Genomic DNA, 94,851 nt, shown 5'->3' with positions numbered 1-94,851 from the left:
TCATTCTAAAACAATTATAACAAAAAGTGTCAAAAAAAGGAATGGGAAATCCCCCATTCCGCTTAATACTTTTGTAACTTTATAAGTTTAACCTGTTGGAAGATGCAATGAAGATATCTCATAATTTTCCGAGAATCTGTCTCTTGTATTTCAGAAACTCCTCTGATAATGTAAAATCTTTTCTTCTTGGTTTTTCCTCCCGAATGATAATCTCATCTGTGATCCGCCCCGGCACACCGGTCAGCAGATAAATTCTGTCCGACAGCAAAATTGCCTCGTCAATATCATGGGTGATAAATAGCGTCGACAAATGAATTTTATCCATGACCTCGAGATACCAGCTGTGCATATCACTTTTTGTCAGAGTATCCAGTGCGCTGAACGGTTCGTCCAGCAGAGCTACATCCCGGGAGAACATGTAGGTCCGGAGCAGAGCAACCCTCTGGCGCATCCCGCCGGAGAGCTGATAAGGATATTTCTTCTGGGTGCCCTCCAGGCCAAATTCCCTGAAATATGCGCTTACCTTTTCTCTGGCTGCTTTCTTCTTTTCCCCTTTAATCAGCAGGGGCAGGGCGGCATTATCCTCAATGGTTTTGTAGGGCAGCAGCAGATCCTTTTGCAGCATATAACTGATATGTCCGGGCCGTCCGGTGATGTCTGTCCCATTTAGTATCACGTTTCCTTTATCCGGCAAATGAAGACCGGAGATTACATTGAACAGCGTTGTCTTTCCCCCTCCGCTGGCGCCCAGGAGACAGACCAGTTCATTTTCGTGGAGTTCAACGGAAATATCCTCTATTACAGGCTGTTCCTCATAGGAAAGAGTCACATTCTTTACAATCAGTTCTGTCATTTCACCGCTCCCTTGTGTTTGATTCTTATTCCAGATAGTCATCGGTAAATCCGGTATTCTCAGAAATTTTTGTCTCGGACAGGCCATTTTCACTTACCCAATTATAAAAACCATTCCATCTGTCGGGATCGATATATCCCCACTGTTCTACCTCCGCCTTATACTGTTCATTCAAATATTTCTGGCTTGCTGCTACCAACTCCTTATCCAGCTCAGGAGCAGCCTTGCAAAGGATATCCACTGCTTCCTCCGGGTGATCAATTGTATACTCATAGCCCTTTTTTACAGCGCTTAGGAATGCTTTTGTCGCATCTGGTTTTTTTTCCATCCAATTTGTATTTCCAATGATAACCGGTGTATAGAAATCAAAGGTACTGTTAATATCCTTGAACGCGAAATAATCAGTACCAAAATCTGCTACTTTTGAGGCAATGCCCGTCCAGCCGTAGAAAATCCAGATGGCATCCACTGATTTGCTCTGCAGTGCCGACACCTCATCCGTCACAGTACTGGGAATCAGTTCAACTTTGCTGAAATCCCCGCCGTCCTCTTCCATTACATTTTTGATCATTGCTTTTTCCAGATCCTTATCCCAGGTAGCGTATTTCTTACCCTCCAGCCCCTTAGGTCTCTCCATCCCTTCGCCTTTGCGGGAAATGATTCCCGATGTGTTGTGCTGTACAACCGCTGCTACTGCTTCCACAGGTATGGCATTATCTCCGATTAATGCGGGCATCAGACCATCCTGGGCAGAAATGCCAAATTGAGCCTTTTCTGCGCCCACCAGCATTTCAGCACCATCCTCCGGCGGCTGTACAATTTCCACATCCAAACCGGCAGCTTCAAAGTACCCTTTTTCCTTTGCCACATATATTCCTGTATGATTCGTATTCGGAACCCAGTCCAGCACAAAGGTGATTTTTTGTAAGTCTCCCGATGGCTTTTCCTTTGTAGCGCATCCTGCCATACTTCCGGCCAAAGCAGCTGACAGCAGTACAGCTAATATATTCTTTTTCATTTCGTCCTTCTCCTCTCAAAGTATCTCTACTTTCTCACTTCCCATGGCATGCATTTCTTCTGTATAATATTTACTAATCCCATCATCGCCAGGCTGATGGCCGATATAAGGAAAATTACCGCAAACATTTTATCAAATGAGAATCCCTTTTTTACCCGGGTCATATAAACTCCCAGCCCGTTAAAGCCTCCCAGCCACTCAGAAATTACAGCTCCCACTACTGCATAGGACACTGAGATGCGCAAACTGGCAAAAAACTGGCCCAGAGCCCCCGGAAATTTAACGAGCCTGAAAATCTGCATTTTTGATGCTCCCATTGAGCGCATCAGACTGATCATATCCTTGTCTGCAGACTTGAAACCGTCTAGAAGACTTACTGTGATCGGAAAAAAAGTCGTAATTACAATCAAGATAACCTTTGGCAGCATTTCGTAGCCGAACCAAAGCACCAAAAGAGGGGCTATGGCAACCGTAGGTACAGTCTGCGTAAGCACAATAAGGGGATAAAAGGCCTGATATAATTTTTCAAATCGGTCCATCAACACTGCTATCATAAATCCCACAGCCACGCCCATTCCAAGACCCATGAAAGCTTCCACAAGTGTTACCTTTGCATTGCTAACCAAAAGCGGAAAATCTGAAACAAAGGCCTTTGCCACGTTAACCGGGGTGGGCAGCATAAATTTTGGAATAAGCCCGCTGCTGCCCGCCGCCTGCCATATAATTAATAACAAAAGGACAGCCAGTACGGGCCATGTCTCTGCCGGCCAAATATGACTGGCAGAAGTCCTTCCTGTCGTTTGCTTTCTCATATTTTGTTTTTCCTCATCCTGCCTACTGGTGATGTTTCGTAACTTTTTTATCTATGGTCAGTACATCACCCTCCGGCTTATATGATACTTTGATATACGCCGATACTGACGGAGCCCCTGCGCGGACTGCGATGAGCTGACACTCTTTTACAATATCCATCAGTTCATCATAATCTCCCTCTATGGCAGTCTCACATGGACCCACATAGCAGCTTAAACCCGTGCTCTTGATATAAGCGATTACCTCATCTACAATACGGATTACCTCATCATCGCCTGCCACACCCGGCAGAACCTGGATTGCTACACTTGCATTCATTTTGCTTTCTCCTCCTGGATAATTATATGATGTAGGGGTCAAAAGGTATTTTGCCCCCTGATACCTACGGATTGCTCCGCACTTTGTGCTCCCGCAATCCTAAAAACATTCGAAATCCGCCCTACTCGGGCTTCTTTCTCATGTTTTACGGGTCCCAAAGTCATGCTTTTTCATGCAAGCATGAAACGCATGACCTTTTGACCCTGGTATCATTATATTATTTGAATGAATAAAAATCTGGCCTGACCCTTATTTACATAAAGAAAAGTCCCGTCAGATTACCTGACGAGACTCGCATTCGTAAATTTATGTATCGCACTTTCCTACGCTGGCATTATCCAGATCAGGTTATAAGGTCAAAGACGCATAAGTCTTAATCTCAGCCGGATTGCACCAGCCCCCTTGTTACTTATTCAATTCTTTATTTAGTCTACCCCTTTTGGGTTATAATGTCAAGATTTTATATTTCCTGCTATTTTCGTAAAAAGGAAAAGAATCCTTTTTTCTCATAGGGTGCTTTAGAAACAGACACTACTTCATATCCGGTGTTCCCGATTACTTCCCTTAATTCTGCCTCATCGATATTCTTCTCTGATAGAATCACTGTCTGATTTTTACTGTGGGAGGATGTAACCTTTTTTACCGGAAAGGCTCTCCTCACCGCATCATTTATATGTGTCTCACACATGCCGCACTGCATGCCATCTACCTGCATTTTTATCTCAATCACTTAAAACTTCCTTTCCATATGTTTCTGCCGCTTATTTCTATTTTGCGCCTCAGCTTTTAGGTTAGGCGCTCCTAACGCTTTTTATGGTAGCACATATAGATTCTTTTTGTCAACGTTTCATGAAGAAAGAAAAAGGCAAATTTGTAACAGTTCAGCCATCAGCTCGATTTTGCTGCGCTTCATCTCGCTGTGGCAGAGCGCCATATGAATTTTCGGTAGCATATGCATACGAAAGCAAGCTTTCTCCTGCCTACGCTGTCAAAAATTCGCATGGCTGAACTGTTACGGAAATTTTGAGAATATTCTGAAAACGGTCCTCAAAAGGGTCTGACCCCTTTTAGGTTGTGTACAATCCGGAAGGTTCTTCGCTGAGGTTAATCAGGATGTTCTTCATCTGGGTATAGTGGTCCAGTATAACCTTATGTGTTTCGCGTCCGATGCCGGAGGTTTTGTAGCCTCCAAAAGGAGCTCCCTCGGGGATGGAGTTGTAGGTATTCACCCACATACGTCCTGTCTCGACTGCCCTGGACACCCGGATGGCACGGTTGATATTTCTGGTCCACACAGCCCCACCGAGTCCATAATCGCTGTCGTTTGCCATTGCGATGGCATCTTCCTCATCCTTAAATTTGATGATGCACGCTACAGGTCCGAATATTTCTTCCTGTGCCACTCTCATGTTGTTTGTGACCTCACCGAGAAGCGTCGGCTGCATGAATGCTCCCTTTTCCAGGCCGCCTTCTCTGATTCTTCCTCCGCCGCAGAGTACTTTGGCCCCTTCTTTTTTGCCAATCTCTATGTAACTCAGGATTTTTTCCAGCTGTCTTTCGTTGATCTGGCTTCCCATCTGTACATCCTGCTCCCACGGAACACCTACTTTAACCTGATTAAAGTGCTTTACTGCTTCTTCTACAAACTTATCATAAATGCTCTCCTGGACAAATACCCGGGATCCTGCACAGCATACCTGCCCTTGATTAAAGAGGATACCCAGTTGTAGTCCATCCATAGCCATTTCCCAGTTACAGTCTTCAAAGAAAATGTTGGCTGATTTGCCGCCCAGTTCCAAGGTGGAAGGAATCAGCTTCTCGGCTGCTGCAAGAGCGACACTTTTGCCTACTTCTGTGGACCCTGTAAATGCCAGTTTTCGGAAGCCTTTATGCTGCAGCATATATTCTCCTGACTTGGAGCCTGCCCCTGTAATAACATTGAATACACCTGCAGGAATAACATCTTCGACCAGCCTTGCCAGTTCGAGAATGCTCAAAGGTGTGGAGCTAGAGCTCTTAAATACGGTGCAGCAGCCGCTCGCCAGAACAGGCGCCAGTTTCCATGCACCCATGAGGAATGGAAAATTCCAGGGAACAATCTGGCCCACAACACCGACTGGTTCTCTCAAAATTAGGCTCAAAGTATTATCATCCAGCATTTTAGCGCTGCCTTCCTCTGCCATAATACAACCCGCAAAATAGCGGAAATGCTGGGCTGCCAGCGGAATATCAATTGCAGAAGTCTCCCGGACAGGTTTCCCGTTGTCCATAGACTCTATCATTGCCAGTCTTTCTTTATTTTCATCAATGATATCTGCAATCTTAGTTAAAATGGCCGCCCTTTCATTGACCGATACATGTTTCCATGATTCAAATGCCTTCCAGGCCGCCTGAACCGCTTCGTCTACATCCTCTTTTGTCGCCTCTGCACATTCAGCCAATACCCTGCCGTTGGCCGGACAGATGGTCTTAAAGGTCTTTCCATCGGAAGCATCCTTCCATTTTCCCCCAATAAACAACTGATATCTTTCTTGAAGTCCTAAATCCTGCATAACAACTTCTCCTTTCTTTGCCGGCGCACTAAAATGTTCCCGCCTCAGTAAATCGTTTATCTTAAAGCGACAACTTCTGTACGCCGAACTTATTCATAGACTTTAGCATCACCTTACAATTGATGTTATACTTTATATTATACTTTGGTATTTTAATCTGTCAATTTAAATAAATTTTTAACAAATTTAGGGAATTATACTGATATTTTCTTAACACTTTATCCTGGCTTGAATTGAAAGAAGTCAGGAAATCTGTTATACTTTAATAATAATAAAAAGCCATATAAAGGCAAGGAGGTACATAGTATGAATGTCATTGAAGGTTATATGCCATATCGTGGATACAAGACTTATTACCGCATCGTTGGGGAATGCAAAGATAATAAAAAGCCGCTGGTTTTGCTTCATGGGGGGCCCGGTTCCACACACAACTATTTTGAGGTGTTGGACAGGCTTGCAGATGAAGGGCGCGCAATTATCTTTTACGATCAACTTGGCTGCGGCAACTCTTATGTGGAGAGACACCCGGAGCTCTGGTGCTCCGATACATGGGACAACGAGCTAATTGAATTGAGAAAGCATCTCAAGCTGGATGAGGTTCATCTGCTGGGACAGTCCTGGGGAGGCATGCTGGCTATTGAATATCTCTGTGATTACAAACCCGAGGGGGTAAAGTCTGTAATCCTTTCCAGTACTCTTCCTGCCGCAGAGCTTTGGGCTCACGAGCAGCACCGCTTGATTAAACTAATGTCCAAGGAAGACCAAGAGGCCATTGCAAAAGCTGAAAAATCCGGCAACTTTGACGATCCGGATTATCTGGCTGCAAACGATAGATTTATGCTCCTTCACTGTACCGGTGAAGTGACCGAGGATTCTCCGGAATGCCTGCGCCGTCCAAAAAAATCAGGCTCCGAAGCTTATGTAGCGGGATGGGGCCCAAATGAATACAACCCAACCGGAAGCCTGGGCGGATGGGATTACCGCGATAAAATCGGCGACATCAAAGAACCTGCCCTGATTATCAGCGGAACGAATGATCTGTGCACACCGCTTGTTGCAAAGACAATGTATGATGCTATTCCAAATTCCAGATGGGAATTGTTTGACGGATGCAGACATATGTGCTTTGTAGAAGAGAATGATAAGTACTGCAAGCTTGTCAATGAATGGATGGAAAAATACGATTAAGGATTAAAGAAAAAGGCAGGTGAAGCGCTCACCTGCCTTTTTTCTCTGATAAAATACTTCTTTAAACTATTCCTTAAGAATCACCTATCCGTTCATTTGCAGTCTTTTCGCCGTGAACCCTGTGATTATATATAAACATAAGAACCGCCATCGAGCAGATCACTAGATAGCCCGCCCAGCTCAGAGCATCGGGAATCTGTCCAAAGACCATAAAGCCTAAGAGGGCTGAAAAAATAATCTGTGAGTAGTCGTACACAGAAATCTCTCTGGCCGGGGCTTGAAAGTATGCAGCAGTAATGGAAAACTGTCCTCCGGCTGCACTTAAGCCTGCCAGAAGCAGATATACAAGCTGCATCCCACTCATAGGATGATAGTCAAACACCATAAATCCCAGAGATACAAGGCAGGAGAAAGAAGAGAAAACGAATACAACAAAAGGAGCCCTTTCTCCCTTTTCCCCCAGTACCCTCACAAATGTGTAGGCGATTCCTGCCCCCAAGCCTCCCAGCAGTCCAATCAATGCCGCAGGAGATTGAAAAATTGCTGTGGTTGGTTTGATAATCAAAAGACTTCCCAGGAAAGCCGTCACTACAATCACGGCCTGGACAGGCTTTATTTTTTCTTTCAGTAAAATATAACTAAAGACAATTGCAAAAAAAGGCGACATCTTATTCAGCATAGAAGCATCCGCTAAAACCAGTCTGTCAATTGCATAATAATTACAAAAAATTCCCAAGGTTCCGGCTATTGAACGGAGCACCAGATATTTAATATTTCCTTTTTTCCCGGAAAACCAAACTCCCTCTTTTTTCAAAATAATCAGTGCAAATACAAGGGCCACCAGATTTCTAAAAAAGCTTTTTTGCACAAAGGGCAAATCTCCCGACAAACGTACAAACATATTCATCAGGGCAAAACAAAATGCTGATATTACAATATATACAATTCCCAAATATTTTTTCTTCATGGCTCTCTCTTTCTTCTATAATGTCATAGCTGTTCAGAAGAACTGACACCTGTAAATTGGCGGAACAAACCTCTGTAAAACTCTGCATAAATACTTTCACGGGGCCAGATAAAGGTAAAATCGTGGTAAATCTGGCAGTTCTCCAGTTTTATCAGCTTCAACTCCCCATTTTCCAATTCTTTCCTGACTGCAATTTTATACAAAAATGTAATTCCCAGTCCCGCCTTTGCCAGTTCTTTAAGTGTGTGGAGATTTCCAATTTCCGCTATTTTTTCAAAATCCTCCAACCCATAATTCTGGGAATCCAAAAAACGCTCCAGCACTTCCCTTGTCCCGGAGCCTGGTTCTCTTAAAAGCAGACGCTCAACAAACATATCCTCCAACCGCCTTGGTTTCTTTTGAAAGCAATAGGAAGGGCAGCACACTGCCACAAACTTTTCTGTAGAATAATGAAGAAAATCGTATTCGGTCTTCTTAAAAAAGCCTTCGACTATGGCAAAATCTATATTTCCTGCATCCAGCCTTTTCAAAAGCTCCTGTGTATTTGCCACTTCCATGTGAAGCTGCACTTCTGGATAAGTCGAAAGATAAGCTTTAAGCACTTCCGGCATCACCACTTCTCCCACCGTCATTGTAGCCCCAAACCGGACATCCTGCTTTCCCGCAGGCAGATGCGTCAGCCTGCTTTTCAGGGACTGTTCATCGTGCATCATAGTCAGTGCAGCGCTGTGCAGCAGCTCTCCCTGCTCTGTCAGTCTCAATTTCTTTCCTTCATAGTCAAACAGCCGGACCTTATAATAACTTTCCAGGTACCGCACATGCTGGGACACCGCCGGCTGTGTAATATTCAGTTCCTCCGCTGCCCTTGTAAAGTTCATACATTCGCAGACCTTTAAAAAAGTTTTCATTCGGAAATCCAGCATAATTTATTCCTCACAACAATAACTCTGGAAAGCCCTTCCTTCAAAAAGATTTTCCTTTATTGGTAATCCCCAAGAACAACTATAACATATATTTATTTTAAAATAAATATATATAATTTCATTTTATGCTCAAAATATGCTATCATACTTTTCGGTAAGTAAATCGGAAAGAGAGGATTTTAAATATGAACTTTATAAAACAAAAGGGTTCCGGTATTTTATTTTGCCTTGTCATCGCACTGCCTTCATGGTTTCTCGGGCAGTCAGTTCCTGTAGTGGGCGGCCCTGTATTCGCAATATTGATCGGGATGATTCTGACCCTGATTATCCACAAAAAGGATTTCCTGCAGCCGGGTATTACCTTCACCTCTAAAAAAATTCTGCAGACGGCCGTTGTATTTCTGGGCTTTGGCATGAACCTGGCAGAAATTCTTGCAAAGGGCAGGCAGTCTCTTCCCATTATTATTGTAACTATCAGCACCTCTTTGATTATTTCCTTTATTTTGTATAAGGCACTGAAGCTTCATCCCAACAGTGCGGTACTGGTTGGAGTCGGTTCTTCCATCTGCGGCGGGTCCGCAATCGCGGCCACAGCTCCCGTCATTAAAGCAACAGATGAAGAGGTTGCCCAATCTATATCGGTCATTTTTCTTTTTAACGTAATCGCCGCGCTAATTTTTCCCGCACTGGGCGGCCTGCTCCACCTGAGCAATGAAGGGTTTGGTCTTTTCGCAGGGACAGCCGTCAATGATACTTCATCCGTAACAGCTGCCGCAGCCGCCTGGGACGGGATCCACGGCAGCAACACACTGGAAGCGGCCGCAACTGTAAAAATGACACGTACCCTGGCTATTATTCCAATAACGTTGATACTGGCCGCCTATAAAGGAAGAGAAGAAAAGGAGACCGAAGGGTCCACCTTCAGTCTCAAAAAAACATTTCCATATTTTGTCCTTTTCTTTGTGTTTGCATCCGTTGTCACCACTGTGTTCCAGCTCCCGGCTGAAGCGATTGCTCCTTTAAAAGATTTAAGCAAATTTCTGATTATAATGGCAATGGCGGCAATCGGACTTAACACTAACATTGTAAAGCTGGTAAAAACAGGTGCAAAACCCATATTCACAGGCTTTTGCTGCTGGATCGGCATAGCATTTGTAAGCCTCCTTATGCAGCACCTCCTGGGAATCTGGTAATATCTGCAATATCCACCAGTGTCAGCTTCTGTATATCTGTATTTTCTAGACTGGTGATCAGTGCCCGGGCCGTATCTATGGCCGTCAGCACATTCACTCCCGTCTCAATGGCATTTCTCCTGATAACAAACCCGTCCTTCGAATGTTCCGCTCCCTGGGCGGGTGTATCAATTACCAGATCTATCTCATGCCCCAAAATCAAGTCCAGAAGGTTGGGGGATTCCTGCTCTATCTTGCGGACCGGAATCGCTTTCACTCCGCCTGACTGCAGAGCTTTAGCCGTACTCCTTGTAGCAAAAATACGATAGCCTATTTTCCCAAATCTGCGTCCCAGTTCCACCGCCTCCGGCTTATCCTCGTCACGGACAGTCATAATCATGTTTTTGTATTTCGGCAGACGGATTCCGGCTCCCAGAAAAGCCTTGTACAAAGCTTCATCAAATGTTTTTGCAACCCCTAAGCATTCTCCCGTCGATTTCATTTCAGGCCCTAAGCTGATGTCTGCACCCCGAATTTTTTCAAAGGAAAACACAGGCATTTTGACTGCAACGTACTCTACTTCCTTCTGAAGTCCCGGCGTATATCCCAGTTCTCTGATTTTACTTCCGGTGATAACTTTTGTTGCCAGGGGCACAATAGGAATTCCTGTCACTTTGCTGATATAGGGCACAGTACGGCTGGAGCGGGGATTTACTTCAATCACATACACGTCATCCTCCCCACAAACAATGAACTGGATGTTAATCAGCCCTATGACATGGAGAGATTTTGCCAGCCTTCTCGTATACTCCGCAATCTTTTCCTTTGCCTCCTTTGTCAGGCTTTGGGCCGGGTAAACTGAAATACTGTCACCGGAATGAATTCCTGCACGCTCAATATGCTCCATAATTCCCGGGATGAGGATATCTTCACCGTCACACACGGCATCAACCTCAATTTCTTTTCCCTCCAGATATTTGTCTACCAGAATCGGGTGGTCCTGGGCTATCCTATTGATAATGCCGATAAATTCATCAATATCGTGATCACTGATGGCAATCTGCATTCCTTGTCCGCCTAAGACGTAGGAGGGACGCACCAACACAGGATATCCCAGCCTATTGGCCACGCCTTTCGCTTCTTCTGCAGTAAATACAGTTCCTCCTGTGGGGCGCGGTATCTCACATTCTTCCAAAATCTCATCAAACAGCTCTCTGTCCTCTGCCTTGTCCACATTCTCCGCAGATGTACCCAGAATAGGCACGCCCATCTTCATCAGGCTTTCAGTCAGCTTAATGGCAGTCTGCCCGCCAAACTGTACCACAGCCCCGTCAGGCTTTTCCAAGTCCACGATACTCTCCACATCCTCTGATGTCAAAGGTTCAAAATAGAGCTTATCAGCAATATCAAAATCCGTGCTTACAGTTTCCGGGTTATTGTTTACAATGATTGTCTCATAGCCTTCCTTAGAAAATGCCCAGGTACAGTGTACGGAGCAGAAATCAAACTCAATTCCCTGCCCGATACGGATAGGACCGGAGCCAAGCACTAGAACCTTCTTGCGCCCATTTGTCTCTTTCACTTCATTTTCTCTACCGTATACAGAATAGTAATAGGGTGTTGCGGCGGCAAACTCTGCAGCACAGGTATCCACCATCTTGTAGGCTGCCACAATGTTGTTCTCATGGCGCATGTCATGGATTTCTCTTTCTGTCTTTCCTGTGAGTTTTGCGATTACATTGTCCGGGAATTCTAGTTTCTTTGCTTCCCGCAGTAGTTTGGGAGTAAGCTCTTTTGTCTTCAGGACCTGCTCCATTTCTACAATAATGGCAAGCTTGTCGATGAACCAGTTATCTATCTTTGTAATATCGTGTATCGTCTTATAACTTATACATCTCCGGACTGCCTCCGCAATCCGCCAGATACGCATATCATCCACAATCTCCAGCTCTTCCATCAATTCTTCTTCAGAAAGCCCGGTGAAATCATAGGACATAAGGCTGTCCACATGCTGCTCCAATGAACGGATTGCCTTCATCAGTGCCCCTTCAAAATTGTCGCAGATGCTCATCACCTCACCGGTGGCTTTCATCTGAGTTGTCAGCGTTCTCTTGGCGCTGATAAACTTGTCAAAGGGGAGCCTTGGAATCTTTACCACACAGTAATCCAGCATGGGCTCGAAGCTTGCATAGGTCTTACCCGTAATGGCATTTTTAATCTCATCCAAGGTGTAGCCCAGGGCAATCTTTGCCGCCACTTTTGCGATTGGATACCCAGTTGCTTTGGAGGCCAGCGCGGAAGAACGGCTGACACGGGGATTGACCTCAATCACGCAGTACTCAAAACTCTCCTGATTCAGAGCATACTGCACATTACAGCCCCCGGTGATCTTCAGTTCGCTAATGATATTCAGTGCAGAGGTACGCAGCATTTGGTATTCCTTATCACCTAGTGTCTGTGACGGAGCCACAACAATGCTGTCCCCGGTGTGGACACCCACAGGATCAATATTTTCCATGTTGCAGACGGTGATACAGTTACCCCTGCCGTCACGCATCACCTCATATTCGATTTCCTTCCAGCCGGCAATACAGCGCTCCACCAGAACCTGTCCCACACGGGAAAGCCGCAGGCCGTTCTCCAGAATTTCTATGAGCTGCTCCGGATTTGACGCAATACCCCCGCCGCTTCCTCCAAGAGTATATGCCGGGCGAAGTACAACAGGATATCCGATTTCAGCCGCAAATGCGAGCCCGTCCTCTACATTTTCCACCACAAGAGAGGGGGCAACGGGTTCACCGATTTTTTCCATAGTGGCCTTAAATTCCAGACGATCCTCCGCTTTCTTAATTGTCTCTGATGTGGTTCCTATAAGACGGATATTGTTATTCTCAAAAAAACCTTCCTCATCCAGTTCCATTGCCAGGTTCAATCCAGCCTGCCCTCCCAGAGTCGGGAGTACGCTGTCCGGTCTTTCCTTTTTTATCAGCTGTTCCACCACCTCCACGGTGAGAGGCTCAATATACACTTTATCTGCAATATCCTTGTCCGTCATAATTGTAGCCGGGTTAGAGTTGAGCAGCACTACCTCAATTCCCTCTTCCTTCAAGGAGCGGCAGGCCTGGGTACCCGCATAATCAAACTCTGCTGCCTGTCCGATGACAATCGGACCGGAACCAAGGACTAGAACCTTTCTAATACTGTTATCTTTTGGCATTATTCTGCTCCCTCCATCATATCCATAAATCTGTCAAACAGGTAACCTGAATCCTGGGGGCCGGGACATGCCTCCGGGTGAAATTGAACGGTGAATATATTTTTCCCTTTATACTCCAGACCTTCATTCGTCTTGTCATTTACATTTACAAACGCCGGAACAGCAATATTGGAATCCATGCTTTTATCATCCACCACATAGCCGTGATTCTGGGAAGATATGTACACTCTGCCAGTTTTTAAGTCCTTTACCGGATGGTTGCCGCCTCTGTGCCCGTACTTCAGTTTATAGGTGGACGCGCCTAAAGCCAAAGCCATCAGCTGATGCCCCAGACAAATTGCAAAAACAGGAATATTCGTTTGATATAGTTTTTTGATTTCTTCGATAATAGAAATGCAGTCTGCCGGGTCTCCCGGACCGTTTGAAAGCATGATACCATCGGGATGAGCTGAAATGATTTCTTCTGCAGTTGTGTGGGCGGAGTAAACAGTCACCTCACAGCCCCGTTTGTTTAAAGAATTGGCAATATTATTTTTGGCACCTAAATCCAGAAGTGCAACCTTTTTTCCGCTGCCCGGCAGTACATATTTCTCACTGCAGGTTGCCTTTGAAACCACATCCCCCACCTGGTAAGTTTTCAGTTTCGGGAGGATTTCTTCCAGATTATAGTTCTCATTGGCAGTAATCATCCCGTTCATTGTGCCCTTTTCCCGCAAAACCTGGGTGAGCGCCCGGGTGTCCACATCCGCAATTCCCGGAATATCCTGCTCTTTTAAGAACTCCTGAAGGGTCTTTTCACAGCGGAAATTACTGGGCATACGGGATAATTCCCGCACTATGTAGCCATCCGGCCAGGCCTTCTTCGATTCCATGTCCGGTGTAACCCCATAATTTCCAATCAGCGGATAGGTCATAACCACAGCCTGCCCCGCATAAGAAGGGTCAGTTAATACCTCCAAATATCCAGTCATAGAGGTGTTAAATACAATTTCACTTATCATGTCCTTATCTGAACCAATGTGCTTGCCCTCAAACACAGTTCCATCTTCCAGTATCAGAAACGCTTTCATATGTGCACCCATCCCTTCCTGTACCATACGGTACAGTATCCTTGCCTAAATTGTCAAAATTATACTACATATGGGCGCAGATTTCAACAAGTTTTTTATCTGCCTAATGCAAATGGTTACAGCCTTTCCATTTTCTCTAGTGTCAGATGATAAAATGCCTCATCTGTTCCAGTCTTTCTGAGTGTCTCCAGTATTACCCCGTCCTTCAACAGTATAATCTTCCCGCAATGACTTGCCATCTTTGGGTCATGGGTTACCATGACGACTGTCTTCCCATATTCCCTGTTAATTTGCATCAGCGCATCAATGACAATCTTTCCAGACTTGGTATCCAGATTTCCTGTCGGCTCATCTGCCAGTATCACATCGGGATTGTTGATAAGTGCACGGCAGATTGCCACTCTTTGTTTTTCTCCTCCCGACAGCTCATAAGGGTCTTTTTCAAGTAATGAATCAATCTGAAACTGCTCTGCCAGTTCTCTGGTTTTTTCAGACATTATCTCTGATTTTTCTTTATCCAATATCATCGGCAGCATAATATTTTCTTTCACAGAGAGACTGTCCATCAGATAGAAATCCTGAAACACAAATCCAATCTGCTTTCTTCTGAGGTCCGCAAGTTCATCCGGATGAAGTCCGTCTGTACCTTTTTCCATAAATTTCAAAGCGCCGTCCGTCTGCCTATCAATCAGCCCTAATACCTTCAGCAGGGTTGTCTTCCCACAGCCTGATTTTCCCATCACCCCGAGAAACTCACCTTTCTCCACCTGGAAACTTAACCCTTTAAGCACCTTAATATCATCTTTACTGCCAGCCGCAGATTGTTTTGGATAATTTCTGATTAAATCCTTGACTTCCAGTACCTTCATTTTTCCCATTCTGCCTGCCTCCATATCCATTTTTTTATCTGGAAATACCAAAATATCCATATTCCCAGATAAATTAAATAAAAAATCATACCTGCGTGTATAAACATACTCACTTCTCCGCCATTATAGAGTCTTGCCTTCGCTGTGAGCGCTGCAAATATTGCTCCCCCACAGGTTCCAATCAGCAGAGGCAGTGCTGCAAAGGGTTTCATTTGCCCTGCCAGCGCCCGCTTTCTTTCTTTTTCCCTCATGCCAAGCTTTTTCAACAAAATGTTCTGCCAGCCCATTTCCTTTATTTCAGACTCCAGCTTCACATAATATTGGAAAAATCCCATAACCGTCAGCAAAATCACAATAAACAAATATACCAGCTTTCTAAAGAATATCTCCGCTCCGGTATCCACCATCATCTGCTGTTTCCCGTAGAATTGACGGATAGAGTCGTCCCACACTCTGTCATACTCATATTTCTTTTCTAGATACTGCATGCTTTTAAACATCCCGGCATATTCTTTTTCCGGCACAGAAAAGCAAATCAGCTGAATCGGTCCTTCCGTCATATTAGAGGTGTGGCTTGTCGTATAAGTTTTCCATTCCACCCGGGAGGCGTTCTCTCTCTCATTCCACTGCTTTTCATTATAAGAAGTAATTTTACGATACTCCTTCTCAAAGAAAGCGTCACTAAAGACAATCAGATTGTCCTCCATCCCCTGATGAAATGTGCCGGTCAATGTATCCCGCTCCTCACTTTTTACCTTCCAGACCGGAAAAACATTATCTATATCCTGCGGATTATAAAAAGTAAGGGGCTGCCCAATTCTCAATCTCTTTTCAATCCTGGCCGTATCCCAGTCAATGGTATGAGCCTTCACCGACAGATCCTGCTGATACACTACATGCATCTTGGAGCCGGATAAATTCAGATCCTTTGGCACTTCTCCCACAGCCTCTTTCAGACTCCTGTAGGTTGATTCAGAAATAGCTATATGCTGCCCCTGAGGCCATTGGATTGGCCGTTCTGTTCCCCACGGCTCCAGTTTGTCGCTCCCGTACACAGAGGTCATACGAAACATAGGATACACTTCTTCCTTTGCGTTATGCTCCTTTGCTATGTCTGCGAGTTTTTCTGTATCCGCATCATAAGATGTACAGACAATATCGTAAGGGTACAGATCTGCTGTATTCTGCTTCATGAAAGCTCCTGTCATCTGCACAGAAAACACAGCCAGTATAAAAAAATGTATCACAGATAGATAGAACAGATTCCAAAGACTCTTCCAGTACCTGTAATAAAAGGGACGGCTGGAAATTAATTTGTTATAGTACCGGTTCTTTTCTTTTTCTAGTCTGTTTAGATAAAGTGTTGTACCTCCGGCTAAAAAAAATAGAATTCCTATTACACTGAAAATATGGATATACATACTTTCCGCCCAGCTCCTTGAAGAATACCACAATATTCCTATAGCAGCAAATACAATCCCGATACCAATCAGCAGCGAAGCATACTTCCTGCTGCGCTTTTCTCTTTGGGCCTCTGCATTCATATTCATAGAACGGGCAAGATTCAATATATTTTCCTGATTCAAGCCTAGTGCCAGAATCAAGGCGGTCAGATATCCTGCTATGCCAAGCCCGATTGTTTTGAAGCTGATTGATGAGCCAAGTACAATTTTCACCCCATTATGTGCAAGACTACTCTGCCAGATTCCCTTAATAAAGTAAGATATGCCCCATCCGAGTACCATTCCGACTGCGCCCGACAATAAAGCATTTATCTCGAATACTATGGCAAACATCAGATAAACTGTGCTGCTGCGCATCCCCAGGATTGTGAACAGGCGCATCGACTTTTTCTGTTCTCTGATATAACAGGAAATAATCATCGTCAACATCAGAATCAGAAGTATAAATACCAAGACTCCTGCCTGCCGGAAAACTTGAACAAGACCAGTTCCGAGCAGCATATCCTCCTTTCCATGAATCCCTGTAAACAGACTGTACATTGTCAGCATAATATAGACACATGCCGATGAAAGAATGCCTCCTGCCAATAAAACTCTCTTTCCGTTTTTTCCGTAAATGTCATTTTTCCGGACGATTCTAAAAAACTCTTCCGGGTACCTTCCCGGGAAGTAACGCACCTTTTTTTGTTCTTCCTTCTCTGCCCTCTCCCGCGCCTTCTGCTCCTTATAGGCCGCATTGATTTCGTCCCGCTCCTCCAACCAGCGGGCACCCATATAATCAACAACAGTCAATAGGATATTGATTAGCAGGTAGGGTTGAAACGAGAGATACATGGGCGAAACATATCCCAGCAATCCCACCATTGGCAGAAATGCGAAGACCTGTGGATTTTTCTTCTTCATAAGCCAGAGAGAGCGGATCAAATAAAGAGTACTAATAATAAAAGCTGGAATTAATAAATACAAACGTATGCTTTCTTCTCCGCTTTTGAACATAGAACCGCCTTCTTGGAGGTTAAAAATAATATCCCAGATAGAGTAACCCCCATCATATACTGTATACTTTTCAAAAAATATACTAAAAAAAATTAAAAATCCAACGGCAATCTTAAAACGCCGTGCCTTTTGTTCTGACTTCATTTTTCCCTCATTCCCGGCAACAGAACGCTCCTTTCCGATAGGAATTATCATCTTATTCACCTGCAAACTAACGACTATTTTAGGTTGACTTCTATAAGATAATTATACTTGAAATTTCTAATTTGTATAGTTAATTTTGTTGTTTTTAGCTTATACCTCTCGCTCTTACCTGATCTGCCTCAGTACCCCCAGCTCCATCTCACACACTGTATCGCACAGTGATTCAATATCCACCGCATTATGGCTTACCAAAAGAATAGTTTTCCCCTTTTCTTTCAACTCCAGTATCAGTTCATAAATTTTCTTCACTCCGTTTTTGTCCAGTCCGTTGAACGGTTCATCCAGAATTAAGATTTCAGGATCCTCCATGATAGCCTGGGCAATTCCTAAACGCTCCCGCATCCCCAGCGAATATTTTCCCACTTTCTTCTTTGATTCCGGGTCAAGCCCCACCCGCCTTATAGCCGTGCGGATCTCTTCATTTCCTATTTCCCCCCGCATGGATGCCAGCAGCTTTAAGTTTTTGTACCCTGACAATTCCGGCAGAAACCCCGGGGTTTCGATAATCAGCCCCAGAGACCGGGGAAAATCAATCTCCTGTCCGACCTGCATGCCCTTCACATAGATTTCCCCCTCACTCGGTTGCATAAAACCACAAATGCATTTCAACAGTACCGTCTTTCCTGAACCATTCATCCCCACGATGCCGTGCACCTGTCCGGCTGCAAAATCATAGCAGATATCTTTCAGTACGGTTTCCTCCCCAAACTTCTTTGTCACGTGCTTTATCCGTATTATATCTTTCTTTTCCATCTCATCACTCCCTGTGCTGCATCTAATACAGTCCTATTTGGATCAATATAGCTTCCATCTATTGCATTTAAAAGGATTATTTCAGAAAAACGTTCTGTAGTGACAATGCCCTGCTTACCTTGTCATTCTTACCACATCGTAGGCATTTGCATCTATATAACTTCCATCCAAGGCGTTGATAAGGAACTCATCGGTTGGCTTCTCAGTCTCAAATACCTGTCCATTTTGACTTTCTACATATTTGCTGTTTGCAACAAATACCCATACAGGTACCAGCCAGGCATTTTCAAGCGTCTCCTGTGCCGGTATATAGGCATATCTAAAACGCACATCGGAAATGACAAATGGGACTTTTAAGCTGCTGCTTTTTACATCCTGGTCAGTAGTTGTTTTTACGATAGTATACTTCAAATGCTGAAATGCTCTTGTCTTTATTTCATCAAAGGATAAAAGTTTTGTATTTTCAGCAACTGTCTTTACTTTTTCTGACATGTTATACCAGTCCACCTGTTTAATTCCTGTCTCTGTTACCAGCACTTCAATACATTCCTGGCCAAAGGGAGGAGAATACGTCTGTTCCGGGGTATCATAGGTAATGCCGTTTGCCCAATAGGCCGGGATACCCTCTATACCTCTATAGTAGTACAACCTATACCCGGCCTCGCCCGTGCTCCAGTCAACTTCCCACATATCCTTGTTTTCGGGAGACCACACAGTTGGCTCAAAATCTTCTAAAACCATTTTAGGAGCATTTATTTGTCTGAACATTAATTTAGCTTTTTCCCCAGCTTCTTCTTTTGAGAACCTGGAAGACTTCTTTATATTCTCCACAACCGCTTTCACTGATTCTGCTTTTTTCATCCATTCCGAATCCTGCATTTTCATTTGGTCAGCGGCTTCTCGAATAGAATCCATGTAATCTCCGTTATAGTCATCAAATTCTGTTCCCTTTTGAAAGAAAAAATTACTGGTGCTTCCTGCTTTATCATTTTTTTGGACAGCCAATATCTTAGCACCCTGGTTCTCGCCATTTTCTATGATCCCGGCAAAACGATTTTTTTCTGTTCTAATTGTCCTGTCATCTTTTCCCCTTCTAATGTACTCTTCCTGCGACTGAACAACCTTAATAAACTTTGGACTTAAATATATTTTTTCACTTTCTGTCTCTTTCGCTTTGGCAATAAGATCATCTACTCTCTGCAAATAAAGCGTTTTTTCTTGAGCCTCTCCGGGCCTGAGAAATATCGGATTTCCATATTTACCTTCTTTGTTTTCAATCTTTCGCTTCAATTCCGTCAGGTCTGCTGTGGTCATTTCAGGCTCTTGGTATATCTTTTCACCCTCTGAAAAATAATCTGCCAATTGAACAAGTTCCTCATTGCTTATTTTCTTCTCCTTCATTTCCCACACAGGTGTATTTTTAATATGAGGAAGCTCTATTTTTACATCAGTTTCTATAGTAACCATATCCGTATTTTCGCCATATTTTTCTTTCCATTCCTCAGGTGCCCCAAGCTTCTGAAGCTTGACATTATCTGACCCTTTTTCAATAAATCTCTCTGCAAGCCCCTCCTTTTTATTTATTACTGCGTCATTCTCGGGTGTCTTTTGACACGCCGACAGTCCAAGACTTATGATCACCGCAGCACTGACCCCAAAATTGGTTTTCTGCATGTTTCGCCCCCTCTAATTACCGCTGTAGCCGCCATCCAGTGCATTTAATTTTTTCATTTTAGTTTGGTTCATACACCTGCCTGTATAAAAGAGAACTCGTATTTTCTCACTCTTTTACAAATCAGAAAATATAACAAACCTATAATCACAACAAAAAGCACTATGCTTATCGTAATGCTAGGTAAATAATCAGTGCCAAAATTATGCATATAGTATGTCGCCTGATTTAGCGGCGACAGCCATCCCGCGGCAACATTTGCTCTATATTCAAGAGCTCCGGATAAATGAAATATCTTTTTAAATATTCCTGGACTTAGAAATAGTCCATACATATTTACAACAATCACACTAACTACGCCCCAGTATTTATTACGGTATAAGTTAAACAAAAACATGATTGCCGATATAAAAAACGCATATAAGAGCATAAGAACAAAAATCATGAGCACGCAGGCATATGGCGAGCTCATTTCCAGTGCTTTCACCGATGTAGGCAGGGCTATTTTCCTTCCAACACCCGAATACCCCAATAATGCGCTGGTTTTGGACCATTTATTCCCTATATATGAAATATGAGCACTTAACACGCAGGTTATGACAAGGAGATATGAAATATATATAGCCGACGAAATAAAAACATATAACAATTGGCCCAGAACCCATTCAATCCGGCTTGAGCGGACGAGCTGATAAGGGGTTGCCGGCGTAACAAACGGAATATCACCTAACAACAGCATCAGTAGAAGTGACGACAACATGATAGAGCTTGAATCGCCAAACGTCCAGATAAACACTTCAAACAGCTGCGTATATGTTCCGTACTTGTCCGCAAAATCTATTGCCCTGTTTGACAACATCAGGCAAAGTATTGCAGCAAGAATAAAAGTTATAACAATACGCGGACTTCTTTCCCAATTTTTAAAATCAATACGTGTATATTTCCAAATTCTCCTTAAGCTAAACATCTCTAATTTTCTTCCTCATCATCCATTCAAGAATCCCTGCCAAAACAACACAGAATACAATCAAAAAAATCATACATATCCCCAGATTCATATGGTTCGAACTCATCCATTCTGCAGGATTGAAATAGTAATATGCGATATAATATCTTTTTTGAAAAGTGTCAAGTATATAATATAATAAAAAGGGTGTTATATAAGCCATATACTTGCTGTTCATAACAATGGACGCAACTGCACTGGTCAAAGCCCATAATACCCCTCCAAGACAGTCTTGTACTATCCAGCTGAAAATTTGAATTCCGCTCTCCATACCATTGCCGTCTCCAAAATAAACCGGCATATTTTTATTAAAACAGATTACCAGACCACAACCAATCATTAGCAGCCATGTGAGCAATACCGCTGAGAAAGAAGAGACAATTAATGCCGACATTTTTGCTTGTATATATTTGCTTCTGGAACTTCTCGGTAAGCTGAAAATAATAAATCGATAATTCAACTCATCATAAGAGGCCGTCCCATAAATAAGAGCACAGGCTATGGGGATTGACATTAAAAACATCTCATTGCTTTTGAAAACCGAATATAGTGTAAGCATTGATATATCCTGACCCCGAATTGAGTGTGCTTCGAGAAAAGCTAATGACTCGGTCAACGCAATATACCCAACTATCGTCATAATTAACACAGCTAAAATGAATTCCTTAGATTGAATTGATCTGCGCAGGTCACATTTTATAACATTCATCGCCGTCTCCTGTACATATCTTATGATTGCTCAATCACCTTTTAAGTACTCTATCAATTATTACAACTTTCATCATTCTATTGAGGTGCTATATATCCTCCATCATATGCATTTAATACCACATATTCTGTTCCCAGATTAACATTTGTATTATATATGATACTATAACTGTTTGTTTCCACCTTAAATACCCAGACCGGAACGAGCCATGCTGCCTTTGGATTCTTATATGCACTCATGTGTGAAACACAGAAATTTACCTCTTTAACCTCAATAGAATCTTGATGGTCCTCCGGATTAAAACTATTGACATCATCTACGGACACCTTCACCGCCATAAGGTGTTCTTTAAGAGCTTCCTGAATCTGGTCGAAAGGGAGGAGTTTTGAATTTTCTGTAATGACTGCAGTTTTTTCTGTCATGTTACTCCATGTAAACATTCGAATGCCCTCGTCTGTAACAGTAATCTTCAATATTTCTGATTCAAAAGAGGGAGCGTATACCAGTTCTCCCAAATCCTTATATTTATTTACATTTTCCGGATATGTAAACACAGATACTCCCTCATATGGATATGCATATGTCAATGTATATCCAACCCCCTCTGGCTTTTGTCCGGAATCATAGGGATCCCATTCGCGATCCTTATCATAGTAGATTGCCTTTTCAATTTTTTTCAACTCAAAGTTGTCATTAATATTCAAATCCTGAAGCAATTTACTGCCAAGTTCTTTTGCTTTTTCTTCACTTATGCCGGGTGATTCTCCAAATAGTAACGCAGCATTCTCGAGATATACTCCATATTCTTCCATAAAAGAATCTTTGGAATCCCTTCTAAAAGACTCTTGCTGATCTATGTCCATTTCCAGATCTGATTGACTGTATATGGTTCCGACAACATAGCTAAATTGACCGCTTTTATCACTCTTTCTGTCTCAAAGTGCTCGTGCCATAAGTCAGGTGTATCAAAGTCTTTGTTCTCATTACTTTCTTTTAACATTTTTTCTTTCGGAAAACCCTCGGAACGATCTACAACGTTATCATTTTGGGGTGTTTCTACACATCCGGCCAACAGCACTCCACATAACACAACCGGCAAGAAGCTTTTAAGACCCCCTCCGAGTTTCATAATATTTACCTCACCTTTCTCTTCATTTAAATACATCTGACAGGACCACACAGCCAGAGTTCATCTTCAACTATGTTCATTATATAAGTCAATTAGCACCTTTACAATATAAGCTTTCTTAAGCTTCCTTAAAATTTCTTTAGATTTCTTTAGAATTTCTTCAGGTCAGCCTTGTGTCTCTCGATTTCACCTTACTGCTCATACGAATAATCAAAGCCGTCATAACAATTATGCAAAATACAATATTTACTGCCATACCTGATTTCAATCCAAACACATCATTCATGACTCCGATAAGCCACGGTCCGGCCATTCCCCCTAAACCTCCAAATGCAAAGAATATGCCAAGCATTGTTCCCGAATTTTTTGTGGGGATTTCTGAAACCACTGCTGTGGATGTCGGGAAAATAATTGAAAAACAAAAGCCTGTGAATGCCAGTACAATTGCTATAGATGAAGGTCCGAACACTCCCAGGGTAATACAGAAAATTGACATAACAGAAAAGATCAGCAGGCTTTTCAGATGACCCACTTTATCCACAAAAAGGCTGCCCAGAAGCCGTCCTATCATCATGCCTGCAAAATGTATGGAAAGATACATGGCGCCTGCTGCTGAAGATACACCCTTTGCTTTCTGCACAAACTCTACCATCCACGTGGCTATCCCAATTTCCGCAGCTACATATGCAAAGATCACTACATACATCAGCAGTACTTCTTTTCTTGTAATAATCTGAATAATCTCTTTAAAATTAGTTTTCTCCGATTGCTCCTTTACAATATCCGCTTTCGGATACCTCATGGCCAGAAAATAAATCGTGATTGGCACTATAACAAACAGGCTGTACCTATAGACCGCCCGACATGAAACCCCTGAATTCAAAAGGTATCCGGTTACAATAGGGGTAATAATAGAACCGACACCATAAAAGGCATTTAGAAGATTCAGATAGCGCCCCTTGTTATGAGAGTGAACCTCCGATATTACATTGCTCCCGCTTAATTCCAGCGAACCCAGTCCCAGTCCGATGAAAAAGATAAATACAATGAATACAATCAAATTCGAAGATGAGGCATAACCTATTGCACCGAAAATAAGACATATCCCTGACATAATCAGCGTAAACTTTTTCCCGAATAAATCTGCCAACAGCCCGGCAACGAAGGTGGCAATGAAAAATCCGGTATATTCACTGAATATAATGCTGCCGCCTTCCGAATAACTATACCCTGTGTCCTGCAATATGAAGGGAATTGTCGTCCCTTTCATATTATCAATAAATCCAAATAAAAAATAACTCAGAAATCCACCAATAGTAATAACCCATACTTGACGCTTACTCATGTCTGTTGTTTTCCTCCCTTCGGTACTCTTTTCCGCTCTTCTACTGATAATTCCAGAAAATAATAATTTTATCCATCACGTCATCCTCCACATATGTATACTGCACTGTTTCCAGTCCATAATGCTCCAGCAGATTCTGGGCAGCATTCTGGACCAGACCGTTAAGGATACCATCATGAGACTGCTGATACAGTGTGTCGCTGGCAAATTTGCACGTGAAAGAGCTCTCCTTATTATAAATAGTCTGGTTCATATCCTCAAGAAGCTGTTCCGGTTGGAATTCTTCATAGTACATACCGTTTAATTTATAATAGTTTAGATCCATAGAACTGCAGAGCGGGTAACTAACATCTGTATCCATGGTGTGATTTTTCAAAATCTCTGCATCGCTGCAGCAGAGGTAATCGTAATTCGTGCTTTTGTCAGGTATGTTTTCTCCACTCTCCGCCTCAAGGAACACAGGATCTCCAAAGGTAACATCCATCTGATAGTACTGTCCGCCGCATTTCACGATATTCCACGCATGTGCCCCCTGCTCCGGAATGGTTCCGGTTACGTAGATGCATTCTATCCCCAACTGCTGCAGAAGGTACTGGGCCGCACGGGAATAGCCGGCACACACAGAAGATTTTCCCACAAGGGCACTGTAAATATTCTGGTTATCCGGGGCCTCCAGATTGTAGTCTACCGTATTCACAAGATACTCGAAAATGTATTTTATCTTATCATATTCCGTCATATCGCCTGTAATCCCGGACAGACACTCACTGACTGCCGTATCTATCCGCGATTGTCTCTGCTCCTTTTCCTCCCCCGTATACAGATATACCGGCTGGATCTCCGAATAGTCTGCATAGCTTGTCATCTGCATTTCACCTCCGCACCAGAATAGTTCCGGTCTGTCGCAGAAAATAAAGCTGCTGACCTTTTTGAGTGCCTCCACATTGGAGGAATGTACATAGATGGAATCAGAAGATTCCAGTATTCCCTGATAAATCTCTGTATAAAGCTTCTGCTCCTCTTCTCCCAGCTGCTGATAATAATACCCGCCTGCCATGTCCACCTCGGGCACTTTGATTTTCTCAAAAGGTACACTTTCTTCATGCCCCGCCTGCAGCTTCACAGTCTGGGCAGCCTCTTTCGCGGACGTAAAAATCTGGGGAAACTGTTTTAATACCACTGTTCCCATACCTGACAAAATGCAGACCGCAAGAAAAAAACCAAGGAAAGCCGGCCATTGTTTTCTTTTTCGTCTTTTTCTTCTATTTCTCATATTTCATCCTTTTCTTTCCTGCTATGTGTTATGATAGTATATAGGGAGGGTGATGCAAATGATGCATGTATTTTATTGTATAAAATGTAAAAGGTATCATTTTACCAATAACCAGTCACACGCATTTTGCTGTGGACAGCCAATGTACCTTGTAAATGTCGAATTTACAGAGTTTATTCGGATGAATAAAGAGGAGCGGGAAGATTTCCTGAAAATTTATTCTCTGTCTGAGTAATTATAAATAAAGAATCTCATTTCCTGCTACGCAAAAGAGGCTGCCACATCAGTTTTTCATGTGGCAGCCTCCCTCTGATGTCAGTTTTAAGCCAACTCTGCTATTCTGGATACAGCGACATATATCTCGGATATTTTGTACCATGTCCTGTAGTCTACGGTTCCAGACTGGGGCAGTCCGAAAACAGACTGGAATATCCTGACGGCATCTGCCGTTGATGGCCCGTACACTCCGTCGGCACTTATTCTGGGAATTGCAGGATATGCCCCGGCTATGGTGTTAAGCTGTTCCTGTATCTGCCTTACTTTATCTCCGCTGGAGCCGTTTTCCAGCAAATAGCCCGGCCAGGAGGACGGAACTCCCGATACTTCCGGCGCTATGTTGATATACATATCGTCCCCGTAGTAATAACGCAGGATTTCAATCGATGAATACCCCTCCTCGCCGAGGGCCATGGAACCCCACTGCGTAAGCCAGCCGGGACATGTTACCCGGCGTCCGTCACAGTACTGTGTAAGGATTGGCTGTCTGACATTGGGTCTGGAAAGATAATTTGCAAATACCTCATCCACAATCAGAGAAATTGTATCATAATAATTTCTACCAGACATCCATTTATGGTCGAATGCCGTGGAGGATGTAATGGTAAAATCGTACCCCTTGTTCCTATACCATTCAGTATAAACCCGGTTCAATGTAAAGGACATGATTGCCAGGACATTTGCACGGATAGCGTTTTCCGGCCAGGTGGCATATACTTCGCTGGAGGCCACATTCTTAATATAATCTCTGTATCTCACATAATAATTCTGTGCAGTAGTATCTGCCGGCGAACCATCATGTACAACAACATATTCCGGCACTACCACCCTGCTCAGCACAATTTCACCGGTTTCATTCACAGGCTTTATCTCATCCTCCGGGATTTTGGGTGGATATTCCTCGTACAAGGTATGCCCCGGTATCACAAATACCTCTTCATTTTCATCTGTCGGTCGCATTCTTACGTCCTGGAGTGCCGTCACATTTGCCAGAAGCTGTGCACCTGATATGCTTATGGGTTCAAAACCCGGAGCGTTGATATTCAATGTATATTCTGAATAGGGCTGCTCCTCCACACTGGGGTCAAGGCTGTACTCCACAGGCGGGGTGTTGAGCTCCAGTGTTTCCGTCTGTCCGGAAGAATCTGTGTTCACCTGTTCCAGTGTGCTGTCCGGCTCCCCTGTGTAAGATATGGCTACCGTTGCATCCGAAATGGGAAAAGATGTGCTTTCTGAAGTTACATTCACCTGCAGCCGTCCTTTGTCGACAGCATTTTCCTGCATCGCTTTTAAAGCATTCATTAATTTCCTCACAAATAAAATCATCTCTATTATATATATGCAGGAATTAAAAAATAGTGCAGGAAACTTGATTTCTTCGCTTCCGTCTTTTAAAACAGGCTGCGTATGTCATTAAACATAATCACTGCCATCAATATCAACAGCAGTGCAAAGCCTGCAAAATGCACCATACCTTCCTTTTCCGGCGGCACTCTCTTTCTTCGTATAGCTTCTATAAACAGAAATACCAGCCTGCCTCCGTCCAATGCCGGAAGGGGAAGAAGATTCATTACTCCCAGGTTGGCTGAGAGTAGGATCGCAATATTCATTAGATTCAATACCACAACAGACCAGCCTGCCGGGGCGGACTCTTTATACGTATCATCCACAAAGTTCACAATGCCTACGGGACCTGACATCTGCTTAACTCCCACCTGTCCTGTCACAAGAAGTCTTAATGAGTCAAATGTATAATCCACCCAGTACTTTACTGTATATGCACCATATTGAAGAGATTTTATGACACCCGCCTTTGTATTGGTGCCGCTGCTCCTGATTCCAATTCTTTTAAATGCATCGCCTTCCAGCTGTCTTTGCTCCAGAGTCACTTCATGCTCCTGTCCATCCCTCTCATAAGTGACTTCCACAGAACCGGCATCTGCATGCATCAGGTTATACAGGCTGACTTCCCGCCAGAGATGAATTTTCTTTCCGTTCAGCTCCGTGATCACATCACCCTTTTGCATTCCCTGCTCTGCAGCCGAGTAGCCCTTGTCTACCCCGTCTACCACCGGAGCATCATATCCAATCCACGCAACCATGATTACAGAAAGGACCAATGCCATAATAAAATTAAATATCGGACCTGCAACAATAACGGATATTCTCGCCCAGACAGACTTGGAGTTGAAGCTCCCCTCGGACTTGTCGTCCTGATCATCCTCCCCCATCATGCATGCCCCGCCAAAAGGCAGAAGCTTTAAAGAGAACTTTGTTCCCCCGATTTCTTTTCCTATAAGTGTAGGACCAAGTCCCAGTGAAAATTCATCCACACGGATGCCATTTGCTTTTGCCAGAGTGAAATGTCCCAACTCATGGAATATAATAATCACACTGAACAAGATAATCGCTAAAAATATGCCCATATATTACCACCTGTTTTTAATAAATTCATATGTCGCCTGTTCTGTGTTTAGTATTTCTTCCACAGAAGGGTTCTCAATATTCCTGTGTTCCTCCATACATGCCTGTATGATCTCGGGAATCTGCAGGTAACGGATTTCCCTGTCCAAAAACAGGGCAACCGCCTTTTCATTTGCTGCATTTAAGACTGTGGGAAGAGACCCGCCTCTTCTCCCCGCCTCATAGGCCAGCTTTAGCCCATAAAATGTCTCCATATCCGGTTTTTCAAAAGTAATCTGGGACAATGTCGCAAAATCCAGCCTTTTCCCCGGCAGATAACGCCTTTCAGGGTAATATAGAGCATACTGTATGGGCAGCTTCATATCCGGCGTCCCAAGCTCTGCAATAATTGCCCCGTCCTCGTATTCCACCATGGAGTGAATGATGCTCTGCGGCTGAACGACCACCTCCACCTTATCTACAGTTACATTAAAGAGCCACTTTGCCTCAATCACTTCCAGGCCTTTGTTGACCATTGTGGAAGAATCTATTGTAATTTTACGGCCCATTTCCCAGTTGGGGTGCTTCAGGGCATCCTCCACCTGGATATTTTCCATTTCGGCCTTTGTCTTTCCTCTGAAAGGACCTCCTGAAGCAGTCAGGAGAATCTTGTGAAGGGCTTTTTGCTGTCCGCCCTGAAGGGATTGAAAAATGGCACTGTGTTCACTGTCCACTGGAAGAATCGAACTCCCATACTCCCTGGCAAGTGGCATAATAATATGCCCTGCCGTCACCAATGTCTCCTTATTTGCCAGAGCGATGTCTTTCCTTGCCCTGATAGCCTCAATTGTAGGAAGGATTCCAATCATCCCCACAATCGCCGTCACAAGAATCTCTGATTCCGGCTCAGCTGCCACCTCCAGAAGCCCCTCCATACCCGACACAATCCTGACGTCCACATCTTTTACTTTAGTTCTCAACTCACCGGCTTTTTCTTCGGTCCATACAGCTGCCAGTTTCGGATGAAATTCCCGTATCTGTTTTTCCAAAAGGGCGATATTACTTCCTGCTGCCAGTGCACATACTTTAATATCCCCGTTTTCCCGTACAACTTCCAACGTCTGGGTTCCGATAGAACCGGTGGAGCCCAGTACTGCAATCTTCTTCATATGTGAAAACCTTTCTCCTGCATTTACAGCAGGATTGTCAAATAGTAAATCATCGGTGCAGTAAATATCACACTGTCAAATCTGTCAAGGACCCCGCCGTGGCCCGGTATCAGCTTCCCATAGTCTTTGATATTATGATTTCTTTTAATTGCAGAAGCTGCCAGATCTCCAATCTGTGAAACAACTCCTCCGATTCCGCAGATAATTGCAAATCTCCACACCTGTGCACCCGCACCTGCCCATGTATTAATAACCAGTGCATAGAGTGCGCCAAGCAAAGCTGCTCCTACGATACCTCCGAGGGCCCCTTCGACAGATTTCTTCGGACTTAATTTCGGTGCCATTTTGTGCTTTCCAAGGAGCATTCCCACGCAGTATGCGCAAGTATCACACCCCCAGGAGCATATGAATACAAGCCACACTGTAAATATTCCCCTCGGGAGTATGCGGATCTGATAGATATAAGACAGCATGACCGCCACATAGAACATGCCAAAAAATGCTGCCAGTATCTGTTCTGTCCTGTATTTTGGGAAGGAGAACACAAACACCCCCATCACGCAGATTAAGAATATCATGAACAGAAAAATGAACCAATCCGGATCTCTTGACAGTACGGATTTCAGATAAACCAAAATATAGTAGACCGTGGCCGCCGCATATCCGCAGATTCCGGGGGCTTTTGTCTTGATGTCAAACACCTTGTAGAATTCCGTCAAGCCTATGAGACTGATAATGAACATTGTGGCAAATAAAATATTCCCGCCGGAAATCACTGTGACCAGTGCAATGATTATTAATAGTATTCCACTAAGCAGCCGTGTTTTAAACATGCTGTTCCTCCTTTACTCCTCCGAAACGTCTGTCTCTGCTATTATACTGCTCAATAGCTTTTTCCAATTCCTTTTTTGTGAAATCCGGCCACAAAACATCTGTAAAGTAAAATTCTGTATATGCCAATTGCCAGAGCAGGTAGTTGGAGAGCCTCAACTCCCCGCTTGTGCGGATTAAAAGATCAGGGTCGGGAATTGCATGAGTGTCCAGATATCCTTCATACAGGACTTCATTGATATCTTCCGGAGAAACCTTGCCGTCCACACAGTCCCGTACAAGTTTTTTTATGGCTCTTATCATCTCATCACGGCTGCCATAATTGATTGCGATAGTAAAATTCAGTCCATTGTTATTTTTGCTTGCCTCTTCCAGTTCTGCGATCCTACTCTTAATGTCCTCATCAAGAGCAGCGATATCTCCAATCACACGAACCTTCATATCATTTTTCTCCGCAGTTTTCAGACTCGTCTTCATATAATTGCGGAGCAGTTTCATCAGCGCATCCACCTCATCCTGCGGACGGTTCCAGTTCTCCGTGGAAAATGCATACACAGTCAGATACTTTATCCCCATGCGCCACGCTTCTTCACAGATTTTTTCCACATTTTTACTTCCCTGGGCATGGCCGTAGTTTCTCGGCATCCCTTTGGACCTGGCCCAACGGCCATTTCCGTCCAATATGATCGCCACATGTTGTGGTACTTTCATCTGTATTTCCTCCCCATTAATAAAAGAGAGGCTGTGTAACACGAGCCCCTCTCATTCTCTGACCTACCCGTTAGACAGTAAGTACTTCTTCGGATTTCACTTCCACAGCTTTATCCACTTCAGCAATATATTTATCGGTAATCTTCTGGAGTGCCTCTTCCAGATCTTTGATGCCATCCTCAGATATCTCGCTGCCCTTTAATTTTTTCAGTGCTTCATTTCCGTCCCGGCGGATATTGCGGACTGCTATCTTTGCGGCTTCACCCTTTTTCTTTACATCTTTTACCAATTCTTTTCTTCGTTCCTCTGTCAGTTCCGGAAATATCAGCCTGATCGTACTGCCGTCATTGGTCGGGTTGATTCCGACATCAGACATTAGGATTGCCCTCTCAATCTCCTTGAGGAGGCTCTTCTCCCAGGGCTGTATCTGAATCATGCGGGCTTCGGGTACGGAAACATTGGCAACCTGCTGTAGCGGCGTAGATGCACCGTAATATTCTACAGTCAGCTTATCCAACACATGAGGATTGGCGCGGCCGGCTCTGATTGAAGCCAGTTCACTGTTCAGGTTGCTGATTGTCTTTGTCATCTTCTCATCATATACTTTTAATTTTTCATCCATGTGCATGTCCTCCCTATACAGTTACTTTTGTCCCGGTAAATGTCCCGCTCATAGTCTCAACAATACTGTTTCCTTCGTTCAGGCCAAACACAAGCATCGGCAGCCTATTCTCAAGACAGAGAATTGATGCTGTCAGATCCACCGCTGCTAATTTCTTGTCAATGACCTCCTGAATGGAAATCTCATCATACTTCTTTGCCTCCGGGTTCACCTTCGGGTCGCTATCATAAATCCCATCGATAGCTTTCGCAAGAAGCATGGCATCTGCCTCTATCTCAATTGCGCGCAGCACGGCCCCGGTATCTGTCGAAAAATACGGATGTCCCGTCCCCCCCGCAAAAAAGATCACCTTTCCTTCCTTCAGCGCAGCATTCGCCGCATCCTTAGAGAATAATGTGGTAAATGCACCACATGTAAAGGGTGTAAATATCTCTGTATTCATGCCTACATGACGGAAAATGTCAGATACATAAATGCAGTTCATAACCGTGGCAAGCATTCCGATCTGATCTGCCTTTACCCGGTCTATTGTCTCACTGGTGCGGCCTCTCCAGAAGTTGCCTCCCCCGGTCACCACAGAAACCTGGATTCCCTTATCCACGAGTTGTCTGACCTGCTTGGCCACACCGACACAGGTGGCCTCATCAAAGCCTGTCTTCTTATCCCCTGCAAGTGCCTCTCCACTCAGCTTTAACAATATTCTTTTCATAGATTCTAGCTCCTTCAAATTCTGTTGTATAATCTAATGATACCAGGGTCAAAAGGTCATGCGTTCCATGCTTGCATGAAAAAGCATGACTTTGGGACCCGCAAAACATGAGAAAGTAGCCCGAGCAGGGCGGATTTCGAATGTTTTTAGGATTGCGGGAGCACAAAGTGCGGAGCAATCCGTAGGTATTAGGGGACAAAATACCTTTTGACCCCTACATCATCTAATAGGAAGTATAACATAACTTTTCCATTTTGTCATGCATATATCCGGCATCTCTTTCATCTGTCATAACAGTCAGTACATCTCCGGTCATCAACTGTGTTTTCCCCTTTGGAATCAGCTCTTTTCCATCTCTTTCCAGGGCAACCAGAAGGCAATTGTCCGGCCAGTTAATATCCTGCACCCGTTTCTTGGCCAGCACAGAGCCGTTCATTATTGGGAATGCATCCAGTACCTTCTGCCCGGAACCTTTCACGGTGGATACTGGCTTTTTCCCCTGATTCTGCAAAATCCGGTCCAGAAGGCTTTCGTATATAGGCTCAGATTTCAGCAGAGTTGCCACAATATAGGCCGTGACAGAGACCACAGACAGAGACAAAAGTTGACTCACAGAACCGGACATTTCAAAGAGGAGTATAATACCCGTAATCGGCGCTCTTACAATTGCCGTAAAATATCCCGCCATGGCAAGCAGAATAAAATTGTTTATATAAATCGGATCCAGCCCGAAAAGCCGCACTCCTATCATGGCAAAGCCACCGCCTATCATGGCCCCAAGTATCAGAAGCGGAAAGAAAATGCCGCCTGGTGCACCGGAACCGAAGCTGACTGCCGAAAACAGGAATTTTACAATAAAGGTCAGTATGATTAGACTCAGCACCATTTTCCCTTCTGTGAGCGTGACAATCAATTCGTGCCCACTGCCCAGAACAGACGGCATGATAAGGCCGAGGATTCCCGCAGCCATAAAAGCAAGGATGAGCCGTCCTGTTTCATTCAGGAATTTGGGCTTCTTATATAAATCCTGTATTTTGAGCATAGCCCAATTGTAAAAGACACCCATGGCGCCGCAGATAATGCCAAGTAGCAGAAGCAGCCAATAATAGTTCTGAGGCAGAGCTTCCTTCAGCGTGAACCTGAAAACCGGATCCAGGCCGATTATATGAGAGCATATATAATCAGATGTAACAGATGCTGTCATGACGGATATCATAATGGATACGGAAAAGCCCTTGTGAATTTCCTCCAGGGCAAACATCATACCTGCCAGAGGTGCATGGAATGCTGCTGCAAGTCCGGCACTGGCACCGCAAGTCATCAAAAACCGTTCTTCTGTCTTCTCCCTGCCAAAAAGCCGGGATATTCCCTTTCCCGTCATTGCCCCCAGTTGGATAGAGGGACCTTCCCGTCCCAGAGACAGACCGGCAAACATACAGAGAAAGCCGCCGATAAATTTTGCAGGGAGGACTTTCTCCCATTTTTGAATAAATTTTCCCGTCACTTCGCCCTCCACCTGAGGGATGCCACTTCCAGAAATCATAGGCTCCCATTTCACAAGCCTGCCTACAATACAAGCCATGGCAAGCAATGCCAGAAACCATGCAAAAATCCGAACAGGGTGCCCGCTGATATATTCCAATATGAAGCCCAGCCATCTGCCTCCATAGGTGAGGGCGACGCGGTACAACAGTACAAGCAGACCGCCCGCGGCCCCTGTCAGAAGCCCTTCACCAATCAGAATTACCGGGAAGCGCTGAGCTCTTTTTATCGTATACGAGGTATTGTTTTTCAAAAGATTCACTTCCTTTTAAATTTTACTTAGGCTTGTTATATAAACTCGTCAGATAAACAAAAAAAACATCCCCACGATACTTGCCGGAAAGTCAAACGGAAGCTTGTCCGTAATAACCTCACTGAGCCAGCAAATCGTAAAGATGATGCCGATTTGTTTAATAATTTTCATTTCTTATTCCCCATTCCTCAATTCTCTTGTTTTTCATTTGTAATATTATGTAACAGTTCGAGCTGCTGGCCGAACTGTTACAATTTTACGCCTCTCAGGTTGAATTGTCAACGCTGGAGTATTGACATTCAGCTGTGGATGTTTTATGATACAGGTGTTTTCACGCTTTAAACAATTAAAATCTTACAGTATGAAGCCATTAAAATTGGAGGATATAGATTATGATTATTGTATTAAAACCACATACCCCTGAGGAGAATATCAAGCGTGTTGAGAATCTCATCATTAAAAAGGGCCTGGAAGCCCATATTGTCAGAGGCCAGGAGATGACAATTATCGGCTGTATCGGCGATACAACAGCTATTGATCCAAAGTTATTTGAGGTAGATGAGTGGGTAGATAAAGTAATGCATGTCCAGGAGCCTTATAAGCTGGCAAATCGCGCGTTTCACCCAGAAGATTCCATCATCGATGTCTCCGGCGTAAAGGTCGGAGGGGACAATCTTGCGCTGATTGCCGGCCCCTGCTCTGTAGAGTCTCTTAACCAGGTCATGAAGATTGCAAAAGCGGCAAAAACTTCCGGAGCAAATTTGCTTCGCGGCGGTGCTTTCAAACCCCGCACCAGCCCCTATTCTTTCCAGGGGCTGGGACTGGATGGCCTGGATATTCTTTATGAGGCAAAGCAGGAAACCGGGCTCCCGATTGTTTCAGAATTAATGTCTACGGAATATCTGGATGTTTTCAATGAAAAGGTAGATTTAATTCAGATAGGAGCAAGAAATATGCAGAATTTCGACCTGCTCAGGCAGCTCGGACAGATTGACCGCCCTATTCTCTTAAAACGAGGACTGAACGCTACCTATGAAGAGTGGATTATGTCTGCAGAGTATATCCTGTCTTCCGGCAACAAGAACGTCATCCTCTGTGAGCGCGGAATTCGCACCTTCGAGACCTATACAAGAAATACCCTGGATCTGCAGAGCATACCTGTCCTGAAGAAAAAAACGCATCTCCCGGTCATAGTAGATCCAAGCCATGCCGGCGGAAAATGGTGGCTTGTTGACCCAATGGCAAAAGCTGCAATTGCAGCCGGAGCAGATGGACTGATGATTGAAGTCCACAATGATCCAGAGAACGCACTGTGTGACGGAGTTCAGTCTCTGAAACCCGGAAAATATAATGAATTGCTGCAGCAAATCAAGCAAATTGCCGCAGTTGTTGGAAAAACTGTGTAAATGGTTCGCAAGGGGGTCAGACCCTTTTTAAAAGGGTCTGACCCCCTTGAAAGCCTTTTTGTGTTGAAGGGAGAAAACTTTTGGAATTAACAGTTAATTTAGGGAAAAACAGTTATTCTGTTTATATTGAATCTGGAATTTTAAAAAATGCAGAATTATATATTTCTCAAATTTTTAAGGGAAAGCGTATTATTATTGTTTCTGATGACAATGTTTACCCGCTTTACGGTGAGGCTCTGATAAAGGCTCTTCCTTCCTACGAATGTCACTGCCTTGTCCTGCCCCATGGAGAGCCGACAAAGAGTTTTCAGACGCTCCCACAGATATATGGCGCTATGCTGGAAGAAAAGATTTCTCGCAGTGATCTGGTCATTGCTCTTGGCGGAGGTGTCATCGGGGATTTGGCCGGTTTTGCAGCGGCAAGTTACTTAAGGGGTGTTAAGTTTGTACAGATACCCACTTCACTCCTTGCACAGGTGGACTCTTCTGTGGGTGGGAAAGTTGCTGTAGATCTGCCCCAGGGGAAAAATCTGGTGGGTGCCTTTTACCACCCTCAATTGGTTTTAGTAGATCCGAAAACTCTGGATACACTGCCGAACCGCTATATTACAGATGGTATGGGTGAGGTCATTAAATATGGCTGTATCCGGGACAAAGTCTTATTCGACCTGTTAAATTCTCATACTTCTTTTACCGATTTAAAGAGTCATCTTAACTCTATTATCTATCAATGTATTGATATTAAGCGTGCCATTGTCGAGGCCGACCAGTTTGATACCGGAGAGCGCATGCTTCTGAATTTTGGACATACTCTCGGCCATACAATTGAACAGTACTATCACTATGAAAGAGAAAGTCATGGGGAAGCCGTTGCAATCGGAATGTATCAGATCACAAAAATATCCGAAAAAGCAGGATTGACACCGGCCGGAGAGGCAGAAAAAATTTATCGCACTTTAAAAATCTATGGCCTTCCATATGAATGTGGACTGCCTGTTTCTGCACTTACGGATGCAATCAAGCTTGACAAGAAAAATCTGGATGACTGTTTAAACGTAGTACTTCTTCATAAAATAGGCGATAGCTATGTGTATCCCACCAGTCTTGATTTTTTCGAAGCAGCAGGAGTGGTTTAATGGGGAGTGATTTGGGGCAGGAATGATTAATATGAAAGCTGAAAATGTATTGCATTTCGGATTATTGGGGGAAAAGCTAGGACACAGTCTTTCCCCTGAAATCCATAAGGATTTATTAAGGCAGCAGGGTATTGTGGGAACTTATGAAAAGTATGAAATGAATAATCGAGAAGTTCTCCAGATACTAAAGGTTATGGAAGAAGAAAATATTCTTGGTATGAATGTAACAATTCCATATAAGGAAACGGTCTGCCGGCTGGTGGATGTGCTTGATTCCCATGCGGAAGAAATAGGGGCAGTCAATACGATTCTTCTCAAAGATGGTATCTCCTACGGCTATAATACAGATTACATCGGAATGATGAGCATGTTTTCCAAAGCTGGGATTGTCTTGGAAAATCAGGATATCGTAATTCTTGGCTCCGGAGGGGCGGCAAAAGCTCTGATTTATGGTTTTCACATCGCCGGCGCTGCCCAAGTCACAGTAGCTGCTAGAAATAAAGAAGCAAGGGAGCAGCTGCAAAAACATTTTTCCTATATTCACACCTGCAGTTTAACAGAAATTCCACCCGGCGACATCATAATCAATACCATACCTGTCGGCATGTACCCTAACGTGGGAAAAAGCCCGGCAGATGGCCGTATTATCAGAAAATTTAGAGTTGCCGCAGATATTGTATATAACCCTCTGATAACTGAATTTCTTAAAATTGCCGGGGAAGAAGGACTTCAGACTGTGACCGGGCTGATGATGCTGGTGGATCAGGCCATCGGCTCCGAAGAAATCTGGTTAAATAAAAAACTGGACTATAACATGGGAAACCATATACACGATAAGCTATCCAGAAAATTCTGACAATGGCCTGCAAAGGGGTCAGACCCCTTTGCAGGCCATTGTCAGAATTTTTACATTATTTTTAGCATACACTGTAATAATAGTCAAGATTATGGTGATGCAATGAAAATTAAATTAAAAAACACACACCTTCTGAAACAAGGAGGCAAAGTGGTTCTTCTCTTTGCCGCCGCGTTTCTCGTAGGGCATGGAGTTGGAAAAACACAGGAACACTTTTTCCCGGAAACGGCTGCAACTTCTGCAAGCGGTGAGGGAAACTGGGGCTTAAGTTTTCAGGAGGAGGGGAAAGCGCCTATTGCCAATGCAACTGCAGAAGATTTAAAAAAATTTGATGCATATTATATTGGAGATTCAGACGAGAAGGTTCTCTATCTGACCTTTGATGCAGGCTACGAAAACGGCAACACTGCCCTCATACTGGATGCTTTGAAAAAGCATAATGCCCCCGCAACCTTTTTTGTAGTAGGAAATTTCATCTCCTCTGAACCGGATTTAGTAAAAAGAATGACAGAAGAAGGGCACACCGTAGGCAACCATACATACCACCACCCCGACATGTCCCAGATGGCCTCCAAAGAGGATTTCCAGAAAGAATTGGGAGATGTAGAAACCAAGTATAAAGAAATTACCGGGCAGGAAATGACTAAATATTACCGTCCGCCCCAAGGTAAATACAGCGAAACCAATCTGGAGATGGCAAAAGAATTAGGATATAGAACCTATTTCTGGAGTCTGGCCTATGTGGACTGGTATCAAGATAATCAGCCCACAAAAGAAGAAGCCTTTGAAAAGCTACTGGGCAGAGTCCACCCTGGTGCAATCGTGCTGCTCCACAGCACCTCAAAGACAAATGCAGAAATCCTCGACGAACTTTTGACAAAATGGGAAGAAATGGGATATACCTTTAAAACACTGGCAGAAATTCCTTAAAAGGGGTCTGACCCTTTTGCTTGCCATTTTCGGAGTTGTTTGAAACAATTGCGAAAACGGAGCTCAAAAGGGTCAGACCCCTTTTTACAGCAATTCTGCTCTTAATTGTTCTTGTGTCTTTATAGAGAGCAGGGCTGGTGCGATGTCAAATACGGTTTTTGCCCCGCACTCTCCTTTTTTCGACAGGCGGTATGCCGCTCTTGCGTAGCATACCAGGACACTTGCAGTGAATTCGGGATTTGAGTCCAGTTTTAATGAATATTCTATTACATGCTTACTGCCTTCTCTTCCTGTTTCTCCACTTCTGATAACGAAACCGCCGTGAGGCATCCTGCTGTGATTCTCTTTTAGTTCTTCTTCTGTAATGAAAGTAACTGTCGTATCATAATCCGAAAAATAGTTCGGCATGGTTTTGATTATTTTTTCTATTTTATTCAGATCAGCCCCTTCTTCAGGCACAACATAGCACTCTCTCAAATGCTTTTCTCTTGTTGTAAGCTCCGGTCCACAGCCGCTTCTTACTTTTTCTACAGCTTCCTCAACCGGAACTGTGTACTGAATGCCGTTTTTCACGCCCGGAACCCGACGGATTGCATCGGAATGTCCCTGACTCACACCCTTGCCCCAAAAGGTATAGGTATCCCCCTGTACGAGAATCGACTCTGCATAAATTCTGTTCAGGGAAAACATGCCCGGATCCCAGCCCACGGAAATAATCCCTACATTGCCGCCTTTCTTTGCTGCGGTATCTATATTTGCAAAATATTCCGGAATTTTTGCATGTGTATCAAAGCTATCAACCGTATTGAAGTTCTCTACAATCTCAGGTCCTATTACCGGCAGATCTGTGGCAGAGCCGCCGCAGAGAACTATAACATCTATATCTTTTTTCCAATGCGGCAACTCATCCATATGAACAACCGGAACACCTTCTGTCATAATTTCTACTGTCTCGGGTGCTCGTCTTGTGAAAACTGCCTTTAGTTCCATATCTTCATTGCGCTCCACGGCAAGCTCAACCCCACGCCCTATGTTGCCGTGTCCGGCAATTCCAATTCTGATTTTTTCCATTGTATACCCTTTGTATATCCTTTCTACTACAAATATTTTTCCTCAAGCACCCGGATTCCCTGAAGGAACATCCAGCATACAGGTGTTTCAATTCCCAGTTCCTGTCCCATTCTCACCATGGTCCCGGCAAACATTTCTACTTCTGTTTTTTTCTTTGCCTCTATATCCTGAAGTGTGGATGGCCGGTTCTCATAAGGAATCCGGCAGAGTGACTCATGCTGCTTTTTCATCTGCTCATCTGTGATTGTAATTCCCTTTGCCGCTGCCACCTTCTGTACTTCCTTCATGGCCGCCCAGCGGATTTCATTTGCAGGTCGGCTCTCCCGATAAACTCCAAAAGGGATACCAAACAGAGCACAGGTCATATTCTCGCCCACATTACACATATATTTGAACCAGAGACCCCACATCATATCTTTTTCCACTTTATAGGGGATGTCACACTCCTCCAACACATTCATGACGGCCTTCACACGTTCCGACAGCTTATCATTTCTTTTCTCGCCGAAATAGACTTTTCCCCAATATGGGTCGAAGTCCGCCTTGTTTTCTCTCATAACGATAGACATTCTCATGTAAGAATAAAGAACATGCTCCCAGCCATAAACCGCTGCCACTCTCTCTTCACTCTCCACACCGTTCATAATACATAATATCTGTGTATTCTCTCCTACAAACTCCCGAATATCCTCAATCGCCTGATTAAGCGCCATATCTTTTACCGCCATAATGACCAAATCCGCAGGCGTACCATTTTGGGGTGTGCAGATTGGGAAACGGTAGTTCACTCCATTTACGGTTACCCCTTGAGTTTCAAGCTTCTTTTTCCGTTCGCCCTGTGCGATTACACAAAAATTCCCTTTCCCCAAGTGCTCTCCCATCCTTGGGGCAAAGAAAACCCCCATTGCTCCCAAGCCAATCAACGCTACACTCTTTATCTCCATCTAAACTGCCTCCGTTTCCCGTCTCACACATGAACGCTCATAAAAACACATTAGTCTTCGGTTTTTACCATGACCATCTTAATCACATCGCTGCTGTCTTCTTTTTGCTTTCTGAAGTACTGCTCAGTGTCCTCCAGTGGGAACGTCTGTGTAATAAAATCTTTCGGATCCACTACTTTGGATTTCAACAACTCCAGCGCCCGTGGGAACCACAGTGCCGGGACTGCATATGATGCCCTCAGCTGCAGCTTTTTAAAATGAAAATCATTTGCATTAAATGTAATATCTCCGTGCTGTAAATCAATTCCCAGAAATCCGATAATACTTCCGTAAACTGCAATCTTCATCATATCAGGAATTACAGAGGGCGCTGCCGTTATCATAATTTTATTCACTCCGCCTCTCGGAAAATTATAATTCGAAAGGTCTGTATCCTCGGTCAGTATAACATCTGTTGCCCCCAACTTTCTTGCGAGTTCAATTCTGGCCTTTGATCTTTTGCTTCTCTGAATTGCATAAATATTCCTTGCACCTGCAGCCTTTGCCAGTGCAATGGTCATCAGACCAATAGGGCCCAGTCCAACGACTGCCACATCGTCATTCAACTCTATTCCTGTTGTATAAAACAAATCCAGTGCAACCCCCAGCGGCTCGGCCAAAGCCGCCTCCTTAAAATCCAGACCGTCAAATGCCACCAGCGCCTGCTCCGGGGCCAGCATATAATCCGCGTATCCACTGATCTCTACATCGTCCAGAATACTTAAGCCGTTGGTACACAAATCCGGCCTTCCATTTCTGCAGTTTTCGCAGACATGGCAGAAGGTCCCGCTTTCAACCACTACTTTGTCGCCTGCCCGAAACCGATAGGAACCGGGGCCATTTTCCACGACAACTCCTGCTATCTCGTGTCCAAAGCTCTGAAATATATCTGCATCAGATTCGGCGGTGTGCATATCCGTACCACACACCGCGCAGGCCCTGACATCCAATAAAACTTGGTTTTCTCCCGGCTCAGGTATATCCGTCTCCCTTATATCAAACTGAAATGGTGATTTTACATATACAACTCTCATCGCTTTACTCCTTAATAATTGTTAAAAGTCGAAATTATCCGGATCTGCCCCCACACGAAGGTTTTTGTTCAGCTGATTGATTGCCGCCATATCCCCATCAGCCAGTTCAAAATCGAAAACATCAAGATTAGAAACAATTCTGTCTTTATGTGTAGATTTTGGAATTACAATGACACCTCTCTGAATATCCCAGCGCAGTACAATTTGAGCAGGTGATTTTTTATATTTCCCTGCAAGTTTATTTAAGGTCTCATCCTGGAGCACATTACCGCCTGTCCCTCCAAGCGGACTCCACACTTCCACCTCAACTCCCATAGATTTATTCAGATCAATCAATTCCTGGTTATTCATATAAGGATGAGATTCAATCTGATCCACAACGGGCTTCACATGGGCAATTTCGTGAATCTTCTGCAGGTGTCCCTTGTGGAAATTACTCAGTCCGATGGCCTTGATTTTTCCTTCCTGATACAGCTCTTCCATGACCAGCCATGCCTTCTCAAACTTATCCACCGGCCAGTGAATCAGGTACAAATCTACATAATCTGTTTTTAACGCTTTCAGGCTTTCTTCAAAAGCTTCTTTTGTTCTCTCTGCACGGATATCATCGTTCCACAGCTTTGTGGTGAGAAATATTTCTTCTCTGGGCACCTTGCTCTCCAGTATCGCCTGCCCTACATCCGCCTCATTTCCATACACCTTTGCAGTGTCAATATGCCGATAACCTGCCTCCAGTGCCCATTTTACAGCATTCACCGTATCCTCGCCTTTGGGGGTCTGAAAAACTCCAAGTCCTAACTGAGGGATCTCGATACCATTATTAAGTTTAATATTTTTCATAGCCTTCCACCGTATCCTTTCTTTGCTCATGTGTTTTCAGTAACAGTTATTGTCAACTGACTCAATTGTATCATTACTTTTCCTGCTTTACAATTCTTCTCTTGAATTTTTTCTGTATGAACCAGGTGTTTTTCCACACGCATTTTTAAAGACCTTTCCAAAATAAGCCCCATCCGTAAACCCTGTCTGAAATGCAATATCCATAACCGGTATATCTGTATCTCGAAGCAATTTCTTTGCCGCCTCGATCCTGTACTCCTGCAAATATTCGTAAGGTGTTTTGTGTATACAATTTTGAAAACAACGGAGACACTCCCGCCCACTGACAGAAGCCGACAAAGCGATGTCCTCAAGAGATATTTTTTCTTTATAATTCTGCTGGATAAAAGTCATCATTGCCTGAATCCGCTCCTGATTTACTCTCTTTACCGGAAATCCATTATTTTCCTCATTTTTCAACTGCTGCATCAAGAGAAGCCACATTTCTGACAAACAATTTCTTGTCTGAAATTCTGTATTTTTTTTCCTCTGCAGGGCAGATAACTGATTCAATTTCTTCAACATTTCCTCTTGCTCTGTATTTTCACCGCGAAATCCCATAATTTCCAGCTTCTTATTCTGCATAATTGGATTCAGATATTTTGTTTCAAAGACACTCTTGAAATGTCCTCCCAAAAATACAGCATGAAACAAATGGGATTCCACCCAGCCCGGCCTTTCACCCTTTATATTTTCCATAGTCGCCAATACGTTTGTATTCATAAAGAACCCATCCTTTTCACGAAAAACATAACTGGCATTGGGGGTGACCACCCTCACGCTGCCTTTCAAAACATAATCAAATTCCAGTTCCTCATGCCAGTGCCACGGTATTTTTGTGTTTTTTAAATCAACAGAATGAAAGGCATACGGATAATCCGCAAATAAATCCTCAATCTCTTCATTTTGATTTCCCTTAACTTTAATCTTCATGTCTCCTCCCTCCGCTTAAACTATAACTGTTCAAAAAGACCTGGTAGAATATTTGTGTCCTTCTGACCAATTATATCACATTTTTATATTAACGTACTTTATTAGTCTATATAATTATACTATTTGTCTGTTTTATATATACTATATTTTAATTATTTTCACTATGATTATATTATGATACCGGGGTCAAAAGGTATTTTGCCCCTTGACACCTACGGATTGCTACGCACTTTGTGCTCCCGCAATCCTAAAAACATTCGAAATCCGCCCTGCTCGGGCTACTTTCTCATGTTTTGCGGGTCCCAAAGTCATGCTTTTTCATGCAAAGCATGAAACGCATGACCTTTTGACCCTGGTATCATGATTATATTATGAAATAATTTCAAAGTAAAGGAGACCTGTTTATGTATTTTGAAACATATGAAAAGCTAAAACAGTACGCTGCGCTATATCCTGACCGTATAGAGTCTCTTACACAAAAGGCTCTGGATAAAATGAAATTTGAAAATGATACATTGACTGTTAAAAATGTGGCCTTAAATAATTTGACTTGCCCATCAATTGAGAATATACTGGACGTTAAAGGGGCGCTCGTGAAACCTCACTCCCCCAAAATCTACAGTGCAAAGCTGCAGACAAAACATTCAAAAAATAGAAACGGAGATGTCTGATTATGAACGAAAAGAAGTTACTCACCTACATGAAAGAACACAGCATTGACGCATTTTACGTAGCAAAAAAGGAAAACGTCCGCTTCATCAGCGGCTATACCGGAGATGACAGTTCACTGCTGATTACCGAAAATGGATACTTTTTTCTGACAGACCCCAGATACACGGAGCAGGCCGGCTTAGAGTGTCCTGAATATGTTATCAAAAACTGGCGTACCCCCGGAAAGACAAAGGGTGATATGGTAGGTACACTAGTCACTGAAAAGAAGCTGTCTAACGTTGCCTTCGAATCGGATTTCTTAAGTTACGCAGATTTCTTAACCTTCCAGGAAAAGGTTCCCACGACTCTTGTGCCCTGTTCAGGCGTTATTGAGGAGATGCGTCAGGTAAAAACAGAAGAAGAAATTCAGTATATGAGAGATGCCTGCGAAATTTCCTGCAGGGCACTGGAACGACTGATGCCTCTCATCAAACCAGGGATTACAGAAAAGGAACTTGCTGCAACCCTTTCTCTTTACATGGTGCAGGAAGGCGCAGACACAATGCCTTACGGAAATATCCTGATATCAGGTGCAAAGACCTCTCTTCTCCACGGTATTCCATCTGAAAAGGCAATCAAATACGGTGATCTTGTACTGATGGATTTCGGGTGTCAGGTAAATGGATATATGTCAGACATGACGCGCACCTTTGTGGTCGGTAAAGCTACTGAAAAGCAAAAAGAAGTGTATGCCCTTTGTAAACAGATGACAGAAGAATCTACGGAGATCACAAAGGCTGGAATCACCGGAAAAGAAATTTATCTCAAATCTCTCGAAGCCATCCAGGATACTCCTTATATGGGCTATCAATACAACAATATCGGCCATGGAATTGGGCTTTTTGTGCATGAGGGGCCTTTTGATTCCATAACAGACACCACTCCTATTCCCGCAGGAAATGTGCGGACTATCGAACCAGGCATCTACATACCACAGTGGGGCGGCATAAGAATCGAAGACCAGCTCCTGGTGACAGAAGACGGGTATGAAAACATGGTGCGCTTTACACACGATTTAATTGAATTATAAAGCAGGGCAAAGTTTCCTGTCCCAATAATAAATAGCTGCCTTAAGGGCAAACCGTCCCCGGCAGGAATGCTGGTTGAACTGTGTCATCAGGTTTCTCCACTTGAAACCAACACCTTTTCCTTCCGGGATATTTTGGTTTTCCCGTTCCGGCACCCGGGAGATATAAAGTGACAGGTGCGAAAGTGTGACATTCCAGTCCCCATTTCTGTACCTGTCCGCCAATGTATGTGAGCTCAGAAAGGCATTTTGTTTCACCACATCAGGATACATTTTCTGGACCAGCCGGCTGACGAGAGCCGACAGCTTCTTCTCACTGTTCACCGTTCCGGTTTTATCAGAAATTCTCAACAGTTCTTCACCGAGCAGTCTGCTTCCCTGCACTGCGAAAGTTTTCAGTCCAGATTGTTTTTTTCTGCGTCTTTTCAGGAAAAGATATAGACTTATGACACAGAAGCCATACAGCATAGATAATATCCTCTGGGGGAGCATAGATGCAGGATATGGCTGGGCTTGCAGCATTACAAAAGCAAAGCCATACATAAAATGGGATCTTGGAAGAAAATCATCTTCATAAAAGTATACGAGAATGAACATACAGACAACATTTAAAAAGATACACAGCACATAGTTCATGCTGGCCACCGTACCAAATAGACCGCAAATTAAAATTGCCAGATAATTTTTTAAATATGTTTTCACTGACAGCGACGATGCCGTCAGTCCCCGCATATAATACATCAGCAGAATTTAGATAATATAAATTTCAACGATAGACATACATCCTTTCTCCTCACTAGTGGACATGCATTAATTTTTCACCCTCATCTGATATCTCTGTATTCTTCCGCTATTTTTTCAACGGATTCACCCCTCCGATACTTCTTCCTAAGGCTGTACATTTTCCACATGAGTTTTAATTTGGGGACTGTTCCCTTTGGGTATCTCCGGCCAGATGTGTAAATGCGATTTGGCGCCATGCCGATTTTTTCTCCTCTTTTCCTTAGATCCAGGGAGAATTGATAATCTTCCATAATCGGTATCTCCTGAAACATCCCCATTTCAAAAAATAGTTTTCTTTCTATAAACATGCCTTGATCCCCAAATATAATACCACGGACTTTCATACGGTAATTAGAAATTATTCTGCATGTTAACATAAAGAAATTCCCGGATGCAAAAGCGACTCCAAAACCGCCCACCCGGTATTCTTTCATTACATATCGGATTTGCTCTAATAGATTTGACGGCAGTTTACTGTCACAGTGCAAAAAAAACAGAATATCGCCGTGGCTCGCTTTCGCTCCTGCATTCATCTGGCAGCCTCTTCCTTTCTCCGTACTTATGACTTTAAACTCCTTTTTTATTTTCTGAAGAGTTCTGTCCGTACTTCCCCCATCGGTAAAAATAATCTCACACTTATCTTTTATTGATTCTAGCTGCTTCTGGATATAACCGATTGTTTTTTCTTCATTGTATGTTGGGATAATGATTGAAACTTTCCGATGGTTTAATATGAATCTCCTGGTATTTTCGCTGTGTTGTCCTCTTTGCTGGCTTATGAATCTTTTCCGCCATCTCAAACTGTTTCTGTATCTTTCTGTGAACCCATGTAAATCCTCGGGGCAATCCATATCTGCAAGCCGAGGAATATAGGCAATGGAGAGATTTTTATCTTTCAGCGCGTCGACGGTATTCTCAAACACTGTTTCATGCCCGTAAGTCTGATTCTCAAAGGCCGCTGTATACAGCTGTTTCATCCCTATCAGATAATATCCCCCATCCGGGGTCGGGCCCAGTACAACATCCTGCGTTCTCAGCTTTTCAAAAGCATTTTCCAGATAAGAGGCTCTCAGTTCAGGGATATCGGTCCCAATTAAAACACAAGCCCTGTAACCGTCTTCAAAAACTTCCTGAAGAGCATTTTTCATTCTCTCTCCCAGGGAACTGCCTTTCTGCTCCCTGTATTTCACAATTTTCCCAAAAATGGGAAACAGAATATTCTGCTTCCCTTCCGGTGTGAAAAATACATATAAATCTCTGCCGGTCTTTTGGCATTCTCTTACTATATCTTCCAAAAAACATATATGGAGCTGAGCACATTCTTTTTCTGAAAAATATGGCATCATTCTGGTTTTTGTGTGCCCCGGAATAGGTATCCTTGTAAATATAAGAATTGCTTCTTTCATGTTACTGATTCCCCCCTCCGGCTTTTTTATTCTTCTGTGGCCCCGCCGCAGCTGGATCCTTGTCCGGCAGTACAGGCATAACAGTGCCTGCCAAAACATACTTCTCTCGGGGTATAATCCTTGTTTATTATATCAAATATATCTTCTCCTGTCGAGACTGGAATGCCTGCTGCCTGATTAAAGTCGCAGTCATAAAGCGCTCCATCATAGCCCACCGACAGCTGAAAGCGGCACATCATGCCCGGCAGCGTTGACGGATTAAAAGCATTGTAAAGTTTATGCATGTAACTCTCAAGGTTCCCGCTATTTACCAGAAAAGTCCCAAACCTTCCGGTCGGATTATTCGTAATTGTAAACAACTGGTTAAACGTGATTCCGTACTTCTCGCCAAGCTTTTTCTTATACTCTTGCTCCATGGCACCCTGCTCGGGCGGGAAAAATGCACCTGCCGGATTATATACCATATTTAACACCAAGTTGGGGGCTTCTCCGTATCCTAATCTGTTCAATTCCTGAAGCACCTTGATTGCTTTGTTAAATGTACCGCTTCCCCGCACTTTGTCCATTCTGCCGGCCTCATAATAGGGCAGAGAGCAAACCAGTTCTACTCCATTTTCTGCATATAGGCGTATTAGATGCCTGTACCTTTCCTCCAGCAAAATAACCAGATTTGTACGTACAATGACATGTCCGGATATTTTGCAGGCTTCTTTTAAGAACCATTCAAAATCTGGATTCATCTCCGGAGCACCTCCGGTAATGTCAATAGTTGAAAGCCGCTGTTTTTTGTAAACTGCAAGGCAGGCTTCCATGACCTCCTTTGACATTACTTCTTTTCGTCCGGGTCCTGCTTCCACATGGCAGTGCTTACAGGCAAGATTGCACATTTTGCCCAGGTTGACCTGAAGAACATCCATTGAATCGGCCGTATTCTTTACTCTATCATCGGATATCATTTCAGAAAAATCCGCTATATCTGTTAATTTTTCCAGTTGTTCCAACATTTTTTATAACTCCAGTTTCTTAACAATATTTTTCATTTGTACTCCGTGAACCAGTGTCGCACCGCCTCTGATGGCAGCTGCCACGTGAACTGCCTCCGTCATCTGCTCCTCACTGACACCCTTATTTAAGCAGTCATTCGTATAGGAATCAATACAATACGGGCACTGTACTGCATGAGCCACGGCCAACGCAATGAGAGATTTTTCTCTTGCTGTCAGCGCACCTTCCTCAAAAACAGCACCATAATAATCAAAAAACTTTTCCGCTAGTTCCGGAGCTTTCTCTCCTATTGCTCCAAATTTTCCCAAATCCGACGGATTGTAATAAGTATCCATGTTTCTTCTCCCTCCGTATCTTTGTTCTGTTCTATTTGAACTTTGTTTTCGCACGATTTAGAAGCGACTTTTTTATATCAGCCTCCTCTTTACTACCTGTGATTTCCGCAAGTATATGATGCACATTACTACCCCCTGTTCTTGTCAGATTTCCTCCACAGGTTCCGCAATAGGTATAGATGTCTTTGTATTTCTTTTCTTTTATGCTCTGGGGTAATCCTTTTGCCAGTTCAGGTTCCCTTACGCCGGCACAGCCCCCCATGCCGCAGCACTGCACATCCTCAAGCAAATCCACTTTTTTCGGTAAAAAGGCTGCCATATGCTGCAGCCATTCCCCCGCCGCTCTGTCAGGGCAGGGCTGAAAAATATGTATTTCCTCTTCCTCCAGCTTTTTTCCTATGCCCAGTTCCCTGAGCTTCTCATAAATACTGACCACTTTCACTTCTAATTTATTTCTCAGGAAATAATAACAATTGGGACAGACCATTATAGCCTCGGTCACCTCTGCTTCGAGAAAATGGAAATTTATCTTCTGTATAATCCTTTCGGCCTCCCGGCTTTTTCCAATCTCCTCTATGGGTTTCCCACAGCAATCAAAGACAATCCCTGTCTCCTGTTTTTCATTCAGCATTTTATAGACCAACTGCGTTGTCTTCGGATAAGAAGAAGGAAAATTACATCCTGGAAACAGAACAGAACCTTTTTGAATATGGCGGTAATTCTGAAACAAATATTTTTCTTTTTCCTTTATGAGAAGTTTATATCCCTTCTCGTCTATTTTTCCTCGGTTTTTTTTCACTCTTTTTTTCCGGATATCTAGAATAATCTCTCTCCCGTCAATTTTTATCGGACACACTCTGCTGCATTTCCCACACAGAAAGCAATGATATGCCAGTTCTTCTAGCCTCCCTGTATTTCCGATATCAATATCATATTTTCTTAAAAAGATACAGCTTTTAGTGCATTTACCACAGTGAATACACTTAGATGCATCCAATATCATATTCTTATTGTCCACTTTACTTTTCCCCTTCATCTGCCGTAACATATTTATTTTGGAAAAACTTTCCCACACTGATGACCACTATCGCAAGCAAAACCGCCATGCCTATATACAGCCAGCGGTTCTCCTTGTCAACCAATCCGGCAGTTCCAAAAGTATACATGGCAGTCCCGGGAATCATGAAAAGAAGAGAAAACAAAAAGTATGTACCAAACCTGATGTCTGTTATCCCATACGCAAAGTTTTGGAGATTAAAGGGAAACAGCGGAACCAACCTTGTGATCATTAATACAAAGATTTCATTTTTGCCGCTTTCAGCAAACAGCAGCTTTTTTAAGTATTTATTTTTCATTGCCACCGGCTTAATGCTGTCCTGCAGAAAGAATCTTCCTGCAAAAAATGCAAGGCCGGCGCCGATTGTTGTGGCAAGGGAACAGCACACTGTACCGAGCCAGGGGCCGAACAAAACTCCCGCGAGAATAGCGAAGGTTATACCCGGAAGAGCCAGCACTACACATCCGACTACTGTGATTACTGTATAAAGCCCCACCGCAAGCCAGATATTATCCTCTACCAGTGTTTCCAAAAACTTCAGATTTTTCGCGTCACTCAAGTAGGAAGACCAGCCGAAAATGGAGTTTAGAACTAAAACAAGTACAATAATTCCGGCAAAAATCAATACTTTTTTATTTATTATTTTTTTCATTTCGTCTCCTGATGAGGAATGTCCCCGCTTTTACAATCTGCAGAAATGCAGCTGCACCATATAATGCGCTTACAAGGTAATATGAACGCTGAATCTCTCTGGAGAAGACAAGAGTATACCATACATACAATACCGTCAGCAGTATTACGGCTCCTGCCATGATATACTCCCCTCTTCCCATCTCTTGTATTTTTTGAAAAAACAGTATAAGGAACGCCACTGTCAGAATACTGAGTGTGATAATCCCGATATAAGACAACATTCTCATAGGATATTTAGTTTCCCATGAGTAATTTTTATAAGATACATATCGCGCCATCCCCATTTTCTTTCTTGTAAAATAATCTACGATATAGGCACCCGCCAAACACAGCACCTCCAATACCGTATCTACAATGTACAATCTCTTGCCTGCTTTTGTCATAATATCTTAACCTCGCCCTTTGTCACCTATTTTGCAGCTTTATCGTTTGACAATCCTCCAACTGTTATATATTCAACATTGTCACTTGCAGGATCTCCTACCTGAACTGGATTGGAGTCATCCATCTGCCATACAAACCAGCCTCCGTCATACAGACTCATATTTGTATATCCTTCCTGATACATAATCAGAAACGGAATGGTAGCTCGCCAGCCTGTCCCGCAGTAGAAGGCAAGATCATCATCCAGAGAGGCGCCGGACTCAGAAAGGTAATTTTTCAGGACATCTGTTCCCACTGTATTGCCATTCTTGTCTAAGTAAGAACCATCGTCTGTATCGTGTCCCCAGATAGCTCCTTTTGGCTCTCCTGCCTTATCTATATAGCTGTATCCACTGGTTTTTCCTAAAAATTCATCTTTACTGCGGATACTTACCAATTTAAATTTCTCATCATTTTCCTGTTTGTCTTTTACCTGGTCTATGGTAAGGATGTATTCCGGATGAGCTGGTATCTCCACGCCAAAGGCTTCTTTTGCTGTTTTCGGCTCATTGCTTCCGTCCTCAGTGTCATACCCTGCCTTTGTCCAGGCTTCCATACCGCCGTCCAGACATTTCACATTCCCTACACCGGCCCACAAGGCTGTAAAAGCCACTCGGTCATCTGCAGAATTTGTTCCAATATCCCCATAGCATATAACCGTTGTGTCTTTTGTAATACCGAAATCAGTTAAAACTTTTTCAATTTCTTCCCCTGAACGTATATTCCAGTACTGATCCTCTTCAATATTGTCGGTATTCATGTGATACGCCCCGGGAATATGCGCCTCACCATAAACGGGAGAGTCCTTCTCCGTGCCCCAGGAGCATTCCAGAATCACATAATTATCAGACTCGTCCTGATTTCCGTCAATCACACTCTGTACCCATTCAGGTGTTACATAGACCTGCTTTGTATCTACAGCTTCCGCCTCCACTTTCGAGGTCTGCTCTGCGGCAGGCTTTGTGTCCTGTTTTTTTGTATCCTTCTTCTCTTCTTTTGAACTGCAGCCTAATACCGTAAAAGTTGTCAGCATAGTGCAAAAAAGTATTGATAAAATTTTCTTTTTCATAGTGTTCTTCCTTTGTGGTCTCTTTTCTCTCTAATATTTTCCAATATTATAATAATAATCCCTATTATCATAAATGCAATTATGACTTTATTTATTATTGCGAACTTTATTGTGGGCTGATGAATCCCTTCACGCAATAAGCTTGCCGGTACTATCTGCAGACGTTTCCAGCCATATAATGCATAACTATACGCTATGCAAAGAATCATGCTTGTTATCGAAAAGAGAATTCCGGTTTCTCTTTTTTTAGTTGCGATATAGCATAATATTGTCAGAACCAGCCAGCTTCCATAAAAGATATATCCGGTATTGATACGCATTTGAATCCATGTATTGTGAAAGCAGGTCAGTGCGATTGCCATGGCCCATAAAGAGCCGTTATAAAATGCCTTAAACCATCTCATTTTACTCTTTACTTATTCTGCAGGACGAACGGTAATAGTAACTGTAGTTCCGTCGTCCGGGAGAACCTCCTCATTTGCAAAAAACTGTGTTCCGCCTTCGGCCGTGGTTCCCACCGGAAGAGTATTGACAGCAATTCCGGCTGCACAGCTGTCCAGACAGAGGAAACATCCGGCCTGTGTGGATTCTGCCACGTCTCTGTTGCCTGTAAATACAACATTCCAGTCAAAATCTTTGTCTGCTTTTATAACATCCTTGAAAGGAATTTCTTCCTGTCCATCCCATTGAATGAAAAATTCAAGAGGATCCCCTGTGTTTACAATGTTTTTGTCTGCAGACGCTGACATGTCATCCATAGAAACATTGCTATCACCGGATAATCCCAGTTCTTCCAAAGCATCGTTGAAATCCACATTGTAAGCTTTTGCACGGAACATTGACTTATCCGCATTTCCGCCGTCTTCCCCCACGATAGCATGCCGGGTGGGTTCTGTAAAATATGTTCCATTCAATACTGCTTCAAAAGATATTTCTTTTTTATCTGCATCTACAGTCAGATTTTTATATTTCTGTTCACCAGCTGCCTCCGTATCAGCGCTTGCTGCTGTCTGATTGCTCCCCGACTTTGCAGCATCATTTTTTGTTTCTTTCTCCTTGCCTCCACATGCAATAACGCTTAGTGAAAGTACTGCAGTCATAATAAATACAACAACTTTTTTCATCTTCCTTTTCCTCCTGATAAAATGTTTTATTGCAAATTTTTTGTTCTATTATAAATCAGCTTTACTGATCCATATCGTGATTTTTTGCTTCCTGACGTTCCATATAAATCTGACGCAGCAAAACGACAAGTACTGATAATGCAAAGAGAATAAACAAAGCCGTTACAAATAACTTTGCCCCACCTGTAAGCATTCCCCCCACATAAGAATATATAATCGTTGCCGGCAGCTGCCCAATTCCTGTTGCAATAAAAAAGCTGCCAAAAGACATGGACGTCAGGCCTGCCGCATAACTCACCAAATCAAAAGATATAAAAGGTAATAGACGGCAGATTAAAATAGTGTTTTTCCCATGTTTTTCAAAAAATTTGTCTATTTGTTCCAGTCCACCTTTGCTGGTGAGCTTAGTTACTGCATCCCTTCCCAAAATCCGCGCAATAAAAAAACACAATGCCGCACCTGCCATGGCACTGCTCCATGAAAGTAATGCTCCCTTCCACCAGCCAAAAAGATTTGCATTTGCAAATGTAATCAAAAATGCCGGCAGTGGAGCTGCCACCGACTGAAGGAGCATAAGCACAAATGAGATAACTGCTGCATAAGCCCCATAAGAGGCAACAAATTCACTGACCACGGTAAAGTCTCCCGTGGCAAACATGGATATAACGTTATTCAATTGTGTTTTTACAGAAGGTACCATAAAATAGACAAGTACTGCTATAACAATTATCCCAAGAACTAAGAGTTTCCTATATATTTTTTTCTTCTTCATAACACGCTCCCTCGCAAAGGGGTCTGACCCTTTTGCAGACCATTTTCTCAATTGTTTGAAACAATTGAGAATTCGACGGTCAAAAGGGTCAGACCCCTTTTTATGTATCAGGAAATGGTAATTTCAAATCCTTCTTCTGTTTCACTTGACACCACTGTCTTGCCACGGCTTTTTGCAAACTTCTCCACATTTACCTTCTGATGAGGTTCGGTCACAAGAACTTTAATGGGCTCCTTTGTGTTTTTCAGTGCTTCCCCCGCAAGCATCAAAGGTTCCGGGCAGGAAAGCCCTCTGGCATCTACTTCTTTCATGATTTTGCACCTTCTCTCTTATTTGTAAATGCGATAACAAAGCATATAATAATGCAGATAATCAACGCAATCTTGCCATTATTTGTCACAGCACCTGCAATAACTTCCTGCGTCTCCGGATTTAATGCAGTTCCGCTGGACGCAAGTCCAAAATTATGGCTGATTGCTGCTCCCGCAAACATTCCCAGCACTGTTACGGCTGAATCAGAAGAACCCTGTCCTGCCAGAATTAGCTGGCGCAGTGGACACCCGCCTAATAATACAGCTGCAAATCCAACCGCATACATTCCCAGGATATTCCACAAGTGTTGTGAGTGAGCAATAATTCCCGGTGTGTTAAACCCAAACACAAATCTCCCGCTTGCAATGTTGAAGATCAGCATTACAACAAAGAGGCCGCCAATCACTGTCATCAGATCAAAATTTCTCATCAGCATTACATCACGGATGGCGCCTGCAAAACACATCCTGGATTTCTGGGCCAGTGCTCCAAAAATCAGTCCCCCAATCAATGACATGATTAAAGGGGCGTGCATGCTTCCCGGGCCGCTCTCACTCGCTTTCAGAAGAGACGTAAATAGGGCAAGCAGCAAAATACTGAGCATCAATGCCGGAAGTACAACGCCGTTGGTTTTGTGGGTAACATAGGCGCGCCCCAGACTAAATCCCTTTTTTAAAGCGATAACTCCTGTTCCAACCCCAAGGATAAATCCAATTAAAGCAACCCATGCATTTAAGTCTCCCGCAGACATACGGATCACCATGCGCAGAGGACAGCCCAAAAATACTAAACTCCCGATCACAAGAACCATCCCAAGTACAAACCGGATCATCGGCGCAGAACCTGCTGTGGAACTGTACTCTTTCGTTGCCAAGGAAATAATAAATGCTCCCAGTACCAGTCCAATAATCTCCGGACGCGCATACTGTACCACCTCCGCCTGGTGTAACCCCAAAGCTCCCGCAGTATCACGGATAAAACAGGCGATGCAAAATGCCATGTTTGCAGGATTTCCAAAAATAGCCAGACATACGGCAACCAGGCCGCACAGCACACCTGCAAGTGCCAATTTCTTCTTTGAATCAAATAAATTCATAAAAGCTTTCCCCCACTTCATAATATTTTTGCAATTATATCAGAAGGGCAGAAAAATCCAAAAACTGACTTTACAAGCTCGTCCCCCCTGAGCAATTACAATCTCTCTATTCCTATTATAGTAGTTCTTCTACCGCCCGTCCAATAGGACATCACAATAAAAGAGAGTGATATATAGGCGTTACCTATATATCACTCCCACTGCCATCTGATGCTGTGCCCTGTGCCTGTCCTCTACAAGATTTTTGGGATACTTGATAACTCCATTATTCTCATAAGGGTCGTTAAAATAATATCCTTCTTCATCATAGCCCACAAGCAACATGCAATGTTCATTGGAAATCCACGTAAAAGTCTGTCCACTATCTGTCAGTACCCATTCGGGTCCAACAATTGGCTCCCTCATATTGATGCATGCCCAGAATACAACCGGCATTCCATTATCAATATACTTCGTCAGGAGCTGCTCCACAGGTGTATTTGTCTCATCCATAAATTCGTAACGATCTCCTGCAGCCTTTTCCAGTGCTTTTTGAACCACCGGAGCGTAGCAGCCAAAAGAATCTTTATCATAAGGGCTGCCACAGAAATACTCATTCGGATCCGGGCCGAAAACCCGGCCGTCACGTGTTTCCATCTCCCGGCACTCCAAATATTTTACAATAAATTCATCCACAGACAGGTCATAGCCTAAATATCGCAGCAACATGACAGCTGATACACTCTCACAGCCTGTAGGATACTTCAAGCTCTGGTCAATGTACGGTACATCTATTTTAATCATCCAATTCTACCTTCTTCGTTTTTCCTTCCACGTATTTTCTCATAAATGTCAAAACAACAAACAGAATCGCCAGGCTTAGTCCCAATGCAATCCACCAGATTTGTACGAGTCCCGCTATGATATATCCCAGAATGCAGATCACAGCGACTATAGCCGCATACTGCATCTGTGTCGTCACATGGTTAATATGATTACTCTGTGCTCCCGCCGAGGACATAACCGTGGTATCTGAAATTGGTGAAACATGGTCGCCGCACACCGCCCCTGCCAAAACTGCAGCTACTGATATAATCATCATTTCCAGATTGTTTCCGCCCGGAAACATTGCTGTGGCAATCGGCACCAGAATGGCAAATGTTCCCCAGCTTGTCCCTGTAGAAAAAGAAAGAAATACTGCAATCACGTACATGATTGCCGGAATAATCACACTTGCAGAAGTATCACTTTTCACCAGATTGCCCACAAAATCACCAATTTGAAGTGCATCTCCCATTCCCTTCAAGGTCCAGGCAAATACCAAAATCGTCACCGCCGGAATCATCATTTTAAAACCTTCTACGAGACTGTCCATATAAGATTTGAAAGTGATAATTCTGCGGGGTATATATAAGGCTAACATAAAAAACACAGTAAGCAATGTGGCAAATATCAAGCTTGTTTCCGCATCGCAATTTGCAAATGCAGCAACAATGTCTGTCGCCCCACCGAGAAATCCTGTGTATATCATTGCACCAATCGCAGAGAAAATCAGCACCAAAACCGGCAAAATCAGATCCGTAACCCGTCCCTTGGGTGAAATTTCTTCCTTTTTAACCTGCTCAAACTCTTCTGCCCCGGAAGTAAATAAGTCTCCCTTTGCCGCATTTTCTTCATGCTTTTTCATGAGTCCGAAATCAAAGCCTGTAATACTGATATAAAGCACCATAGCTATCGTCAGAATCGCATACAAATTATAAGGTATAGTTCTCAGGAACAGTTGAAATCCACTTATTCCTGCATCTGTCGGAACATAGGAATTTACTGCCGCCGCCCAGCTTGATACAGGAGCGATAATACAGACAGGCGCCGCTGTAGCATCAATAATGTAAGCCAGCTTCGCGCGGGATACCTTATAGCGGTCTGTGACCGGACGCATTACGGAACCCACTGTCAAACAGTTAAAATAATCATCCACAAAAATTAAAATTCCCAGTCCTGTTGTTGCCAGAAGTGCACTTCTTTTAGATTTAATCTTTTTCCCGGCCCAGTTCCCATATGCTGCAGAGCCTCCCGATTTTGACAGCAGTACAATAATCATTCCCAACAAAACGTCAAATATCAAGATGTTCAAATTGATGCTGTTTTTCATAATATCAAAAAACGCAACAAAAGAATCCCAGGGACGGAAGCCCGTATAAAGCAGCGCCCCGGCCGCAACCCCGATAAAAAGCGAACTATACACTTCTTTTGTTACAAGGGCCAGGATAATGGCCAAAAGCGGCGGCACCAAGGCCCACCATGTCCCGATAAACATTGTCTCCATAAAAAATCCTCTCTTTTTCCGTATAGTATACATGTCAAATTTTCCTTTAAGTTTCCTCAACTCACTTAAAGCGTGCATCCAGTTTGCCCCCTGATACCTACAGATTGCTCCGCACTTTGTGCTCCCGCAATCCTAAAAACATTCGAAATCCGCCCTATTCGGGCTTCTTTCTCATGTTTTACGGGTCCCAAAGTCATGCTTTTCCATGCAAGCATGAAACGCATGGCCTTTTGACCCTGGTATCATATTAATGTATTTTCCTGTAATATACAATCCCTGTGTTGAAAATAACCGTAAAGGGGTCTGACCCTTTTGCGGACCATTTTCTTAATTGTTTCAAACAATTGAGAATTCGGCGGTCAAAAGGGTCTGACCCCTTTTTACAAAAAAGTATTGACAAATGGTCTAATCATGAATATACTATCCATATAAAACATATATGATTAGTATGTTTCAGTTTTTATTATACTGGCGTTTTGTTTTTTAATAAATAATAAAGAATGAGGCGCTTAATAAGTCAAAGACCCCCGCGGCAAGCTGGCGGGGCATCAAACTTGCAGCGCAGCAAGCTGCGGGGTATTTGACCCTCGCGGCAGTCGCCAAATGGAAATGCAAGCATTGCCGCCTGGCTCGTTGCCCGCGGGAATAGAAGGAGACATGAAACATGGATATGGAGTTTATCCGTAATTATTATCCACTATATGTGGAAGCTGCAAAGATGACAATAGTGATTGCATTAATTGGAATTATTTTATCGCTGCTCATAGGACTCCTCTGCAGTATGATTAAAAAATTAGAAATACCTGTTCTTAAAACAATTGTGAACATCTATATTGAGCTTTCCAGAAATACGCCACTTTTGATTCAACTTTTCTTTTTGTATTTTGGACTGCCGAAGCTGGGAATCGTGCTTAGTTCCGAGACCTGTGCTATTGTCGGACTGACATTTTTAGGGGGCAGTTACATGGCGGAGGCTTTTCGGACCGGAATCGACAGTGTGTCGGACATTCAGCTGGAATCGGGACTGAGCCTTGGATTCACCCGGTGGCAGACATTTTTACATATTGTGATGCCCCAGGCGATTGCCACTTCCATTCCTGTATTGTGTGCAAATGTTATATTTCTGATTAAAGAGACATCTGTATTTAGTGCCGTGGCGCTGGCGGACTTGATGTTCGTGGCGAAAGATTTGATAGGAATTTATTACAAAACAGACGAGGCGCTTCTGATGCTGGTATTATCCTATCTTGTTCTGCTGCTTCCGGTATCATTGATCTGTACATGGATAGAAAGGAGGGCCCGCTATGCAGGATTCGGGAATACTGGTACTGTTTCAGGGAACTAATTTTCTGCGGCTGTGGGAAGGCTTATGGGTTTCACTGAGGATTGCTGTTATATCCATGGGGCTGTCCCTGGTGCTTGGAATTCTTATGGGAATGATTATGACAAGTAAAAATAAAATCGTCCGGTTCTTATGCCGTGTATACTTGGAAATCGTGCGGATCATGCCGCAGCTGGTGCTTTTGTTTCTTGTCTATTTCGGGGCCGCCAAGCATCTGGGGATAAATCTCTCGGGAGATGTTGCGGCAATCATTGTGTTTACCTTCTGGGGAACAGCAGAGATGGGGGATTTGGTGCGCAGTGCCCTGATATCAATTCCTACCCATCAATATGAAAGCGGGTACGGACTTGGGCTGACAAAGCTACAGGTAAATCTTTATATTATCATTCCTCAGACTGTGCGCCGTCTGCTCCCCTCCCTGATTAACCTGCTGACCAGAATGATCAAGACAACATCTCTGGTAGTTTTGATTGGTGTTATAGAAGTAGTAAAGGTAGGAAAACAGATTATAGATGCATCCAGATACACAACTCCAGGTGCGGCTTTGTGGGTATACGGTGCCATCTTTATCATGTATTTTCTGATATGTTATCCATTTTCCAGGATATCAGCCGTTTTAGAAAAAAAGATAAAGGATTGAGAATATGAAAAACGAAAAGGAAATCTTAAAAGTAGAACATCTAGTAAAATCTTATGACAAAGGAGACCCGATTTTAAAGGACTTCTCCTTTATGATGAACAAAGGAGAGGTTGTCGTGATCGTCGGCCCCTCCGGCTGTGGAAAAAGTACGTTCCTGCGATGTATGAATATGCTGGAGCCTATTGATTCGGGCAAGATTATATTCAAGGGCAGGCCCATCAATAGAGAGGGAAAAAATGCCCATGAAATCAGACAGAAAATCGGCATGGTTTTCCAAAGTTATGACTTATTCCCCCACAAATCTATCCTGGGAAATATACTTCTTGCCCCACTTAAGGTACAGAAAAGGGATAAGAAAGAAGCAGAACAGGAGGCAGAACAGTTATTGGACCGTGTCGGTCTTCTGGATAAAAAGGATGCATATCCAAGGCAATTATCCGGCGGGCAGAAGCAGCGTGTTGCAATTGTCAGAGCATTAATTATGCATCCTGAAATACTTTTGCTGGATGAAATCACTGCTGCCCTGGACCCGGAAATGGTAAGAGAAGTTCTTCAGGTGGTTCTGGAGCTGGCAAAGGACGGCATGACAATGCTTATTGTAACCCATGAAATGGAATTTGCACGGGCTGTTGCAGACAGAGTGCTTTTCCTGGATCAGGGAGAAATCATAGAGGAAGGGCATCCTGCAGACTTCTTCGCTAAGCCTGAGACGGAACGTGCAAAACAATTTTTGAACACCTTCCATTATGAAGCTATAGATGCACAGGCATAAATATCCTGTTGAGCCATTCAAAGCAGTATTTTGCAAATGACTGAACTGTAGATAGATTATTTTTTAATTTGAGAGGAGAATCACTATGAAAAAATCAATACTAAGCGCATTACTGGCAGTTACTCTTGCAACAGGACTTCTTGCAGGCTGCGGCAGTAAAGGAAATGACACAGTAAATTCAAGTTCAAAAGACACAGAAGCACCAACAGAGAAAAGTTCCGGCTCCGGAGCCACAGCTAAAGCCCGCACTCTGGATGAGATTAAAAAAGATGGAACTATAAAAATCGGGGTATTCAGCGATAAGAATCCGTTTGGATATGTAGATAAAAACGGAGAGATTCAGGGATATGATGTATATTTTGCAAAGAGGATTGCAAAGGATCTGCTGGGGAGTGAGGATGACGTGGAATTTGTCTACCTGGACGCTGCCAGCCGTGTAGAATATCTAAAATCTGCGAAGGTGGATATCACAATGGCCAACTTTACCGTAACAGATGAGCGAAAAGAACAGGTTGACTTTGCACTTCCCTACATGAAAGTTGCTTTAGGTGTCGTGTCACCTGAAGATTCACTCATAACAGATGTAGATCAGCTGAACGGCAAAACACTGATTGTAGTAAAAGGAACTACAGCGGAAACTTACTTTTCTGAAAATTACCCGGACATCAAACTTTTAAAATTTGATGAATATCAGGAAGCTTATGATGCACTGCTGGACGGCAGAGGGGACGCATTTTCAACAGACAACACTGAAGTGCTTGCCTGGGCACTGCAGAATAAAGGTTTCAAGGTCGGTATAGAATCCATAGGAAACATAGATACTATTGCAGCAGCAGTACAAAAAGGAAATACAGAATTGCTTGACTGGATTAATGAAGAGATCAAATCACTTGCAGACGAACAATTCTTCCACAAGGACTTTGAAGAAACGCTGGAGCCTGTATATGGGGACAGCATTGCTCCTGATGAGATTGTAGTAGAAGGCGGGATTGTCGAGGAATAGACCCGGGAAGAGAATTTATTTTACAGGGGACAGAGCTTTGAAATGACAGTTCTGTCCCTGCATAATTTTTAGCACATCTTACATCGTTTTTGTCAGTTCAGAAGGTTTGTCAAATTCCGGATTAAAGTAATAAAAATTCTTAGAATCCAGTGTGCCCTTTGTTTTCTCCAGAGCCTCTCCAAATCTCTGGAAATGAACAATCTCTCTGGTCCTGAGAAATTTCAGAGGTTCCCTGACTTCCGGATCTGTTATCATTCTCAGCAGATTATCATATACTGTTCGCGCCTTCTGCTCTGCCGCCAGGTCTTCCGTTAAATCCGTGATGGCATCTCCCTTTGACTGGAATTCCATCGCAGAAAATGGCAGTCCTGCTGCTGCCTGGGGCCATAATGCTTTAGTATGATCCACATAGTAAGCATCAAATCCTGCTGTTTTTGCGTCCTCGATCGTCAGATCTCTGGTCAGTTGATAGACCATGGCACAAATCATTTCCATGTGTGCCAATTCTTCCGTACCTATATCCGTCAATAGCCCTCCAACCTCTTTTACTGGCATGGTATACCGTTGGGACAGGTATCTCATGGAAGCGCTGAGCTCTCCGTCCGGGCCTCCATACTGGCTGATAATCAGCTGAGCCGTCTTTGGGCAGGTTTTTGTGATTTTTACCGGAAATTGAAGTCTTTTTTCATAATTCCACATTAGATGCACGCTCCTTCCCACGGGGCCGGTCCGTTTGCCCATAAGTTTTCTTCCCCGGCTTTGCTGCACTTGGCAATACAGTCACAGGTAAGGGGGTAATATTTCTCAGCAAACTCGTCCAATAAAGTTGCTCTTTCTTTTCCTTTATCTGACAATACCTTTAATGCCTCTTTATCATCGCCATGGGTATCTAGATATAATGTCAAATCATTTACAAAAAAAGAAACCTGATTGATTTTATTCATCAACTGTTCCCTCTCCATCTGTTTGGGATCCAATGACGTAGACGCCTTCCCCATAGTAACCGGACTGTCCACCAGAGTATCCGTAACATAAAAAGGCTTATTCAAATCGGGAAATACGGTTCCATTTGTCAAGGCCGTACCTTCTTCATACAATTGTCCCCATTGCTGACAAGGGACAGTTGCGATTGCCAATGCTTCATTTGCCTCCATATTCATTCTCCACCTTTCTAAATAATTGTCAAAACTTTAACAGAGTGAGCGGGCAAGCTCAATTCCACGCCGCTTCATCATATTCCGGCTAAACGCCGAATAATTTTTAAACATTTTGACAATAATAGTATTTGTATAAATGAAAAATTTACTTAGGTAAATATTTTACAAAAAATGCAAAAAGGGGTCAGTCCCTTTTGAACGCCGAATTCTCAATTGTTTGAAACAATTAAGAAAATGGAGCGCAAAAGAGACTGACCCCTTTTATGTTTCCATGTCTCTCAGCCGCTCTACGATTGTGTGTTTGGCAGCCGAATGGTATGTCAGCAGTGGAATTACAAGTCCAAGTATGGCAAATACAGGTACTATCAGCAAAATTGGAAGCTCTGTCTGGCGGAAGGTGAAGAACCAGAACATATTTGTGAGCATACTGCCGATTGGCGGGCTTAATATCAAGCTGAAAATCAGTGATACAAGAATTGCTGCCAGTGTATATATAAGACCTTCTATTATCAGCATTTGCTTCAGCTGACGACCGGTCATTCCGATGGACTGTAATACTGCAAATTCCCGCTTTCTTGTAATAATCCCGGTCAAAATTGCATTGAAGAAATTTAGAATTCCTACAAGAGCTACGATACCACTCAGTACGCCCCCCATGATTGAGAACATATTCCGGAGTCCGTCAAACTCCTTCACATAGCTCATTTTTGATTCATAATCATATGAAGTCTGTACTTTATTTGTATAATGCTCAAGGAATTTTGACATTCCGGCTGTAGATTTTTGGCTGTCCATATTGAATAAATAAGTCATGACATCACTGGTGCCGCTGTCCCGCCGAAATGCATCTGCACCCATCACATATTCCTGTGTCCCATAGTAGCGGTAACTTTCTGTATTTGGAACTGTCACGGTAGCAGCCACTATATATTCTTCTTCATGATATTTTGCCGCCCGTATATTATAGTTTCCGGGATAATTGTCTGTTTCTTTCTCCGATAAAATTTTTCCTGTATCCGTATCATAATATTCGTACTCATCCACATATCGGATTTTGACTATGTCACCTGTTTTTGCCCAGTGCGAATCCTTCTCCACCTTGCCATAGTCATCCGCCATATATACCGCTGCGATTGAATGGCTGTCCGAATCGCTGAGACTGGAAAGATCTCCGTCAATAACTCCAAGGCAGCCGAGAGGCAGGGATTCCATTCCATAAAACTGCGCTCCTTCATAAATTCTGCCGTCCTCTGATTTGTCGGCCCACTGTACTCTTTCGTCCACTGTCTTCTTATCTTCTCCCCATCCCCGATAGATCTTCCGATATTCTTTTTCCGTCATCAGCTGCTCAACAGAGGAAGTCTGACCATAAATACGGCCGGATTCTTTAATACCTTTTCGACTGTTGATATCCGAAATCACATCCTCCGTGACGGCCTGGCCTGAATCTCTGAATCCGGCATTGGTCGTATTAAAATAATTGGCACTTCCTACAACAAAATCTGTAACTACTTTACTCTGGAGATATTTGTCCATATCAAATCCATTGGTGAACGTAACTGCAATATTCAGCAGCACTACTGCCAGAGACAGAGAAACTATGACCAGCACAGTTTTTTTTCGATTTCTTCCAAGATTTGCCCTGGCCATGGAAAACAGAGAGGGCTTTTCCCGGCCTTTTTTTCGGACCTTTCTCCTCTTTTCTCTGCCGCGTTCTGCATAGCCCACTGCTTCAATGGGAGATACCCGGGCCGCAATTTTTCCCGGCTGTCTGCAGGATAAGAGTACCGTAATCACTGCAAATATAATTGCTCCTAAAAATATAAGCGGATTATAGCTGACAAATGCTACCTTATATGAGAGCTGCTCCATAATGACCGGGGTAAGCTTTGTTCCTATCAGAAATCCCAGTAATAGACCAACCGGAATCCCCAACCCGGATAAGGCCAACGCCTGGAAACGGATCATCCGGCTGATCTGCCTTCCAGTCGTCCCAATGGTTTTCAAAAGACCGTAAAACTGAATATCATTGGCAACCGATATTTGAAATACATTATAGATAATCAGATACCCGGTAAAAATAATCAACACTAGCAGAGCCACAATTGCAAAAACAGTTACTGGATCTGCCTTTTGGGAAAACTGCGCTCCTGTGTATCCCCAGTTTACACCAATGTCAATGAAATTATCTTTGCTTCCATCGTCACACTGATATCCATTATCTTTGAGTACCTGCCTCATATTTTCTTCGATATGCCTTGCATTCTTAAAGAACACATCCAGCGTCCATTTTCCGGTCTGATCGCTTTTATCCTGAGACTGATAATTAGAAAGCTCTTTTTTGGCGCAGCTCAAGGGAACTAACACATGGCTCGCAGTTGCAGCCTCATCGTATTCCCACCACCCAGAAAGTTCGAAAGCTTTGGTAACAGGTGTCTCTTCTCCTGTTCCGCTTCCCAGATTGTATGTAATTGTAAATTTGGTACCAACCTCAGGTTTTACACCAAGCAGTTCAAGTACTCTTGTATCGGTTGCCGCCTGATTTGTTCCCTCTTTTGGCAGCTTTCCTTCCTTCGGTTCGCAGAAATAATGAGGAACTTCCCCCGGTTCTATATAGCTTACCTCCACATGGGCTTTCTGGAAAGGATCCCCTCCTGTCATACCAAGAAGCAGTCGTCCCCCGGATTCCTTAATGAGAGGATCCTGCCTCAGCTTTTCCATCTGTTCCTCGCTTATATCCTTAAAGCTGCCATGTCCGTCCCCGCCGACCATTCGGAAATTTTCCTGCTGAAAAGAGTAATTGATGGAAGCCGCAATAGTAAATAATGCAGTAAACATAATCGTAGTCAGCACAATTGCCAGAATTGCAATCAGATTTCTTGTCTTCGATGCCTTCAGACTGCGGGCCGACAGATTTCGGATACATTTGCGGTTAGAAACCTTTATCATAGCGATTCCTCCCTTTTCACGATCCTTCCATCTTCAATCCTGACAATCCGCTCAGCAAGCTGTGCTATCTCTTCATTGTGCGTAATCATCACAATGGTCTGAGCAAATCTTCGGCTCATAATCTTCATCAGCCCCAGCACATCCTGAGATGTACTGCTGTCCAGATTCCCTGTCGGCTCATCGGCAAGGATGATAGATGGTTTAGATGCCAGAGCCCTTGCAATTGCCACACGCTGCTGCTGTCCCCCGGAAAGCTGATTCGGAAAGCTATATAATTTTTCCTTCAGCCCCAATGATTTTATCACCTGCTGCATATATTGCTTATCCACAGTTCCCCCATCTAATTGTATCGGCAAAACAATATTTTCATATACAGATAAAACAGGAACCAAATTATAAGCTTGAAACACAAAACCAATTTTTCTCCGACGGAAAATCGTCAGCTCCTCATCCCCCAAAGAAAAAATATCCTTTCCGTCCACCGTGACCTTTCCCGATGTCGGACGGTCCAAACCACCCAGTATGTGAAGCAGAGTAGATTTTCCGGAGCCCGAGGTGCCCACAACAGCAACAAATTCCCCATTCTCCACAGAAAAATTCACGCCATCCAGCGCACGGACCTCACTCTCCCCATTTCCATATACCTTGCTCAAATCGCTGGTTTCCAAAATCATCATATCCCAAATACTCCCTTCTCCCAAAAAGGGGTCTGACCCTTTTGCGCTCCATTTTCTTAATTGTTTGAATAATTAAGAATTCGGCGTTCAAAAGGGTCAGACCCCTTTTCAACACTTTCCTATAGGTTATCATATTATTCTTTCCACAATCTTTCCCTCTACAAAAAGATTCTAACAGTTTTGAAAGATTTAAAGACTATTCCAAATCACCTATACCCGTATATTTGCCATCCGAATTTTTGGACATGCTGTCCCCGGAAGCTGAAATTGAACGCGGAAAGTAGGCAGAGAAAACGGAGCCTGTGCCGGGCTTTGACATTAACTTCAGATACCCGCCCTCTTCTGCCAGTATTTCTCTGGACAGATATAGTCCAATCCCAACCCCTTCCTGGGATGCCGTTTTTACAGACCGATAGAATCTAGAAAATACTTTTGCCTGTTCTTCTTCAGGAATACCGATTCCTGTATCCGCAATTTTTACACATACAAACAATTCATAGGGTTTCACACCGACAGTGATTTCCCCGCTATCTGTATATTTCACCGCATTATCCAATAAATTGCACAGTGTCTCCACAGACCATTTGCAGTCAAAAACTGCATCTGCTTTCACATAATTTTCCACCAATTTCAAACCTTTTTCTGTGACTTTCTCCCTATACTGATCCACCGCCTGTTCTACTGCCTCAGAAATATCCCCTATTTCCGGCTTTAATGAGATAATTCCGGTTTCCAGTCTGGAAAGCTTGACTAAAGATGCAATCAGGAACTGCAATTTTTCCGCCTGTTGATGCAGGGAATCTACATATTCCGCTTCTTCCTGTTCCAGGTTCTTTTCCTGGAGCATTTCTGTATACAAGAGAATATTGGCAATAGGAGTCTTTGTCTGATGGGAAATATCTGCAATCAATGTTTTTATCTTATTCTTCTCCCCTGCAATATTCCGAACCGACAATTCAGAAGCTGCAAGATATTGAGCCAGCCGGTTTTCCAGTGCAGACCGTCTGGTCTCGTCAAATGCGCTCTCTATAAATGTCCCGTTCATTGCCTGTTCCAGCATCTCTCCAAGGCCTTCCATGACCCGTGCCTGTCTACGTCGTGCATAAATAACTGTCCCCACAGCAATCAGTATGCTGGCAACGGTTATTACGATCAATACTTTATTCATATTCCTTCACCCAGGTATATCCTACTCCATAGATTGTTTTGATCATATCCTGTGCATCCAGCTTATCCCGCAGACGCTTTACGGTAACGGAAAGTGCATTTTCATCCACAAATTCTGCCTCTCCCGTCCAGACACGGTCTATCAGATCAGAACGACTCATGGTAATCCCCTGATTTTCTGTCAAAATCAACAATAATTTTTGTTCGGTTTTGCTGAGCTCCACTCTTTTCCCCTGTATCAAAAATTTCATACGCAAAAAGTCAAAATGATACTTTCCAGATTGAAAAACTCTTACTTCTGTATTATTCTGTTCCTTCCTATGAAGCTTTTTTCGGAGCTGCGTGTTCACTCTCGCCCTCAGTACCGCCAGACTGAATGGCTTTGTAATATAATCTTCAGCCCCCAACTCCAGACCATTGACAATGTCTGTTTCCAAATCATTCGCAGTCAGGAGAATTACAGGGATATCTGATTCCTTTCGTATTCGGGCAAGCAGATCCAGTCCGCTTCCCTCCGGCAGGTTAACATCCAGGAGAACCAGATCCCATGTGCTCTTTTTCAGCCTCAGCTTTGCTTCTCTTAGAGTGGCACAACTGTCAGTCTCCACGGTTTCTGTGGCAAGCGCTCTTTTTAGTCCCTCTGCCAAAGAAGTATCGTCTTCCACAATCAATATTTTACTTTGCTCTTTCATTAAATAAATCTCCTCCTGCCCCTCCTAATGTGCTTTTATAGTAACACCGTTTCTCCAACACTTCAAACAATAAAGAGAGATCAGCCCTTTTCAAATGCCGAATTCTCAATTGTTTGAAACAATTAAGAAAACGGAACTCAAAAGGGACTGACCCCTTTACAAAATTTCCTCTTTCAATGTCTCCACGATTGTGTCGTGTTTTAGTTTAGATACCGAATACTGCATCGACATTAATATAATCAGGAATACAACAATGATAACCGCCAGATACAGCACCCAATTCACTTCGAAGGGAAGGGCTGCCTCCCCCATTGCACGGTTAATTCCATAGCTCAGCAGCAAGCTGAGCGGTATACCTACAACCAGTGCTTTCAACCCATAAAACAAGCTTTCCAGGCGAATCATTTTCCGGAACCCTTTCGGAGTCATCCCAACAGACTTGAGCATGGCAAATTCTTTTTTCCTCAATGCGATTCCTGTGGAAACTGTATTGATGATATTGGCAATGGTAATCAATGTGATCAGTGTCACAAATCCGTATACAAACACTTCTATCACAAAACCAACTGTATTCATTGTCTGGAACATCTTTACCACATCTGAACAATAGGTATGCGTATACCCCTGTTCGTCCAAAAGTGCCAATACCTTCTCAGTTACTTCTGCATGTCTCTTTGTCTCAATTCCGAATAAGTATCTTAAATCACCGGAGTCCACACCCTGATAAGCAGTCTTAAAATAATAGCTTTGAGGTACATATACAGCAAGTGCTCCCGGATCTGACAATTTGCAGACATAATTTTCTTTGTCATAATTGATAAGTCCTGCAATTTCCACCTTACTGTTTTCTGCTGTTTCTTTTTGATAGACCTGCTCCCCAAGCACCTTCTCTGTAAAGACTTTCTTACCTCCCTCTTTATGGGAAATATTATTCATCAGCAGGCCCTTTATAGTTCCGCTGTAAAAGTCACGGTAATCCAGCCCGTTCTTCTCACACAGAGCATTAAATGCCTCGTCGTCTATATTGTTTACATATAGCTTTACTTTCTGCTGGAACAGATCCTTATATGCTTCTGTCAGGTTCTTCTTGTCCGTGATACCTGGCTCCATATTATACAGTGACTTCTCTCCATATTCAAAATACTCGCTGTTTACACAATAAAAATCGTCGATATCGGAAAAATCCCCCAGCTCCTTTGCCAGCTTATCTTTCTCATCATAATCAACCATTACCTGAATCTGATAGGGAATCTTTACACTGATATCTGCTGCCTGCATAAACATCTGACAAAAATAATTTACACATAGAAACAGTACAACGGACAGGGTTATGGAAAATGTTATAACTCTTGTCTTTCTGGAATTTCGTTTCAGACTCTTATGTGCCAGCTCTCCCTCATAACCAAATATTTTTCTGATGTAACGGGGAGACTTTAGTTTACGGGCCTTCAATTTCCATTCACTCTGCTGCCGGATTGCATCAATAGGAGTAATTGCCGAAGCCTTTCTCGCCGGAATCACCGAAGAGATAAATATTGTAAAAGCGCTTACTATGACAATCCCTATGATACACCAGATGGGAACCACCGTATTCATGGACATTTCTGATTCGGTTATCCCCTGTATCATGCCGCTGGCTATCATTTTCCTGCCGACTATTTTCAGGGTCACCGAGATTCCTGCTATGCCGGCAATAATCCCGGTAATAATGCCTGCCAGGCCGAGGAGAAAGCCTTCAAAATACACGGAATTTCTCTTTTGCCTTTTCGTCGCACCCACACTGGCCAGCATACCGAGATAACGCACCCTCTCAGAAAGTGACATTCCAAATGCATTGTATATCAAAACCACCGATGCCAGAACAATAATTACCAGCATAACGCCGGTCATGGGAATAATTGCTTTGATAACCCTGCTGTTCTCGTCGATTGCAAATTTTGTCTCCAGATAATCCGTGTTGATTTCAGCCGTCTGAATCTGATATTTTTGGACCATAGATTTAATAACATCTAAGGATTTGTGATCAACTTCCTTTAATAGAATTACTGCATCTACATTTCCCTCTTTTTCCCGGTCACTCATCCCTCTTAATACTTGAGCACTTTGTGTTGGAATGTTCGTATGCAAAATGGCGGTAATTTTATAATCTTTCGTACCTGTCTGGGTGAATTCCTCATCCGATAAATAACTGCCATAATACAGCTGTTTCTCTCCGCTCTGCTCAAGAAACCGACTGCCCACATCCAGAGTGACTCTGTCTCCTGGCTTCCATTTCAGGTGGTTCTTTTCGATAAACTCCTCTTCTACCGCTATCTCATGTTCATTTTCAGGAAGCTTTCCATCATACCCGCTTGTAACCATCTGTCTTAAGTACTGCAAGTCTCCAGCGAGTACCTGCCCGCTGCCGATCCTGTAGGAGCTGCTTCCTTCCAGATAAAACCCGTTCTCCTGAAGCGTTGCCGTAATACCGGTGCTTTTTATCCGGCTGTCCTTCTCAATTACTTTAAGCTGTCCCTGGGTGATATTCTGAAAAAGAGCATGGCTGTTTCCCCCGGATAAAATAGTAACTTTTCCATTAAAATCCAGAAACGAAGCAATAGAAACGAAAACCGCCGTAATCATTGCAACTGAAACTGTAATCCCCAATATCGTAACTATCGTCCTGCCTTTATTTGTTTTCAAGTGCCGCAGGGTCAGTTTATTTACAATATTCATGACCGGTTCACCTCATCTCTGACGATGTGTCCATCTTCAATGGCGATCATACGGTCCGCCGACAGTGCAATCCGCTCATCATGTGTGATGATAATCACCGTTTGATTGAATTCATGATTGAACTGGCGGAGCATTGCAACAATTCCCTTACTGTTTTCACTATCCAGATTCCCGGTTGGCTCATCCGCCAAAAGCAGCGCGGGATTGTTGACCAGCGCTCTGCCGATTGAGACTCTCTGCTGCTGCCCTCCGGAGAGCTGGTTGGGAAGATACTTCAGCCTGTCGGTAAGTCCAAGTTTTCCGATCAGACTCTCAATCTGCCTCTTATCCGGCTTTTTGCCATCCAAAAGCAGCGGCAGAGTCAGATTTTCCTCCACCGTAAGTATCGGAATCAGATTGTAGAACTGATAAATCAATCCAATCTGTCTGCGCCGGAAAATGGCAAGGGCAGTCTCATCCAGTGAAGAGAGCTCCGTCTTATCTATCACTACTTTCCCGGAGGTCGCCTGATCCACGCCCCCAAGTATGTGAAGCAGCGTCGATTTTCCTGAACCGGAGGGCCCGACGATTGCGACAAATTCTCCGTGATTAACTGAAAAAGTAACATCATCCAGTGCCTTCACCCTGGTGTCTCCCTTACCATAAATCTTAGAAAGATTTTCAACCTCTAATATTTTCATTTCAAATTCTCCCTTCTGAATATATGGTATCAGCTTATCAGCCCAACCTTACACCTCAGTGAATTAAAAGTGACAATTCTGTCACTTGTCCGCCCAACCAAAAAAAGACCTGTTTTCTGTCATATGATGATACGAGGGTCAAAAGGCCATGCGTTTCATGCTTGCATGGAAAAGCATGACCTTGGGACCCCTACATCATATGATTACTTTATAAAAACAGATTTCAAATTCCGTCCCCTTCCCCTCCCGGCTCTTGGCACTGATTTTCCCATGCTCCTTTTCTAAAATAGTTTTCGCCAGTGCAAGTCCGATTCCGGCACTCTCCGCAGATGCATTTTCCCCGTGATAAAACCGCTCAAAAATGTGAGGAAGATCCTTCTGTGAAATTCCACTCCCATTGTCCCGTATTACAACTGAGCTATAGATACTCGCTGTCTTTATCTCTATCTGCAGTCTGCCCCCCTGCTCCATATGCTCTATGCAGTTCTTCAAAATATTAGAAAAGGCCTCTTCTGTCCACTTCCTGTCTCCGGTTATCACTGCATCTTCTCCACTCAACCCCCATGAAATATTGCCCAGATCCATTGAGACCAGAAATGGCTGAACACAGTCCCTGATTATGTTTTTTAATGGAATCTGCTCCTTTTTAAACATGACTGTTCCCGTGTCAAGTTTCGATATTTTCAGGAGATTAGAAATCAACCATTTCATTTTGCTCAGCTGGGTGTCAATGATTGAAAGGAATTCTTTTCTCTTTTCCGAGTCCTCTTCTTCCTCCAGGAGTTCTGTCATGACTATCATAGATGTCAGCGGAGTTTTTAACTGGTGAGAAATATCGGCAAGAGAATCTGCCAGATAGGTTTTATCCTTCTTCAGCATCTCGTTCTGAGAGCGAAGCAGGACAGTTACCTTATAAAGATTATTTTTCAAAATGGATAATTCGCCTTCACTGTTATCTGTAAGTGCAAGATCATACTCCCCGGAGCACACGAGGGAAAGATAGGTATTGAGCTCCTGCAGCTTCTGATATCGTTTACATGTTTCATACAGATAGACTGCAGTCACTGCCGTTCCCAGAAAAAAGGCGGCTGCCCCACAGACAGGATTTAAGAGCAGACAGAAAATGGTGCACAGCACCGTCAGCCCCATCCCTGCTGCGGCAATTCTTCGGGTTCCTTTATGATTCATGTTCTACAATATACCCCTTTCCCCTGACTGTTTTGATGTAGGCCGGACACATCGGGGCATCCTCAATCTTGTTTCTAAGCCTTTTCACATATACTGTCAGCGTATTATCGTTTACAAAATTTCCGTCTACGTCCCAGATGTTCTCCAGCAGATTATTTCGTGAAAGAACAATGCCTTTATTATTCAGCAAAATAAGAAGCAGACGGTATTCCATAGCTGTCAGTTCAATCTCTTCTCCCCTTTTGTACACTTTCGCTGTGTTAGTATTTACTTCCAGCTCTCTGTAACGGATTATCCCGTCCATTGTCTCTTTACTGTATCTTCGCAGAACACTCTTCATCCGTGCAAGTAGCTCTTTCACCCGAAATGGCTTCGTAATATAATCATCTGCCCCAAGATCCAGCCCCATAACCACATTGACCTCATCGTCCAGGACGGTCAGGAAGATGACCGGGTAATCTCCCATAGTTTTAATTTTCTTACACACGTCATACCCGCTGCCGTCCGGAAGCGTCAAGTCCAGAATATAAAATAAAAAAGCATTTTCGGAGATTGCTTTCATGGCATCTTTCACGGTTCGTGCCACTGTAACCTGATAGCCCTCGTTTTCCAGAGAATATTTTAGTCCAATGGCTATGGCATCATCATCTTCCAGCAAAAATATATGCATAACTTTCACCCCTCTTTTGCAAAAAATATCAATGTAATGATGTTGGGGTCAAAAGGTATTTTGCCCCCTGATACCTACGGATTGCTCCGCACTTTGTGCTCCCGCAATCCTAAAAACATTCGAAATCCGCCCTATTCGGGCTACTTTCTCATGTTTTACGGGCCCCAAGGTCATGCTTTTTCATGCAAGCATGAAACGCATGACCTTTTGACCCTGGTATCATGTAATAGAATTAGTATAGCAATTTTAAGGACAAAAAGATAGTTATTGGTTTTTATGAACAGCAAAAAATATGACTCCTACAATTGCCACCAACAATTCCGTAGCTGGGAATGTACACCACACGCCAGTCATTTTTGCCGCTGAAGATAAAACGAAAGCCATCGGAATAACTACAATAAAACCACGCAGTATAGAAATAATACTTGCCGGCAGCGGATAATCCATGGATGTATAATACATAGAAATAATTATATTGAATCCGGCAAACGGACAGGCAATAAAATACAATCTCAATCCTTCTATTGCCATACTTTGCAGCAATGCATTTTGTTCACTATTAAATATATCGGCAATCTGTTCCGCTCCAAAAAATATTCCCGTATAAATCGAAATGATGACGAGTGACAGATTAGCAATGATTCCGTATGCTGCCACTCCCACATTTCCCAGCAAAGAGGGCCACTATATATACTGCATTGGTGAAAATCTTGTTTGCCTCATAATCCTTTCTCTGACTTTTCCAGATAGAATATCTGGTACCTCCCCCATACCAATCATTAGCCCGCTTCCATGAATAAAACTATATATTGGAATAGCAAGATTTAGTGCTGTAAGTCCATTTGAGCCAAGCTGCCTTGCCACAAAAAAAGTATCTGCCAGTATGTAGCAGGATAAACCAAGCATTCCCAACACATTTAGAGTGGAATACTTGACAAAAACCCGAAAACAACTCTCTTTCTTCATATAAATTACTTTTCCTTTCAGATTCCGCCGCCGCACAGTCTCTTTTCCACATTCAATTATTAAAAGTACCGGAAACAAGATTACTTATCTTAAAATAGTATCAGCATCACATTTTGGTAAACCTTACATATAATATAAAAAAATACCGGTAGTGATATTTGTATGAATATTGATTCCCGCGGAACCATGGTTCAACGAGGTGACTTCATGCGCATAGACAATGCTTTTGTAGAAGAAGTTTCTTGTTCTAATAATTCTAATGGAAATATATTGGTTTCTTACTCTATGCCGGAAAGAAACAATATGAATTCTATACAAACTATTAGATTAAATCTTAACAGACATACTACCATATTAAATTCTTTCGGCCATAGAACGTGTCTATGCTGCATACAGCCAGGTATGTGGGTAAATGTCGTGTTCTCATTATTTATGACCAAAAGTATACCACCTCAATCCAATGCTTTTTTTGTTCATATTCAAAAAAGGCCCTGTTCCACTTCTTCAGTTAGTACAGGGCGCATCATCCTAGTTGATTATGACAATCTTTTTCTTATTACCGAAGCTCTGAATAGCATAAATAATCAAACTAAATTTATTGTTACCGCTACAACTACTATTACCAATCGTTTTGGTGCTTCAATAACATTTAATGCTCTACAGCCCGGTCAGATGGTTAAAATAACTCATGCAAATTTTCAAACAGCAAGTATTCCACCACAGACAACGGCTTTTAACATTCAATTGCTATAATTTATCCTGCAATCAATGGTCCTACAAACGCCCATAGGATTACCCATATCCACAGTGCTGCTGCACCGATCCAGCTGGCCTTTAGCACCTCTTTCATGTTATTTGTTCTTGCAATCCCCAACTGTCCGGCCATGTTGGCGGTCGGGTACAAAGAACCTGTAATTCGTGTGGCAGCCAGCAGCGCTGTTGCCCAGATTAATCATGGTGAACATTGCCTCGAAAAAGATAAACACCAGAAACATGTTCGTCATCTGTGCCGCACCATCTACAAATACACTGATTGCTTCATCAAGCTTCATTATGTTGGATATCATCCCGCACAGAGAAATAATAGCGGACAAAATCAGCATAACAATGATTGATACTCTGTCCCCTGTTTTGTAATAATACCATATGCAACAAGGGCTATAAAGGAAATCAGAAAAACAATTGTTGTTATTTTCTCTCCCTTTGAGATATCTATGGTTTTAATATCGACCATATCCTCTGTCAGCTCATAGGCTTCTTTTCCCCTGTATTTTTTCTGAATTCTTAAAACAGCAAACCAGGTTGCAACCAGCCAGACCAGGCTGAAGGGTATAACTGCCCACAGCATCAGTTTCCCGTAGGACAGACCGGTAACCCCCATGGTTGCTATGGTCACACCTGTAAGAGGTCCAACCATCAGACCAACTTCACCAGATACCCGCAATAAAGCAGCGACTGCTGTAGGCGTTACCCCCACTGCTGCTACCATAGGAATCACGACCGGTGCTATCACTGCATTCCCCCCGGCCAGTGTACCAAGCAGCCCGCAGATAACGATAGAGGAGACCATGATTGCCAGCATCCCCTTTTTCTCCGAATTTACTCCGATCTTCTTCACAATCCAGTAGACAAGAGTGTGGCTGACCTTAGTCTTATTCATCAAATAGCCAAGACCACTGCCAAACATAATGATTAAACCGATTGTGCCCAGAAATGAGCCAAGTGCCGCATTAAAAATGGCAGCAAGGTTTTGAATATTCTGCCCTGTCAAGATTGCCGCCACGATCACACCGACTATAAGGCCCGCTAAATTTGACTTATTCATGAAAACCATGATGAGATATGCCAAAAGCGATATGAGAGCCAAACAGCGAGAAAACCGTAGGTTTTCGAGCTTGGTTCTGAATAGTTACTATATTTTTTCCAGATATCTAATCTTGTCAATTCCCCTGACCCCAAGACCAGGATCGTTGTTCAGCGTGATTTTATATTCATCGAAAACTGCCCCTCCTATTACAGGGTTCTCGCTGCAAAGCACCGGTCCATCCAAATCTATCTTCGTGATGATACTCTTTGCCGCTGCCAGATGAACGGCCGCATTTACACTGACCTTGGCTTCTAACATACAGCCAATCATACATTCTACGCCATAGATTTCAGCAATGGAACAAATTTTCAGGGCATTGTGCAGTCCGCCTGTTTTCATCAGTTTGATATTGACGAAATCTGCCGCCCTCCTTTGCAGGATTGTAAGTGCATCTGCAGGTGAAAATACAGATTCATCGGCAAGCACTGGAATAGATACATTGTCCGTCACGAATTTCAGACCGTCAATATCATGCGCAGGCACCGGCTGCTCGACAAATTCAATATCCAGACCTTCTTCTTCCATCCTTCGAAGGGACCGAACCGCTTCTTTAGCTTTCCATCCCTGATTGGCATCAATTCTAAGCTTCACATCATATCCGACCGCCTCACGAATTGCCTTCATGCGCTCTATATCTTTGTCTGCATCCTTGCCGACCTTGATCTTCAGTGTTTCAAATCCCCTTTTTACGGCATTAATACTGTCCCTTGCCATCTCATCTGGGTCATTTACACTGATGGTGATGTCTGTGATAATCTCTTTTTTATGCCCCCCAGCAGCTGGTATAAAGGTGCATTTTCCGATTAAGCCGCTTGACTAGTTTATTGTATCAAAGTGCCGGCAGGTTTACTAGCTTGACTTTTATTTTTTTATCAGACAGCACATGTTTCAGTATCCGAATTTTCCTCTTGACTCCTGCCAACCTATGTTTTAGAATGGAGTTGTCAGTTGATTCATAAAGGAGTGGACTTCAAGCTATGAAATATTCAAAAAATACACCTGTCTACGGCCGGGTTGCTTATGACATTGCTTCTCAGATTGCAAACGGGAAGCTGAAAGAAGGGCAGCGCTTCTCCGGGCGCTCGCTTATGGGTTCTCAATATGGCGTGTCTTCCGAAACAATCCGAAGAGCTATGAACCTTTTAGCCAATATGAACGTCATTGACGTTCGGCAAAATGTAGGGGCAGCAGTAATCTCCCGGCAGAATGCCATATATTACGTTGAGCATTATAAATCTGACAATGACCTGAGAGCTTTAAAAACTAAGCTCAAAGAACTGACGCTGCAGAGAGATCAGCTGAATGAAGAGATTAACAGTACATTTGAAAAAATTATGGATTTGGAAGAACGTTTTCAGAACAGTGATCAGCTGAAGACGTATGAATTTCCTATCCAAGGAGACAGTAAGGCTTCCGGCCGGACTCTCGAAGAGCTTCAGTTCCGTCAAAACACAGGAGGTACAGTAATTGCCATCAGGAAAGGGGAGAAACTCATGCTTTCTCCCGACTCACAGACTGTACTTCAGGAGGGAGATATACTTATCATTGCATGTAATGTTGCCAACTTAACCCAGGTTTCGGAACTTGTCAGTTACTTTTCCGGATAACCTTATAATTCACAGGGAGGGATGTTCCAAATGAAGAAATTTTTATCACTTTTGTCAGCAGCGCTCATCGGTGCTCTGTCATTCACTCAGCCGGCTCTTGCCGCAGAGACTAAGGAAAAGCAGGAAATCGTTTTTGCAGATGTGGGTTGGGATTCTATCAAACTCAACAATGCAATTGCCGGTCTGATTGCCGAGGAAATATTCGGCTATACATGGACCGAGGTTCCCAGCTCCACTCCAATTGCCCACGAGGCACTTATGAACAGTGAACTTGATGTACACATGGAAGAATGGACTGACAATATTCCTTCCTATCAGCCTGATTTAGATGCCGGAAAATTTAAGGAGCTTGGAATAAACTTTAATGACAACTACCAGGGGTTCTATATTCCCAAATATGTAGCAGAAGAATATCCGAACCTGAAATCTGTAAAGGATTTGGAAAAATATCCCGAACTGTTCCCTGATCCAGAGGACTCCCGAAAAGGAATAATATACGGAGGTATCCCCGGATGGAGCATCACCGAAATCATGGAGAAAAAGGTGTCTGCCTATGGACTGGACGGCCACTATAATTATGTAACCCCGGGAAGCCAGGCAGCGATGGATGCCACCATTACTTCTGCCTGGGATAAACAAGAACCTTTTGTTGCTTACTATTGGGAGCCGACCTGGCTAATGGGTAAATACGACCTTGTTCTTCTGGAGGATTCCCCTTATAATGAAGAAACTTTCCCGGACGGCATCGGCGCCTGCCCGGCAGTTACCGTAACTGTAGCAGTAAATAACAACTTTGCGGTTTCCAATCCTGGATACTGTGAATTTCTCTCCAAATACCATACAAGCTCCAAATTAATCAGTGAAGGGCTCGCTTATATGCAGGACAACAATGCGGACCATAGTACGGCTGCAAAGTGGCTGCTGACGCAGCACCCTGAATTACTTGAGGAATGGCTTACCCCTGAACAGGCAGAGACTTTAAGTGCAAGCCTTGAGGGCGGGACACGTAATGCAGGTAATTCAAGCTGGCTGTCACGTTTTCCTTTAGTTGTAAAACCGAATACAAATGCCATTGATAGTGCTGTTCGGAAATTCGCCGTTTTTGCTGCTCCTGTGCTTGATAAAATGCAGGCAGTGCTGGGCGGGCTGGTGAATGGATTCAAATGGCTTCTTGAGCATATTCCGTGGTTCGTTTTACTTCTTGCTGTATTCCTGCTTGGCTGGCATGTGCGTAGAAAGTTCAGAAGTGGATTACTATATGCCGTCATTGTTTTCCTGGTAGGCATTGTAGGATATTGGGACAATATGATTCTCACCCTTTCCATAGTACTGGCAAGTGTGGTAATAGCACTGCTCCTCGGCCTTCCTATTGGTATATTGATTTCCAATTCGCCAAGAGCCAACCGTATAATACGCCCTGTTCTGGATACCATGCAGACAATGCCTGTATTTGTTTATCTGATTCCTGCTCTGCTGCTGTTTGGCATGGGAAATGCTTCTGCAGTAATTGCAACCGTTATTTACGCAATTGTCCCGGTGATTCGTCTGACCAGCCTTGGTATCAGGCAGGTAGACAAAGAAGTGGTGGAAGCGGCACTTTCCTTTGGCTCCACCCGCTGGCAGACTTTATTCAAGGTACAAATTCCACAAGCAATGCCTACAATTATGACGGGTGTAAACCAAACCCTAATGATGGCTATGGCCATGGTCGTGACCTGCTCTATGATTGGTGCAAGAGGTCTTGGCATGGAGGTTCTGGAGGCCGTGAACCGTATTGAAATCGGACGGGGCCTGATCGCAGGCGGCTGTGTTGTCATAATGGCAATCGTACTCGACCGGCTGACACAGGGATGGTTTGGAGAAACTGAGGCACAGGCAGAATCAAACACTGAGAAATAGATGGAGGAAAAGGACATGGAAAGCAAAAAAAATATGATTGAAGTGCAGAATATCAGCAAGCTGTACGGTCTGAACAAATCGGAAGCTGCCAAAATGATGAGAGAAGGCAGCGAAAAAGAAGCCGTACAGAAAAAAACCGGTGTCTCCGTCGCTCTGTGGGATGTCAATATGAAGATTCCCCAAGGTCAGATTTTTGTAATCATTGGTTTGTCCGGCTCGGGAAAATCCACGCTGGTCCGCTGTTTTAACAGACTCAACAAGCCTACTTCTGGCAAGGTACTGTTTGAAGGCAAAGACCTTGCCACACTTTCAAAAAAAGAACTTCTAGAGTTTCGCCGTAATAAAATCGCCATGGTATTTCAGTCCTTCGGTCTAATGAGCCACCGTGATGTACTCGGAAATGTTGCTTACGGATTGGAAATCAAGGGTATTTCAAAGGAGGAACGGGAGAAAAAAGCAATGGAGGTTATTTCAATGGTCGGGCTAAACGGCTGGGAACATCAGTCCTGTGACAGTCTCTCCGGAGGCATGCGTCAGCGGGTCGGAATTGCCCGTGCTCTTACAAACGACCCAGATGTGCTCTTGATGGATGAGCCTTTTTCCGCCCTTGATCCCTTGGTACGCCAGGATATGCAGTTTGAGCTGTTACAGATTCAACGAAAGCTCAGAAAAACCGTTGTCTTTATTACACACGATATTGACGAGGCCTTTAACCTTGGAGATGTGGTGGCAATTATGAAGGATGGGAAAGTGATACAGACAGATACACCTGAACAGATGAGCGAACATCCGGCAAATGAATATGTGGAGGCATTTATCAATAACGCTGACAAATCTCGTGTTCTCTCCGTATATAACATTATGATTACTCCGAAGACACTGGTCCGGGTAGGCGATGGTGTAGAACAGGCACTCCGGGTAATGAATAAAAATGAACTCTCCACCGTATATGTTGTGGATGATAACCTGCATCTGGTAGGTATTCTGACTATCGCTGATGCGGTGCATGCAAGACAGAACCATCTGCCAATTTCCGATGTTGTCCAGAAAGACATACCGGTTGTAGATCCGGATACCCTGGTAGCAGATATCATGGCACTGGCCGCCGAAGCTCCATATCCAATTGCAGCTGTCGGGAAAGATGGACAGTTAAAAGGAATCGTAACAAAAGCTAAAGTGCTTTCCTCACTTGTGTAATCTATTTTGAATGTTATACAATAGGGCTGCTCAACCGCAAAGGTTGTGCAGCCCTATTGGAATAGAACCTCATCATCTCATTAATGTAGTCTCTAGCTTTTGTATTTCTGTATTGTCCACAAATTTAGGAATCCTCGTATAAATTTTTTTGAAGGCCCTTTTCATCATATTGCGGTTTCCGCCAACTACAATTTTGGTCCTATCTTTATCCTGGAAAGCTAATCGTTTGCCGTTTGTCTGGGAAACCCCCCGGATATTATTCCATCCGATTCTGGTCAATTGTCCCAACAGGTTCACTAAAATCAGCTCATTCTTAGTAAACACAATACGCTTCACAAAAGTATACAGCATCATTCCTGAACCTAATAACACACTTGCCGCCATAAATATACAGACATTAATTATAGAATTATTATTTAAAAATAATCTTTCAGGAAATGTAATTGAATAATATGCAATTATACCACTCTCAATCCAAAGAGCTATGCCTAAAAAAGCGGTGATTTTATTTTCACGAATGCAGAATTCTTCTCCCTCAATCTTTATATTTTTCTTTTGTATTATAATTACAATTGTTACTGCCAAAATTATAATATAGAAAGTTCCAATAATAAGCCCCATTTTATTTACCTCATTTCCAGCTTTCAAAATTCTTCCCAGACTTCATCCGGACATTTCGGAAGCCCGGCCAGCCCCAGTATTGTATTATACAATTCTCGTGCAAGCCCCAGATTTATCGTAAGCAGCAGCAAAATATCCAGAGTATATGGAGAATAGGATAACCCCAGCATCTCCTTTGCAAATGCCATAGCGGCAATTTCTCCCAGGCTCACCAGACGGCTTTTATTTTCCAGCGGCCCTATTTTCCATAGACTAAGGACCTTTTGACTAGTTGGTAAATTAGTCTTTTGGTATTCATACCAGTGAAATAACTCGTGAGCTAGAAGTATCTCCTGCATCTGATTTTCGGAAATTAGGTTTTCACAACCTTTTTGGTGTAAAAGCTCTATGGTCTGCTGGATTGGTTTTTTATATACTAAAATTTGATTTGGCTCCATATAGCAGGCAAACATAATATAATTGCCATCATCCTGGATGTTTTTTATTTTTAAATCAATGTTCAGTTTTCGTATAATTTCTTCCATTGTTAACTGCGGAAATGCCGTTTTTGTTTCTTTGGCCTGAGCGCATCCTGTCTGATGGGCCAGTCTGGCATATTTCCTCCTACTTCCATCTGTCAGACGTCCGTTTAAAGGCTCTCTGCTAAAAGCGTAACTATCCCATATGCAATCCGGCAGCTCCATCAAGATTGTGATCATCTCTTTCAGCATAATTTTACCTCCATTCTGATTCAATACATATCAAAGTGGATATTCACAATCCGCTTTGCTGCTTCGTCGATTCAGTTAAACTTCACTGCGAGCGCCAAGTAAAATAATTTTTTCGTCGGGATATATCCCTGCAAATTCCGTACCCATAATAATCTTTAACTGCTCCAAGCTTACTGTATTGGCATAGTCCAGGACCTTACCTTCAATACACAGGTATAAATCCGGTGTGCGCTCCATTTCTGCCTTATATACCAGCATATCCTTCCACATAGCATCAACAGCTGCTTCCCAGTCTGCCGCTTTCACTTCCACAGCCTTTGCATCACTGCGCTGGACCTTAATAAAGCCTTTCTTATCCAGCAGCCGGACCTGGTGCTTCTCATTCTTATCCGCCTCAAACACATAAAAGATATCATTCTGAATCGTACACTTCAAAGCATCCTCAGAAAGATTCATAGACGCAGCTGCTAATTTCCTTGCTTCCTCTTCATCACATTCCTTTAATAAGTCTGTTGTCTGAACCTCCGTAGAGCCTAAGGCAATCGCCGTAACCTTACTTGTCTGGGGATCAACTTCAATCTGGACTTCTATGGATTCCGGGGTAGCTCCATTCTTAATCGCTAATGTTTTTGCTTCCTTTTTAATTTCCGTAATATCCTCACTGGTTGGATTAGGAATCACACGTTCCACCACATCACGAACCATAGCCAATGCTACACCGATAGAGGAAATGACTTCCGCATACTCAGGAATAGAATAATTCAGCCCCATCTTTTCGGCTGTAAATGGCAGCAGTGAAGATGCACCTCCACCTACGCCGACAAGAGAAATCTGGTCATGCTCAATTTTATATTTCTCGGCAAACCTAGTAATTACAGGTTCGATTTTCTCAAATGCTTTTCCCAATATCTGGCGGGCACATTCCTCCACAGATACTTTAAGATAATCCGCCAGAGGTTTCATGCATTTCTTTGCAGACTCTACATTGCCGTAACTGTAGTCTGTTTCTTTTACATAGCCAAGAATATTTGCTGCGCAAGAGTTCGTAATGGTAACACGTTTTCCATTTTTCAGGCGTATGCATACATAATCTGAAACGTCACCCTTTTTAGGTGAAAAAAACTCAAGCTGAGGATCCTCGATTTCTTCCAGGGGTGTGTAAACTGCATATTCCATACCCCCAATATGAGCGCTTCTCGGTCCCACATCTACCAGTTTGTGGTCCGCAGCCCGAACCATAGAACCTCCGGCTACACCCAATACGGTAACATCCAGTGAGTTAACATAAGTCCTGTGTCCGCCTACTACCGAATATTCAACAGCAGGGCGTCCATTTTTAATGACACCTATATTCGTGGAAGTACCTCCCACTTCAAAATAAATACCGTTAGATGCCCGCAGATACATCAAAGCCCCTATGACCGACGCTGCCGGGCCGGAAAGCATCGTCAGTACAGGACGTTTCTTCATTTCTGAGATGTCCATAACGCCGCCATCCCCTCTCATAATCATAAGTGGAACCTTGATTCCGGCTTGGTTCACTGCATTTTCAGTAGAATTAGCTGTATTCATCATTTTGGGAAGAATGGAGCCATTGATTGCTGCAGTTCTTGTACGGCTTGTAAGCCCATACAACTTGGAAATGTCAGAAGCAACAGATACCAACATGCCTTTTTTCTCTGCCACTTCCTTGACCAGTTCTTCTTCCCGATTAGAGTCTACTCCAAATGCCTGAGACGCGACGATAACCTGAGCCCCTTGCTCCAAAAGCGTGGAGATTCCCTGCTCTACCAAGGTTTTATCTAACCCTTTCTGTTTTAAATAAGTGTGGCAGATTTTAATTTTTCTACCGGTTCCTAAATCTATATCCGATATATTAGATTGTTTCTTGGACATTAAACCTGATAATCCCCCCGGGCCGATTCCAAGAATCCCAACCTTTGCAACGTCACCTTCCAGCAAGGCATTGGTAGCCTGTGTTGTAGAATGTGCAATGAAAACAACATCCTCCGGTGCGATATTATTCTTTGTCAAACAGTTCTCAAAACATTCAATAACACCAGCAGCTACGCCTAATGGATGATCATGACTTGTCATAACGACACTTTGTCCTACAATTTCATGAGTAGCATTATCGATTGCTACCGCCTTTGTATGTGTTCCTCCCACATCAATTCCTACTCTGATTTCTTTTCCCATGTTTCCAATTACCTCTTTCACTGTAGTGCTTTCCTTTATTTCTAAACTTCCGATTTGCTTATGTGACGGCCCCTGCCTGCTTTATCATTCTGCAGACAGAGGCACTAAGAATACATACCTGGGACTACACAAACATAAAGTATGCGATAATCTCGAGAATAAATGATGCAATCAGACACCATATCAGACAACATTTGAAGTATTCTTTCAATCCGGTTTTTGTATAACCAATTGCCCACAGACACCAGGACTGCGTCGGACAGATGGAACCATTGATTGTCGTGGAAGGAATCGTAAACAGGGGAAATAAAACCTGTCCTGTGTAACTTCCTCCTATTGCCTGAAACATTGCTAAGGTTGCCGCCCCGGCTCCCCATACAGTCAACGGACCGCGGAATAATGCAAGTATAGAAAACAAGCCGAATATAATAAACAATAATAACAGATTAGAAGGCATTACAGGCTCCAAAATCGGGGCAATCAGAGGTGCACAAACCTTCGCCGCACGCAGGAACATTTGCAGGAAAAAGAGAAATGCAAATACTAAGGCCACATCAGCAACACCGTCATGGAATGTTTTCTGTACGAGAGAGCCTATATCATTCCATTTTTTCATATTTCCAGTAAATATCAGCGCCCATAGGACAGCAACCAAAATGGCTGGAATTGGTTTAAACCCAAAGAAAATGGACAAAATGACAGGAATAAGTGGTGTAATCATAGCCAATGGATTTACTTTTTTTCCGTCATTTAATTCTCCGCTTGTCGCTGCCCATGCATGTTTCTTATCTGCTTTAGAATTTACAAGAACCATAATGCACATCATTATCATCTGAACACCAAAGGCGATAAAACCAAAGGTTCTCCATGTTGTAGAGGTAACATCAAAATCAGGAATCAGAGCCGTCAGCTGTGACAGCCAGCCATTATTTAAGTAAAGTCCTGCACCAACACTCATAAGAAAGGATGCTGTAGCCAAGTGCTTGGATATTCCCAGAGATAAAAGAATAGGAAATACAATAACACCAATAGCTACCACGGATCCTGCTCCATATGCAGAAGTAAAAATTAATGCAGTTACAATAGAAAGTAAAATACAGGTGATAGACGGTTTGTCACCACCAAGCTCCACAGCTGTCCGGATAATCGTACGTGCAATTCCTGTATCAACAAGAATACGCCCAAACCAGGAGCCAAAGATAATCGCAACCGCCGTTGTGCCCCAAAGCTCAGGACCTTGTTGAAAAATACCATTGTTAATATCGATCATACCTTCTGCTGCCTGAGCCTCGGTAGCATTCCAGGTTGTCACCCCCGCAATTGCTCCTAGTCCTGCCCAAAGGACAGCCATTACAAAAAACCCCATCATAAGGTTTCCGCCTTTTGCTGCATATACGGCAAAAACCAAAAAAGTTATAAGCAATAAGATACCTATAATTGTATTCATTTCTTATTCCTCCTTGTATCATAGTTAGTATAATATATCGTGTTGATATTTGGTAATATAGATAACTAAGTATGTAATGTTCGAATCACACTCCTCCTTTCTTTAAATCATCCATAAATTTCTAGTTTGTTTTTCATGAGATTTACTCTTTAAATGCCCCCTCTCCTAATCCGGTTCACTTTATGTGTACCGGTTAACAAGACCTCCAAAAAAAACAAGTCTAATTTGATTTCAAATAAAATATTGTCACTTTATTTCTTCCAAAATCAATATTTATCTTGCACTTGTTAAGCAGAATTATATAATCATTATTTAATAATCTCAATACTTTTTAATAAAAAATTTATTTTTTATTTATTTTACCAAATTTTTAAATCATATTTTTGTGCAACATTTGATTTATCCAATAAATCTTTTGGATAAATTGCATAGTTTATCGGTTTCTATTTCATCCATTTCACCAATTATTATACTTTCAATTCTATTTTTATTAAAACTGCTTGAAAAAATAAATTGACAAAGTTATAATTTGTTGTATAAATATAGTTATCGGTTTCGTAATTATGCCAAAGCTCTATATACAACATTTACAATTCATCGAAAAGAGGTAACAATATGCCGGATAAAAATATTACCATTGCAGACATTGCCCGTTCTGCCCAGGTATCTAAAACTACAGTTTCCCGCTATCTTAATGGAAAATATGAATATATGTCACCCCAGACAAAGGAGCGCATCCGCTCCATTATCGAGCTTGCTAACTATCAGCCTAATAATATTGCACGGAGTTTAAAAAGCCACAAAAGCACTTTAATCGGCTTGGTGATTGCAGATATAGAGTCACCTTTTTCTTCTGCGGTTATCAAAAGAATTGGCGACTGTTTTTTAAATATGGACTACAACATTATCACCGCTAATTGTGACAATAGCTACAATCGGGAAATCCACTATCTTAATTCTTTGGTAAATCAGCAGATTGACGGTCTGATTGTAAATACTACAAACAGGAATAACCCGATGATAATTGATTTAGCCAATAAAGGAATGCCGATTGTACTGCTAGACAGATTTATTGATAATTACACCTTAGATATTGTCTATTTTCAGAACGAGCATCCTATTAACAACGCGATGGAGCATCTGGTGAAGCAAGGATATGGTACACTTCACTTTTTCGTGCAGCCGTATGAACAAATTTCCCCTCGTTTTCTGCGACGGGATGCTTTTATTAAGAAACTGACTTCTCTGGGAGTTGAAAACCCTGTCTCCTATGTCCATCAAATTGATTCCATGGATACGGAAGATTTAAAACGTCAGTTGGATACACTAATGCAGGCAAGCCTGAAGGTTGGGGCCCCTCCTGCAATCATCGCCAGCAATGGTGTGACGCTCCTGCATATGGCTAAGGCCATCCGCTCCTTAGGCCTTGAGATGCCTCATGAAGTGGGACTTTGTGGATATGATGAATGGGGATGGGAAACAAGTCTTGGCTGGGCCGGACTTATCGACGTTGGACTGACTACTCTGGAGTGCTCTACCTATATACTAGGAGACTCTATTGCTGAATTGCTGCTCAGGCGTCTTGAAAAGCCAGATGAACCCAAAGTCACACAGGGTGTCGAAGTTCCCCTGGTTATCAGACCCAGTACATTACATGGCGGAAAACCAGTTTTTCCTGTAAAAGCTCCGTAACAAGAAACCTTACCTTATACAGCATAAAATCAAGACCTCCAAACTTGATGTTATTAACTTAATTCATGCAAGAAAGGATCTACTATAATGTCTAAAAGTGTAATACTAATCGGCGAACCTCTGGGGCTTCTTATTGCTCAAAACGAAGGTCCCCTGGAAAATGTATCCGGTTATTCCCTGGCTGTGGCCGGGGCAGAATTCAACGTGGCTGTAGGACTTGCCAGGTTAGAACATAACGTTACCTATTTCACCAAGCTGGGAAATGACCCCTTTGGTAAATTAGTGACTAACGTGATAAAACAAAATCAGATTGGAACTGAATTCATTCAATATTCCGACGAGAGAACAACCGGGTTCATGCTCAAAAGCATGGTAAGCAGTGGAGACCCAGAGATATTCTATTACCGGAAAAATTCTGCCGCTTCTACCCTTTCCAAAAAGGATATCGACCAGATTAATCTTAAAGGCTATAATTTTCTGCACCTGACTGGTATTCTCCCTGCACTCAGCACCTCCACAAGGGAGGCTGTATTCTATTTAATTGAAAAAGCAAGGAAACGCAATTTACTAATTTCATTTGATCCCAACCTGCGGCCTCAGCTATGGGAAAGCAGAGATATGATGATAACAACGATTAACAAGCTGGCAGCTCTGTCAAATATTGTTTTTCCTGGAGAAAACGAAGGGGAAATTCTCTGCGGTAGTAAGAATCCTAAAATAATCAGTAAATTTTACCATAATTTGGGGGTAAAGACTGTTGTAACCAAGCTGGGCAGCCGCGGAGCTTATATTTCCGATGGAAATAATGAAGCTGTGATTCCTGGCTTTCCTGTGAAGAAGGTGGTAGATACGGTAGGAGCAGGAGACGGCTTCGCTGCAGGTGTTATCAGCGCCCTGATAGAGGGCTGCACACTGTCTGATGCAGTATTACGGGGTAATGCAATTGGCGCAATCCAGGTAATGAACAGGGGAGATAACGACGGACTTCCCAACCGGGATACTTTAATGAGATTTATGGAAGAAGGGACTTTATAAATGATAAGTAAAAATATGAAACAGATTTTTGACATAGGCTTTGTACCTTTAATCGTAATTGATAATGCCGTGGATGCTGTTCCCCTGGCCCGTGCCCTGGTAAAGGGAGGAATACCTGTTGCAGAAGTAACCTATCGCACCGACGCTGCAAAGGAAGCCATACAGCAAATGGTCTCAGAGGTTCCTGAAATTATTGTCGGTGCCGGAACAGTGCACAATATCGAACAGGCTCAGTCAGCCGTGGAGGCAGGAGCCTCTTTTATCGTTACCCCCGGCTTTAATCCTGATGTGGTAAAATGGTGCCTTAAACACCAGGTAGATATTATTCCCGGCACTGTTTCTACCGCTGACCTGGAGCAGGCTCTCTCTTTTGGTCTGACCGTCTGCAAGTTTTTCCCAGCAGAGGCCTACGGAGGAGTTCAGACCTTAAAAGCTCTGGCCGGCCCATATAAAGATATCTCTTTTATGCCTACCGGAGGTGTCAATGCAAACAATATGAATGATTATCTTTCACTTTCTAATGTAGCTGCAGTAGGCGGAAGCTTTATGGCTCCTGACAGCCTGATTAAGGAAAAATCATGGGATGCAGTCAGCGCCATATGTCAAAAAACCATAGCAGACCATCTTAATTTTGAAATCGCCCATGTGGGTATTAATACAAAGGATGCAGAGGAATCCAGCCAGCTTACCGATGTGTTCTGCAATATGTTCTCAAAGGAAAAAAAGGAATTTGAAGGTGCCTTTTTTGCCGGAGATATGATAGAAGTCATCAAAGGCAGTTTTCTTGGAGCCCACGGACACATTGCCATTAATACCAACGATATCGAACGTGCTGTCACTTATTTCCAGCGGAATAATGTGGCATTTAATATGTCGACCAGGGTATACGAGAAGGGACAGATGGTATCCATCTATTTTGCCGAACAATTCGGCGGTTTCGCCGTCCATCTGCGCCGCAGATAAACCGCTATGAACACACTTGGAATAGATATTGGCTCCTCATATATAAAGGCAGGGGTAATTTCAACAGGCAGAGAAGCTCTGATTCAGCAGACAAATTTTCCTGCTCTCCCCAAATTACCTTCTGCCAATCCGCTGGTATATGAACTGGATGCCGAAGAGCTATACAACACAATTCACAAAATTATCCATACAACGGCAGCTTCTGTTCCTTTGGACAGCATTTTGTTTTCCACTCAGATGCACGGCTTTGTCTACCAGACAAAATCTCGCCCGGAGCGCTATATTTCTTGGCAGGATTCCCGCTGCACAAGTCCACAAAAGAATGGAATATCTGTATTAGATATGATGAAAGCCTTCATATCGGAAGAAGAAATGGAAGTTTCTGGAGTGCAGTTAAAGCCCAGCCTTGGCATGTGCAACTTATACGCACTGCTTCAGGAAGAGGATGCACCGCCGGATGATGGGACTCTATTTACACTCGGCTCCTATCTTATCTGGCGTCTGACCGGAAATAATATCTGCCATATAACCAATGCGGCTCCTTTGGGACTGGTGAACGTCCCTCAAAAAAGCTGGAATAATCGTGTCATAGACGCTTTAAGCTTTTCTAAAATAACCTTTCCGGATATTGCCTCGGAGGAATTTCGGCCGGCAGGCTATTGCTTTGCAGAAGGACAAAAGATTCCTGTTTATCCCGATTATGGTGACCAGCAGGTATCCATAGCTGGGGCATGCAGCACACCGGATGATGCCGTTATCAACATAGCTACTGCCTGCCAGCTGTCACGCAATACCCATGTCTTTATTCCAGGCAGCTATGAGGTACGTCCCTACTTTGAACAGACTTATATAAATACCATTTCTAATATGCCGGGAGGACGCAATTTATCCGTATTTATCCGATTTCTCAAGGAAGCCGTACAGCTATTTACGGGAAAGCAGATAGAAGAAAGTGATATGTGGGATATTATAAACAATACCCTTGGGCCTGACTCCGGGGACCTGAAGACAGAAATGTATTTTTATCCGACAAACGAGCATCTTTTGGGCGGGAACGTTAGCCATATCACGCCCAATAATCTTCATATTTCTAATTTATTTCAGGCAGCTTATGAGCACATAGCAGAGGAATATGCAAAAAATCTTCCCTTGTTAGAGGAAGCTTCCAAAATCAAAAGACTGATCTTTTCCGGCGGAGTCAGTTGGAAAAATGCGCAGCTTATTGACACTGCGGCACGGCGTATAGAACTGCCTTACAAACGCTCTCCGATACCCGATGAAACCTTCAACGGACTTTATCGTCTTTCCCTTGCCATTGAACGAAAAGGAGGATTGCCATATGAATCTCTTAAAAGAACACTTGAATAATAAACAGTTTATCTTGGGCACTATGCTCAGTGAAATCACAACACCAAATGTCATCCGAATGCTAAAAGGCGGAGGATTTTCTTATATAATTTTAGATTGTGAGCATGGCTACTTTGATTATTCCCAAGCCGCGGCGCTCATCGGAATTGCAAATGGAATACAGCTTCCGATTATTGTGCGTATTCCTGAAATCCGCCGGGAAGTCATTACAAAATATATGGACATGGGTGCAGACGGTCTTTTAGTGCCAATGACAAACACGAAAGAAGACATTGAAAAGGTCATACAATTCGCCAAATATGCTCCTATTGGACAAAGAGGCATTTCCACACAGCGCGCACATACAGAATATAATCCCCCAGCCCTTTCCGACTATATGAAATTGGCAAACAGCCGTACAATTATCCTTGCCCAGATTGAAACCAATGAAGGTGTTCGAAATGTACGGAACATCTTGTCTGTGGAAGGTGTCGATGCTGCTCTTATCGGTCCCAACGATATGGCGTGTGACTGCGGCACTCCCGGAGATTTCTATACCCCACTCATGCAAGATAATATTTCGGCTGTCATCGATGGCGCCAAAGAGTTAAATAAACCAAGCGGAATTATTGCAAGTAACATTTCATTCCTGAAAGAATGCAGACAAAAAGGAATGACTGTATTCAGCTGTAATTCAGAAACTGGAATAATCCTTTCAGGTGCTAAAAGAATTGTAAATGAATTTAATTAGTGTAAAAGAATGAGACAGAAGTCTGCCGCAAATCCGTTCAAAGAGCAAAAAAATCTCCGGAAGATCCTGTAAATAAAGGCTTTTCCGGGATTTCCAGATTTATTATTTAATTCAGCATAATTTTCCCTCTCTATCCCCTTTCTCATTTTGACTATCCCCCAACAATTTGATTTGGGAATAGTGTCATGCTGTCTGTTTTTTAATCTTCATCATCATTTCAAGTTTTTGGGGGTAACGAAAAATCTATTTGGGAATGATGTACCTATCTCCCAGCAAAAGTAAACCCTGTACCTAACTCTAACAAAAACGTCTGAAGATGATCAATAATTCTAGATTCTAGTTCCGACTCAGAATACTTTGGCAGTTCTTGTAATCCCAGGAATTCAAGCACATATAATTGTGACGATAAAGGCCAATATCAGCCATCTGCTCGGCTTAGCGAAAAATTGAAAAAAGCTACTTTAACCACATATAAGGGCGTAAATTTGAGGGATAATATGAACATGTAATTTTTGTTATTTCAGCAGGTGTTTCTTTCATACCACCCTCGAACCACAAAAGGAAAACATTATATATTCCCCCTGTGTGGTAGCGTGTAGCATAGTGACTTTCAACTGTTGTATCAGTGTGTATGGCTGAAAAAGTTTCATTCAATGCTTCAAGGATAATATGAGTTACATTAGCTCTGTGCATGAGTAGTAATTCTTTTTTATAGCCATAATAATGAGTAAACATTTCAAGTAAATAATTTGGTATTGATGTAGACTCTGGTGAAACGCTGAAATAGTGTTTATAGATAATTTGCTTAAAGTAATATTTAATAATTTCATTTTTTGAGTTGAAATTCCGATAGAACGTGGAACGGTTTACTCCGGCTTTAGCGGTAATCTCGCTGATAGAAATATCAGTATAATCTTTTTTCTCCATCAGCATTAAAAATGCCTCCGCCATGTATCCTTTCATCATGTCCGATGTTGTATTTTTTCTTCTCATAAAGCAACAAATCTCCCCTCTTTGTTGCAATTAAGGCCGGCATACTTGTCAACCTATCCAAATTTAAGATATAATAAAAGCAACAGATGTGGCTTTTATTATATCTTAAAGCTATTTTGTATGTCAATAAGAAAGGACAATGAACATGACAAATATTTATTCAGATCTTTACCAATTTACCGATGTGATGGAGCCGATAAAACTTTCCATGCACCAATACTTGTTGTTGACCAATGAACCTGTGCTAATTCAAACGGGTGCTATTCCTCAAGCACAGAAAACGCTGCCACAACTTAAAGAGCTTTTGGGCGGCAAACCGCTAAAATACATTCTTATTTCTCATTTTGAAAGTGACGAATGCGGCGGCTTATCTTTGGTTATTCAAGAATATCCCGAAGCAATCCCCGTATGTTCGGAAGTGACAGGGCGGCAATTATGGGGTTTTGGCCTTGCTCGAAATATCCAAATCAAACAACCGGGCGAAACCTTTAGCGGAAACGATTTCGAGTTTAAGACAATTAGTTATCCATCGGAAATGCACATGTGGGAAGGTCTACTGTTTATGGAAACGAAACGTAATATTTTTTTCAGTAGCGACCTTATGTTTCAGATGGGAGAAACACATGGACAGGTTATCGAAAGCAACTGGCCGGACGCAATAAAAGCAAGCGGAGCCGACCAACTTCCAACCCTGGAAATGCAAAACAAGTTATTGGCTGATTTAGAAACACTTTCTCCTGCTTTTGTTGCATCGGGACATGGCCCCTGCATAAAAATTGTTTAAATATCTAATTAGGGATACGAGGTGGCGGATATACCTGTTGCCTTTCATCCAAGATATTGGAGGGCAGACCTATGGGCTTGATTTTTGATACACCTCTGATAGAGGGTATAATACAGAAAAGATCAAACCGTTTTATCATGCAAGTGGAATTGGAAGGAACAATTTACAATTGCCATTGTCCAACCACTGGGCGCATTGGAAATATTGTACTGGAGGGTATTCCGTGTTTGTTGTCCAAAGATGCAGGCACAACACGGAACCCCCCCCTTACCGTAGAAGCAATTTCGCTTGATTTACCTACTACCGCTAAAAAAAACATGGATTGGAATAAATCAAAATGCCGCAAACCGCTATGACAAGACCATGAAAGAGCAATTTTTCTGCGATTTTTTCGTCTAATCTACACTCGTCTATAATATCGTAAAAATCATAAAAAGCCCCTGTAACAAAAATCTCTATGATATCTTTTGACTGTTCTATAGCCGCTATGCTGGCTGGATATCCCCCCCCCGACAATAGCGTATAATCCTCGAATTATACTCCCTGTACTTAAACTGCTGGAGTATATAATTTTTCTTCTCTTCTACATCCAGCTTGCCACTTTGAACAATAACTACTTTATATCTTTTGTTTTACATATATGCCTCTTATATTGCGTCAATTGTAGGACATCCATTGCATCATTTATCGTATAAGTTATTTCATGAGATTTTGTTGCCTGTGTCAATGCCATAACCATTACCCAGGTAATATCTTCTGCATAGCTGAACTTCTTTTGATAACTTTTCCACAACCCCTGCATAATTTCACTTTCTGCTATTTCATTCAAAATTCTGTTGCCATCGGCCATTAGTTGTATTGAATTACGTTTTTTACCCGTTGCTAAAAATGCTGCCTTAAACTGACCCATATCTATCACAGGTGTATATTCATTCTGCAAAATATACAGATCATAATAATCTTTTAATCCTGTATTTGCTACACCTCTTGCTATCACTGTCTCCAGTTTTTCTGCAAGCACTGTTTCCAAATTATAGGCTAATATAGATATGGTACGTTCTTCAAACATCAATTTAAACGTGTACGATACTTCTCTTGGTGTTATAATATCTCCTGTGGAAATATCTATTTTCAGAGGTGTGCGCATTGTCTCCAATGTAGCCTCCAAATTAGTTCTCACTCCACTATACTCTACCTCACCCATAATCTCTCCAACACTTTTTATTAAAAATGTCATACCGTCATCAATCGGAATCGCAATGATCTCTTCTATCATTTCCCTTGCAGTTTCTACAGAAAGTGGCATATTCTTTATGGTTGTATCAATATCCATTGTAGAACGGGAATCCAGTCCTACCATAGCAGACACCAACATCCCGCCTTTCAGAATAAAATTATTTCTATACTTTGAAAGCGAAATTCGTTCTAAAAAACGTTCCATCACATAATTACGCATAATAATCTGCGCCTGTATACTATCACCTTTTGTCAGATTTCTCACTAATGCTTTTAAAACTGTCTTGAAGTTTTAATCATTACAACAACGCCTCCAGATATGGTCTTAAAAGTTTTTCCACACGAAGCTCTTTCGCATATCGCATAAGCTGCGGGATGTTTTTTTCTTTACTTTGCATATATTCCTTTAAGGCTGACTTGTTTTTTGCAAGACCTTTTTGTAGGAAATTGCAAAAAGTTTTTGTAGGTTGTTGCACCTACATTTTGTAGGTAATTGCAATGGCATGTGCCAGC

The 94,851-nt window shown here is 42.9% G+C and carries 92 protein-coding genes, 2 pseudogenes and 1 riboswitch; of the genes and pseudogenes, 24 read left to right on the top strand and 70 right to left on the bottom strand.

The genetic code is table 11. The features are described 5' to 3' along the window. Positions 1–118: 118 nt before the first annotated feature. From EDD59_RS11070 to EDD59_RS11045, 6 genes are all read right to left on the bottom strand, one after another. A complete protein-coding gene (locus EDD59_RS11070) occupies positions 119–853 on the bottom strand; it encodes an ABC transporter ATP-binding protein (RefSeq protein ID WP_132381832.1) in 735 nt (244 codons plus the stop codon). A gap of 25 nt (positions 854–878) precedes the next feature. Further along, positions 879–1,871: an ABC transporter substrate-binding protein gene (locus EDD59_RS11065; protein WP_132381818.1), complete on the bottom strand. Its 993-nt coding sequence runs from the start codon at positions 1,869–1,871 to the stop codon at positions 879–881. A 26-nt stretch (positions 1,872–1,897) separates the two neighbouring features. Next, a complete protein-coding gene (locus EDD59_RS11060) occupies positions 1,898–2,683 on the bottom strand; it encodes an ABC transporter permease (protein ID WP_132381816.1) in 786 nt (261 codons plus the stop codon). A gap of 22 nt (positions 2,684–2,705) precedes the next feature. Further along, positions 2,706–3,002, bottom strand: a complete 297-nt coding sequence (locus EDD59_RS11055) for a thiamine-binding protein (protein ID WP_132381814.1) — start codon at positions 3,000–3,002, stop codon at positions 2,706–2,708. Positions 3,003–3,305: 303 nt separating this feature from the next. Beyond that, positions 3,306–3,416: riboswitch (TPP riboswitch) on the bottom strand. Between the two features lie 58 nt (positions 3,417–3,474). After that, positions 3,475–3,732 (bottom strand): heavy-metal-associated domain-containing protein, encoded by a 258-nt coding sequence (locus tag EDD59_RS11050; protein ID WP_132381812.1) that lies wholly within the window; start codon positions 3,730–3,732, stop codon positions 3,475–3,477. Between the two features lie 337 nt (positions 3,733–4,069). Continuing rightward, positions 4,070–5,554 carry an aldehyde dehydrogenase family protein gene (locus EDD59_RS11045; RefSeq protein WP_132381810.1) on the bottom strand — a complete coding sequence of 495 codons (1,485 nt, stop codon included), beginning with the start codon at positions 5,552–5,554 and terminating at the stop codon, positions 4,070–4,072. Between the two features lie 306 nt (positions 5,555–5,860). Between EDD59_RS11045 and pepI the strand changes: the two genes are divergently transcribed. Beyond that, positions 5,861–6,742: a proline iminopeptidase gene (pepI, locus tag EDD59_RS11040; RefSeq protein WP_132381808.1), complete on the top strand. Its 882-nt coding sequence runs from the start codon at positions 5,861–5,863 to the stop codon at positions 6,740–6,742. A 73-nt stretch (positions 6,743–6,815) separates the two neighbouring features. Here the strand turns inward: pepI and EDD59_RS11035 are convergent, their stop codons facing one another. Both EDD59_RS11035 and EDD59_RS11030 read right to left on the bottom strand, forming a co-directional pair. Further along, complete coding sequence (locus tag EDD59_RS11035) at positions 6,816–7,709, bottom strand: DMT family transporter (protein WP_132381806.1); 894 nt, start codon at positions 7,707–7,709, stop codon at positions 6,816–6,818. A 23-nt stretch (positions 7,710–7,732) separates the two neighbouring features. Then, positions 7,733–8,617, bottom strand: coding sequence for a LysR family transcriptional regulator (locus EDD59_RS11030; RefSeq protein ID WP_330572062.1), 885 nt, complete (start codon positions 8,615–8,617; stop codon positions 7,733–7,735). 200 nt (positions 8,618–8,817) lie between these two features. Between EDD59_RS11030 and EDD59_RS11025 the strand changes: the two genes are divergently transcribed. Continuing rightward, complete coding sequence (locus tag EDD59_RS11025; protein WP_132381802.1) at positions 8,818–9,825, top strand: YeiH family protein; 1,008 nt, start codon at positions 8,818–8,820, stop codon at positions 9,823–9,825. Here EDD59_RS11025 and carB read toward each other — a convergent pair. From carB to EDD59_RS10965, 12 genes are all read right to left on the bottom strand, one after another. Next, on the bottom strand, positions 9,797–13,021 hold the full coding sequence (gene carB / locus EDD59_RS11020) for a carbamoyl-phosphate synthase large subunit (RefSeq protein WP_132381800.1): 3,225 nt from the start codon (positions 13,019–13,021) through the stop codon (positions 9,797–9,799). The two genes, EDD59_RS11025 and carB, sit on opposite strands and share 29 nt — an antisense overlap. After that, positions 13,021–14,091 carry a carbamoyl phosphate synthase small subunit gene (locus tag EDD59_RS11015; RefSeq protein WP_132381830.1) on the bottom strand — a complete coding sequence of 357 codons (1,071 nt, stop codon included), beginning with the start codon at positions 14,089–14,091 and terminating at the stop codon, positions 13,021–13,023. The genes carB and EDD59_RS11015 overlap by 1 nt, the downstream gene beginning before the upstream one ends. 116 nt (positions 14,092–14,207) lie before the next feature. Next, positions 14,208–14,969, bottom strand: a complete 762-nt coding sequence (locus EDD59_RS11010) for an ABC transporter ATP-binding protein (RefSeq protein WP_132381798.1) — start codon at positions 14,967–14,969, stop codon at positions 14,208–14,210. Then, positions 14,957–17,614 (bottom strand): hypothetical protein, encoded by a 2,658-nt coding sequence (locus tag EDD59_RS11005; RefSeq protein WP_132381796.1) that lies wholly within the window; start codon positions 17,612–17,614, stop codon positions 14,957–14,959. The genes EDD59_RS11010 and EDD59_RS11005 overlap by 13 nt, the downstream gene beginning before the upstream one ends. Positions 17,615–17,728: 114 nt before the next feature. After that, a complete protein-coding gene (locus EDD59_RS11000; protein ID WP_132381794.1) occupies positions 17,729–18,376 on the bottom strand; it encodes an ABC transporter ATP-binding protein in 648 nt (215 codons plus the stop codon). 114 nt (positions 18,377–18,490) lie between these two features. After that, complete coding sequence (locus EDD59_RS10995) at positions 18,491–20,050, bottom strand: DUF6034 family protein (RefSeq protein WP_132381792.1); 1,560 nt, start codon at positions 20,048–20,050, stop codon at positions 18,491–18,493. A gap of 68 nt (positions 20,051–20,118) precedes the next feature. Continuing rightward, positions 20,119–20,907 (bottom strand): hypothetical protein, encoded by a 789-nt coding sequence (locus EDD59_RS10990; protein WP_243117407.1) that lies wholly within the window; start codon positions 20,905–20,907, stop codon positions 20,119–20,121. Positions 20,908–21,007: 100 nt separating this feature from the next. Further along, the gene (locus EDD59_RS10985) at positions 21,008–21,448 is read right to left on the bottom strand and encodes a hypothetical protein (RefSeq protein WP_132381788.1); all 441 of its coding nucleotides are present in this window, start codon (positions 21,446–21,448) and stop codon (positions 21,008–21,010) included. A 392-nt stretch (positions 21,449–21,840) separates the two neighbouring features. Continuing rightward, entirely contained in the window at positions 21,841–22,626 is a 786-nt protein-coding gene (locus EDD59_RS10980; RefSeq protein WP_132381786.1) for a DUF6034 family protein, read from the bottom strand. Further along, positions 22,617–22,928 carry a hypothetical protein gene (locus EDD59_RS10975; RefSeq protein WP_132381784.1) on the bottom strand — a complete coding sequence of 104 codons (312 nt, stop codon included), beginning with the start codon at positions 22,926–22,928 and terminating at the stop codon, positions 22,617–22,619. Before EDD59_RS10975 ends, EDD59_RS10980 begins: the two co-directional genes overlap by 10 nt. Positions 22,929–23,052: 124 nt before the next feature. Beyond that, positions 23,053–24,237: an MFS transporter gene (locus EDD59_RS10970; RefSeq protein WP_132381782.1), complete on the bottom strand. Its 1,185-nt coding sequence runs from the start codon at positions 24,235–24,237 to the stop codon at positions 23,053–23,055. 40 nt (positions 24,238–24,277) lie between these two features. After that, complete coding sequence (locus tag EDD59_RS10965) at positions 24,278–25,510, bottom strand: transglutaminase domain-containing protein (RefSeq protein WP_132381780.1); 1,233 nt, start codon at positions 25,508–25,510, stop codon at positions 24,278–24,280. A 58-nt stretch (positions 25,511–25,568) separates the two neighbouring features. On the opposite strand from EDD59_RS10965, the gene EDD59_RS17800 reads away from it, so the two are divergent. Continuing rightward, the gene (locus EDD59_RS17800; protein WP_165920912.1) at positions 25,569–25,745 is read left to right on the top strand and encodes a hypothetical protein; all 177 of its coding nucleotides are present in this window, start codon (positions 25,569–25,571) and stop codon (positions 25,743–25,745) included. A gap of 86 nt (positions 25,746–25,831) precedes the next feature. On the opposite strand, the gene EDD59_RS10960 is transcribed toward EDD59_RS17800, so the two are convergent. The 9 genes from EDD59_RS10960 to EDD59_RS18300 all read right to left on the bottom strand — a co-directional run bounded on the left by EDD59_RS10960 (position 25,832) and on the right by EDD59_RS18300 (position 34,197). Beyond that, a complete protein-coding gene (locus EDD59_RS10960) occupies positions 25,832–27,088 on the bottom strand; it encodes a peptidoglycan-binding protein (RefSeq protein WP_132381778.1) in 1,257 nt (418 codons plus the stop codon). An 89-nt stretch (positions 27,089–27,177) separates the two neighbouring features. Further along, on the bottom strand, positions 27,178–28,212 hold the full coding sequence (gene rseP / locus EDD59_RS10955) for an RIP metalloprotease RseP (RefSeq protein WP_132381776.1): 1,035 nt from the start codon (positions 28,210–28,212) through the stop codon (positions 27,178–27,180). A gap of 3 nt (positions 28,213–28,215) precedes the next feature. After that, a complete protein-coding gene (locus EDD59_RS10950) occupies positions 28,216–29,358 on the bottom strand; it encodes a 1-deoxy-D-xylulose-5-phosphate reductoisomerase (protein ID WP_132381774.1) in 1,143 nt (380 codons plus the stop codon). Between the two features lie 23 nt (positions 29,359–29,381). Next, entirely contained in the window at positions 29,382–30,191 is an 810-nt protein-coding gene (locus EDD59_RS10945; protein ID WP_132381772.1) for a phosphatidate cytidylyltransferase, read from the bottom strand. After that, positions 30,184–30,900, bottom strand: a complete 717-nt coding sequence (locus tag EDD59_RS10940; protein ID WP_132381770.1) for an undecaprenyl pyrophosphate synthase — start codon at positions 30,898–30,900, stop codon at positions 30,184–30,186. The genes EDD59_RS10945 and EDD59_RS10940 overlap by 8 nt, the downstream gene beginning before the upstream one ends. A 70-nt stretch (positions 30,901–30,970) precedes the next feature. Beyond that, positions 30,971–31,522: a ribosome recycling factor gene (gene frr / locus EDD59_RS10935; RefSeq protein ID WP_132381768.1), complete on the bottom strand. Its 552-nt coding sequence runs from the start codon at positions 31,520–31,522 to the stop codon at positions 30,971–30,973. A 13-nt stretch (positions 31,523–31,535) separates the two neighbouring features. Continuing rightward, complete coding sequence (gene pyrH, locus EDD59_RS10930; RefSeq protein ID WP_132381766.1) at positions 31,536–32,231, bottom strand: UMP kinase; 696 nt, start codon at positions 32,229–32,231, stop codon at positions 31,536–31,538. Positions 32,232–32,454: 223 nt separating this feature from the next. Next, positions 32,455–34,026, bottom strand: a complete 1,572-nt coding sequence (locus EDD59_RS10925; RefSeq protein ID WP_132381764.1) for a ClC family H(+)/Cl(-) exchange transporter — start codon at positions 34,024–34,026, stop codon at positions 32,455–32,457. A 48-nt stretch (positions 34,027–34,074) separates the two neighbouring features. Further along, positions 34,075–34,197, bottom strand: coding sequence for a hypothetical protein (locus EDD59_RS18300; protein WP_279233355.1), 123 nt, complete (start codon positions 34,195–34,197; stop codon positions 34,075–34,077). Positions 34,198–34,418: 221 nt separating this feature from the next. Between EDD59_RS18300 and aroF the strand changes: the two genes are divergently transcribed. The 4 genes from aroF to pdaA all read left to right on the top strand — a co-directional run bounded on the left by aroF (position 34,419) and on the right by pdaA (position 38,354). After that, positions 34,419–35,432: a 3-deoxy-7-phosphoheptulonate synthase gene (gene aroF, locus EDD59_RS10915; protein WP_132381762.1), complete on the top strand. Its 1,014-nt coding sequence runs from the start codon at positions 34,419–34,421 to the stop codon at positions 35,430–35,432. A gap of 80 nt (positions 35,433–35,512) precedes the next feature. Then, positions 35,513–36,568, top strand: coding sequence for a 3-dehydroquinate synthase (aroB, locus tag EDD59_RS10910; RefSeq protein WP_132381760.1), 1,056 nt, complete (start codon positions 35,513–35,515; stop codon positions 36,566–36,568). A 31-nt stretch (positions 36,569–36,599) separates the two neighbouring features. Then, complete coding sequence (locus EDD59_RS10905; protein ID WP_165920911.1) at positions 36,600–37,424, top strand: shikimate dehydrogenase family protein; 825 nt, start codon at positions 36,600–36,602, stop codon at positions 37,422–37,424. 102 nt (positions 37,425–37,526) lie between these two features. Next, positions 37,527–38,354 (top strand): delta-lactam-biosynthetic de-N-acetylase, encoded by an 828-nt coding sequence (gene pdaA, locus EDD59_RS10900; protein ID WP_132381756.1) that lies wholly within the window; start codon positions 37,527–37,529, stop codon positions 38,352–38,354. An 84-nt stretch (positions 38,355–38,438) separates the two neighbouring features. Here the strand turns inward: pdaA and EDD59_RS10895 are convergent, their stop codons facing one another. The 5 genes from EDD59_RS10895 to EDD59_RS10875 form a co-directional block, all read right to left on the bottom strand. Then, positions 38,439–39,425, bottom strand: a complete 987-nt coding sequence (locus tag EDD59_RS10895) for a diaminopimelate dehydrogenase (RefSeq protein ID WP_132381754.1) — start codon at positions 39,423–39,425, stop codon at positions 38,439–38,441. Between the two features lie 26 nt (positions 39,426–39,451). Beyond that, positions 39,452–40,369 carry a ketopantoate reductase family protein gene (locus EDD59_RS10890; RefSeq protein WP_132381752.1) on the bottom strand — a complete coding sequence of 306 codons (918 nt, stop codon included), beginning with the start codon at positions 40,367–40,369 and terminating at the stop codon, positions 39,452–39,454. Positions 40,370–40,419: 50 nt separating this feature from the next. Further along, a complete protein-coding gene (locus EDD59_RS10885) occupies positions 40,420–41,442 on the bottom strand; it encodes a zinc-dependent alcohol dehydrogenase (RefSeq protein WP_132381750.1) in 1,023 nt (340 codons plus the stop codon). Between the two features lie 21 nt (positions 41,443–41,463). Beyond that, complete coding sequence (locus EDD59_RS10880; RefSeq protein WP_132381748.1) at positions 41,464–42,282, bottom strand: aldo/keto reductase; 819 nt, start codon at positions 42,280–42,282, stop codon at positions 41,464–41,466. Between the two features lie 87 nt (positions 42,283–42,369). Continuing rightward, on the bottom strand, positions 42,370–43,254 hold the full coding sequence (locus EDD59_RS10875; RefSeq protein WP_132381746.1) for a helix-turn-helix domain-containing protein: 885 nt from the start codon (positions 43,252–43,254) through the stop codon (positions 42,370–42,372). 404 nt (positions 43,255–43,658) lie between these two features. Between EDD59_RS10875 and EDD59_RS10870 the strand changes: the two genes are divergently transcribed. Continuing rightward, positions 43,659–43,925, top strand: coding sequence for a hypothetical protein (locus EDD59_RS10870; protein WP_132381744.1), 267 nt, complete (start codon positions 43,659–43,661; stop codon positions 43,923–43,925). Between the two features lie 2 nt (positions 43,926–43,927). Then, positions 43,928–44,995 carry a M24 family metallopeptidase gene (locus EDD59_RS10865; RefSeq protein ID WP_132381742.1) on the top strand — a complete coding sequence of 356 codons (1,068 nt, stop codon included), beginning with the start codon at positions 43,928–43,930 and terminating at the stop codon, positions 44,993–44,995. Here the strand turns inward: EDD59_RS10865 and EDD59_RS10860 are convergent. From EDD59_RS10860 to EDD59_RS10790, 15 genes are all read right to left on the bottom strand, one after another. Then, entirely contained in the window at positions 44,990–45,694 is a 705-nt protein-coding gene (locus tag EDD59_RS10860) for a hypothetical protein (protein WP_132381740.1), read from the bottom strand. The two genes, EDD59_RS10865 and EDD59_RS10860, sit on opposite strands and share 6 nt — an antisense overlap. Positions 45,695–45,816: 122 nt before the next feature. Further along, positions 45,817–47,181 carry a TIGR04283 family arsenosugar biosynthesis glycosyltransferase gene (locus tag EDD59_RS10855; RefSeq protein ID WP_132381738.1) on the bottom strand — a complete coding sequence of 455 codons (1,365 nt, stop codon included), beginning with the start codon at positions 47,179–47,181 and terminating at the stop codon, positions 45,817–45,819. Between the two features lie 26 nt (positions 47,182–47,207). After that, positions 47,208–48,185, bottom strand: a complete 978-nt coding sequence (gene arsS, locus EDD59_RS10850; RefSeq protein WP_132381736.1) for an arsenosugar biosynthesis radical SAM (seleno)protein ArsS — start codon at positions 48,183–48,185, stop codon at positions 47,208–47,210. Between the two features lie 3 nt (positions 48,186–48,188). Further along, positions 48,189–48,521, bottom strand: a complete 333-nt coding sequence (locus EDD59_RS10845; RefSeq protein WP_132381734.1) for an arsenosugar biosynthesis-associated peroxidase-like protein — start codon at positions 48,519–48,521, stop codon at positions 48,189–48,191. 31 nt (positions 48,522–48,552) lie between these two features. Next, positions 48,553–49,539, bottom strand: coding sequence for a heterodisulfide reductase-related iron-sulfur binding cluster (locus EDD59_RS10840; RefSeq protein WP_165920910.1), 987 nt, complete (start codon positions 49,537–49,539; stop codon positions 48,553–48,555). Between the two features lies 1 nt (position 49,540). Beyond that, positions 49,541–50,230, bottom strand: coding sequence for a TVP38/TMEM64 family protein (locus EDD59_RS10835; protein WP_132381732.1), 690 nt, complete (start codon positions 50,228–50,230; stop codon positions 49,541–49,543). Continuing rightward, positions 50,211–50,654: a hypothetical protein gene (locus EDD59_RS10830; protein ID WP_132381730.1), complete on the bottom strand. Its 444-nt coding sequence runs from the start codon at positions 50,652–50,654 to the stop codon at positions 50,211–50,213. Before EDD59_RS10830 ends, EDD59_RS10835 begins: the two co-directional genes overlap by 20 nt. A 26-nt stretch (positions 50,655–50,680) precedes the next feature. Continuing rightward, positions 50,681–51,763 (bottom strand): sulfurtransferase, encoded by a 1,083-nt coding sequence (locus EDD59_RS10825; RefSeq protein WP_132381728.1) that lies wholly within the window; start codon positions 51,761–51,763, stop codon positions 50,681–50,683. After that, positions 51,760–52,167, bottom strand: a complete 408-nt coding sequence (locus tag EDD59_RS10820) for a hypothetical protein (protein WP_132381726.1) — start codon at positions 52,165–52,167, stop codon at positions 51,760–51,762. Before EDD59_RS10820 ends, EDD59_RS10825 begins: the two co-directional genes overlap by 4 nt. A gap of 12 nt (positions 52,168–52,179) precedes the next feature. After that, positions 52,180–52,887, bottom strand: coding sequence for a YdjY domain-containing protein (locus EDD59_RS10815; protein WP_132381724.1), 708 nt, complete (start codon positions 52,885–52,887; stop codon positions 52,180–52,182). A gap of 61 nt (positions 52,888–52,948) precedes the next feature. Next, entirely contained in the window at positions 52,949–53,659 is a 711-nt protein-coding gene (locus EDD59_RS10810; RefSeq protein WP_132381722.1) for a TVP38/TMEM64 family protein, read from the bottom strand. A gap of 107 nt (positions 53,660–53,766) precedes the next feature. Beyond that, positions 53,767–53,970, bottom strand: a complete 204-nt coding sequence (locus tag EDD59_RS10805; RefSeq protein WP_132381720.1) for a sulfurtransferase TusA family protein — start codon at positions 53,968–53,970, stop codon at positions 53,767–53,769. Then, the gene (gene yedE / locus EDD59_RS10800; protein ID WP_132381718.1) at positions 53,967–55,067 is read right to left on the bottom strand and encodes a YedE family putative selenium transporter; all 1,101 of its coding nucleotides are present in this window, start codon (positions 55,065–55,067) and stop codon (positions 53,967–53,969) included. The genes EDD59_RS10805 and yedE overlap by 4 nt, the downstream gene beginning before the upstream one ends. A 180-nt stretch (positions 55,068–55,247) precedes the next feature. Continuing rightward, positions 55,248–55,850 (bottom strand): C39 family peptidase, encoded by a 603-nt coding sequence (locus EDD59_RS10795; protein ID WP_132381716.1) that lies wholly within the window; start codon positions 55,848–55,850, stop codon positions 55,248–55,250. Further along, entirely contained in the window at positions 55,843–57,372 is a 1,530-nt protein-coding gene (locus EDD59_RS10790; protein ID WP_132381714.1) for a Na+/H+ antiporter NhaC family protein, read from the bottom strand. The genes EDD59_RS10795 and EDD59_RS10790 overlap by 8 nt, the downstream gene beginning before the upstream one ends. A 664-nt stretch (positions 57,373–58,036) precedes the next feature. Between EDD59_RS10790 and EDD59_RS10785 the strand changes: the two genes are divergently transcribed. The 4 genes from EDD59_RS10785 to EDD59_RS10770 all read left to right on the top strand — a co-directional run bounded on the left by EDD59_RS10785 (position 58,037) and on the right by EDD59_RS10770 (position 61,129). Next, positions 58,037–58,717, top strand: coding sequence for an amino acid ABC transporter permease (locus EDD59_RS10785; RefSeq protein WP_132381712.1), 681 nt, complete (start codon positions 58,037–58,039; stop codon positions 58,715–58,717). Then, on the top strand, positions 58,677–59,354 hold the full coding sequence (locus EDD59_RS10780) for an amino acid ABC transporter permease (protein WP_132381710.1): 678 nt from the start codon (positions 58,677–58,679) through the stop codon (positions 59,352–59,354). Before EDD59_RS10785 ends, EDD59_RS10780 begins: the two co-directional genes overlap by 41 nt. 4 nt (positions 59,355–59,358) lie before the next feature. Then, complete coding sequence (locus EDD59_RS10775) at positions 59,359–60,126, top strand: amino acid ABC transporter ATP-binding protein (RefSeq protein ID WP_132381708.1); 768 nt, start codon at positions 59,359–59,361, stop codon at positions 60,124–60,126. 85 nt (positions 60,127–60,211) lie between these two features. Next, positions 60,212–61,129, top strand: a complete 918-nt coding sequence (locus EDD59_RS10770; RefSeq protein WP_132381706.1) for a cysteine ABC transporter substrate-binding protein — start codon at positions 60,212–60,214, stop codon at positions 61,127–61,129. Positions 61,130–61,207: 78 nt separating this feature from the next. On the opposite strand, the gene EDD59_RS10765 is transcribed toward EDD59_RS10770, so the two are convergent. From EDD59_RS10765 to EDD59_RS18660, 11 genes and pseudogenes are all read right to left on the bottom strand, one after another. Next, the gene (locus EDD59_RS10765; RefSeq protein ID WP_132381704.1) at positions 61,208–61,828 is read right to left on the bottom strand and encodes a manganese catalase family protein; all 621 of its coding nucleotides are present in this window, start codon (positions 61,826–61,828) and stop codon (positions 61,208–61,210) included. Next, positions 61,828–62,283, bottom strand: coding sequence for a spore coat protein CotJB (locus EDD59_RS18150; protein ID WP_243117406.1), 456 nt, complete (start codon positions 62,281–62,283; stop codon positions 61,828–61,830). The genes EDD59_RS10765 and EDD59_RS18150 overlap by 1 nt, the downstream gene beginning before the upstream one ends. A 264-nt stretch (positions 62,284–62,547) precedes the next feature. Next, positions 62,548–65,235 carry an ABC transporter permease gene (locus EDD59_RS10750; protein ID WP_243117405.1) on the bottom strand — a complete coding sequence of 896 codons (2,688 nt, stop codon included), beginning with the start codon at positions 65,233–65,235 and terminating at the stop codon, positions 62,548–62,550. Beyond that, positions 65,232–65,912, bottom strand: a complete 681-nt coding sequence (locus tag EDD59_RS10745; RefSeq protein ID WP_132381702.1) for an ABC transporter ATP-binding protein — start codon at positions 65,910–65,912, stop codon at positions 65,232–65,234. Before EDD59_RS10745 ends, EDD59_RS10750 begins: the two co-directional genes overlap by 4 nt. A gap of 196 nt (positions 65,913–66,108) precedes the next feature. Next, the gene (locus EDD59_RS10740) at positions 66,109–67,080 is read right to left on the bottom strand and encodes a sensor histidine kinase (protein ID WP_132381700.1); all 972 of its coding nucleotides are present in this window, start codon (positions 67,078–67,080) and stop codon (positions 66,109–66,111) included. Then, on the bottom strand, positions 67,073–67,771 hold the full coding sequence (locus EDD59_RS10735; protein WP_132381698.1) for a response regulator transcription factor: 699 nt from the start codon (positions 67,769–67,771) through the stop codon (positions 67,073–67,075). The genes EDD59_RS10740 and EDD59_RS10735 overlap by 8 nt, the downstream gene beginning before the upstream one ends. 156 nt (positions 67,772–67,927) lie before the next feature. Then, positions 67,928–70,486 (bottom strand): ABC transporter permease, encoded by a 2,559-nt coding sequence (locus EDD59_RS10730; protein WP_132381696.1) that lies wholly within the window; start codon positions 70,484–70,486, stop codon positions 67,928–67,930. Next, positions 70,483–71,166 carry an ABC transporter ATP-binding protein gene (locus tag EDD59_RS10725; RefSeq protein WP_132381694.1) on the bottom strand — a complete coding sequence of 228 codons (684 nt, stop codon included), beginning with the start codon at positions 71,164–71,166 and terminating at the stop codon, positions 70,483–70,485. The genes EDD59_RS10730 and EDD59_RS10725 overlap by 4 nt, the downstream gene beginning before the upstream one ends. Before the next feature lie 195 nt (positions 71,167–71,361). Next, on the bottom strand, positions 71,362–72,354 hold the full coding sequence (locus tag EDD59_RS10720) for a sensor histidine kinase (protein WP_243117404.1): 993 nt from the start codon (positions 72,352–72,354) through the stop codon (positions 71,362–71,364). Further along, positions 72,344–73,024 carry a response regulator transcription factor gene (locus tag EDD59_RS10715; protein ID WP_132381692.1) on the bottom strand — a complete coding sequence of 227 codons (681 nt, stop codon included), beginning with the start codon at positions 73,022–73,024 and terminating at the stop codon, positions 72,344–72,346. The genes EDD59_RS10720 and EDD59_RS10715 overlap by 11 nt, the downstream gene beginning before the upstream one ends. 264 nt (positions 73,025–73,288) lie before the next feature. After that, a pseudogene (locus EDD59_RS18660) lies at positions 73,289–73,990 on the bottom strand (hypothetical protein). A gap of 162 nt (positions 73,991–74,152) precedes the next feature. On the opposite strand from EDD59_RS18660, the gene EDD59_RS10705 reads away from it, so the two are divergent. After that, on the top strand, positions 74,153–74,743 hold the full coding sequence (locus EDD59_RS10705) for a hypothetical protein (protein ID WP_132381690.1): 591 nt from the start codon (positions 74,153–74,155) through the stop codon (positions 74,741–74,743). 98 nt (positions 74,744–74,841) lie between these two features. On the opposite strand, the gene EDD59_RS18145 is transcribed toward EDD59_RS10705, so the two are convergent. The 3 genes from EDD59_RS18145 to EDD59_RS10695 form a co-directional block, all read right to left on the bottom strand. Next, on the bottom strand, positions 74,842–75,042 hold the full coding sequence (locus tag EDD59_RS18145; RefSeq protein ID WP_243117403.1) for a hypothetical protein: 201 nt from the start codon (positions 75,040–75,042) through the stop codon (positions 74,842–74,844). Positions 75,043–75,086: 44 nt separating this feature from the next. Continuing rightward, complete coding sequence (locus EDD59_RS10700; RefSeq protein ID WP_330572064.1) at positions 75,087–75,839, bottom strand: TRAP transporter large permease subunit; 753 nt, start codon at positions 75,837–75,839, stop codon at positions 75,087–75,089. A gap of 63 nt (positions 75,840–75,902) precedes the next feature. Continuing rightward, positions 75,903–76,571: a dipeptide epimerase gene (locus tag EDD59_RS10695; protein ID WP_132381688.1), complete on the bottom strand. Its 669-nt coding sequence runs from the start codon at positions 76,569–76,571 to the stop codon at positions 75,903–75,905. A gap of 263 nt (positions 76,572–76,834) precedes the next feature. Between EDD59_RS10695 and EDD59_RS10690 the strand changes: the two genes are divergently transcribed. Genes EDD59_RS10690 through EDD59_RS10680 form a run of 3 tightly spaced genes read left to right on the top strand, consistent with a single transcriptional unit; the run spans position 76,835 to position 80,560 of the window. Then, positions 76,835–77,464 carry a GntR family transcriptional regulator gene (locus EDD59_RS10690; protein WP_132381686.1) on the top strand — a complete coding sequence of 210 codons (630 nt, stop codon included), beginning with the start codon at positions 76,835–76,837 and terminating at the stop codon, positions 77,462–77,464. 30 nt (positions 77,465–77,494) lie between these two features. Further along, on the top strand, positions 77,495–79,363 hold the full coding sequence (locus tag EDD59_RS10685; protein WP_132381684.1) for a glycine betaine ABC transporter substrate-binding protein: 1,869 nt from the start codon (positions 77,495–77,497) through the stop codon (positions 79,361–79,363). 15 nt (positions 79,364–79,378) lie between these two features. After that, the gene (locus EDD59_RS10680; RefSeq protein WP_132381682.1) at positions 79,379–80,560 is read left to right on the top strand and encodes a quaternary amine ABC transporter ATP-binding protein; all 1,182 of its coding nucleotides are present in this window, start codon (positions 79,379–79,381) and stop codon (positions 80,558–80,560) included. Between the two features lie 72 nt (positions 80,561–80,632). Here the strand turns inward: EDD59_RS10680 and EDD59_RS10675 are convergent, their stop codons facing one another. The 4 genes from EDD59_RS10675 to EDD59_RS10660 form a co-directional block, all read right to left on the bottom strand. Then, a complete protein-coding gene (locus EDD59_RS10675; RefSeq protein ID WP_132381680.1) occupies positions 80,633–81,208 on the bottom strand; it encodes a hypothetical protein in 576 nt (191 codons plus the stop codon). After that, positions 81,205–81,891 carry a hypothetical protein gene (locus EDD59_RS10670; RefSeq protein ID WP_132381678.1) on the bottom strand — a complete coding sequence of 229 codons (687 nt, stop codon included), beginning with the start codon at positions 81,889–81,891 and terminating at the stop codon, positions 81,205–81,207. Before EDD59_RS10670 ends, EDD59_RS10675 begins: the two co-directional genes overlap by 4 nt. 75 nt (positions 81,892–81,966) lie before the next feature. Next, complete coding sequence (locus EDD59_RS10665; protein WP_132381820.1) at positions 81,967–84,090, bottom strand: hydantoinase/oxoprolinase family protein; 2,124 nt, start codon at positions 84,088–84,090, stop codon at positions 81,967–81,969. A gap of 124 nt (positions 84,091–84,214) precedes the next feature. After that, entirely contained in the window at positions 84,215–85,537 is a 1,323-nt protein-coding gene (locus tag EDD59_RS10660) for a citrate transporter (protein WP_132381676.1), read from the bottom strand. Positions 85,538–86,152: 615 nt separating this feature from the next. Between EDD59_RS10660 and EDD59_RS10655 the strand changes: the two genes are divergently transcribed. From EDD59_RS10655 to EDD59_RS10635, 5 genes are all read left to right on the top strand, one after another. Continuing rightward, a complete protein-coding gene (locus EDD59_RS10655; protein WP_132381674.1) occupies positions 86,153–87,229 on the top strand; it encodes a LacI family DNA-binding transcriptional regulator in 1,077 nt (358 codons plus the stop codon). 87 nt (positions 87,230–87,316) lie between these two features. Next, positions 87,317–88,264, top strand: coding sequence for a sugar kinase (locus EDD59_RS10650; RefSeq protein WP_132381672.1), 948 nt, complete (start codon positions 87,317–87,319; stop codon positions 88,262–88,264). A gap of 15 nt (positions 88,265–88,279) precedes the next feature. Continuing rightward, positions 88,280–89,227, top strand: coding sequence for a bifunctional 4-hydroxy-2-oxoglutarate aldolase/2-dehydro-3-deoxy-phosphogluconate aldolase (eda, locus tag EDD59_RS10645; protein ID WP_207670395.1), 948 nt, complete (start codon positions 88,280–88,282; stop codon positions 89,225–89,227). Positions 89,228–89,233: 6 nt separating this feature from the next. Further along, complete coding sequence (locus tag EDD59_RS10640; protein WP_132381668.1) at positions 89,234–90,595, top strand: sedoheptulokinase; 1,362 nt, start codon at positions 89,234–89,236, stop codon at positions 90,593–90,595. Further along, the gene (locus tag EDD59_RS10635) at positions 90,567–91,325 is read left to right on the top strand and encodes an HpcH/HpaI aldolase family protein (RefSeq protein ID WP_165920909.1); all 759 of its coding nucleotides are present in this window, start codon (positions 90,567–90,569) and stop codon (positions 91,323–91,325) included. The genes EDD59_RS10640 and EDD59_RS10635 overlap by 29 nt, the downstream gene beginning before the upstream one ends. Before the next feature lie 262 nt (positions 91,326–91,587). Here EDD59_RS10635 and EDD59_RS10630 read toward each other — a convergent pair whose 3' ends face one another. Both EDD59_RS10630 and EDD59_RS10625 read right to left on the bottom strand, forming a co-directional pair. Continuing rightward, entirely contained in the window at positions 91,588–91,716 is a 129-nt protein-coding gene (locus tag EDD59_RS10630; RefSeq protein ID WP_330572051.1) for a PDDEXK nuclease domain-containing protein, read from the bottom strand. 65 nt (positions 91,717–91,781) lie between these two features. After that, positions 91,782–92,318, bottom strand: a complete 537-nt coding sequence (locus EDD59_RS10625; protein WP_132381664.1) for a TetR/AcrR family transcriptional regulator — start codon at positions 92,316–92,318, stop codon at positions 91,782–91,784. Between the two features lie 145 nt (positions 92,319–92,463). On the opposite strand from EDD59_RS10625, the gene EDD59_RS10620 reads away from it, so the two are divergent. Together EDD59_RS10620 and EDD59_RS10615 are read left to right on the top strand one after the other, a co-directional pair. Further along, positions 92,464–93,102 (top strand): oxygen-binding di-iron domain-containing protein, encoded by a 639-nt coding sequence (locus EDD59_RS10620; RefSeq protein ID WP_207670394.1) that lies wholly within the window; start codon positions 92,464–92,466, stop codon positions 93,100–93,102. A gap of 71 nt (positions 93,103–93,173) precedes the next feature. Next, complete coding sequence (locus tag EDD59_RS10615; RefSeq protein WP_243117401.1) at positions 93,174–93,458, top strand: hypothetical protein; 285 nt, start codon at positions 93,174–93,176, stop codon at positions 93,456–93,458. A 374-nt stretch (positions 93,459–93,832) separates the two neighbouring features. On the opposite strand, the pseudogene EDD59_RS10610 reads toward EDD59_RS10615, so the two are convergent. Further along, positions 93,833–94,638: pseudogene (locus tag EDD59_RS10610) on the bottom strand (nucleotidyl transferase AbiEii/AbiGii toxin family protein); the annotation flags it as partial. Positions 94,639–94,851 lie beyond the last annotated feature (213 nt).

The organism is Muricomes intestini (assembly GCF_004346165.1).
GTDB classification, from domain to species: domain Bacteria; phylum Bacillota; class Clostridia; order Lachnospirales; family Lachnospiraceae; genus Muricomes; species Muricomes intestini.
Note: the sequence above shows the minus strand (reverse complement) of the source record. Positions and strands in the feature narration are given on the sequence as shown.

Bases quoted from the DNA above. Each gene is read 5' to 3' on its own strand.
- EDD59_RS10775 (WP_132381708.1), top strand. From the start codon at position 59,359: ATGAAAAACGAAAAGGAAATCTTAAAAGTAGAACATCTAGTAAAATCT.
- EDD59_RS11030 (WP_330572062.1), bottom strand. From the start codon at position 8,617: ATGAAAACTTTTTTAAAGGTCTGCGAATGTATGAACTTTACAAGGGCA.
- EDD59_RS10655 (WP_132381674.1), top strand. From the start codon at position 86,153: ATGCCGGATAAAAATATTACCATTGCAGACATTGCCCGTTCTGCCCAG.
- EDD59_RS11015 (WP_132381830.1), bottom strand. From the start codon at position 14,091: ATGAAAGCGTTTCTGATACTGGAAGATGGAACTGTGTTTGAGGGCAAG.
- EDD59_RS10885 (WP_132381750.1), bottom strand. From the start codon at position 41,442: ATGAGAGTTGTATATGTAAAATCACCATTTCAGTTTGATATAAGGGAG.
- EDD59_RS11070 (WP_132381832.1), bottom strand. From the start codon at position 853: ATGACAGAACTGATTGTAAAGAATGTGACTCTTTCCTATGAGGAACAG.
- EDD59_RS10750 (WP_243117405.1), bottom strand. From the start codon at position 65,235: ATGATAAAGGTTTCTAACCGCAAATGTATCCGAAATCTGTCGGCCCGC.
- rseP (WP_132381776.1), bottom strand. From the start codon at position 28,212: ATGGGCATATTTTTAGCGATTATCTTGTTCAGTGTGATTATTATATTC.
- EDD59_RS10975 (WP_132381784.1), bottom strand. From the start codon at position 22,928: ATGTATTTAAATGAAGAGAAAGGTGAGGTAAATATTATGAAACTCGGA.
- EDD59_RS10985 (WP_132381788.1), bottom strand. From the start codon at position 21,448: ATGTCGGCATTAATTGTCTCTTCTTTCTCAGCGGTATTGCTCACATGG.
- EDD59_RS10720 (WP_243117404.1), bottom strand. From the start codon at position 72,354: ATGAATCATAAAGGAACCCGAAGAATTGCCGCAGCAGGGATGGGGCTG.
- frr (WP_132381768.1), bottom strand. From the start codon at position 31,522: ATGGATGAAAAATTAAAAGTATATGATGAGAAGATGACAAAGACAATC.
- EDD59_RS10880 (WP_132381748.1), bottom strand. From the start codon at position 42,282: ATGAAAAATATTAAACTTAATAATGGTATCGAGATCCCTCAGTTAGGA.
- EDD59_RS10690 (WP_132381686.1), top strand. From the start codon at position 76,835: ATGAAATATTCAAAAAATACACCTGTCTACGGCCGGGTTGCTTATGAC.
- EDD59_RS10765 (WP_132381704.1), bottom strand. From the start codon at position 61,828: ATGTGGAATTATGAAAAAAGACTTCAATTTCCGGTAAAAATCACAAAA.
- pepI (WP_132381808.1), top strand. From the start codon at position 5,861: ATGAATGTCATTGAAGGTTATATGCCATATCGTGGATACAAGACTTAT.
- EDD59_RS10745 (WP_132381702.1), bottom strand. From the start codon at position 65,912: ATGATGATTTTGGAAACCAGCGATTTGAGCAAGGTATATGGAAATGGG.
- EDD59_RS18300 (WP_279233355.1), bottom strand. From the start codon at position 34,197: ATGAAAATTATTAAACAAATCGGCATCATCTTTACGATTTGCTGGCTC.
- carB (WP_132381800.1), bottom strand. From the start codon at position 13,021: ATGCCAAAAGATAACAGTATTAGAAAGGTTCTAGTCCTTGGTTCCGGT.
- EDD59_RS10680 (WP_132381682.1), top strand. From the start codon at position 79,379: ATGGAAAGCAAAAAAAATATGATTGAAGTGCAGAATATCAGCAAGCTG.
- EDD59_RS11055 (WP_132381814.1), bottom strand. From the start codon at position 3,002: ATGAATGCAAGTGTAGCAATCCAGGTTCTGCCGGGTGTGGCAGGCGAT.
- EDD59_RS10895 (WP_132381754.1), bottom strand. From the start codon at position 39,425: ATGGAAAAAATCAGAATTGGAATTGCCGGACACGGCAACATAGGGCGT.
- EDD59_RS10705 (WP_132381690.1), top strand. From the start codon at position 74,153: ATGAATATTGATTCCCGCGGAACCATGGTTCAACGAGGTGACTTCATG.
- EDD59_RS10980 (WP_132381786.1), bottom strand. From the start codon at position 22,626: ATGGACATAGATCAGCAAGAGTCTTTTAGAAGGGATTCCAAAGATTCT.
- EDD59_RS10635 (WP_165920909.1), top strand. From the start codon at position 90,567: ATGAATCTCTTAAAAGAACACTTGAATAATAAACAGTTTATCTTGGGC.
- pdaA (WP_132381756.1), top strand. From the start codon at position 37,527: ATGAAAATTAAATTAAAAAACACACACCTTCTGAAACAAGGAGGCAAA.
- EDD59_RS11065 (WP_132381818.1), bottom strand. From the start codon at position 1,871: ATGAAAAAGAATATATTAGCTGTACTGCTGTCAGCTGCTTTGGCCGGA.
- EDD59_RS10950 (WP_132381774.1), bottom strand. From the start codon at position 29,358: ATGAAGAAGATTGCAGTACTGGGCTCCACCGGTTCTATCGGAACCCAG.
- EDD59_RS10830 (WP_132381730.1), bottom strand. From the start codon at position 50,654: ATGACAAAAGCAGGCAAGAGATTGTACATTGTAGATACGGTATTGGAG.
- EDD59_RS10770 (WP_132381706.1), top strand. From the start codon at position 60,212: ATGAAAAAATCAATACTAAGCGCATTACTGGCAGTTACTCTTGCAACA.
- EDD59_RS11025 (WP_132381802.1), top strand. From the start codon at position 8,818: ATGAACTTTATAAAACAAAAGGGTTCCGGTATTTTATTTTGCCTTGTC.
- EDD59_RS18150 (WP_243117406.1), bottom strand. From the start codon at position 62,283: ATGGAGGCAAATGAAGCATTGGCAATCGCAACTGTCCCTTGTCAGCAA.
- EDD59_RS10960 (WP_132381778.1), bottom strand. From the start codon at position 27,088: ATGAATGCTTTAAAAGCGATGCAGGAAAATGCTGTCGACAAAGGACGG.
- EDD59_RS10815 (WP_132381724.1), bottom strand. From the start codon at position 52,887: ATGAAAAAAGTTGTTGTATTTATTATGACTGCAGTACTTTCACTAAGC.
- EDD59_RS10995 (WP_132381792.1), bottom strand. From the start codon at position 20,050: ATGCAGAAAACCAATTTTGGGGTCAGTGCTGCGGTGATCATAAGTCTT.
- EDD59_RS11005 (WP_132381796.1), bottom strand. From the start codon at position 17,614: ATGATAATTCCTATCGGAAAGGAGCGTTCTGTTGCCGGGAATGAGGGA.
- EDD59_RS10730 (WP_132381696.1), bottom strand. From the start codon at position 70,486: ATGAATATTGTAAATAAACTGACCCTGCGGCACTTGAAAACAAATAAA.
- EDD59_RS10810 (WP_132381722.1), bottom strand. From the start codon at position 53,659: ATGAAGAAGAAAAAAATATATAGGAAACTCTTAGTTCTTGGGATAATT.
- EDD59_RS10665 (WP_132381820.1), bottom strand. From the start codon at position 84,090: ATGGGAAAAGAAATCAGAGTAGGAATTGATGTGGGAGGAACACATACA.
- EDD59_RS10890 (WP_132381752.1), bottom strand. From the start codon at position 40,369: ATGGAGATAAAGAGTGTAGCGTTGATTGGCTTGGGAGCAATGGGGGTT.
- EDD59_RS10670 (WP_132381678.1), bottom strand. From the start codon at position 81,891: ATGCTGAAAGAGATGATCACAATCTTGATGGAGCTGCCGGATTGCATA.
- EDD59_RS10790 (WP_132381714.1), bottom strand. From the start codon at position 57,372: ATGGAGACAATGTTTATCGGGACATGGTGGGCCTTGGTGCCGCCGCTT.
- EDD59_RS10825 (WP_132381728.1), bottom strand. From the start codon at position 51,763: ATGAAAAAGAAAATTTTATCAATACTTTTTTGCACTATGCTGACAACT.
- EDD59_RS10970 (WP_132381782.1), bottom strand. From the start codon at position 24,237: ATGAGTAAGCGTCAAGTATGGGTTATTACTATTGGTGGATTTCTGAGT.
- EDD59_RS10695 (WP_132381688.1), bottom strand. From the start codon at position 76,571: ATGGCAAGGGACAGTATTAATGCCGTAAAAAGGGGATTTGAAACACTG.
- EDD59_RS11045 (WP_132381810.1), bottom strand. From the start codon at position 5,554: ATGCAGGATTTAGGACTTCAAGAAAGATATCAGTTGTTTATTGGGGGA.
- EDD59_RS10805 (WP_132381720.1), bottom strand. From the start codon at position 53,970: ATGAAAGAAGTAGATGCCAGAGGGCTTTCCTGCCCGGAACCTTTGATG.
- EDD59_RS10785 (WP_132381712.1), top strand. From the start codon at position 58,037: ATGGATATGGAGTTTATCCGTAATTATTATCCACTATATGTGGAAGCT.
- EDD59_RS10875 (WP_132381746.1), bottom strand. From the start codon at position 43,254: ATGAAGATTAAAGTTAAGGGAAATCAAAATGAAGAGATTGAGGATTTA.
- EDD59_RS10615 (WP_243117401.1), top strand. From the start codon at position 93,174: ATGGGCTTGATTTTTGATACACCTCTGATAGAGGGTATAATACAGAAA.
- EDD59_RS10795 (WP_132381716.1), bottom strand. From the start codon at position 55,850: ATGATTAAAATAGATGTACCGTACATTGACCAGAGCTTGAAGTATCCT.
- EDD59_RS10990 (WP_243117407.1), bottom strand. From the start codon at position 20,907: ATGTTGTCAAACAGGGCAATAGATTTTGCGGACAAGTACGGAACATAT.
- EDD59_RS10685 (WP_132381684.1), top strand. From the start codon at position 77,495: ATGAAGAAATTTTTATCACTTTTGTCAGCAGCGCTCATCGGTGCTCTG.
- yedE (WP_132381718.1), bottom strand. From the start codon at position 55,067: ATGAATTTATTTGATTCAAAGAAGAAATTGGCACTTGCAGGTGTGCTG.
- EDD59_RS11035 (WP_132381806.1), bottom strand. From the start codon at position 7,709: ATGAAGAAAAAATATTTGGGAATTGTATATATTGTAATATCAGCATTT.
- EDD59_RS10865 (WP_132381742.1), top strand. From the start codon at position 43,928: ATGAACGAAAAGAAGTTACTCACCTACATGAAAGAACACAGCATTGAC.
- EDD59_RS17800 (WP_165920912.1), top strand. From the start codon at position 25,569: ATGATGCATGTATTTTATTGTATAAAATGTAAAAGGTATCATTTTACC.
- EDD59_RS10735 (WP_132381698.1), bottom strand. From the start codon at position 67,771: ATGAAAGAGCAAAGTAAAATATTGATTGTGGAAGACGATACTTCTTTG.
- EDD59_RS10965 (WP_132381780.1), bottom strand. From the start codon at position 25,510: ATGAGAAATAGAAGAAAAAGACGAAAAAGAAAACAATGGCCGGCTTTC.
- arsS (WP_132381736.1), bottom strand. From the start codon at position 48,185: ATGTTGGAACAACTGGAAAAATTAACAGATATAGCGGATTTTTCTGAA.
- eda (WP_207670395.1), top strand. From the start codon at position 88,280: ATGAAACAGATTTTTGACATAGGCTTTGTACCTTTAATCGTAATTGAT.
- EDD59_RS10620 (WP_207670394.1), top strand. From the start codon at position 92,464: ATGACAAATATTTATTCAGATCTTTACCAATTTACCGATGTGATGGAG.
- aroF (WP_132381762.1), top strand. From the start codon at position 34,419: ATGATTATTGTATTAAAACCACATACCCCTGAGGAGAATATCAAGCGT.
- EDD59_RS10855 (WP_132381738.1), bottom strand. From the start codon at position 47,181: ATGAAAGAAGCAATTCTTATATTTACAAGGATACCTATTCCGGGGCAC.
- EDD59_RS10650 (WP_132381672.1), top strand. From the start codon at position 87,317: ATGTCTAAAAGTGTAATACTAATCGGCGAACCTCTGGGGCTTCTTATT.
- EDD59_RS10660 (WP_132381676.1), bottom strand. From the start codon at position 85,537: ATGAATACAATTATAGGTATCTTATTGCTTATAACTTTTTTGGTTTTT.
- EDD59_RS10845 (WP_132381734.1), bottom strand. From the start codon at position 48,521: ATGGATACTTATTACAATCCGTCGGATTTGGGAAAATTTGGAGCAATA.
- EDD59_RS18145 (WP_243117403.1), bottom strand. From the start codon at position 75,042: ATGAAGCTTGATGAAGCAATCAGTGTATTTGTAGATGGTGCGGCACAG.
- EDD59_RS11060 (WP_132381816.1), bottom strand. From the start codon at position 2,683: ATGAGAAAGCAAACGACAGGAAGGACTTCTGCCAGTCATATTTGGCCG.
- EDD59_RS10715 (WP_132381692.1), bottom strand. From the start codon at position 73,024: ATGCATATATTTTTGCTGGAAGATGATGATGCCATAGCCATTGGACTA.
- EDD59_RS10625 (WP_132381664.1), bottom strand. From the start codon at position 92,318: ATGAGAAGAAAAAATACAACATCGGACATGATGAAAGGATACATGGCG.
- EDD59_RS10780 (WP_132381710.1), top strand. From the start codon at position 58,677: ATGCAGGATTCGGGAATACTGGTACTGTTTCAGGGAACTAATTTTCTG.
- EDD59_RS10740 (WP_132381700.1), bottom strand. From the start codon at position 67,080: ATGAATAAAGTATTGATCGTAATAACCGTTGCCAGCATACTGATTGCT.
- EDD59_RS11010 (WP_132381798.1), bottom strand. From the start codon at position 14,969: ATGGGAAAAATGAAGGTACTGGAAGTCAAGGATTTAATCAGAAATTAT.
- EDD59_RS10940 (WP_132381770.1), bottom strand. From the start codon at position 30,900: ATGAAAGTACCACAACATGTGGCGATCATATTGGACGGAAATGGCCGT.
- pyrH (WP_132381766.1), bottom strand. From the start codon at position 32,231: ATGAAAAGAATATTGTTAAAGCTGAGTGGAGAGGCACTTGCAGGGGAT.
- EDD59_RS10835 (WP_132381732.1), bottom strand. From the start codon at position 50,230: ATGAAAAAAATAATAAATAAAAAAGTATTGATTTTTGCCGGAATTATT.
- EDD59_RS11000 (WP_132381794.1), bottom strand. From the start codon at position 18,376: ATGGAAAAGAAAGATATAATACGGATAAAGCACGTGACAAAGAAGTTT.
- EDD59_RS10945 (WP_132381772.1), bottom strand. From the start codon at position 30,191: ATGTTTAAAACACGGCTGCTTAGTGGAATACTATTAATAATCATTGCA.
- EDD59_RS10725 (WP_132381694.1), bottom strand. From the start codon at position 71,166: ATGAAAATATTAGAGGTTGAAAATCTTTCTAAGATTTATGGTAAGGGA.
- EDD59_RS10820 (WP_132381726.1), bottom strand. From the start codon at position 52,167: ATGAGATGGTTTAAGGCATTTTATAACGGCTCTTTATGGGCCATGGCA.
- EDD59_RS10870 (WP_132381744.1), top strand. From the start codon at position 43,659: ATGTATTTTGAAACATATGAAAAGCTAAAACAGTACGCTGCGCTATAT.
- EDD59_RS10905 (WP_165920911.1), top strand. From the start codon at position 36,600: ATGAAAGCTGAAAATGTATTGCATTTCGGATTATTGGGGGAAAAGCTA.
- EDD59_RS10640 (WP_132381668.1), top strand. From the start codon at position 89,234: ATGAACACACTTGGAATAGATATTGGCTCCTCATATATAAAGGCAGGG.